The organism is Streptomyces sp. NPDC107500, from assembly GCF_055582785.1.
In genome coordinates, this window is sequence record NZ_JBVJPF010000001.1 from 679,792 (window position 1) to 792,199 (window position 112,408).

The 112,408-nt window shown below is 72.1% G+C and carries 100 protein-coding genes (2 of these 100 running past the window's edge); 50 read left to right on the forward strand and 50 right to left on the reverse strand.

What is annotated here, in order from left to right:
- The 4 genes from ACZ67M_RS02935 to ACZ67M_RS02950 form a co-directional block, all read right to left on the reverse strand.
- Positions 1-320, reverse strand: partial view of an SAV_2336 N-terminal domain-related protein gene (locus ACZ67M_RS02935; protein ID WP_469849321.1) — the 5' portion only. It extends 4,675 nt beyond the left edge of the window; only the first 320 of its 4,995 coding nucleotides appear in the window; the start codon lies at positions 318-320; its stop codon lies beyond the left edge, outside the window.
- Positions 320-1,345, reverse strand: a complete 1,026-nt coding sequence (locus tag ACZ67M_RS02940) for an AAA family ATPase (RefSeq protein WP_361355026.1) — start codon at positions 1,343-1,345, stop codon at positions 320-322. The genes ACZ67M_RS02935 and ACZ67M_RS02940 overlap by 1 nt, the downstream gene beginning before the upstream one ends.
- Positions 1,346-1,576: 231 nt before the next feature.
- Positions 1,577-3,229 (reverse strand): VMAP-C domain-containing protein, encoded by a 1,653-nt coding sequence (locus ACZ67M_RS02945; RefSeq protein WP_469849324.1) that lies wholly within the window; start codon positions 3,227-3,229, stop codon positions 1,577-1,579.
- Positions 3,226-3,585 (reverse strand): CU044_2847 family protein, encoded by a 360-nt coding sequence (locus ACZ67M_RS02950; RefSeq protein ID WP_469849733.1) that lies wholly within the window; start codon positions 3,583-3,585, stop codon positions 3,226-3,228. Before ACZ67M_RS02950 ends, ACZ67M_RS02945 begins: the two co-directional genes overlap by 4 nt.
- Before the next feature lie 238 nt (positions 3,586-3,823).
- Here ACZ67M_RS02950 and ACZ67M_RS02955 point away from each other — a divergent pair, with 238 nt between their 5' ends.
- Complete coding sequence (locus tag ACZ67M_RS02955; protein ID WP_469849325.1) at positions 3,824-7,465, forward strand: S8 family serine peptidase; 3,642 nt, start codon at positions 3,824-3,826, stop codon at positions 7,463-7,465.
- A gap of 230 nt (positions 7,466-7,695) precedes the next feature.
- On the opposite strand, the gene ACZ67M_RS02960 is transcribed toward ACZ67M_RS02955, so the two are convergent.
- Genes ACZ67M_RS02960 through ACZ67M_RS02970 form a run of 3 tightly spaced genes read right to left on the reverse strand, consistent with a single transcriptional unit; the run spans position 7,696 to position 11,936 of the window.
- Positions 7,696-9,066, reverse strand: coding sequence for a carboxyl transferase domain-containing protein (locus ACZ67M_RS02960; RefSeq protein WP_469849327.1), 1,371 nt, complete (start codon positions 9,064-9,066; stop codon positions 7,696-7,698).
- A complete protein-coding gene (locus ACZ67M_RS02965) occupies positions 9,059-10,504 on the reverse strand; it encodes an acyl-CoA synthetase (RefSeq protein ID WP_469849328.1) in 1,446 nt (481 codons plus the stop codon). Before ACZ67M_RS02965 ends, ACZ67M_RS02960 begins: the two co-directional genes overlap by 8 nt.
- Positions 10,505-10,553: 49 nt before the next feature.
- Positions 10,554-11,936 (reverse strand): SLC13 family permease, encoded by a 1,383-nt coding sequence (locus ACZ67M_RS02970; RefSeq protein WP_469849330.1) that lies wholly within the window; start codon positions 11,934-11,936, stop codon positions 10,554-10,556.
- Positions 11,937-12,124: 188 nt separating this feature from the next.
- On the opposite strand from ACZ67M_RS02970, the gene ACZ67M_RS02975 reads away from it, so the two are divergent.
- The gene (locus tag ACZ67M_RS02975; protein ID WP_469849331.1) at positions 12,125-12,832 is read left to right on the forward strand and encodes a FadR/GntR family transcriptional regulator; all 708 of its coding nucleotides are present in this window, start codon (positions 12,125-12,127) and stop codon (positions 12,830-12,832) included.
- A gap of 19 nt (positions 12,833-12,851) precedes the next feature.
- Here the strand turns inward: ACZ67M_RS02975 and ACZ67M_RS02980 are convergent, their stop codons facing one another.
- Positions 12,852-13,457, reverse strand: a complete 606-nt coding sequence (locus tag ACZ67M_RS02980) for a hypothetical protein (protein ID WP_385798464.1) — start codon at positions 13,455-13,457, stop codon at positions 12,852-12,854.
- A gap of 150 nt (positions 13,458-13,607) precedes the next feature.
- Here ACZ67M_RS02980 and ACZ67M_RS02985 point away from each other — a divergent pair, with 150 nt between their 5' ends.
- Entirely contained in the window at positions 13,608-14,381 is a 774-nt protein-coding gene (locus ACZ67M_RS02985; RefSeq protein WP_361355049.1) for an IclR family transcriptional regulator, read from the forward strand.
- Positions 14,378-15,241 (forward strand): SMP-30/gluconolactonase/LRE family protein, encoded by an 864-nt coding sequence (locus ACZ67M_RS02990; protein WP_392008699.1) that lies wholly within the window; start codon positions 14,378-14,380, stop codon positions 15,239-15,241. The genes ACZ67M_RS02985 and ACZ67M_RS02990 overlap by 4 nt, the downstream gene beginning before the upstream one ends.
- 33 nt (positions 15,242-15,274) lie before the next feature.
- Here the strand turns inward: ACZ67M_RS02990 and ACZ67M_RS02995 are convergent, their stop codons facing one another.
- The 5 genes from ACZ67M_RS02995 to ACZ67M_RS03015 all read right to left on the reverse strand — a co-directional run bounded on the left by ACZ67M_RS02995 (position 15,275) and on the right by ACZ67M_RS03015 (position 21,000).
- Positions 15,275-16,678, reverse strand: a complete 1,404-nt coding sequence (locus tag ACZ67M_RS02995; RefSeq protein WP_392008702.1) for an NAD(P)/FAD-dependent oxidoreductase — start codon at positions 16,676-16,678, stop codon at positions 15,275-15,277.
- On the reverse strand, positions 16,668-17,879 hold the full coding sequence (locus ACZ67M_RS03000; RefSeq protein ID WP_469849333.1) for an MAB_1171c family putative transporter: 1,212 nt from the start codon (positions 17,877-17,879) through the stop codon (positions 16,668-16,670). Before ACZ67M_RS03000 ends, ACZ67M_RS02995 begins: the two co-directional genes overlap by 11 nt.
- 31 nt (positions 17,880-17,910) lie before the next feature.
- Positions 17,911-19,131, reverse strand: a complete 1,221-nt coding sequence (locus ACZ67M_RS03005; RefSeq protein WP_392100624.1) for an MAB_1171c family putative transporter — start codon at positions 19,129-19,131, stop codon at positions 17,911-17,913.
- Positions 19,128-19,637 carry a toxin gene (locus tag ACZ67M_RS03010; RefSeq protein WP_241000071.1) on the reverse strand — a complete coding sequence of 170 codons (510 nt, stop codon included), beginning with the start codon at positions 19,635-19,637 and terminating at the stop codon, positions 19,128-19,130. Before ACZ67M_RS03010 ends, ACZ67M_RS03005 begins: the two co-directional genes overlap by 4 nt.
- A 109-nt stretch (positions 19,638-19,746) precedes the next feature.
- A complete protein-coding gene (locus ACZ67M_RS03015) occupies positions 19,747-21,000 on the reverse strand; it encodes an MAB_1171c family putative transporter (RefSeq protein WP_392100620.1) in 1,254 nt (417 codons plus the stop codon).
- Positions 21,001-21,242: 242 nt separating this feature from the next.
- Between ACZ67M_RS03015 and ACZ67M_RS03020 the strand changes: the two genes are divergently transcribed.
- From ACZ67M_RS03020 to arfA, 4 genes are read left to right on the forward strand one after another with little or no spacing between them, the layout of a single operon-like run.
- Positions 21,243-22,595, forward strand: coding sequence for an extracellular solute-binding protein (locus tag ACZ67M_RS03020; RefSeq protein WP_392008712.1), 1,353 nt, complete (start codon positions 21,243-21,245; stop codon positions 22,593-22,595).
- The gene (locus tag ACZ67M_RS03025) at positions 22,592-23,533 is read left to right on the forward strand and encodes a carbohydrate ABC transporter permease (protein ID WP_361355071.1); all 942 of its coding nucleotides are present in this window, start codon (positions 22,592-22,594) and stop codon (positions 23,531-23,533) included. The genes ACZ67M_RS03020 and ACZ67M_RS03025 overlap by 4 nt, the downstream gene beginning before the upstream one ends.
- A complete protein-coding gene (locus ACZ67M_RS03030; RefSeq protein WP_361355074.1) occupies positions 23,530-24,393 on the forward strand; it encodes a carbohydrate ABC transporter permease in 864 nt (287 codons plus the stop codon). Before ACZ67M_RS03025 ends, ACZ67M_RS03030 begins: the two co-directional genes overlap by 4 nt.
- 26 nt (positions 24,394-24,419) lie before the next feature.
- Positions 24,420-25,925 carry an arabinosylfuranosidase ArfA gene (gene arfA / locus ACZ67M_RS03035; RefSeq protein ID WP_469849337.1) on the forward strand — a complete coding sequence of 502 codons (1,506 nt, stop codon included), beginning with the start codon at positions 24,420-24,422 and terminating at the stop codon, positions 25,923-25,925.
- Between the two features lie 12 nt (positions 25,926-25,937).
- Here arfA and ACZ67M_RS03040 read toward each other — a convergent pair whose 3' ends face one another.
- Positions 25,938-28,691 (reverse strand): beta-galactosidase, encoded by a 2,754-nt coding sequence (locus tag ACZ67M_RS03040; protein WP_469849339.1) that lies wholly within the window; start codon positions 28,689-28,691, stop codon positions 25,938-25,940.
- Between the two features lie 94 nt (positions 28,692-28,785).
- On the opposite strand from ACZ67M_RS03040, the gene ACZ67M_RS03045 reads away from it, so the two are divergent.
- The gene (locus ACZ67M_RS03045; protein WP_122620561.1) at positions 28,786-29,244 is read left to right on the forward strand and encodes an RrF2 family transcriptional regulator; all 459 of its coding nucleotides are present in this window, start codon (positions 28,786-28,788) and stop codon (positions 29,242-29,244) included.
- 174 nt (positions 29,245-29,418) lie between these two features.
- Positions 29,419-30,072: a DUF4360 domain-containing protein gene (locus ACZ67M_RS03050; RefSeq protein ID WP_361355083.1), complete on the forward strand. Its 654-nt coding sequence runs from the start codon at positions 29,419-29,421 to the stop codon at positions 30,070-30,072.
- A gap of 29 nt (positions 30,073-30,101) precedes the next feature.
- Here the strand turns inward: ACZ67M_RS03050 and ACZ67M_RS03055 are convergent, their stop codons facing one another.
- The 6 genes from ACZ67M_RS03055 to ACZ67M_RS03080 form a co-directional block, all read right to left on the reverse strand.
- Positions 30,102-30,770 carry a histidine phosphatase family protein gene (locus tag ACZ67M_RS03055; RefSeq protein WP_361355086.1) on the reverse strand — a complete coding sequence of 223 codons (669 nt, stop codon included), beginning with the start codon at positions 30,768-30,770 and terminating at the stop codon, positions 30,102-30,104.
- Between the two features lie 57 nt (positions 30,771-30,827).
- Entirely contained in the window at positions 30,828-32,384 is a 1,557-nt protein-coding gene (locus tag ACZ67M_RS03060) for a substrate-binding domain-containing protein (protein WP_361355089.1), read from the reverse strand.
- Between the two features lie 139 nt (positions 32,385-32,523).
- Positions 32,524-33,735, reverse strand: a complete 1,212-nt coding sequence (locus ACZ67M_RS03065) for a PucR-like N-terminal domain-containing protein (protein ID WP_361355092.1) — start codon at positions 33,733-33,735, stop codon at positions 32,524-32,526.
- Between the two features lie 183 nt (positions 33,736-33,918).
- Positions 33,919-34,860, reverse strand: coding sequence for a hypothetical protein (locus ACZ67M_RS03070; RefSeq protein ID WP_361355095.1), 942 nt, complete (start codon positions 34,858-34,860; stop codon positions 33,919-33,921).
- Positions 34,861-34,919: 59 nt separating this feature from the next.
- Complete coding sequence (locus ACZ67M_RS03075) at positions 34,920-36,593, reverse strand: DUF6801 domain-containing protein (RefSeq protein WP_469849341.1); 1,674 nt, start codon at positions 36,591-36,593, stop codon at positions 34,920-34,922.
- 125 nt (positions 36,594-36,718) lie between these two features.
- On the reverse strand, positions 36,719-37,360 hold the full coding sequence (locus tag ACZ67M_RS03080; RefSeq protein ID WP_361355101.1) for a hypothetical protein: 642 nt from the start codon (positions 37,358-37,360) through the stop codon (positions 36,719-36,721).
- 653 nt (positions 37,361-38,013) lie between these two features.
- Between ACZ67M_RS03080 and ACZ67M_RS03085 the strand changes: the two genes are divergently transcribed.
- From ACZ67M_RS03085 to ACZ67M_RS03150, 14 genes are read left to right on the forward strand one after another with little or no spacing between them, the layout of a single operon-like run.
- Positions 38,014-39,024 carry an ABC transporter ATP-binding protein gene (locus ACZ67M_RS03085; protein ID WP_161332337.1) on the forward strand — a complete coding sequence of 337 codons (1,011 nt, stop codon included), beginning with the start codon at positions 38,014-38,016 and terminating at the stop codon, positions 39,022-39,024.
- On the forward strand, positions 39,021-39,785 hold the full coding sequence (locus ACZ67M_RS03090; RefSeq protein ID WP_064727728.1) for an MlaE family ABC transporter permease: 765 nt from the start codon (positions 39,021-39,023) through the stop codon (positions 39,783-39,785). The genes ACZ67M_RS03085 and ACZ67M_RS03090 overlap by 4 nt, the downstream gene beginning before the upstream one ends.
- A gap of 3 nt (positions 39,786-39,788) precedes the next feature.
- Positions 39,789-40,595, forward strand: a complete 807-nt coding sequence (locus tag ACZ67M_RS03095) for an MlaE family ABC transporter permease (protein WP_122620285.1) — start codon at positions 39,789-39,791, stop codon at positions 40,593-40,595.
- A gap of 1 nt (position 40,596) precedes the next feature.
- Positions 40,597-41,853, forward strand: coding sequence for an MCE family protein (locus ACZ67M_RS03100; protein ID WP_385799355.1), 1,257 nt, complete (start codon positions 40,597-40,599; stop codon positions 41,851-41,853).
- Complete coding sequence (locus ACZ67M_RS03105) at positions 41,850-42,914, forward strand: MCE family protein (protein ID WP_361355108.1); 1,065 nt, start codon at positions 41,850-41,852, stop codon at positions 42,912-42,914. Before ACZ67M_RS03100 ends, ACZ67M_RS03105 begins: the two co-directional genes overlap by 4 nt.
- Entirely contained in the window at positions 42,911-43,951 is a 1,041-nt protein-coding gene (locus tag ACZ67M_RS03110; RefSeq protein WP_392008735.1) for an MCE family protein, read from the forward strand. The genes ACZ67M_RS03105 and ACZ67M_RS03110 overlap by 4 nt, the downstream gene beginning before the upstream one ends.
- Positions 43,951-44,988, forward strand: coding sequence for an MCE family protein (locus tag ACZ67M_RS03115; RefSeq protein ID WP_392100599.1), 1,038 nt, complete (start codon positions 43,951-43,953; stop codon positions 44,986-44,988). Before ACZ67M_RS03110 ends, ACZ67M_RS03115 begins: the two co-directional genes overlap by 1 nt.
- The gene (locus ACZ67M_RS03120; RefSeq protein WP_385799349.1) at positions 44,985-46,172 is read left to right on the forward strand and encodes an MCE family protein; all 1,188 of its coding nucleotides are present in this window, start codon (positions 44,985-44,987) and stop codon (positions 46,170-46,172) included. Before ACZ67M_RS03115 ends, ACZ67M_RS03120 begins: the two co-directional genes overlap by 4 nt.
- On the forward strand, positions 46,169-47,449 hold the full coding sequence (locus ACZ67M_RS03125; protein WP_361355120.1) for an MlaD family protein: 1,281 nt from the start codon (positions 46,169-46,171) through the stop codon (positions 47,447-47,449). Before ACZ67M_RS03120 ends, ACZ67M_RS03125 begins: the two co-directional genes overlap by 4 nt.
- Entirely contained in the window at positions 47,446-47,961 is a 516-nt protein-coding gene (locus ACZ67M_RS03130; protein ID WP_361355123.1) for a hypothetical protein, read from the forward strand. The genes ACZ67M_RS03125 and ACZ67M_RS03130 overlap by 4 nt, the downstream gene beginning before the upstream one ends.
- On the forward strand, positions 47,958-48,539 hold the full coding sequence (locus tag ACZ67M_RS03135; RefSeq protein WP_361355126.1) for a nuclear transport factor 2 family protein: 582 nt from the start codon (positions 47,958-47,960) through the stop codon (positions 48,537-48,539). Before ACZ67M_RS03130 ends, ACZ67M_RS03135 begins: the two co-directional genes overlap by 4 nt.
- Positions 48,540-48,562: 23 nt before the next feature.
- Complete coding sequence (locus ACZ67M_RS03140; RefSeq protein ID WP_385799343.1) at positions 48,563-49,111, forward strand: nuclear transport factor 2 family protein; 549 nt, start codon at positions 48,563-48,565, stop codon at positions 49,109-49,111.
- Positions 49,112-49,159: 48 nt separating this feature from the next.
- Entirely contained in the window at positions 49,160-49,921 is a 762-nt protein-coding gene (locus ACZ67M_RS03145; RefSeq protein WP_361355129.1) for a hypothetical protein, read from the forward strand.
- A 47-nt stretch (positions 49,922-49,968) separates the two neighbouring features.
- Entirely contained in the window at positions 49,969-51,207 is a 1,239-nt protein-coding gene (locus ACZ67M_RS03150; protein ID WP_469849347.1) for a lytic transglycosylase domain-containing protein, read from the forward strand.
- A 37-nt stretch (positions 51,208-51,244) separates the two neighbouring features.
- Here ACZ67M_RS03150 and ACZ67M_RS03155 read toward each other — a convergent pair whose 3' ends face one another.
- From ACZ67M_RS03155 to ACZ67M_RS03190, 8 genes are all read right to left on the reverse strand, one after another.
- Positions 51,245-52,858, reverse strand: a complete 1,614-nt coding sequence (locus ACZ67M_RS03155; protein WP_469849349.1) for a pyridoxal phosphate-dependent aminotransferase — start codon at positions 52,856-52,858, stop codon at positions 51,245-51,247.
- A 102-nt stretch (positions 52,859-52,960) separates the two neighbouring features.
- Positions 52,961-54,109 (reverse strand): aldose epimerase family protein, encoded by a 1,149-nt coding sequence (locus tag ACZ67M_RS03160; protein WP_469849350.1) that lies wholly within the window; start codon positions 54,107-54,109, stop codon positions 52,961-52,963.
- A 136-nt stretch (positions 54,110-54,245) separates the two neighbouring features.
- A complete protein-coding gene (gene mmsB / locus ACZ67M_RS03165) occupies positions 54,246-55,490 on the reverse strand; it encodes a multiple monosaccharide ABC transporter permease (protein WP_469849352.1) in 1,245 nt (414 codons plus the stop codon).
- Positions 55,487-57,046 carry a multiple monosaccharide ABC transporter ATP-binding protein gene (gene mmsA, locus ACZ67M_RS03170; protein ID WP_361355147.1) on the reverse strand — a complete coding sequence of 520 codons (1,560 nt, stop codon included), beginning with the start codon at positions 57,044-57,046 and terminating at the stop codon, positions 55,487-55,489. Before mmsA ends, mmsB begins: the two co-directional genes overlap by 4 nt.
- Before the next feature lie 32 nt (positions 57,047-57,078).
- Positions 57,079-58,188: a multiple monosaccharide ABC transporter substrate-binding protein gene (gene chvE / locus ACZ67M_RS03175; RefSeq protein WP_361355150.1), complete on the reverse strand. Its 1,110-nt coding sequence runs from the start codon at positions 58,186-58,188 to the stop codon at positions 57,079-57,081.
- 98 nt (positions 58,189-58,286) lie between these two features.
- Positions 58,287-59,258: a hypothetical protein gene (locus ACZ67M_RS03180; protein ID WP_392008759.1), complete on the reverse strand. Its 972-nt coding sequence runs from the start codon at positions 59,256-59,258 to the stop codon at positions 58,287-58,289.
- A 146-nt stretch (positions 59,259-59,404) separates the two neighbouring features.
- Positions 59,405-60,415, reverse strand: coding sequence for a zinc-dependent alcohol dehydrogenase (locus ACZ67M_RS03185; RefSeq protein ID WP_392235051.1), 1,011 nt, complete (start codon positions 60,413-60,415; stop codon positions 59,405-59,407).
- Complete coding sequence (locus tag ACZ67M_RS03190; RefSeq protein WP_392008764.1) at positions 60,412-61,578, reverse strand: mandelate racemase/muconate lactonizing enzyme family protein; 1,167 nt, start codon at positions 61,576-61,578, stop codon at positions 60,412-60,414. The genes ACZ67M_RS03185 and ACZ67M_RS03190 overlap by 4 nt, the downstream gene beginning before the upstream one ends.
- Positions 61,579-61,791: 213 nt before the next feature.
- Here ACZ67M_RS03190 and ACZ67M_RS03195 point away from each other — a divergent pair, with 213 nt between their 5' ends.
- The 3 genes from ACZ67M_RS03195 (at position 61,792) to ACZ67M_RS03205 (ending at position 67,125) form a co-directional block, all read left to right on the forward strand.
- The gene (locus ACZ67M_RS03195) at positions 61,792-62,508 is read left to right on the forward strand and encodes an SCO2400 family protein (protein ID WP_469849354.1); all 717 of its coding nucleotides are present in this window, start codon (positions 61,792-61,794) and stop codon (positions 62,506-62,508) included.
- Positions 62,509-62,656: 148 nt separating this feature from the next.
- Positions 62,657-63,055 (forward strand): hypothetical protein, encoded by a 399-nt coding sequence (locus ACZ67M_RS03200; protein WP_469849356.1) that lies wholly within the window; start codon positions 62,657-62,659, stop codon positions 63,053-63,055.
- The gene (locus tag ACZ67M_RS03205) at positions 63,052-67,125 is read left to right on the forward strand and encodes a tetratricopeptide repeat protein (RefSeq protein WP_469849357.1); all 4,074 of its coding nucleotides are present in this window, start codon (positions 63,052-63,054) and stop codon (positions 67,123-67,125) included. Before ACZ67M_RS03200 ends, ACZ67M_RS03205 begins: the two co-directional genes overlap by 4 nt.
- A gap of 31 nt (positions 67,126-67,156) precedes the next feature.
- On the opposite strand, the gene ACZ67M_RS03210 is transcribed toward ACZ67M_RS03205, so the two are convergent.
- A complete protein-coding gene (locus ACZ67M_RS03210) occupies positions 67,157-67,567 on the reverse strand; it encodes an ATP-binding protein (RefSeq protein ID WP_469849359.1) in 411 nt (136 codons plus the stop codon).
- Positions 67,568-67,724: 157 nt separating this feature from the next.
- Here ACZ67M_RS03210 and ACZ67M_RS03215 point away from each other — a divergent pair, with 157 nt between their 5' ends.
- Both ACZ67M_RS03215 and ACZ67M_RS03220 read left to right on the forward strand, forming a co-directional pair.
- Positions 67,725-68,267: a GntR family transcriptional regulator gene (locus tag ACZ67M_RS03215; RefSeq protein ID WP_469849361.1), complete on the forward strand. Its 543-nt coding sequence runs from the start codon at positions 67,725-67,727 to the stop codon at positions 68,265-68,267.
- Positions 68,264-69,022: a GntR family transcriptional regulator gene (locus tag ACZ67M_RS03220; RefSeq protein ID WP_469849363.1), complete on the forward strand. Its 759-nt coding sequence runs from the start codon at positions 68,264-68,266 to the stop codon at positions 69,020-69,022. The genes ACZ67M_RS03215 and ACZ67M_RS03220 overlap by 4 nt, the downstream gene beginning before the upstream one ends.
- A gap of 6 nt (positions 69,023-69,028) precedes the next feature.
- Here the strand turns inward: ACZ67M_RS03220 and ACZ67M_RS03225 are convergent, their stop codons facing one another.
- Complete coding sequence (locus ACZ67M_RS03225; protein ID WP_469849365.1) at positions 69,029-69,472, reverse strand: MarR family winged helix-turn-helix transcriptional regulator; 444 nt, start codon at positions 69,470-69,472, stop codon at positions 69,029-69,031.
- Between the two features lie 106 nt (positions 69,473-69,578).
- Between ACZ67M_RS03225 and ACZ67M_RS03230 the strand changes: the two genes are divergently transcribed.
- Together ACZ67M_RS03230 and ACZ67M_RS03235 are read left to right on the forward strand one after the other, a co-directional pair.
- Positions 69,579-70,601, forward strand: coding sequence for an NADP-dependent oxidoreductase (locus ACZ67M_RS03230; RefSeq protein WP_392008769.1), 1,023 nt, complete (start codon positions 69,579-69,581; stop codon positions 70,599-70,601).
- A gap of 92 nt (positions 70,602-70,693) precedes the next feature.
- Positions 70,694-71,113 (forward strand): organic hydroperoxide resistance protein, encoded by a 420-nt coding sequence (locus tag ACZ67M_RS03235; RefSeq protein WP_122620306.1) that lies wholly within the window; start codon positions 70,694-70,696, stop codon positions 71,111-71,113.
- Between the two features lie 29 nt (positions 71,114-71,142).
- Here ACZ67M_RS03235 and ACZ67M_RS03240 read toward each other — a convergent pair whose 3' ends face one another.
- The gene (locus ACZ67M_RS03240) at positions 71,143-72,291 is read right to left on the reverse strand and encodes a serine hydrolase domain-containing protein (RefSeq protein WP_469849366.1); all 1,149 of its coding nucleotides are present in this window, start codon (positions 72,289-72,291) and stop codon (positions 71,143-71,145) included.
- 149 nt (positions 72,292-72,440) lie between these two features.
- On the opposite strand from ACZ67M_RS03240, the gene ACZ67M_RS03245 reads away from it, so the two are divergent.
- A complete protein-coding gene (locus tag ACZ67M_RS03245) occupies positions 72,441-73,265 on the forward strand; it encodes an EI24 domain-containing protein (protein ID WP_469849368.1) in 825 nt (274 codons plus the stop codon).
- On the opposite strand, the gene ACZ67M_RS03250 is transcribed toward ACZ67M_RS03245, so the two are convergent.
- Positions 73,237-74,529: a pyroglutamyl-peptidase I gene (locus ACZ67M_RS03250; protein ID WP_469849369.1), complete on the reverse strand. Its 1,293-nt coding sequence runs from the start codon at positions 74,527-74,529 to the stop codon at positions 73,237-73,239. The two genes, ACZ67M_RS03245 and ACZ67M_RS03250, sit on opposite strands and share 29 nt — an antisense overlap.
- 172 nt (positions 74,530-74,701) lie before the next feature.
- Between ACZ67M_RS03250 and ACZ67M_RS03255 the strand changes: the two genes are divergently transcribed.
- Positions 74,702-77,179, forward strand: coding sequence for a beta-glucosidase (locus tag ACZ67M_RS03255; RefSeq protein ID WP_469849371.1), 2,478 nt, complete (start codon positions 74,702-74,704; stop codon positions 77,177-77,179).
- 91 nt (positions 77,180-77,270) lie between these two features.
- Here the strand turns inward: ACZ67M_RS03255 and ACZ67M_RS03260 are convergent, their stop codons facing one another.
- A complete protein-coding gene (locus ACZ67M_RS03260) occupies positions 77,271-78,251 on the reverse strand; it encodes an aldose epimerase family protein (protein ID WP_469849372.1) in 981 nt (326 codons plus the stop codon).
- A 25-nt stretch (positions 78,252-78,276) separates the two neighbouring features.
- A complete protein-coding gene (locus tag ACZ67M_RS03265; RefSeq protein ID WP_385799317.1) occupies positions 78,277-79,200 on the reverse strand; it encodes an SGNH/GDSL hydrolase family protein in 924 nt (307 codons plus the stop codon).
- Positions 79,201-79,456: 256 nt separating this feature from the next.
- Here ACZ67M_RS03265 and ACZ67M_RS03270 point away from each other — a divergent pair, with 256 nt between their 5' ends.
- Positions 79,457-79,951: a DUF3145 domain-containing protein gene (locus tag ACZ67M_RS03270; RefSeq protein WP_469849374.1), complete on the forward strand. Its 495-nt coding sequence runs from the start codon at positions 79,457-79,459 to the stop codon at positions 79,949-79,951.
- Positions 79,952-80,117: 166 nt separating this feature from the next.
- Here the strand turns inward: ACZ67M_RS03270 and ACZ67M_RS03275 are convergent, their stop codons facing one another.
- The 5 genes from ACZ67M_RS03275 to fasR all read right to left on the reverse strand — a co-directional run bounded on the left by ACZ67M_RS03275 (position 80,118) and on the right by fasR (position 85,126).
- On the reverse strand, positions 80,118-81,410 hold the full coding sequence (locus ACZ67M_RS03275; protein WP_122620313.1) for a beta-ketoacyl-[acyl-carrier-protein] synthase family protein: 1,293 nt from the start codon (positions 81,408-81,410) through the stop codon (positions 80,118-80,120).
- Between the two features lie 101 nt (positions 81,411-81,511).
- Positions 81,512-81,760 (reverse strand): acyl carrier protein, encoded by a 249-nt coding sequence (locus tag ACZ67M_RS03280; protein ID WP_052842858.1) that lies wholly within the window; start codon positions 81,758-81,760, stop codon positions 81,512-81,514.
- A 102-nt stretch (positions 81,761-81,862) separates the two neighbouring features.
- A complete protein-coding gene (locus ACZ67M_RS03285) occupies positions 81,863-82,894 on the reverse strand; it encodes a ketoacyl-ACP synthase III (protein ID WP_385799312.1) in 1,032 nt (343 codons plus the stop codon).
- Positions 82,895-82,910: 16 nt separating this feature from the next.
- Positions 82,911-83,831, reverse strand: coding sequence for an ACP S-malonyltransferase (locus ACZ67M_RS03290; protein WP_469849376.1), 921 nt, complete (start codon positions 83,829-83,831; stop codon positions 82,911-82,913).
- Positions 83,832-83,920: 89 nt separating this feature from the next.
- Complete coding sequence (fasR, locus tag ACZ67M_RS03295) at positions 83,921-85,126, reverse strand: fatty acid biosynthesis transcriptional regulator FasR (protein WP_125493410.1); 1,206 nt, start codon at positions 85,124-85,126, stop codon at positions 83,921-83,923.
- 58 nt (positions 85,127-85,184) lie between these two features.
- Here fasR and ACZ67M_RS03300 point away from each other — a divergent pair, with 58 nt between their 5' ends.
- On the forward strand, positions 85,185-85,838 hold the full coding sequence (locus tag ACZ67M_RS03300) for a pirin family protein (protein WP_385799309.1): 654 nt from the start codon (positions 85,185-85,187) through the stop codon (positions 85,836-85,838).
- Here the strand turns inward: ACZ67M_RS03300 and ACZ67M_RS03305 are convergent.
- Positions 85,835-86,650, reverse strand: a complete 816-nt coding sequence (locus tag ACZ67M_RS03305; protein ID WP_469849378.1) for a serine hydrolase domain-containing protein — start codon at positions 86,648-86,650, stop codon at positions 85,835-85,837. The genes ACZ67M_RS03300 and ACZ67M_RS03305 overlap by 4 nt on opposite strands.
- A gap of 19 nt (positions 86,651-86,669) precedes the next feature.
- Positions 86,670-87,140 carry a GNAT family N-acetyltransferase gene (locus ACZ67M_RS03310; RefSeq protein ID WP_361355197.1) on the reverse strand — a complete coding sequence of 157 codons (471 nt, stop codon included), beginning with the start codon at positions 87,138-87,140 and terminating at the stop codon, positions 86,670-86,672.
- A gap of 104 nt (positions 87,141-87,244) precedes the next feature.
- On the opposite strand from ACZ67M_RS03310, the gene ACZ67M_RS03315 reads away from it, so the two are divergent.
- Together ACZ67M_RS03315 and ACZ67M_RS03320 are read left to right on the forward strand one after the other, a co-directional pair.
- A complete protein-coding gene (locus ACZ67M_RS03315; RefSeq protein ID WP_361355200.1) occupies positions 87,245-87,730 on the forward strand; it encodes a MerR family transcriptional regulator in 486 nt (161 codons plus the stop codon).
- Entirely contained in the window at positions 87,727-88,743 is a 1,017-nt protein-coding gene (locus ACZ67M_RS03320; RefSeq protein WP_469849381.1) for an aldo/keto reductase, read from the forward strand. The genes ACZ67M_RS03315 and ACZ67M_RS03320 overlap by 4 nt, the downstream gene beginning before the upstream one ends.
- A 108-nt stretch (positions 88,744-88,851) precedes the next feature.
- Here the strand turns inward: ACZ67M_RS03320 and ACZ67M_RS03325 are convergent, their stop codons facing one another.
- The 3 genes from ACZ67M_RS03325 to ACZ67M_RS03335 all read right to left on the reverse strand — a co-directional run bounded on the left by ACZ67M_RS03325 (position 88,852) and on the right by ACZ67M_RS03335 (position 91,734).
- Positions 88,852-89,715 carry a DUF4429 domain-containing protein gene (locus tag ACZ67M_RS03325; RefSeq protein WP_469849382.1) on the reverse strand — a complete coding sequence of 288 codons (864 nt, stop codon included), beginning with the start codon at positions 89,713-89,715 and terminating at the stop codon, positions 88,852-88,854.
- Positions 89,716-89,781: 66 nt separating this feature from the next.
- Complete coding sequence (locus ACZ67M_RS03330; RefSeq protein WP_361355208.1) at positions 89,782-90,999, reverse strand: alpha/beta hydrolase; 1,218 nt, start codon at positions 90,997-90,999, stop codon at positions 89,782-89,784.
- A 54-nt stretch (positions 91,000-91,053) separates the two neighbouring features.
- On the reverse strand, positions 91,054-91,734 hold the full coding sequence (locus ACZ67M_RS03335; protein ID WP_392235041.1) for a TetR family transcriptional regulator: 681 nt from the start codon (positions 91,732-91,734) through the stop codon (positions 91,054-91,056).
- A 126-nt stretch (positions 91,735-91,860) separates the two neighbouring features.
- Between ACZ67M_RS03335 and ACZ67M_RS03340 the strand changes: the two genes are divergently transcribed.
- Complete coding sequence (locus tag ACZ67M_RS03340) at positions 91,861-93,471, forward strand: MFS transporter (RefSeq protein WP_361355214.1); 1,611 nt, start codon at positions 91,861-91,863, stop codon at positions 93,469-93,471.
- A gap of 208 nt (positions 93,472-93,679) precedes the next feature.
- On the forward strand, positions 93,680-93,988 hold the full coding sequence (locus ACZ67M_RS03345; protein WP_361355217.1) for a small hydrophobic protein: 309 nt from the start codon (positions 93,680-93,682) through the stop codon (positions 93,986-93,988).
- 89 nt (positions 93,989-94,077) lie between these two features.
- Here ACZ67M_RS03345 and aceE read toward each other — a convergent pair whose 3' ends face one another.
- Positions 94,078-96,825, reverse strand: a complete 2,748-nt coding sequence (aceE, locus tag ACZ67M_RS03350; protein ID WP_392235037.1) for a pyruvate dehydrogenase (acetyl-transferring), homodimeric type — start codon at positions 96,823-96,825, stop codon at positions 94,078-94,080.
- 386 nt (positions 96,826-97,211) lie between these two features.
- On the opposite strand from aceE, the gene ACZ67M_RS03355 reads away from it, so the two are divergent.
- The 6 genes from ACZ67M_RS03355 (at position 97,212) to ACZ67M_RS03380 (ending at position 101,711) form a co-directional block, all read left to right on the forward strand.
- A complete protein-coding gene (locus ACZ67M_RS03355) occupies positions 97,212-97,649 on the forward strand; it encodes a DUF3052 domain-containing protein (RefSeq protein ID WP_166661640.1) in 438 nt (145 codons plus the stop codon).
- A 124-nt stretch (positions 97,650-97,773) separates the two neighbouring features.
- On the forward strand, positions 97,774-98,232 hold the full coding sequence (locus ACZ67M_RS03360; RefSeq protein ID WP_392100548.1) for a peroxiredoxin: 459 nt from the start codon (positions 97,774-97,776) through the stop codon (positions 98,230-98,232).
- Positions 98,233-98,371: 139 nt separating this feature from the next.
- Complete coding sequence (locus ACZ67M_RS03365; protein ID WP_053130137.1) at positions 98,372-98,947, forward strand: calcium homeostasis/redox stress adaptation protein; 576 nt, start codon at positions 98,372-98,374, stop codon at positions 98,945-98,947.
- Between the two features lie 112 nt (positions 98,948-99,059).
- On the forward strand, positions 99,060-99,635 hold the full coding sequence (locus ACZ67M_RS03370; RefSeq protein WP_361355223.1) for a TerD family protein: 576 nt from the start codon (positions 99,060-99,062) through the stop codon (positions 99,633-99,635).
- A gap of 49 nt (positions 99,636-99,684) precedes the next feature.
- Positions 99,685-100,821: a DUF475 domain-containing protein gene (locus tag ACZ67M_RS03375; RefSeq protein ID WP_361355225.1), complete on the forward strand. Its 1,137-nt coding sequence runs from the start codon at positions 99,685-99,687 to the stop codon at positions 100,819-100,821.
- Positions 100,822-100,973: 152 nt separating this feature from the next.
- Complete coding sequence (locus tag ACZ67M_RS03380) at positions 100,974-101,711, forward strand: TerD family protein (RefSeq protein ID WP_122620332.1); 738 nt, start codon at positions 100,974-100,976, stop codon at positions 101,709-101,711.
- 56 nt (positions 101,712-101,767) lie between these two features.
- Here the strand turns inward: ACZ67M_RS03380 and ACZ67M_RS03385 are convergent, their stop codons facing one another.
- Positions 101,768-102,721: a TerD family protein gene (locus ACZ67M_RS03385; RefSeq protein WP_469849386.1), complete on the reverse strand. Its 954-nt coding sequence runs from the start codon at positions 102,719-102,721 to the stop codon at positions 101,768-101,770.
- A gap of 207 nt (positions 102,722-102,928) precedes the next feature.
- On the opposite strand from ACZ67M_RS03385, the gene ACZ67M_RS03390 reads away from it, so the two are divergent.
- From ACZ67M_RS03390 to ACZ67M_RS03400, 3 genes are all read left to right on the forward strand, one after another.
- A complete protein-coding gene (locus tag ACZ67M_RS03390) occupies positions 102,929-104,095 on the forward strand; it encodes an HpcH/HpaI aldolase/citrate lyase family protein (protein ID WP_385799292.1) in 1,167 nt (388 codons plus the stop codon).
- Positions 104,096-104,158: 63 nt separating this feature from the next.
- Positions 104,159-106,648, forward strand: a complete 2,490-nt coding sequence (locus ACZ67M_RS03395; protein ID WP_469849387.1) for a phosphoribosyltransferase — start codon at positions 104,159-104,161, stop codon at positions 106,646-106,648.
- Positions 106,648-107,460 carry an HAD family hydrolase gene (locus ACZ67M_RS03400; protein WP_469849389.1) on the forward strand — a complete coding sequence of 271 codons (813 nt, stop codon included), beginning with the start codon at positions 106,648-106,650 and terminating at the stop codon, positions 107,458-107,460. The genes ACZ67M_RS03395 and ACZ67M_RS03400 overlap by 1 nt, the downstream gene beginning before the upstream one ends.
- Here the strand turns inward: ACZ67M_RS03400 and ACZ67M_RS03405 are convergent.
- Entirely contained in the window at positions 107,378-108,175 is a 798-nt protein-coding gene (locus ACZ67M_RS03405) for a DedA family protein (protein ID WP_385799288.1), read from the reverse strand. The genes ACZ67M_RS03400 and ACZ67M_RS03405 overlap by 83 nt on opposite strands.
- A gap of 132 nt (positions 108,176-108,307) precedes the next feature.
- Here ACZ67M_RS03405 and ACZ67M_RS03410 point away from each other — a divergent pair, with 132 nt between their 5' ends.
- Together ACZ67M_RS03410 and ACZ67M_RS03415 are read left to right on the forward strand one after the other, a co-directional pair.
- Positions 108,308-109,450, forward strand: a complete 1,143-nt coding sequence (locus ACZ67M_RS03410) for a sensor histidine kinase (protein ID WP_355826236.1) — start codon at positions 108,308-108,310, stop codon at positions 109,448-109,450.
- On the forward strand, positions 109,441-110,085 hold the full coding sequence (locus ACZ67M_RS03415; RefSeq protein WP_392008830.1) for a response regulator transcription factor: 645 nt from the start codon (positions 109,441-109,443) through the stop codon (positions 110,083-110,085). Before ACZ67M_RS03410 ends, ACZ67M_RS03415 begins: the two co-directional genes overlap by 10 nt.
- Before the next feature lie 19 nt (positions 110,086-110,104).
- Here ACZ67M_RS03415 and ACZ67M_RS03420 read toward each other — a convergent pair whose 3' ends face one another.
- The 3 genes from ACZ67M_RS03420 to ACZ67M_RS03430 form a co-directional block, all read right to left on the reverse strand.
- On the reverse strand, positions 110,105-110,335 hold the full coding sequence (locus ACZ67M_RS03420) for an FmdB family zinc ribbon protein (RefSeq protein ID WP_393562560.1): 231 nt from the start codon (positions 110,333-110,335) through the stop codon (positions 110,105-110,107).
- 72 nt (positions 110,336-110,407) lie between these two features.
- Positions 110,408-111,811 carry a hypothetical protein gene (locus ACZ67M_RS03425; RefSeq protein WP_469849391.1) on the reverse strand — a complete coding sequence of 468 codons (1,404 nt, stop codon included), beginning with the start codon at positions 111,809-111,811 and terminating at the stop codon, positions 110,408-110,410.
- A 71-nt stretch (positions 111,812-111,882) separates the two neighbouring features.
- Positions 111,883-112,408 carry the 3' portion of a DUF4097 family beta strand repeat-containing protein gene (locus ACZ67M_RS03430; protein ID WP_392008835.1) on the reverse strand. Its footprint extends 245 nt past the window's final position, so the window shows 526 of its 771 coding nt (coding positions 246-771); its start codon lies beyond the right edge, outside the window; the stop codon is at positions 111,883-111,885.

The window sequence follows — 112,408 nt, forward strand, 5'->3', positions numbered from 1 at the left end:
CGGGAGGCGTCGGAGCTGTCGGGACGCGCCTCGGGCGGATCACCGACGGGCCCGCGTCCCGGCCGGCCCCGCGGGTTCCGCACCGTCTCCGGCCTCGGCGCGGGGACGGGCGGTGCGGGGTCCCCGGCAGCCGGGCCGGTCGCTCCGTCGTCCTTCGGGCCGGAGGGCGCGGGCTCCACGGGCCCGGGCTCCATGTGCCCGGCCAGCCAGAGCAGTTCGGCCAGCTCCAGCGGGGTCGGGCGGACACCCGAGGAGACCCGGCCGAGGAGGTCGGCCAGGCGGGGCAGGGGCTCCGGTGAGCCGGGGCGGTCGGCCGGCATCAGAAGGCGTCGGCCTGCGGGGACCTGCCCAGGTAGGGCATCAGCTGCTCGGCCAGCTCGTCCAGGGAGTCGGCGCCGAGACCGGAGGAACGGGCCAGGTAGATGGCGTTGAGCAGCTGGTCCGTGGCCAGTTCGCCGCCGCCCACCCGGGACAGGAACCGGTGGATGAGCTGCCGCGCGTACCCGTCGGGCTCGCCCAGGTGGGCGCGGACGATCTCGGCGAGGTGGTCGTCGTCCGGCTGCCGCAGACGCAGCGAGACGCAGCGGCGCAGGAACGCGGGCGGGAACTCGCGCTCGCCGTTGCTGGTGAGGACGACGAAGGGGAACTCCTTGCAGCGGACCCGGCCGCGCTCCACCGGCACCCGCCGGTCGGTGCCGTCGATCAGCACCTCGGCCCGTCCGTCCGGGGTGTCCCGCGAGGCCCGCACCAGTTCGGGGATCTCGTACTGGCCCTCCTCCAGGACGTGCAGCAGGTCGTTGGGCAGGTCGAGGTCGCTCTTGTCGATCTCGTCGATCAGCAGGGCGCGGGGGCGGGCGTAGGGGAGCAGGGCGGTGCCGAGCGGGCCCAGGCGCAGGTGGTCCTCGATACCCGTGGCCGCCGCCGGGGCGTCGGGGCCCGGCGTGGCGTGACGCGCCGCGTACAGCCGGGAGAGCGGGTCGTACGTGTAGAGGCCGTCGTGCAGCGTGCTGCGGCTGGTGATGTTCCACCGCAGGACCGGTCCGAGCCGCAGTTCGCGGGCGACCGCGTAGGCGAGGGACGACTTGCCGGTGCCGGGCGGGCCGGTGACGAGCAGCGGGCGCCGCAGGTACAGCGCCGCGTTGACCAGTTGCACCGTCTGCTCCGTGGCCTGGTACGTCACGGCACGGTGCGCGCGGTCCGGCGAGGTGGCCGGGTCGTCGCCGTCCTCTACGGGCGCGTCGAGCACCGGCCCGCCGGCGAAGGCCCGCCAGGGCGGCGGCGGGGGCAGCTCGGCGATGCCGTCGTGGGGGGCCGGGGCACCGGTGTAGACGGGCCACAGGGGCATGGGTTCTTCTCTCCGGGCGATCGGGGTGGCGGGTGGTCGTGGGCCGGCGGCCCGTTCGTCTGCGTGGGGGGCGCCCTGGTCGTCGGGTGCGGCGGGTGGGCGGTCGGCGCCCTGGCCGTCGGGTAGGGCTGGTGGGCGGTCGTCGTGGCGGGCGGGCGTCGATGTGCCGGGCGGGGGCAGGCGCGTCGGGCGGCCGTCCGGTCGGGGGCGGTTCATCGTGGCGCCGGCCCGTCAGCCGACGGGTGAGTGCAGCAGGGCCGCGGGCTCGCTGAAGCAGCGGGGGTCGTCCCACAGGAGCTGGACGTCGCGAGCCCAGTGACCGTCGGGGTCGTCGGCCGCCTCCGCCGTCTCGCGCAGCTCCATGACCAGGCGGGGGAGTTGGGACGGCGGCACGTGAGCCACCGACTCCGCCAGCTCGTCGAGGAACGCCGTCCCCGGGCAGGGATCGTCGTGTCCGTCGCCCGAGCATCCCCGGCGCGGCCACAGCAGTACGGGCACGGGGACGGTGAGACCCACCTCGAAGTGCTCCCGCGCCGTCGTCGGCGGGGTGCCGAAGCCGGCCAGCTCCGCTTCGTCCCGCAGCCGCTTGCGCAGGCCGGCCGGCCGCTCCGGGGTGCCGCAGTCGACGCGCCGCAGCGGCACGCCCTGACTGGTCCCGAGCTTGCCCCACTTCTTGCGCAGCTGGTGGCGGAGCCGTCCGCTGCGGTGGCGGTGGCGGTCGGTGACGACCAGCGGGTAGGCGCAGCCGAGGGGCGTGGAGTCGTCCTCGCCGCACTCCCAGTGCGCCACCGGTTCGTTGAGCCACTCGCGCGGCAGCACGAAGGTGAGCAGCTCGTCGGCGCCCGGATCGAGCTGGGTGCACGCCTCGTCGATGTGCGCCTGCACGAAGGCGCGCACCGCGCTCCGGGCCAGCCGTTGCGAGCCCACCGGGCGGCGCTGCCCGTCCCGGTAGGCGGACACCTCGACGGTGACCTGGTCGGCGCCGGCGCCGCTGTGGTCGATCTCCACGACGATCGGCGACCAGGTCGTGGGCCGGGACGGCGGTGCGTGCAGCAGCTCCTCCAGCCGGTCGGCGAAGCGGGTCACCACGTCCGGCTCCGGCACCTCCCACTGGACGTAGGCGGCGGCGTCCCGCAGGGAGGCGAAGCCCTCGTCCGGCGGCGGCGGGTCGAAGCCGTCCGTGGCGGAGATGTACAGCCGCTTCGGGTCGCAGTTCAGCCCGGTCTCCTCGGCACGGCGCAGCAGCGCGTACAGCCGTCTGCGCGCGTCCGGACGGTGCCCCGGGGTGGGCACCAGTTCGCCCAGGTCGGGCCAGTGGCGCGCCATGACCTCGACGGGCAGCATCCGGCCGACGCGTACGTCCTTGGCGCCGGCGACCGCGGTGACCATGCCGACGACGGTGCCGTCGGCCAGGGTCAGCGCCGCCCCGCTGAACCCGGCCGCCAGCGGCTGCCCGTGCGCCGTGACCGCCTCCAACTGGGCCCACTCGCCCGAGATGAGCGGTCCGGGCAGGGCGCGGTAGGAGGCGAGCATGCCCTCGTCGTACCCCTTGGGGAAGCCGTAGGCGATCAGCTCGGGGGCGGGCGTGGTCCGTTCGGCGCGGGGCGGGGCGAAGGCGGCCGGGGTGAGCGGCACGTCGTGGTCCAGTTCCAGTACGGCCAGGTCGCCGGGGTCGGCGGCGCCGCCCTTCCAGCCGCCGTGCACGGCGACGGCGGCCGACAGCCCGCCGAGGTCCCGGCGGCCCGGGAAGCTCACCGTGACCGGTGCGCGGTCGGCCCACCTGACGACATGGGCACAGGTGAGCAACCGGCGGGCGGAGACCAGGAATCCGGCGCCGACCTCGGGACCGCACTCGACGCGGGCGTGCCACGCGGCACCGCTCATGACCGTGCGGCGGCGTCCGCGCCCTCGGGGCGCGCGGGGCCGGGCTCCGGAGCCCAGCTCAGCTTCACCACCAGATGGCCTTCCGCCGTGCCCTTCGCGATGACCGCGCCGGCCTCCGCGCTCAGCTTGACCCCGAACTCCAGCTCCACCGCGTCGGGTCTGAGCGTGCCGTCCCTGAAGACCCGCAGCGCGGAGGCGGCCGCCGCCCGGACGCCCTCCAGGGACTCCTCGAAGGTGCGGGCCGCCCGGGCGGGTCCGTCGCCGCGCGAGACCAGTCGCGCGCCGTCCTCGTCCTCGACGCCCTCGACGACCACCCGCACGCCGTCCCCGGTCTTGAACTCGACCAACCCGTCCATGCCGCCGCTCGCTCCCCGTGTGCCGTACGTGTCCGTGCGCAGCACCGTGCGCGGCTCCATTGTGACGGACGGTACTCGGCCGTGTCGCGGCTCAATGTGCCGGTCCGCCGGACCACTGGCGGAAACCCGCCAGGGCGCCAATCCGCCACCCTCCGTCAACTGCCGTGTACCAGAAGCCCCCTGAGACTGCTCACAGCACTCTTCACAGCACCATACGACGACGCGAAGTGAGGCGTGGATGAGCAGAGGACCAGTCGGGCGCGGGGCGACCCTCCTGTCGGCGGGGCTCGTGATCGCGTTGCTGCCGACCGGGACGGCGGCGGCACAGGATCCGCCCCCGGAGCCGGCGCACCCCCCGGCCGCCGTGGCCCGGGACACCGCGGCCCGCACCGTCACCCTCGTCACTGGCGACCGGGTGACCGTCACGGAACTCGGCGGCGGGCGGAGGACCGTCACGGTCGAGAGGCCCGAGGGCGCCGACGGCGCCGTGCACACCCGCAGTTCGGGCGGCCGGACCACCGTCGTACCCGACGAGGCCCTGCCGTACCTGCGCGACGGCAGCCTCGACGAACGGCTCTTCGACGTCGATGAGTTGCTGGGCCAGGGCCTGGCCGACACCGAGACCGGCACGCTGCCGCTGATCGTGACCTACGGGAAGGGCACCCGGTCGGCCACCCCGCAGGGCACCCGGCGGACCCGGACGCTGCCCAGCGTGCGCGGGGCCGCGGTGGAGGCCGGCAAGGGGCGTGATTTCTGGCGGGAATTCACCCGTGGCGCCGGTGTCGACGGGGTGTGGCTCGACGGCAGGGTCACCGCGGCCATGGCCGAGTCCAACGCGCAGATCGGCACCCCTCAGGCCTGGCAGGCCGGGCTGACCGGCAAGGGCGTCACCGTCGCCGTGCTGGACAGCGGTGTGGACGCGGGCCACCCCGACCTGGCCGGACGGGTCACGGAGAGCCGGAGCTTCATCGCGGGGGAGGAGGTCGCCGACCGCAACGGGCACGGCACGCACGTCGCCTCCACCGTCGGCGGCAGCGGCGCGGCCTCCGACGGCAAGGAGAAGGGCGTCGCGCCCGGCGCCGCGCTCGCGATCGGCAAGGTGCTGAACGACTCCGGTTCGGGCAGCGAGTCGGAGATCATCGCCGGCATGGAGTGGGCCGCCCGGGACGTGGACGCCGACATCGTCTCCATGAGCCTCGGCTCGACCGAGCCCAGCGACGGCACCGACCCGATGGCCGAGGCCGTCGACAGCCTGTCCCGCGAGACCGGCGCCCTGTTCGTCATCGCGGCCGGCAACACCGGCGCACCGTCCTCCATCGGCTCGCCCGGCGCGGCCGACGCCGCGCTGACCGTCGGGGCCGTGGACTTTGCGGACGAGGCGGCCTGGTTCACCAGCGCCGGACCCCGCCACGGCGACCAGGCGCTCAAGCCCGACCTGTCCGCACCGGGCGTCGGCATCCTCGCGGCACGGTCCCGGCTCGCCGAGGGCAGTGGCGACTACACCTCCATGGACGGTACGTCGATGGCGACGCCGCACGTCTCGGGCGTGGCCGCCCTGCTCGCCGAGCAGCACCCCGACTGGACCGGCGCACAGCTCAAGGACGCGCTGATGTCCACGTCGAAGGGGCTCGACGCCTCCGCGTACCAGTTGGGCGCGGGCCGGGTGAGCGTGCCGGACGCCATCGCGGCCGACGTCACCGCCACGGGCAGCGCCGACCTCGGCTTCCACGCCTGGCCGCACGACGACGACGAGCCGGTCACGCGGACCGTCACCTACACCAACTCCTCCGACAACGCTGTCGAGTTGCAGCTCTCCGCGCAGGGCGCCCCCGAGGGCGTCGTCACCCTCGCCGACACCGCCCTCACGGTGCCCGCGCACGGCACCGCCTCCACCACCGTCACCGGCGACGCGTCCAAGGCCCCGGCCGGGACGACGAGCGGCCGGATCGTGGCGTCCGGCGCGGACGGAAGGCCCGTCGCGCACACGGCGTTCGGCCTGGTCAAGGAGGACGAGCGGTACACGCTGACGGTGCGCGTCAAGGACCGCTCCGGTGCCGCCTCCCCGGCCGACCTGGTCGTCCAGCGCCTCGCCGAGGGCGTCGACCCCGTCCCCGCGCACGTCGGCGACTCCGGCACCCTGGAGCTGCGTCTCGCGCCGGGGACGTACAGCCTGACGTCCTTCCTGGACGTGCGCGGTAGCAAGGGTGCCGACTCGCTGGGCCTCGGGTTCCTCGCCGCGCCGGAGGTCGTCCTCGACCGGGACCGGGAGATCACCCTCGACGGCCGGAAGCTGCGCGAGATCGACGCCGACGTGGACAAGCGCACCGAGACGCGGCAGCTCCTCATGGAGTACGACCGCAGCGCGAACGGCGCCGACCTGTTCGGCGCGGTGCAGGCGCCGCTGACGTACGACAGCGTCTTCGCCGCGCCCACCGCCAAGGTCACCGACGGCGCCTTCGAGTACCGCACCGTGTGGCGGCTCGGCAAGCCGCTGCTGGAGGTCAAGGGCGTCGGTGAGGCCACCGTCCAGTCCGGCGGCACACTGGGCGAGGGGCGCAGCAGCCTGTCGCTCGTCGACGTCGGCGACGGGCCCTTCCCGGCCCGCGTCCGGGGCAGGGCGGCCCTCGCCACGCTCACCGAGGGCACCGAACCGGCCGCCCTCGCGCAGGCCGCCCAGGACGCGGGCGTGAAGGCGCTGTTCGTCACGGACGACGCGCCCGGACGGCTGATGGAGTGGTGGGGCACGGACGACAACGCCGACCGGCCGCTCCGGATCGCCACGGTGAACACCGCCGACGCCGAGCGGCTGCGGAAGGCGGGACGGGCCGACATGACCGCCACGCCCAACACGCCCTACGTGTACGACCTCTCCGAGGGACACGCCGGCCGGGTGCCCGACCGGGACCTCACCTACGAGCCCGGGCGCCGCGACCTGGCCGAGCTGCGGACCAAGTACCACGCCCCCGAGCCCGCGAGCGGCGGCGAGTTCCGGTACTCGATCACCGACACGTTCCCGATCGGCCTCGGCTTCAAGGAGCGGATCGCCTACCCGGCCGAGCGCACCGAGTACGTGTCCACCGGTCCCGGCCAGCTGTGGCACGAGTCCGTGACGAGCGCCGGGGACGCGCTGGAGGAGCGGAGCGGACTCGTCCGGTACCGGGGCGGTGACCGCACGGAGCTGAACTGGTTCAAGCCCGTCTGGCATCCGTACCTCGGCACCGGGCTCGGCTGGGGGCAGCAGCGCTCGGGCGACATGCTCCAGTTCAACGCCCCCGGGTGGGGCGACTCCGGTCCCGACCACACCGGCTTCGGCGACGTGTGGAGCGAGGGGAGCGGGATGACGCAGACCACGTCGGTGTACCTGGACGGCGAACTGGTCGACGAGGGCACGAGTTCGGCCGGCTACGTGTACGACGCGCCGGCCGAGGAGCACACGTACAAGCTCGTCACCGACACCGCGCTCGACGCGGCGCGCTGGCCGGTGGCCACCGAGGGCCACGCGGAGTGGACCTTCCGCTCGGCCGCGACCCCGGACGACCGGTGGACCTTCCTGCCGCTGATCAACCTCTCCTTCGACGTCGACACCGACCTGGCCGGCGAGGTGCGCGGCGGCAGGAAGCTCAAGGTGGGGCTCGGCGCGGAGTACGTGGCGGGCGCCGAGGGCACCGGGCGGATCGGTGGCGCGGAGCTGGAGGTGTCGTACGACGAGGGCAAGTCCTGGCAGCGGGTCGGGCTGCGCGGCGACCACGGCCGGGCGTCCTGGCAGGGGACGCTGAACGTGCCCCGCGACGCCGGGCACCTTTCGCTGCGGGCCTCGGCGCGCGACGACCGGGGCGGCTCGGTCACGCAGGAGATCGTGCGGGCCGTGGCCGTGCGGTGACACGCGGACGGCGCCGCCTCCCTGGGACGGGGAGGCGGCGCCGTCGGTTTCTCGGACCGTCAGACCAGCCAGCCGACGAAGTGGACGATGCCGGCGAGGATGTCGGTGAGAAGGTTCATGATCGTGCAGCTCCTTGCGCTGTGCATGTGTGGGACCTACTTGGGACATGTGCGTCAACTACGGTCTGCAGCCCGTTGCTTGCACACCGTAAGTATCGTTGGTCCCTCCATTCACATACGCTCTCCAGAGCGACGATCACCTGTTCCAGGGAACAACTGATCGCCTGTTCGGATCACGCCCAGCTCGGCCAAGTCCTGTGGACGCAGCCGCAGTTGGTCCGCCGTCGCCTCCACCTCCGCGGGCTCTCGCTTCAGGATCGCCGCCGCGAGTTCCGGCGCGATGACGGAGAAGTAGCTGTCAGGGGTGGCCCAGGTGCGGCCGGGCGCCGCGAGCGCCAGCGCCCCGCCCGAGCCGCCCTCGCCGATCACCAGCGTGGTCACCGGCGTGCGCACCGAGGCCATCACGCCGAACAGCTCGGCGATCGCCGCGCCCACGCCCTGCCGTTCCGCCGCCGCGTCGTTGGCCGCGCCCGGGGTGTCCACCAGGGTCAGCACGGGGATGCCGAGCCGCTCCGCGAGACGGATCAGCCGGGTGGCGGTGCGGTACCCGGCGGGACCGGTCGCCGTCCCCGTCTGGGCCGCGTACGCGACCGTCCGCCCCGCGTGCTCCCCGAAGCCGCACAGCATGCCGTCCGGGTCGGTGCCGCCGCAGCGGTCCCCGGAGAGGGCGACGCGGTGGGTGAAGTAGGCGTCCAGGTAGGCCCCGGCGCGCGGACGGCCGGGTGTCCGGGCCCGGCGGACCGCGTCCCAGCCGGTGGCCGGGAGGTCCCGCGCCCCCAGCGGTCCCGGCACCGGCGCCGGATCGCCCGACGGCGCCGTCAGCAGCCGCAGCCACCGGCCCAGCGTGCCGCGCAGCTCGCCGGCCGGTACCACCGCGTCCGCGCTGCCCGCCGCCACCTGGGCCTCGGCCGTGTACGCCGCGGGATCGGCGTCCGGCGGCCGGACCCGGGAACCGGCGAAGCCGACCTGGGCGCCGGGCAGTGCGAGGACCACGTCGGCGCCCGCGCCCAGGGTCGCCCAGCCGCCGCCGGTGGCCGGGTCCCGCACCACCGCGATCTGCGCCAGCCCCGCCTCCCGGGTGAGCGCCGACTCCCGCGCCACCCGCTGGAGCTGGGTCAGCGCGAGCATCCCCTCCTGCATCCGGCTGCCGCCGGTGGCGACCAGCGGCACGACCGGCAGCCGGTGCGCGCGGGCGTACGTGTACGCGGCCTCCAGCCGGTCGCCGGTGCGCCGGCCCAGCGAACCGCCGAGGAACCCGAACTCGAACGCGACGAGCACGGCCCGCACGCCCGCCACGTGTCCGGTGCCGCAGACCACCGACTCCTCCTCGCCGGTGCGCTCGGCGGCGCGGGCGCGGGCGGCGTCGTAGCCGGGCCAGCCCAGCGGACCGTCGGGCGCCGACCGGCCCTCGGGGTGGGGGAGTTCGGTGAAGTCGTCGGTGACGAGGGCGAGGAACTCCCGCGCGGACCGGCGGTCAGTCACGGTCCAGCGCCCGCTTCATGATCTTCCCCATGTCGTTGCGGGGCAGCGCGTCGAGGTAGCGGACCGCGCGGGGGCGCTTGTGCGGGGCGAGCCGGGCGGCCACGTGTCCGGCCAGTGTCTCCAGGGCGGGCGGGGCCGCGGGGTCGGCGGGCACGATCCACGCCACGATCCGCTCCCCGAGGTCCGGGTCGGGCTCGCCGGTGACGGCCGCCTCCCGCACCCCCGCGTGTTCGAGGAGCGCGTTCTCGATCTCGCCGGCCCCGATCTTGTACCCGCCGCTCTTGATCAGGTCGGTGGCCTTGCGGCCGACGATGCGCACGTAGCCGTCGGGGTCGCGTACCGCCATGTCGCCGGTGCGGAAGAAACCGTCGCCGGTGAAGGCGGCGGCGGTGGCGTCGGGGCGGTTGAGGTACTCGGTGAACAGGTTCGGGCCGCGCACCTGGATCTCGCCGACGCTCTCCCCGTCCCGCTCCGCGATCGGCGTACCGTCCTCCTCCACCAGCCGCAGCTCCACCCCGGGCAGCGGCACGCCCACGGTGCCCGCGCGCGGCTCGCCGTCCGCCCGCACGCTCGTGTTCATCAGCGTCTCCGTCATGCCGTACCGCTCGATCACCCGCCGGCCGGTCGCGGCGGCGATCCGCTCGTGGTCGTGCACGGGCAGCGCGGCCGACCCCGAGACCAGCAGCCGGGCCCCGGACAGGGCCTTCGCCAGCTCCGGGTCGCCGGGCAGCGACTCGGCGATCCGGTGGTACATCGTCGGCACCGCGAACAGCATGGTCGCGCCGTCGTTCAGCTCCCGCGCCGCGCCCTCGGCGGAGAACCTGCCCAGGTGCCGTACGCTGCCGCCGCGCCGCAGCGGCCCGAGGATGCCCAGCACGAGGCCGTGCACGTGGAACAGGGGCAGCCCGTGCACCAGCACGTCGTCGCGGGTCCACTGCCACGCGTCGGCGAGCGCGTCCAGGGTCGTCGAGAGCGCGCGCCGGGGGATGACGGCGCCCTTGGGCGGGCCCGTGGTGCCGGAGGTGTAGACGACCAGCGCGGGGTCCCCGTCGTCGGAGCGGTCCTCGGGCACCGGCCCGGTGGCGTGCACGTCGACGTCGACGCGCGCCAGGGCGCCCAGGGCCGCGGGGAGTCCGGCTTCCGGGGCGGCCAGGACCAGCGACGGTTCGCTGTCGGCGAGGATGTGCGCCAGTTCCTTGTCGCCGGACTTCGGGTTGAGCGGTACCGCGGGGACCCCGGCCAGCAGGGCCGCCACCACGGCGACCGCGGTCTCCATCGCCGGGGTCGCCCAGACGGCGACCCGGCCGGCGGCCCCGATCCGCCCGGCCGTGGCGCCCGCGGCGGCGGCGAGTTCCGCGTACGTCAGTGAGCGCTCGCCGAACCGCAGGGCGGGCCCGTCGGCCGGGGTCGGGGAGAGGGCCGGGAAGAGAGAGGACACGCGTCGTACTCCTTAGCTGTTGCTCACGATTGCCGGTCTTCCGAGGGGCCTACCCGAAGCCGGGCACGACCAGTACGAGCCACGCCAGTACGGGCACGGCCGCCACCACGATCCCGCCGTACACCATCAACTGCCGGAAGAAGCGGTCCCGGTCGACGTCCGGCGCCGCGGCCAGCACCAGCGCGCCGTTGGTCGAGAAGGGGCTGACGTCCACGACCGTCGCCGACACCGCGAGCGCCGCCACCATGCCGACCGCGCCGATCTCGCCCTGTGCGAGGAACGGCACCGCCAGCGGGATCAGCGCGCCCATGATGCCCACGGAGGAGGCGAAGGCCGACACGATCGCGCCGATGTAGCAGAGCAGCACCGCGGCCAGCAGCGGGACGCCGATGCCGCCGACTCCCTCACCGGCCCAGGTGATGGTGCCCATCTCCTCCAGCACGCCGACGTAGGTGAGGACACCGCAGATCAGCAGGACGGTGGACCAGGCGATCTCACCGACCGCCCGGCGGCTGTCGTCCGGCCAGGCGGTGCTCAGCACGACGGCGAGGCTGACCGCGGTCAGACCGGCGTCCAGATCGAACCCGAGGACGGCCACGACCAGGGCCACCAGGGCGACCAGGGTGGCGATCCGGGCGGGGGTGAGGCGGGTGGCGCCGCCGGTGCCGTCGCTGTCCTGGTCGGGGCGCACGGCGACGGCGGTGGGGGCGGTCCCCGCGGTGCCGGTGCCGGTGCTCTTGCCGGGGTCCTTCTCCGCGCCCCCGCCGGCACCCGTCCCGCTCGCCCCGGCCGGGCCGGCCGCGCCGTCCACCGGCACCGCCCCCCGCGCCCACAGCTTCCGACCGCCGAGCACCGCGAACAGCACGGACGCGATGAGGAGGTTGGCGATCAGGGAGGCCAGGAAGAGGCCGACCTCGCTGCCCGGCAGGCCCTCGCGCTCGACGATGCCGTTGACGATCGAGCCGTAGATGCTGATCGGCGAGAACCCGCCGGCCTGCGCGCCGTGCACCACCATCGTGCCCATGAGCAGCGGGCTGATCGCGTACCGGGTGGCGAAGCTCAGCGCGATCGGCGCGACGATGGCCACCGCGGCCGGGCTGACCGCGCCGATCGCCGTCAGCGCCCCGGTGAGCGCGAACATCACCCAGGGGATCAGCGCGACCCGCCCACCGACCAGCCGGACGGCCGCGTGCACCAGCCAGTCCGTGGTGCCGTTGGCGCGGGCGATCGCGAACAGGTAGGTGACGCCGACGAGGACGACGAAGAGGTCGCCGGGGAATCCGGCGAAGATGCCGTCCGCGTCGAGGTCGGCGACGAGCGTGCCCACCCCGAAGGCGGCGGCGAAGGCGAGGGCGCCCATGTTGACGGAGCGGGTGGTGGCGATGACGAACACCACGACCAGGACGAGGATCGAGACGAGTTCGGGGGACATGCGGGGGCTCCCGGGTGCTGTCCTGATGGAAAACCTGACTGGCTGAGTGGCTGAGCCACTTGGAAGGTGCGGTTGGCAGGTCAGCGTGGGCCCCGACCGGAGCGCCGTCAAGGGGTCGCGCAGGAATTGGCTCAGCCACTCGGCCACCGGGGGCCCGGTGCTAGGCTCCCGACGAGAGGGGGATCTCCGTGACCGACGCCCTGCGCCCGATGACCAAGCAGCGCCTCTACGAGCAGGTGCTGGAGCGGCTGCGCCAGTACGTCACCGACGGCGGCCTGCGGGCCGGCGACCGGCTTCCGCCCGAACGGGACCTCGCCCAGCGGCTCGGCGTCAGCCGGGCCTCCGTGAAGCAGGCCATCGTGGTCCTGGAGGTCCAGGGCCTGGTGGAGGCGCGGCACGGCGGGGGGACGTACCTGGTCAGGGACAGCCTCGACGTGGAACCCGTCGAGAAGATGGTCGAGCGCCGACGGCGCCTGCCGGACGTCCTGGAGGCGCGCGAGGCGCTGGAGACGAAACTCGCCGAACTGGCCGCGGAGCGCCGCACGGAGGACGACGTGGCCGCGATGCGGGCCGCGCTGACCGTGATGGCCGAGGAGATCGAGCGGGGCGAGGACGGGGTCGAGGGGGACCGCCTGTTCCACGCGGCGGTGACGGCGGCGGCGCACAGCAGTCTGCTCGCGGAGTTCATGCGCTCCATCGCCCACCAGATCGCCGAGAGCCGCACCGAATCGCTGCGCCAGCCCGGCCGGCCCGGCCGCTCGCTGGCCCAGCATCAGGCCATCCTCGACGCGATCGCCGCCGGGGAGCCCCGGCACGCGGCCACCGCGATGCGCCGCCACGTCCGCACCGTCGCCAAGGTCCGCCTGCTGGACTGGGACCCGGAGGACGGGCGCTGACCGCGGCCCGTGGAAGGCGCTAGCCGAGCGCTGTCCGGCCGCCCACCGCCGTGCGCTGGAGCAGCCCCCACGTGAACTCCGCGACCACCTCGTGGCGTACGCCGTCCCGGTCCGGGGCGGTGAAGGCGAGGCCCCAGCGGGTGGGCGCCGAGCCCTGGAGCGGGCGGGCGGGGGCGAAGGCGCGGGCCGCCTCGTCGACCGTGCAGGACCACGGGGTCAGGTCGTCCAGGGTGCGCAGCTTTGGTGCCTCGGCGCCGGGGGCGCGCACCAGCCACTCGTTCCAGACCACGCCCCGGTCCGCGACGAGTACCTCGAAGCGCAGGCCGGGCCAGAGGGGCAGCGCCCACTGCCTGGCCTCGCACTCCAGGTCGCCGATCCGGCGGGGAGCCGTCGACTCGGGTTCGCCCAGGACCGAGCGGTAGCGGGCGGCGGCCGAGCGGGAGCGCGGCGAGCGGAGCATCGCCTGCCAGCGCTTGTTGGCCTCCCGCATCTCGGCGAGCGAGGCACCCAGCTCGCGCCGGGCGTCCTCCACCGGGCCGGGGTTGTGGTCGGCCATGCGGCGCAGCAGCACCAGCTGGAAGTCGCGCGGGGTGAAGGGGCCGGCGGGCTGCTTTCCGGTGGGCATGGGGACCATCGTGGACCATGCGCGGCGCCCGTCGCGGATCATGCGCGGCGACGCAGGGCCATTGCCCCGGCAAACACGATATGAGTAGCCTGTGTTCGCGATTACGACCGCTTGTTGAAATCTCGAACACACTTAGGGAGGGGGCCGGACATGGGACGTCTCGTACCCGCCGTGACCCGGGCTCTCGACATACTGGAGCTCTTCCTCGACGGGGACGGCACGCTCTCCGCCCCCGACATCGTGCGCCGGCTCCAGCTGCCCCGGACCACCGTGCACGAGCTGGTCACCACGCTCGCCGCCCGCAAGTACATCGTCCCGGTCGCCGGGCAGCCCGGACGGTACCGGCTGGGCGTGCGCCCGTACCAGCTCGGCGCCCGCTACGCCGAGCACCTCGACCTCGCCGCCGAGGGCCAGCAGGTCGCCCGGAGCGTCGCCGAGACCTGCGACGAGACCGTGCACGTGGCGATCCTGGAGGACACCGACGTCATCTACATCGCCAAGGTCGACTCCACGCACGCGGTGCGCATGGTGTCCGCGGCCGGACGACGGCTGCCCGCCCACTGCACGTCCGTCGGCAAGATGCTGCTGGCCTCGCTGCCCGAGCCGGAGGTCGCCGCGCGCTTCCCCGACGGCACCGGGCTGACCGCGATGACCCCGAACAGCATCACCGACCCGGCCGCCCTGCGCGAGGCCCTCGCCGCCGTCCGCGAGCGCGGCACGGCGGTGGAGAGCCGCGAGTCCAACCCGGACGTCTCCTGCGTGGCCGCCCCGGTGCGCGACCGCACGGGCCGGGTCGTCGCCGCGCTGTCGATCTCCGTGCCCATGATCCGCTGGAGCGAGGAGCGCCTCGGCGAGCTGGAGGAGCTGGCCGTCAAGGGCGCCGCCGAGCTGTCCGAGCGGCTCGGACACCGGGGGGCGGCGTGACGGCCGGCGGTACGGCGTACGAGGTGGCCGTCCGGGCGGAGGCGGCCCTCGGCGAGGGGCCCACCTGGGACCCGGCGACCGGCCGGCTCCTGTGGATCGACATCCTGAACTCCCGTGTCCACACCTACGACCCGGCCACCGGGCGGCGCACCGTGCGCCGCACCGACCAGCACGTGGGCGCCGTGAAACCGCGCGCGGGCGGCGGGCTCGTCCTCAACCTGCGCGACGGGATCGGGCTGCTCGATCCCGACGGCGCCTTCCGCTGGCTGCACCGCGAGGCCGTTCCCGGCCGCCGCGCCAACGACGCCGCCGTCGCCCCCGACGGCAGCCTCTGGGCGGGCACCATGCGCTACGACGAGGCGGCCGGCGGCGGCACGCTGACCCGGTTCTCCGGGGCCGGCACGGCCGAGGTCGTGCTGGACGACGTGACGGTGAGCAACGGCACCGGCTGGAGCCCCGACGGGCGGCTGATGTACTACGTCGACACCCCGACCCGGCGCATCGACGTCTTCGACACCGACCCCGCCGACGGCCGGATCACGGGCCGCCGTCCGCTGGCCGTGATCGAGGACGGCGCGGGTTTCCCCGACGGTCTGTGCGTCGACGCCGACGGCGGCGTCTGGGTCGCCCTGTGGGACGGCGGCGCGGTACGCCGCTACACTCCGTCCGGCGCCCTCGACCGCGTGCTCCCGCTGCCCGTCCCGCGCGTCACCGCCTGCGCCTTCGGCGGCCCCGGCCTGACCGACCTGTACCTCACCACGGCCCGCGTGGGCCTGCCGGCGCCGCCTCCGCTCGCGGGTTCCCTCCTGGTGGTCCCGGACGCGGGCCGGGGTCTGCCGCAGCCGGCGTTCGCGGGCTGAACCGGGCTCCCGCCGGGATCGGCTGAAGGGCCGTCAGGCCCCCGTGCGGTCCAGCGCGCCCAGTACCCGGCGTTCCTCCGGGGTCAGGGGCGGGCCGGACAGCGGGGGCAGCGGCGAGCCCGTCAGGGCGGCCAGAGCGGCGTCGGGGCGGAACATGCGGGTCGGAGGGGTGCGCATGCTCGTGACGTCCCAGATCGCCGAGGCCGCCGCGAAGGAGCCGGTGGCGGCCCTCGTCATGCGCCGGGTGTACGCCGTCACCACCCGGTCGGTGGCGCCGGGCCGCCCGCCGCGCACCCCGGGATAGAGGACATCCTGGCCGACGGCCATCGACCACGCCGCGTCCACCGAACGGGCCGCGCCCCGCAGCACCCGCCGGGCGAGACCGGGCGCGTCGACGCCGCCGGTCCGGTCCAGTTCGCGGCCGAGGACGCGCGCGCCGAACGCGGCCACCGACATGCCCTGCCCGTAGGCCGGGTTGAAGGTGCCGAGCGCGTCACCGAGGACCACGAAGCGCTCCGGCCAGACCGGCGCCTTCTCCAGGTAGCGGCGCACATTGCTGGTGGAACGGCTCAGATGGACGTCCGTGAGCGGTTCCGCGCCCGAGATCAGCCGCCCCACGAGGGGGTCCGGCAGATCGAGCGTGTACCGCAGGAACCCCTCCGGGTCGGCCGGCGGCTCACCGCCGCGCGAGCCGCCGCAACTCACCAGCCAGCGGTCGCCCTCCACCGGCATGACCATCGCGCTCCGGGCCGGCCGGCCCACGTACGGGTTGGCCTGCACGATGGTCAGCGGAAACCGCTCCGCCCCGGCCGGTACCCGGTACTCCCGCGAGGCGTTGACCAGCCCCGAGTCCACGGTCCGCGTCCGGACGCCGGACAGCCCGAGGCCCTCCAGCCAGCCGAGCACCCGGGTGCCGCGTCCGCTCGCGTCGACGACCAGGTCGGCGTCGAGGTCCGTGTCCCCGCCGGGCGCCGCGATCCGCACCCCGCGCACCCGCTCCGCGGACCCGGTCAGCCCGACCACCGCGGCCCTGCGGATCTCGACCCGCGCCTGTTCCAGTACCGCGGCCCGCACCGTCCAGTCCACCAGCGCCCGGGTGCAGGTGAGCATGACGGGCCCCTCGCGCCGCCACCGGCGCAGCCAGCCCTCCGGGGTGAGGGCCAGCATGCCCGAGCTGAGGGATATCTCGTGGGCCCCGGCGGCCAGCAGCCGCTTGCCCAGGCTCACCCCCGGCACGATCTCCTCCATGGCCGCGAGCCCGCCGGTCATCAGCAGGTGCGCGTGCCGCCCCTGCGGCAGCCCCCGGCGCTGGTGCGGCCCCTCGGGCAGCTCGTCGCGGTCCAGCACGATCACCTCGTCCACACCGGCGGCGGCCAGCACGGCCGCGGCCAGCATGCCGGCCAGACCGGCACCGACGACGACAGCTCTACGCGACATGGGGCTCCTCGGGTTCGGTCAGGGTTCCGGTCATGGCGGACGGTGCCGCGCCGTCGGCCGCGGTGGCCCGCCCGGGCGGGTGCGGCAGCGCCTGCGCCAGCTCCACCAGCCCGCTCGGGCCGGGCACTTCGGTGGCGTGCAGCCGGTAGGTGGCGGCGCCCTGCGGCGGTTCCTCGCGCGCGGCGGCCCGGCGCGCCGCGTCGGTGAGCATGGCGGCCTCCGCCGCCAGCCGGGCCTGGTGGGGGGAGCGGCCCGCGCGCAGGGCGGTGTCCCGCACCCGCTCGCGGACCCGGTGGTCGAAGTACGGCGCCAGCGTGAGCAGGGCGTCGTGGATGGACACCTCGCGCCACTGGAGCCGGGCCTGCGGGAGCTGCCACCAGTTCGCCGGAGGCTTGGGGGCGGTGGACACCGAACGCACCAGCGACCACAGCGGATCCAGCCGCCGGTAGTCGTCCAGCCCCCGCCAGTGGGCGACCACGGGCGGCAGCAGCCTGGGCAGCACGAACCCGGCCGAGCACAGCAGCGCGGCCAGCGAGGCCATCGGCGGGGCCACCGAGGTGGAGAGGAAGTCGAGGTCGTGCCCCGTCCAGCGGGCCACCACCGCCGTGTACTTGGTCAGCTGGAACCCCACCACGTCCAGCGCCGCGCCCAGCAGGATCAGCCGCAGCCCGGCCCGCAGCAGGCCGCCCACCTCGCGGCCCCACTTGACGCAGACCGCGCACATCACCAGCATCGCCGCGCTGTGCCCCAGCAGGTACAGCAGGATCATCTCCCGCATGAAGGGCGTACCCGCGTAGTACGTGTCGAGGTCGGTCAGCCGCTCGGTGTCCGCGTCGGCGAGCAGGAACAGCACCACGATGACGACCACCAGCAGCCCGTAGGCGGCCATGGTGCTCAGCACCATGCGCCGCACCCGCGCCCGGGGCCCGCCCCGCCAGTTGATCAGCAGCACCAGCACGGCGCAGCTGTACGCGGAGAGCATCCCGTAGGTCAGCGGGGCCCCGAAGTTGGGGACGCCGGTGAGTTCGTTGACGGTGGCGAGGGTGGCCGGCGCGGCGCACACGAAGACCAGGGCGCCGAGGACGATCGCCACGCAGGTGGACAGCGTCAGCGGGTTGCGCATGGCCGTGCGCGGCCGCCGGAACAGCAGCACGGAGGTCATGCCGAACACCAGCGCCGCCAGGTACACGACGAGACTCATGCCGGACAACTCCTCTCGTGCGGGGTTTGATTCACGCGGTTCCCGCCGTGGTCGTACCGCTCGGCACGGCGGCCAGGGCCGGCGCCGGCGCGGCGACGGCCAGCACGTCGGCGATCCGGCCGAGGGCGTCCGGGCCCGGCGCCGGGCCGAGGGGAGGGCCGACGGGGGAGCCGGGGAACGCGCCGGGGGAAGAGCCGCCGTCCGCCGTCGCAGCGACGGCCCGCGCCGGATCCGCCTCGCGCCGCACCGCCTCGGTGATCACCGCGGCCCAGGCGGCGGCCTCGGCCCGTTCCGGGTCGTCCGTCGCCGCCAGTACCCCGGCGCGGGTCCGGTCGTACAGGTCCCGGTCGAGATAGGCGTCCAGATGGCCGAGCGCGTTGTGGATGCTGGTCTGGCGCCACATCAGGCGGGTGGCGGGCGAGGCGAACCGGGGCCGGGGCAGCCGCAGCGCCCGCCGGGTGAGCAGGTCGTCCAGCACCCGCTCCAGCGGCCCGAGCCGGGCGTACGTCCGCCCCGCCCGCCGCCACTCGGTCACCCGGGGCGCCACCAGCGGGACGAGCACGCCGACGACCGTCAGCAGGGCGCCGAGCCCGGCGGCGGCCGGGGAGACGGTGGTGCCCAGCGCCGACCAGTCCCGCCCGGACCATCGCGCGCCCACCGCGACGAGCTTGGCCGTGCTGTACCCGGCGCCGCACAGCGCACCGGCGCCCAGGAGCGTCAGGCCCGCGCGCAGCCCGCCCCGCACCCGCCGCGCCCAGCGCAGCGCCGAGAAGGTCGTGACGGTGACCGCGGTGAGGTGCGCGACCAGGTACAGCACGATCATCTGGGCGATGAACGGGGTCGTCGCGTAGTAGGTGTCCAGGTCGGTACGGCGCTCCACGGGCGCGTCGCCCAGCGCGAACAGCCCCCCGATGCCGAGGACCACGGCGGCGTAGGCGAGCGTCCACCGGCGCACCGTCCTGTCCACCCGGGGCCCGCCCCGCCAGCGCACGATGAGGACCTGGGAGGCGGCGCAGTACCCGGTGATGGCCGCGTAGGTGAGCGGTGCCGCGAGGTTGGGCACCCCGCTGAGCCGGTTGACGGCGCCGACCGTCGGCGGCGCGCCGAGCAGGAAGCAGAGCCCGGCGAGCCCCAGGACCGCGCAGATGGCGCCCAGATACGGATCGCGCCGGTGCCGCAGCAGGTCGGGCGCCTTGACCACCAGGCAGAGCCACAGCACTCCGCAGCTGACGTAGTTGATCAGCCCGTTCATCTGGTCGTCCCGCGGTAGTTGAGCGCGGCGCCGATGCGTCCGGCGAGGTCGGGCGGGTCCTCCGGTCCGTCGCCCTCCGCCGCGAAGACGGAGTCGGTGGAGGCCTCCAGCCAGGTGCGCAGCCGGCCGCCCATCAGCATGCCGAAGCGGTCCGCCTCCTGCTCCTCGGCCAGGGAGAAGTCGGTGCGCGCGGCGACCGGCCGGGGCAGGCCGTCCGGGGCACCGTCCGCCTCCGTCCGCCGCCGGCTCATGTGCCACACCTCGTGGCAGAGGATGACGATCTGGTGCCACACCGCGGCGCGTTCGTCCACCACGATGTCGTCGTGGTGCTCCCGCTCCAGCCAGAGCCCGCTCGCGGTGTGCGGCGGGAAAGCCGCCCGGTGCACGACCACCTCGCGGCCCCGCCACGCGCTCACGGACGCGACGAGCGCCTCGAACAGCACCTCGGGATCCGCCGGCACGGGAACCCGGATGGGGTCGATGAGGGCGTCAGCGAGGCGACGCATCTCCTTCCTGGTACGCACCGCTGTCTCCCCGTTTCCCCGGCTGCTGCTCGGTCACCAGTGCAATATGCCAAGACGTGGGCCGTCCGGGCCAGTTCCAGGTCCGTCTCGGTCACTCGGTGACCGCCATGGTGTCCCCCGGTGCCATCGCGCGCGCCCGGACCTCTCGGAGCACCTCGGGGTGGCCGAGGGCGCGGGAGACGGCCCCGATCCCGCTCAGGAGGTCCGTGGTGTCGGGTTCGCCACCGCCGTCCTCGCTGCTGCCGCTGCCGCCGTCGTCCGTGCCGGGACGGGCGTCGACCGCGTCGAGGACCACCACGGCCGCGGCGAGCGCCTTCGCCCGCTCCGGGGCGAACCCGAGTCCGAGGGCGGCGCGGTACGAGCGCGCGCCCAGCCGTTCGTCGGTGCGGCGGGCCAGCGGGAGCAGGACGTCGCGGATGAAGGTCTCGCGGCGGGTCAGGCGCAGTTCGGGGCTGGCCCGCAGGACGAACGGCACCCCGGAGCCGTGCACGGAGCGCATCAGCCGGTACAGCGGCCGCAGTTCGCGGTGGGCCAGCCGGATCCGCCGCCGCTCGCGCAGGTACTGGCCGGCGTGCGGCAGGATGAAGCCGACCGCGATCGACACCGCGGACAGACAGGCCAGGGCCGGGGCCACGTCCAGGCTGAGCCAGTCCAGGTCGTTGCCGGTCCAGCGGGCCACGACGGCGGTGAGCTTGGCGGCGTCGAAGGCCAGGTTGAGCGCGTAGCCGACGCCCAGGAACCGCAGCCCCCGGCGCAGCCACGCGTCGAATCCGCCGGTGCGGATCCAGTTCCAGATCAGCCGTGAGGTGATGAGGACGGCGGTGGTGTGCGCGAGGAGGTAGAGGAGGATCTCCTCGCGCATGAACGGCGTGTTGGCGTAGTAGGTGTCCAGGTCCCGGGTGCGCTCCACGGGCACGTCGGCGAGGGCGAACAGCACCCAGAGCGCGACGATCACCCCGCCGTAGACGGAGACGACCCAGCGGGTGGCCCGGCGGGTCGGGGCCGAGCTTTCGGAGACTCCGTCGCGCCAGGCGATGATCAGCACCAGGCAGGCGCCGCAGAACGCGGTGAGCAGCGAGTACACCCAGGGCGCCGAGATGTTCGGCACGCCGGTGACGCGGTTGACCCAGACGATGGTCGAGGGGGCGACGAACACGAACACCGCGCAGGCCAGCAGCAGCAGACCGCCGACCGCGCGCAGCAGCGGATCCTTCCAGAGCCGGATGATCGTCGGCAGTTTGATCGCCAGGGCGGTGGCCAGGACCGCGGCGGGGATCCACCAGTAGGACGTGTAGAAGGCGCTGAGGAACGAGGCCGGACCCGTGGCCGCGCCCGCGGACTCCATCGCGTCCCTCCGCTCTCGCTCGCAGCCGCATCCAAGGCCGTACGAGCCTACGCGGCCGGACGTGTCCGCGTCAGGCGAGTGCCGTTGTCCGGAGGGCCGGATTCCGGAGTACCGGCCCGAGTTCCTGCTCGAACCATTGACGCGCAAGCGCTTCACACCTACGGTCCCGTTCGAAGTTACGAGCGCTATTCGAAATATCGAACAATCCATGTCGGACAGATGTCGAACAGATAGGGCAGGGCATGGGACGACCTGGCCTGGATCGCAGGCACTTCCTGGCCGCGGCGGGCGGCCTCACGGTCGCGGGCAGCTTCGGCTTCGCGGCGCTCGGCACCGGGGCCGACGCACTCGCCTCCGGAGCGGACACCCGCGTGCGCTACTGGAACCTCTTCAGCGGCGGCGACGGCTACAACATGATCGCCATGCTGGACGCGTTCCGCAGGGACAACCCCGGCATCGACGTGAAGGACTCGACCCTCCAGTGGGGCAGCCCCTTCTACACCAAGCTCGCGATGGCGGCGGCCGGCAACCGTGCGCCGGACCTCGGCGTCATGCACCTGGGCCGCGTCACCGGCTTCTCGCCCGGCCGCCTCCTGGACCCCTGGGACCCGGCGCTGCTCGCCAAGTACGGGGTGCGGGAAGAGGACTTCAACCCCGAGCTGTGGAAGCGCGCCGTCGTCGACGGCAGGCTCTACGCCCTGCCGCTCGACATCCACGTCCAGCTCTGCTTCTACCGCAGGGACGTCCTCAAGAAGGCGGGCCTGCTCGGCGCGGACGGCCGGATGGTGCCCGTCACCTCCACCGAGGCGTGGTTCGACGTGCTGAAGGAGGCCAGGAAGGCCACGGCGAAGGGCCTTCAGACCATCGGCCTGTGGCACAGCGACCAGAACTTCCAGTGGTGGTTCTTCGTCGCCTTCTACACCCAGCTCGGCGGCACCTGGTTCGACGACGCCCGTACCGAGGTCACCTTCGACACCGACAAGGCCACCCGGGTCCTGGAGTTCCTGCGCAAGCACGTCGCCGACGGCTACGCCAACCCCGGATTCGGCGGCACCGCGGGCGGCGAGCAGTTCGTCAACGGTGCCCCCTTCGCCTGGGAGGGCAACTGGTCCGTGCCGGTCTTCGACGCCGCCGAACTCGACTACGGGGCGACCCCGTTGCCACCCGTCTTCGGCAGGCGGGCCACCCACGCCGAGTCCCACGCCTTCGTCCTGCCCCACCAGTCGGACCGCGGGGGCGCCGCCAACGAGGGCGCGCACCGCCTCGCCGCCTACGTCGTCCAGCACGCCCGGCAGTGGGCGGCCGGCGGCCACATCCCCGCGTACACCCCGACCCTGTCCACGGCCGCCTACCGCGCGCTGCGTCCGCAGAACGAGTACGTCTCGGCGATGGACCACCAGGCCACCGAGCCCAAGGTGTGGTTCGCCGGGTCCACCGGCATCCTCGCCCAGCGCGTCGGCCCGGTCGTCGTCTCCTCCACCACGGGCTCGGCGAAGCCCGAGGCCGCCGCCCGCCGGATGCGGAGCACGCTCGCCGAACTGCTCGCCATGAAGAACCCCATGGACGGCACCGCCGCGCGGGGAGGTGCCGCATGACCGCCACCGGCGCCGAGACGATCGTCCGCCCGGCGCGTACGAGGACCGCCGTCGCCGGCGCCACGCCCCGCCGCCGCCAGGGCTTCCAGCACGGCGGCTGGTTCGTCGCCCCGTTCCTCGCGCTCTTCGCGCTCTTCGTGGTCTGGCCGCTGCTGCGCGGTCTCTACCTCAGCTTCACCGACGCCAACATCTCGGGCGACGAGGCGAGCTTCATCGGCCTGGACAACTACCGCGAGGCCCTCCAGGACCCGCTGATGTGGGACGCGCTCGGCCACAGCGCGTACTTCACGCTGCTCGTCGTGCCCTGCATCACCGTCCTCGCCTTCCTCCTCGCGATGCTCGCCCACCACATCGAGCGAGGCAAGTGGCTGTGGCGGCTCTGCTTCTTCCTGCCGTTCCTGCTTCCGTCCACCGTCGCCGCCAACCTCTGGCAGTGGCTGTTCAACCCCGGCAACGGCATGGTCAACCACGTCCTCGGCCTCGAGACACCTTGGCTGACCGACAAGTCGTACGCCATGCTCGCCGTCGTCATCACCACCCTGTGGTGGACCGTCGGCTTCAGCTTCCTGCTCTACCTCGCAGCTCTCCAGGGCATCCCCGCGCACCTCTACGAGGCCGCCAAGCTGGACGGCGCGAACGCCTGGCACCGCACGGTCCACATCACCCTGCCGATGCTGCGCAACATCACCGGCCTCGTCGTCGCCCTCCAGATCCTCGCCTCGCTCCAGGTCTTCGACCAGGCCGTCGTCATGCAGGACTTCGGACCCGGCCCCGAGGACTCGACCCGCACCTTCGTGCAGTACACGCTCGAACAGGGCTTCACCAGCTACCGCGTGGGCTACGCCTCCGCGATCTCCATCATCTTCTTCGTGCTCATCGCGGCCGTCGCCCTCGCCCGGATGTGGCTGCTGCGCAACCGTGAGGAGGGCGGCCGATGACCACCGCGGCGACGCAGACCCCGACCGGACCCCGCAGGTCCTGGACGCCCGGCCAGATCGTGCTCACCCTGCTCGGCACCGCCGTCTCCGCGGTGTTCCTCGCCCCGCTCGCGTGGGCCCTGTTCACCTCGCTCAAGTCGGAGACCGAGGCCGTCCAGGTGCCGACCCACTGGCTGCCCGAGGACTGGACGGGCCAGGCGTGGCGGGCCCTCTTCGAGACCGGCAACATCACCGACTGGTTCGTCAACTCCCTCGTGGTGTCGGTGTGCGTGACGACGGTCGTGCTGCTGGTCTCCGCGCTCGCCGGCTACGGCTTCGCCCGCACCGAGTTCCGGGGCAAGGGCGTCCTGATGGGCGCGGTGATGGCCGGCCTCATGATCTCCCCGGCCGTCCTCGGCGTCCCGCTCTTCACCAGCGTCCAGCAGTTGGGGATGGTCGACACCTACTGGGGGATGATCCTGCCGCAGTGCGCGCCCGCCGCGATGGTCTACATCCTCTACAAGTTCTTCCAGGGCATCCCGCGCGAACTGGAGGAGGCCGCCTTCATCGACGGCGCGGGCCGCTGGCGAGTCTTCTTCACCATCATCGTGCCGCTGTCCCGCCCCTCGCTGGCGGCGGTCGCCATCTTCACCTTCATCAGCTCGTGGAACAACTTCCTGTGGCCGTACATGGTCACCAACAACCCCGACCTGATGACCATGCCCAACGGCATCGCGACCGTCATGAACTCCTACGGCATCCAGTGGGCCCAGCTCATGGCCGGCGGCCTGATGGCGGGCCTCCCCCTGATCATCGTCTTCGTCTTCTTCCAGCGCCAGATCGTCGCGGGCGTGGCCCACACGGGCCTCGCCGGCCAGTAGCCGGAGCCTCCTTTCGAAAGGACACCATGCGAACCGCCCGCTTCACCCTCGACCCCGCCTTCACCATCGGTGAGGTCGACCCCCGCCTCTTCGGCTCCTTCGTCGAGCACCTCGGCCGCTGCGTGTACACCGGCATCTTCGAACCCGGACACCCCGCCGCGGACGCCGACGGGCTGCGCCGGGACGTACTGGACCTCGTCCGGGAACTCGGCGTCACCGCCGTCCGCTACCCCGGCGGCAACTTCGTCTCCGGCTACAAGTGGGAGGACTCGGTCGGCCCGGCCGAGGACCGCCCCCGCCGCCTCGACCTGGCCTGGCGCTCCACGGAGACCAACCGCTTCGGCCTGTCCGAGTACATGGCCTTCCTCAGGAAGGCCGGCCCGCAGGCCGAGCCCATGATGGCGGTCAACCTCGGCACCCGGGGCGTGGCCGAGGCGCTGGAACTCCAGGAGTACGCCAACCACCCCGGCGGCACCACGCTGTCGGACCTGCGGGCCGAGCACGGGGACAAGGGCCCCTTCGGCATCCGGCTCTGGTGCCTCGGCAACGAGATGGACGGCCCCTGGCAGACCGGCCACAAGACCGCCCAGGAGTACGGGCGGCTCGCCGCCGAGACCGCGCGGGCCATGCGCCAGATCGACCCGGACGTCGAACTCGTCGCCTGCGGTTCGTCCGGCCAGTCCATGGAGACCTTCGCCGCGTGGGAGGCGACGGTCCTGGAGGAGACGTACGACCTCGTCGACCACATCTCCCTGCACGCCTACTACGAGCCGCTCGACGGTGACGTCGACTCCTTCCTCGCCTCCGCCGTGGACATGGAGTCGTTCATCGAGAACGTGGTCGCCACCTGCGACCACATCGGCGCCCGGCTCAAGTCGAAGAAGCGGATCAACCTCTCCTTCGACGAGTGGAACGTCTGGTACATGTCGAAGTCGCAGGCCGAGGTGAGCGCCCTCGACTGGCCCGAGGCGCCCCGCCTGCTGGAGGACAACTACAGCGTCATGGACGCGGTCGTCTTCGGCTCGCTCCTCATCGCCCTGCTCCGGCACGCCGACCGCGTCGCCGTCGCCTGCCTCGCCCAGCTCGTCAACGTCATCGCCCCGATCATGACCGAGCCGGGCGGCCCGGCCTGGCGCCAGACCACGTTCTTCCCGTTCGCCCAGGCCTCGCGGTACGGCCGCGGCGAGGTCCTCGACGTGCGGGTGGACTCACCGACGTACGGGACGGCGAAGTACGGCGAGGCCGACCTGCTGCACGCGACGGCCGTGCGCGCCGAGGACGGCTCGGTCACCGTCTTCGCCGTCAACCGCTCCCGCACCGAGCCGCTGCCGCTGGACGTCGCCCTCGGCGCCCTGGAGCTGACGGACGTCGTCGAGCACAGCGCCCTCGCGGACGCCGACCCGGACGCCCGCAACACGCTCGCCGAACCCGAACGGGTCGTCCCGCACCCGGTGGACGGCACCGCGCTGCGGGACGGCACCCTGACCGCCGTACTGGAGCCGCTGTCCTGGAACGTGATCCGGCTGCGCTGAGCCCCGGCCCGGTCAGCCGCGGCGCCGGCCGGGGGAGGCGACCGGCTTCACCGGTACCCCTCCGGCCGCGCTGCCCAGCAGCTCCAGCCGTACCGTCCCGGGCCCCGGTGCCGACTCGCCGTCGGCCAGCACCGCCAGGGCCAGGGTGTTGGCGGCGGCCCGGGTGCGCAGGATGCCGTTCGGCAGGACGAAGGTGTGTGCCGCGCCGGTGCGGCCGGCAGCGTACTCGCCCATGTTCCAGCCGTTCAGGAAGACCTGGACGCGGTGGTCGCCGTCCGGGGCGTCGTCGAGGACGAGGCCGACCGAGGCGTCCACCTCCGGCGGCACGTCCAGCCGGAACGTGGTCCGGTACCAGGTCACGCCCTGGCGCCGGTCCTCGCGCGGGAGGCCCGCCGGAGACGCCTTCTCCCAGTCGCCGTCGTCGTACCCCGGCAGGTACCAGCCGTGCCGTTCCCCGTACAGCCCGCCGTGGTTGAGCGGTCCGCGCACGGGGTCGGGCGCGACCGCGCCCCGGATCCGCCAGCGCACGTCGGGCGAGGCACCCTCGAAGGCGGCCGACGTCAGTCCGCGGGCCGCCCGCGGGTCGTCCTGGCCGTGCTGGGTGCGCCGGACCAGGACGGACAGGACGGCCGAGTCGCCGCCGTCGGCGCGCTCCCGCCGGGTTGCGCGCAGACCCGCCGGCACGCCCAGTCCGGCCGTGCCGGTCCAGGTGTCCGGCCCGTCGTCCCCGCCGTCCGGACGGTGCACGCCCAGCGGTTCGCCGTCCAGCCACGCCATCAGCAGGCCGCGCGCGCCGGTGGCGTAGGACAGGGACACCGACTCCAGACCGGCGGCCCCGGTGAGACGGGCGCGGTACCAGACGTCGCCGTAGTGGTAGCCGTAGTCGTCGGCGAAGAGCACCGGCTGTCCGCCGGGCACCGGGGTGGTGCTCTGCGAGGTCCGCCGGTCGGCGACCGTCCACCCCGAGTCGCCGTACTCCGGCGCGGACTCGGGGTTCTCGGTCCGGCGCCGCCAGCCGTCGAGTTCCGGCAGCGCCACCTCGGGCACGCCGGGCAGCGGCCACACCGTCATCAGGCTCTGGGCGCGGCCGAAGGACGCCTGCACCGCCGTGCCGTTCCAGGTGACCCGGCTGATGCCGCGCGGCGCCCACACCTCCAGCTCGCGCTCGTCGACGGTGTCACCGGTCAGCCGGATCGTGTCCCCGTCCAGCACGGCCTCGCGCAGCAGCTCCGGGCCGCGGACCAGGACCCGGCCCGACGGCGTCTCGAACGGCCACAGCCGCAGTGAGGCGGCGTCGTCGGCGAGGAGGAGCAGCAGGGTGCGGTCGGAATCGGCGCCGCGCACCCGCACCCGGGTCAGCCGGTCCTCCTTGAGCGGGACGGTCACGTGCAGCTTTCCGTGGTCGAACGCCCAGGCGGCCTCCTCGTCCAGCCGGGTCGGCCAGGGCTCCGAGGGGCAGTCCAGCACCAGGTGCGCCATCTCCCCGGCCCGCCCGACGAACGCGGCGACGTCCACCCGCCCCACGCTCAGGGACAGCATGGGCTGCACGGTCGCGTACGCCAGTTTCCGTCCCGCGCCCAGGTGGAGGCCGGTGGCGAGCAGCTTGGCGTCGCGGGCGGGGACGGTCACCTCGACGTCGGTCCCGTCCATCGGGACGGTGGAGGTGACGGCGGCGGCGGAGTCGTTGCGCAGCACGTAGGCGTGGGCGCCGGTGTCCGGGTTGGCCAGGTGCCGCACCCGGACGCGGGCGTCCCCGGCCCGGACCTCCGCAGCCTCGTCGAGCCGGGTGAAGTCGGGGACGTGGCGCAGCAGGTGCCCGAGCTGGTGGAGCGGGGCGAGTTCGGCGGTGGGCCGGCGTGCCTCGTCGATGGCGGCGGCCGGGTCGTAGGTGGGGGCGGGCGCCGACGGCGCGGGCAGCCAGCCCCACGAGGTGCCGCCGTACGCCATGTGGACGTTGTGCAGCGTGGTCCCGCGCGCCAGGCCGTCGAGGTGCACCCGCCGCGCCTCGGCGGCGTCCCGGGTCCGCTCCGCCTCGTCCCAGGCGAGGGTGGTGCCGGCGTGCAGCAGGGGTACGTCGATGCCGTCGGCGCGGATCCGCTCGTGCAGGTGGGTCAGGTCGGCGCGCCCGGGGGCGTCGGCCCGGTAGAGCAGGACCGTGCCGGTGCCCCGGGTGAACTGGTGCGGGGCGACGACCGCGTTGACCCGGCTCAGCCACTCGTCGGCGTGGCGCAGGTACGCGGGGTCGGTGGTCCTGGGCCGGGCCCCGGTGGCCGCCAGCCAGCCCGGCAGGCCGCCCGCGTCCACGTCGGCGCCGATGTACGGGCCGGGGTGGACCACGACGTACAGACTGCTCTCCGCGGCCGTCCGCAGGAACAGGCCGAGGTCGCGGACGCCGGTGAAGTCGTACGCGCCCGGGGCGGGGGAGTGCTGGTTCCAGGCGAGGCGGACGCTGACCGCGTTGTGGCCGTACGCCCGCATCTTCTGGAGCACGTCCCGCCACAGGGACGGGCTGGGCAGCCGGAAGGGGTGCAGTTCGCCGGACCACAGCGACAGCCGTCTGCCGTCCACCAGCAGGGAGTACCGGTCCAGGGCGACCCGGTGGCGCAGCCCGTCGGCGCCGGGCGGCCCGGGCGGCGGGCCGGTGGGCACGGGGCCGGGGGGACCGGCAGGCGCCGCGCCGCTCACGCTGCCGCCGAGCCCGAGCCCGAGGACGGTGGTGCCCGCCAGGGCGCTGAACGCTCGTCTGCTGAGACTGCTGAGCTCCAAGGGAGCCTCTCCTGTTCCCGTGCTTCCGGTGCTGCCGCGTGGGCGGGACCGTCCGTGCCCGGCCATTCTTCCAGCGGACCGCACAATGGTCGGTATGAGGATCTCGGCGCGTGCGGACTACGCGGTGCGGGCGGTACTGGAACTGGCCGTCCAGCAGGACGACCGGCCGGTCAAGGCGGAGGACGTGGCCACCGTCCAGGACATTCCGCACAAATTTCTGGAGGGGATCCTCGGCGATCTCCGGCGTGGCGGCATCGTCGAGAGCCGGCGCGGCGGGGGCGGCGGGTACCGCCTGGCGCGTGAGGCGTCGGCCATCACGGTGGCCGACGTGATCCGGGCGGTGGACGGCCCGATCGTCTCCGTGCGCGGGGAGCGGCCGACGGGGCTGGTGTACACGGGCACGGCGGGACCCCTGCTGCCGCTGTGGGTGGCGCTGCGCGCCAACGTGCGCCGGATCCTGGAGGGCGTGACCATCGCCGACCTCGCGGCGGACGCACTGCCGGACCCGGTCCGTGCCCTGGCGGCGGAACCGGCCGCCTGGGAGAACCCCTAGGTCACAGGCGTACGGGGTGGGAACCGGCCGGTGTGAATGGCCGGGGAGGCATCTGTCCGCACCCGGCGGGCGTCCCTACGATGCGGACGTTGCGTGAATGTCATGTGCAGAACACGTGTAGATGGCGAGCGCATTAAACGACATCCACCCCCCACTGACCGGGATGGGAGACCCATGGCCACGGGCCTGCTCCTGAGCGGCACCATCGCCGCACTGCTCACCTCCGCGCTGCCCGCGCAGCACCAGCCCTCCGACGGGTTCGAGGACCCGCCGCCGGACAAGATCGTCATCAAGGTCGCCACGGTGAACGGCTCCGGCTGTCCGCAGGGCACGGCGGCCGTCGCCGTCTCCGACGACAACACCGCTTTCACCGTCACCTACAGCGACTACCTCGCCAAGGCGGGCGGCGACTCCGCGCCCACCGACTTCCGCAAGAACTGCCAGCTCAACCTGCTCGTCCACGTCCCGCAGGGCTTCACCTACGCCGTCGCCAGCGCCGACTACCGCGGCTTCGCCGCCCTCCAGCCCGGCGCCAAGGGCACCCAGCGGGCCTCGTACTACTTCCAGGGCTCCCCGAACACGGAGTTCCGCACCCACCCCTTCGGCGGCCCGCTCAACGACAACTGGCAGGCCACCGACACCACCGACTGGGCCCAGCTGGTCTGGGCGCCCTGCGGGGTGCAGCGCAACTTCAACATCAACACGGAGCTGCGGGTGAGCACGGGCACCTCCGACCCCGCCAAGGTGAGCTTCATGACGATGGACTCGACGGACGGCGACATCAGCACCGTCTACCACCTGGCGTGGAAGGAGTGCCCGGAGTCGTGACCGGCGGCCGGCCCGCGGGGCCCCGGCGGTCAGCCGGCGGCGTCCCCGACGCTCTCCCCGGCGGGACCGCCCTCGCGCGGGCCGCCGTCCTCGGGGCCCACGGGCCGGCCCTCCCAGTGCAGGACGCGCCACCCCGCGTCCGGGGCGCCGGACAGGACGACGACACCGGTGTTCCCCAGCCCGTGGGCGGCGGCGAAGCCGGCGTCGATGTTCTCCGCCCGGGCCGCCGCCCACGTACGGATCACGGCGCCGTGACTGACCATGGCCACGGTCCCGGCCCCGGTGGCCGCGGCCTCCTCGACCACGGCGTCGAAACGCGCCAGCGCCTCCACACCGTTCTCCCCGCCCGGCACGCGGCGCGCGGTGTCCCCCGCCGACCAGGCGAGCGCGGTGGTCAGGTACGTCTCGACGGCCTCCCGGTCGCCCCGCATCTCCAGATCGCCGGCGGACAGCTCCCGGATGCCGTCCCGCACCAGGATCTCGAGACCCGTCCGGGCCGCCAGCGGCGCCGCGGTGAGCCGGGTGCGCAGCAGCGTCGACGCGTAGAGGGCGTCGATCCGCTCCGCCGCCAGCGCCTCCGGGAGCGCGTCCGCCTGCTCCTGCCCCAGCGGGGTCAGCGCGGGACCGGGTGCGGCCGTGTCCAGCAGGTGCTTGAGGTTGGACGGGGTCTGGCCGTGCCGTATGAGCAGCAGTCGCATCGACGGATCAGTCTTCCTTGAGCCGGGACGGGGACTCCCCACTGTGCCACCCCCGCCTCACGCCCCGTCCGGGCGGCAGAGCAGGGGCTTGTCCAGTTCGGCGCAGGGGCGGTGGCCCTTGGAGCGGATGACGTCCTTGCCGACCTCGTCGGCGAGGTAGCGCAGGAAGCCCGCGGCGATCGAGTCGGCCGGCGGTTCGCCGTAGGTGTAGGCGATCTCCGTCTGCCAGTACGGGTACGCCCCCTCGTCGGCGCCCTCCAGGGTGGCCGGGTAGCCGTCGATGCGGACCTGCCGGACGTCGTCGCGCGCCGAGGCGGCGCCGACCTCGCTGTGGCCGAGGGCGCCCGGGGTGGAGGCCACCGTGTCGAGCAGGGTCGCGGTGCCGCCCACCTCGCAGCGGCCCGGCCGGTCCGGGGCCAGCCCCGCGCAGTCGGCCGTGGTGACCGCCGGGAGCGCCCGGCCGCCGAGGACCTGCTGTTCGAGCGTGGTCCGGGTGCCCGAGCCGGGGTTCCGGCTGACCAGGCGGACGGGTACGTCGTTGCCCCCGACCTGGCTCCAGTCGGTGACGCGCCCGGCGTAGAGGTCGCGGACCTGCTTCAGGGACAGGTCCCGGACCCCGGCGTCCTCGTGCACGACCAGCGTGAACAGCGACAGGGCGACGGGTCGGGGGAGCAGCTGCGGACGGCCGTCGGACTTCGGCCCGTCGCTGAACGACAGCCTGTTCCCCAGCCCCCGGCCGTCGGTGGGTCCGGCGTCGGCGCCCGCGGCGGCGAGGGTGTCGAGACCGTCCACGCTGCCCTTGAAGGAGTTGGCGGTCAGCGGGATACGGGCGTGGGGGCAGGTCCGCTCGTACTGCTCCGCGGCCTCCCGCAGCACCGGCGCGAAGGCCGTGGAACCCGACAGGTGCAGCGTCCCCGCGGCGCAGTCCAGCGGCGCGGCCGTGTCGTCGCCCCCGGCGAAGGTGAGCGCGGACTGGGTGGCGCTCACCAGGATGAGCGAGGCGAGCAGCCAGCGGACCTGCCGGGAGGCGAACGGGTAGTACGCGGTCTTCTTGATGTTCCCGCCGCGCACCCCGCCGACGACACCCGCGGTGACCTCCGGCTCGGGGAACTCGGGCTCGGTGAAGCCCTCTTCACGGTCCAGGACCGCCAGGACCTTGTAGTGCGCCCTGCGGTTCAGTATCACCTTGGGCAGCTTGATGACCCTGCCCGTGGTCTCGAACCCCTCGGCTCCCGGGACGAAGAAGGTGGGCGGCACCTGGGGACTGCGCTCCGTCACCGTCATGCCGACCACCCGGCGGCCGGGGAAGGCGATGCTGATGCCCACGGGGTCGTTGGCGGGCGCGACGTAGTCGCCGGCGACCACGGGGCTCCAGCCGGCGTTCTCGATCCGCAGCAGCACGACCGAGGGGTCGCGCAGGTTCGTCCCGTCCCACTGCATGCGCTGGAGCACCGTCGTCTCCGGCCCCGAGGCGGCCGAGTCCCGGATGGTGGTGTCCAACTGGACGCGGTAGCCGAGCCTTTTGCGGCCCGCCAGCACGAACTCCCACAGAGCGGCCACGACGGGCACCGTCAGACCCAGGACGGCGGCCACGGACTCCCACGACAGACTCACGTCCGCCTCCCCCTCAGGACGGTGACATGGGAGGCCATGGTGGCGGCGGGGAGGGGAAAGGGCCCGCGGATTGGTTGAGTCTGCCGTTTGAATTCACCCGCAGGTCATCTGCGACACCCGGTGTTCGCCCGGCGCGGCATCAGTCCGTGCCGTCGTGGCCGCGCAGGTGCAGTGAGCGGAGGGCGACCTCGATGGCGAACCGGTGGTCGGGGTCGGCGAGCCGGTCGCCGAGGTAGGCGTCCAGTGTCCGCAGGCGGTAGCGGACGGTCTGGGCGTGCACGCCCAGCACCTCGCCGACCTGCTCGGCCGGCGCCCGGGTGGAGACGTGGACGCGGAGGGTCTCGACGAGGCGGTCGCGCCGTCTGGCGGGCAGCTCGTCGAGCGGGGCCAGTTCACGCGCCGCGATCCGGTCGACGAGGGCGGAGTCGGACAGCAGCCACAGCGTCGTCAGGTGGTCCTCGCAGCGGATCAGCGGACCGTCGGGGATGACATCGTCGTCAACGAGCTGGAGCACACGGCGGGCCCAGCGGACGGAGTCGGCGGCCTGCGCGACCGGTACGGTCAGGCCGAGCGCGGCGCGGGTGCCGTCCAGCGCCGTACGGAGCATGTCGAGGCGGGCGGGGGTGAGGTCCCCGGGGACGAGCAGGTGCGGCTGCGGAATGTCCAGGTCGGCGAGGACGTCCCGGTCGAGTGCCGACTGGAGGTGTTCCGGCGCCGGATGGTGCAGGGCGACGAGGAAGCACGACCGGGGCAGCTCCCAGGCCGCGGCCTTGCACAGTTCCGAGATGGTCGTCCGGGGCAGCGGCGAGGCGGTCAGCAGGAAGTGCAGTAACTGTCTTCGTAACGCGGACTCCTCCGAGGCCGCCCGCTCCCGCACCTCCGCGTACCCCTCGCGGGTGATCGCCTCCAGCTCCTCGACGTAGGCGAAGAGGGCGTCGGCGAAGGCGAGGATCAGCGCGGGGGAGAGGCTGTACTGCCGTCCCAGGGTCTTGGCCCGGCGCAGTGCGATGCGGGCGCCGAGCCGGTAGGCACCCTGAAGGACCTCCAGGTCGCGGCCCTCGTACGCCTCCACCCTGCCGAACCTGCGCAGCAGCTCGTCCCGCACCTCCGAGCTGCTGCCGGGGTTGTCGACCCGATCCACGAAGGCGGTCAGCGCCTGCTCGACCCCCTGCCGGATCGCGTCCCCGTCCGGGCCGTTGAGCAGCCTGCCGTACACCGGGTAGCTGCGGGTGACCTCGATGCGTATCTCGTTCAGCAGCCCCGGGAGCAGCGGCCGCATGAAGGCCGCGAACTTCTTGGGCAGCGGGTCGAGCGGTTCACCGAGCACCGAAGGACGCGCGATGGAGGGCATGAGTATTCCCTTGCTCTGCGACATGTCCGGTGGGATGGCCGGCCGGGTTCCGTTTCGCGTGGGGTGGAACCTGGCCGGTCCACCAGGCGTTCACCGGCTTGGCTAGCCGACGGTAAATCAACTTCGATGTGATGTACATCTCTTGGGGAGTAATCGTGCCACTGTTGTGTGGGCCCGTGGCCGTTACTTGACGGCGGAGTGCCAGTTCTCGGCCAGTACCCGGCCGGCGTCGGGGACGACGGTCCCGGGCGCGTTGAGGCCGGTGAGGTGGGTCTGCGTGTTGGCGAGGGTCAGGCTGTTGTTCCCGGCGGCGGAGGGCAGTCCGGTCTTCGCGTTGACCGCCGCGTTGATCAGGCCGACGTTCAGGCCGCAGCCGGTGGCGCCGGGCACCGCGAAGGTGCTGTCGTTCTGGGTGGCGCCGGTGAGGTTGATCCGGCTCATCTCGCCGGCCTCGTCCACGGTGCCGTCGCCCTTGAAGAAGGACATCCCGAAGTCCGGGAAGTTGCGGTTCTCCGGCCGCAGGACGATCGGTTTGGCGGCGGACCCGATGTAGCACTTGTCGCCGAGCAGCGGGTTCTCCAGGTGGATGCGGACCGGCAGGGCGACGATCGGCATGTCCGTGAGGACACCCGCGGTCTGGTCGAACGCGTAGGGCGCGCCGACGGACTCCATGGTCGCGGTGATCTTGTTGAGGCTGGAGTTCTCCAGCGACTCGCAGATGCCGGTGATCACGAAGATGTCGCTCGGACACATCAGGCCGAGCAGTCCCCCGGGCACCGAGGCGGGCTCGGCGACGAGCGCGCCGGATGCCGGGGCGACGACCGCGCTGGAGCCGTCCGCGTTCTGCACGACGCCGATCTGCAGGTTGGTCCGGCCCGTGACCACCGTGGTGTTGCCCAGTTTGATGGAGCCGCTGGCGGAGGTGGACACCACGCACTGCGGGGTCTTCTCGACGCCGTCGGCGGCCAGCATCGCCGGGGCGTCGACGGGGCAGCGGGTGAAGGGGGCCCACTCGCCGTTCAGCGAGGGGTCGGCGGCCGTCGCCGTGCCCAGGGAGGCGAAGGCGCCGAGGGCGGTCAGCGCGGAGACGGTGGCGAGCCGGGTGCGGGTGGAGGTCGGACGCATGGTGGTGGCCTTCCGTGGAGGTGGGAGTGGTGCGAGGGCTCGGCGCGGGGCGCGCGGGCTCAGCGCTCGGCGACGGGGATCTCGTACGGCTGGAGGTCCTGGGTGCACTGGCCCGGGGTCTCGGGGGTCGGGAACACCGGGGCGGCGATCGCGCACGTCTGGCCCTGGACCTGCTTGATGTGGTTGCCGGGGCCGGAGACGGAGGCGGTGAGCAGACGGTCGAGGTCCTCGCCGTCCGCCGTGCCGCAGCCGGTGAAGGCCGGGATGCTCGTCTCGCCGGACAGCGTGCCGCCGCTCAGCAGCAGGTAGCCGGTGGCCTCCTGGCCGATGAGCTGCTCACCGCGGCCGTAGAGCACCAGGTGGTTGCCGGGATGATTGGCCGGATCCGGGTCGGCGGAGGTGAGGGACGTCTCGGTCCGGCAGTCGGGGCCGACGTCCAGGGGTGTCCCGTTGACCTCCAGGTCGGTCACGTGCGCGACGAGCGGCGCCCGGACGTAGGTGTCCGTGACCGTGGTGAAGTCGGACAGGCGCAACTTGATCCGCGAGTCGATCCGGATGGGCCCGGTCTGCTTCAGCACCATCGTGGCCTTGACCGGCGCGAAGTCGAAGGACAGGAAGGTGCTCGGGAACGGCGGTGTCTCCTTGCGCCCCTGGTAGTGGAAGTTCGCCCACGACACCGTGTCGAAGATGATGTGCTCCGGGTCGGGCGGGCCGTCCACGGGGATCCCCTGCTCGATCAGCAGGCAGGACGGCGGGAGGTAGGCGGCGCCCTTCATCTTGTTCACGTTGGCGTAGCCGGTGACGTAGGCGTTGAGCGACACGTCGGTGGGCGGGTGCTGCTCGTCGTAGCGGCACGGCGGTACGTCGTCGCGGTCCGGGGCGGCGCCGGGCGGGGTCTCCAGCACCTCGGGCGACCGGTCCCCCTGCCGCTCCTCCTGTCCGTGCCCCTGCGCCTCCCGGTCCGGGGTGCGGGAGGCCCCGCCCGGACCGGACGGTGAACCGCTCGGGCTCGCAGAACCGTCCGCGCCGACCCGCACGGTGGCCAGCAGCCCCTGGTCGGGCGCGTCCTCGTCGAGGGCGCAGCCGACGGTGAGCGAGCCGGAGTCGGAGCCGGAGCCGGAGCCGGAGCCTGAGTCGGGGCCGGTGGCAGCGGGCCGTGAGGCGGCCGGGTCGGTGGAGGCCGGGTCGGTGGAGGCCGCGCCCGCCGCCGCGTCGAGGGCCAGGTCGATGGCGAGGGTGCCCGCCGTGAACGTCAGGTCTCCGTCGCCCCGGCCGGCCACCGAGGGGACGTCGCCCTTCGAGACCAGCGTCAACGGACCCGATTCGGGCAGCGCCACGGGCTCGGCGCCGCCCCGCCAGGTCGCCTTCGCCGTCGCCTCGTTCTGGGCGACGCCCACCTCCAGCCGGGTCGCCGCCCGCACCTGGGCCGCGCCGCGCCCGGTGAGGTCCGCGACGGCCTCCGCCGGGAGTTCGACGGTGGTGGTGACGCCGGACGGCGAGAAGGTCTCGCCCGCGTCGGCCCGTTCCGGGAACTCCGCCGATATCCGTACCGTCGTGGGCAGTTGACCCGACGGGAGGGTGCAGACGTAGGGGAGTTCGACCTCGATCTCCTGGGTGCCCGAGGCGGAGGCCGTGGTCGGGATCAGGGCGGCGAGCACGACGAACGCGGCGATCGACGTGGTCCGGGCACGGACCCGGGGCGGCCGGGTCACGGCTGCGCGTTGGGCTTTCATGCGACTCCGCTCGGATGGCTCGGGCAGCGTGGGCGGTCGGGCACCCCCGGGCAGGGGCGGACGGCTCGGGCCCGCGAACGCCCGGCCGGGGTGCCGGCCGGGCGGACGTGCGGGGCGGCGGTGGCCTACGGGTTGGAACCGACGATCGTCGGGATGGCGTTGGTGGTCTTGACCTTGACGGCGTAGTTGCCCTTGAAGGTCGGCTTCGTGGCCGTGGTGACCACGGAGCCGCAGTTGACCGGTGCCGGGCTGCTGCTGACCGACAGGTCGCCCACGACGCTGTTGACCGCGAGCACGCCGGTGGAGTTGGTGTAGGTGGCCGAGGCCTTGCCCACCACCGTGAACTTGCAGGCGCCGGCGGTGACCTGCGCCTTGACGTTGCCGACGTAGCCCTTGGTGACGCCCGTCGAGGCGTTGTAGTCCTGCGCGATGACGTCCCAGGGGGTGACCGAGGTGGTGGTGACGTTGCCGAGGACACTGGTACACGGTGAACCGGACGAGCCGAAGGTCATGGTGGTGATGTCGGCGACGTCCCCGGGGTTGCCGGTGGCGCTGTTCATCGTGCCCTCCGCACCCGAGACCGTGCAGGTCATCGGGATCGTGGCGGTCAGCACGATGTTGCCGACGTTCGTGGCCTTGAACGCGGCCGGCGAGGGGGTGACGGTCCACACCGTGGAGGGCACCGCCGAGGACGGGCCGACGGCGAGGCCCAGCGCCGACGCGGCCGCGCACACCACGATGGCCGACCTTCTCGTGTTCTTCTTCATGGCTCGGGACTCTCCTTGAGGGTTGACCGGCGAAGACGGGCCTGACGTTACTCGCGGGAAACTTAGCCGAACAATGCGGTAGTCCATGATTCTTTTAAAAGTGGTACCACCTGTTTCCGGGGTGAGTGATCCGCGCTTCTCCTTGCTCACGTGGCGCCAAGTCGGGGGAATGTGAACGGCGTCCGGGCTGTTCACAGCGGTGTCGCTCCCATCGGGTCCGAATGCTCACCAACCGACAAAGTTCCGAGCGGTTTTTGTGTCCTGCCTGACAGGTTCCGGATGGCCGAAGTCTGCATCCCGGAAAACTCCGATTCCGGTGTTGCCCGTCGAGGTTACTCGGCCGTAACGTGCCGGTGTGGTGCTCGGTTCCAGGTCGGTGGCCCCCGTCGGCCGGAGCCATGACGGACACTTTTCGGCCCTCCCTCCATCGGGTCCGGGTGTCCGTCGGCAGGGTCCCGCGGGGCCAAACCCCCCGGAACCGCGCGACCCTGCCCTGTCTCCCCGGAGACAAGTGCGGGGCCGCCGTGTTGTCTGCGCGGTGACAAGTTCGCCACGGCGGCCGGAGATCCGGTGCCGACCCGTTGTCAGTGCGCTCCGCGCCGATTTAACGTGCGCCCGCAGCGCGTATCCGATTGACGTCCGCTGGAGGTGATATGGGAATCGAAGTAGTGGTCGAGGGTCTGACCAAGTCCTTCGGTAAGCAGAGCATCTGGCGGGACGTATCACTCACTCTTCCGGCCGGCGAGGTCAGTGTGATGCTGGGCCCGTCCGGAACCGGTAAGACCGTTTTCCTGAAGTCGCTCATAGGGTTGCTCAAACCCGAGAAGGGCCGTGTCCTCATCAACGGAGTGGACATGGTGAACAGTCCGGAAAGAGACGTCTACGAGACCCGGAAACTCTTCGGTCTCATGTTCCAGGACGGCGCCCTCTTCGGGTCCATGTCCCTTTTCGACAACATCGCCTTCCCGCTGCGCGAACACACCCGCAAGAAGGAGTCCGAGATCCGGCGCATCGTCATGGAGCGGATCGAGGTCGTCGGACTGCTGGGCGCGGAGGGAAAGCTCCCCGGGGAGATCAGCGGAGGCATGCGCAAGCGCGCCGGACTGGCCCGCGCGCTCGTCCTCGACCCGCAGATCATCCTGTGCGACGAACCGGACTCCGGGCTCGACCCGGTCCGCACCGCCTACGTCTCCCAACTGCTGATCGACCTGAACGCGCAGCTCGACGCGACGATGCTGATCGTCACCCACAACCTCGACATCGCCGCCACCGTCCCCGACAACATGGGGATGCTCTTCCTGCGCGAGCTGGTCACCTTCGGCCCGCGCGAGGTGCTGCTCACCAGCGACGAGCCGGTCGTCTCCCAGTTCCTCGGCGGCCGGCGCGAGGGCCCCATCGGGATGTCGGAGGAGAAGGACGCGGCCACGCTCGCCGCCGAGGCGGGTGCCGCCTCCGCCGTCCCCGCCGCGCCCCGGGTGATCGTCCCGCAGCTGGAACCGTCCCCCGGCCTGCCGCCGCGCAAGGCAGTCGCCCGACGACGTCAGCGTGTCATGGGCATGATCGACACGCTGCCGCCCGCCGCGCGGTCCGCCATCCGGGAGACCTACGCGAAGGACTCCGAGGCGGCCACCCTGCCGATGCCCGCCGCCGGGAGCGGCGCGTGATCACCGGCGCGCTGCGGCAGACCGGCCGGCTCTTCGCGCTCGCCGCCGAGGTCGTCCGGGCCGTCTTCCGACGGCCCTTCCAGTTCCGCGAGTTCGTCGAGCAGTTCTGGTTCGTCGCGAGTGTGACCATCCTGCCCGCCGCCCTCGTGTCGATCCCCTTCGGCGCCGTCATCGCCCTCCAGGTCGGCTCGCTCACCGAGCAGCTGGGAGCACAGTCGTTCACCGGGGGCGCCAGCGTCCTCGCCGTCGTCCAGCAGGCGAGCCCGCTCATCGTGGCCCTGCTGATCGCCGGCGCCGGCGGCTCGGCCATCTGCGCCGACCTCGGCTCCCGCAAGATCCGCGAGGAACTCGACGCCATGGAGGTCATGGGCGTCTCGCCGGTGCAGCGACTCGTGGTGCCCCGGGTCCTGGCCGCGATGGGCGTGGCTGTCCTGCTCAACGGCCTGGTCTCGGTCGTCGGCATCCTCGGCGGCTACTTCTTCAACGTCGTCATGCAGGGTGGCACCCCCGGCGCCTACCTCTCCAGCTTCTCCGCCCTCGCCCAGCTGCCCGACCTGTACGTCAGCGAACTCAAGGCGCTGGTCTTCGGGTTCATCGCGGGCATCGTCGCCGCCTACCGCGGCCTCAACCCGCGCGGCGGCCCCAAGGGCGTCGGCGACGCCGTCAACCAGTCCGTCGTCATCACCTTCCTCCTGCTCTTCTTCGTCAACATGGTGATGACGGCCGTCTACCTCCAGATCGTCCCGCCGAAGGGAGGCTGACCGATGGCCTCCCCGCTCGTCTGGCTCGACCGGTCCGGCGACCAACTGCTGTTCTACGTACGGGCCCTGCTGTGGATACCGCGGACCCTGCGCCGCTACCTCAAGGAGGTGCAGCGCCTCCTCGCCGAGGTGGCCTTCGGCTCCGGCGGCCTCGGCGTCATCGGCGGCACCATCGGCGTGATGATCGCGATGACGCTCTTCACCGGGACCGTCGTCGGACTCCAGGGCTACGCGGCCCTCGACCAGATCGGCACCGCCGCGTTCACCGGATTCGTCTCCGCCTACTTCAACACCCGCGAGATCGCGCCCCTCGTCGCCGGACTCGCCCTCTCCGCGACCGTCGGGGCCGGCTTCACCGCCCAGCTCGGCGCCATGCGCATCAACGAGGAGGTCGACGCCCTGGAGGGCATGGGCATCCGCTCCATGCCCTACCTGGTCACCACCCGCATCATCGCCGGCGTGGTCGCCATCGTCCCGCTCTACGCGATCGGGCTGCTCTCCTCCTACCTCGCCTCCCGCTACGTGACCGTCCTGTTCAACGGGCAGTCGCGCGGCACGTACGACCACTACTTCAACCTCTTCCTCTCCCCGACGGACGTGCTGCTCTCCGTACTGAAAGTGCTGATCTTCAGCGTGATGGTGATCGTCGCCCACTGCTACTACGGCTACCGCGCCTCGGGCGGCCCCGCCGGCGTCGGCGTCGCCGTCGGCCGGTCCGTGCGCAACGCCATCGTGTTGATCAGCGTCACCGACTTCTTCCTGTCGCTGGCCCTGTGGGGCGCGACCACGACCGTGAAGGTGGCGGGGTGAGATGAGCGGACCGCGGGGAAAGACGCTGGGCCACCGGTTCGCCGGGGTGGTGTTCCTGCTGGTGCCCGCCCTGCTGATCTGGCTGGCCGTCGCCGTCTACGACAAGGAGTTCACCGAGTCCGACCCGGTGGTCGTGGAGACCGGCAGCGCGGGCAACCAGATGCACCCGGGCGCCGAGGTGAAACTGCGCGGCGTCGTCGTCGGCGAGGTCCGCGACATCGACGCCGACGGTGCCGGGGCCCGGCTCACCCTCGCCATGAAGCCCGGCTCCCTGGAACACGTACCGTCCGACGTGCGCGCGCAGATGCTGCCGACCACCCTGTTCGGCGAGCGGTTCGTGGCCCTCGTACCGCCCGAGAACCCCTCCGCCGAGCCGCTGGCCGCCGGAGCCGTCGTCCCCCAGGACCGCTCCGCCAACGCCATCGAGCTCCAGCAGGTGCTCGACGACGTCCTGCCGATGCTCACCGCCGTCCAGCCGCAGAAGCTCGCCGCCACCCTGTCGGCCGTCTCCCAGGCCCTGGAAGGGCGCGGCGAGCGGCTCGGCGAGACGCTGAGCCTGCTGGACGAGCACCTGGAGGAGTTCAACCCCAACCTGCCCGCCCTCAACCGCGACCTCAAGGAACTCGTGAAGGTCAGCCACGTCTACGCGGACGCCGCGCCCGACATCATCACGGCGCTCACCGACTTCACCACCACCAGCGGCACCCTCGCCGAGCAGGAGGCCGAACTCGCCGCCACCCTCGGCGCCACCACCCGGACCTCCGAGGACGTGACCGCCTTCCTGCGCAAGAACCAGGACAACATCATTCGGCTGAGCGCCACGAGCAGGCCGACCCTGGAACTGCTCGCCGAGTACTCCTCGGCGTTCCCCTGCACGCTGCGCACCCTCGCCGAGTTCGTCCCGGCCATGGACAAGGCGCTCGGCAAGGGCACCGACCGGCCCGGCATCCACGTCGACGTCACCACCGTCCCCTCGCGCGGCGCCTACCGCCCCGGCCGCGACACCCCGGTGTACGACTCCGGCGGCGGCCCCCGCTGCCCCTCCGTGCCGTACGCCGGCGCACTGCCCCGGCCCACCGCGCGGACCGCGTCCACCGCGGCGGACCAGGACCTCGGGCCCGCCAACTCCCCGTCCGAGAACGACCTCGTCAACGAACTCCTCGCCCCCGCCGCCGGCGAGAGCCCCGAAGACCTGCCCGACTGGAGCAGCCTGCTCGTCGGCCCCGTCTACCGCGGTACGGAGGTGACGCTCCGATGACCGGTGCCGACAGCGCGCACACCCGGCGCCGCCCGCTGACCGGGCCGCTGCTCAAGTCCCTCGTCTTCGTGGTGGTCACCGCCCTCGCCACGACCGTGCTCGGCCTCGGCGTCGCCGGCGGCGGTGCCGGTTCCGATTCCGGCGCCCGGACCTACAAGGCGCTGTTCACCGACGTCACCGGGCTCATGGACGGCGACAGCGTGCGCATCTCCGGCGTGCCGGTCGGCGAGGTGACCGACGTGCGCGTCGTGCACCGGCGCACCGCGCAGGTCACCTTCACCGTCGGCGAGGACCGCGCGCTGCCCCGCTCGACCACCGCGGCCGTGAAGTACCTCAACATGGTCGGCCAGCGCTACGTCGCCCTCGGCCGCGGCAGCGGCGACCTCACCGGCACCCTCCCGGAGGGCGGCACGGTGCCGCTGGACCGCACCACGCCCGCGCTCGACCTGACCCTGCTCTTCAACGGCTTCAAGCCGCTGTTCGAGGGGCTCTCCCCGAAGGACGTCAACGAACTCGCCGGGTCGATCGTGCAGGTGCTCCAGGGCGAGGGCGCCACCGTCGACAGCCTGATCCGCCACATCGGCTCCCTCGGGACGACCGTCGCCGCCAAGGACAAGGTGATCGGCCAGGTGGTCACGAACCTCACCACCGTCCTGGACACCCTCAACGACCGCGAGGACAGCTTCGACGACCTCGTCGTCACTCTCCAGCAACTCGTCACCGGCTTCAACGAGGACCGCAAACCCCTGGGCAAGGCCGTCACGGCCATGGGCGAACTCACCACGGTCACCGCCGGCCTCCTCGAGGACGGCCGGGAGCCCCTCAAGAAGGACATCCGCGAACTGGGCCGGCTCTCGGGCAACCTCGGCGAGCACACCCCGCAGATCGAGGACTTCCTCGAACGGACCCCCGCCAAGATGACCGCCCTGACGCGCCTGTCCTCCTACGGATCGTGGTTCAACCTCTACCTCTGCGAGGCCCGCGTGAGCGGAGTGACCACCTCCGACGGCTCCGAACCGCCGACCGGTATCGCGATCACCGAATCGAGGTGCCGCGGATGAGGCGCCCGCACCTCAAGCCCGTCAAGGAACGCGACCCCGTCGGCGTCGGCCTCGTCGGACTGCTCGTCCTCGCCGTGATCGCCGTCCTCGTCTACAACGTGGACCGCCTGCCGCTCGGCGGCTCCACCTCCTACAGCGCCGACTTCTCCGAGGCCGCGGGCCTGGACGAGGGCGACGAGGTGCGCATCGCCGGCGTCAAGGTCGGCAAGGTCACCGGCGTCGCCCTCGACGGGCCCAAGGTGAAGGTCACCTTCGAGGTCGAGGACGCCTGGCTCGGCGACCGGACCACGGCCGCCATCGCCATCAAGACCGTCCTCGGCGACAAGTACCTGGCGCTCGACCCGCTCGGCGCCGCCCGCCAGGACCCCGGCAGCCGCATCCCGCTGACCCGCACCACCTCCCCGTACGACGTGACCCAGGCGTTCCAGGACCTCAGCGGCACCGTCGACGACATCGACACGCAAAAGCTCGCGGAGAGCTTCGAGACCATCTCCGACACCTTCGCCGACTCCCCGCCCCACGTCCGCAAGGCCGCCACCGGCCTGTCCGACCTGTCCCGCTCCGTCTCCAAGCGCGACTCGGAACTGTCTGAACTCCTCAAGGGCAGCGCCAAGTTCACCCAGACCCTGGAGAACAAGAAGTCCAGCTTCGAGACGCTCATCGAGGACGGCGGCCCGCTCCTCGGCGAACTGCGGGACCGCCGCGCCGCCATCAGCGCCCTGCTCAAGGGCAGCCAGGACCTCGGCATCGAACTCGGCGGCCTCGTCAAGGACAACGAGAAGCAGCTCGGCCCGACCCTCAAGGCGCTCGGCCGCGTCACCGGTGTCCTGGAGAAGAACAACGCGCAGCTCGGCAAGACCCTCGCACTGGTCGGCCCGTACTACCGACTGGTCGGCAACACCCTCGGCAACGGCCGCTGGTTCGACAGCTACCTGTGCGGCGTCGTGCCCCGCGCCTACCTGCCCGAGGCCTCCCAGCCCGAGACCGGATGCCTGCCGCCGAAACAGCCGGCCGCGGCCCAGGGGAGCGGTGAGTGATGAACCGACGCCGGAAGATCCTCACCGGTCTGCTCGCCCTCGCGGTGCTCGCCGCCGCCGGACTGGTCACCGCCCGCGCCCTCGAAGCCGACGGCACCCGCCTCACCGCCTACTTCGACCGTGCCATCGGCGTCTACGCCGGATCCGACCTGCGCGTCCTCGGCGTCCGGGTCGGCGAGGTGGAGTCGGTGCGGCCGCAGGGCACCACGGTCCGCGTCGGCCTCCGCCTGGACGAGGGGGTGCGGGTCCCCAAGGGCGCGCGGGCCGTCGTCGTCGCACCGAGCGTCGTCTCCGACCGCTACGTCCAGCTCACCCCCGCCTACGCCACGGGCCCCGCCCTCGCCGACGGCGCCGTCCTGCCCGCCTCCCGCAACCGCGTCCCCGTCGAGATCGACCAGATCTACGACTCCATCACCGAACTCGGCGACGCCCTCGGCCCGGACGGCGCCAACTCCGAGGGCGCCCTGTCCGAACTGCTGCGCACCGGCGCCGCCAACCTCGACGGCAACGGCGAGGCCATCGGCACCGGCGTCGAGGAGTTCGGCAAGGCGGCCAAGACCCTCGACGGCAGCAGCGGCGACCTGTTCGAGACGCTCAGCAGCCTCCAGACCTTCACCACCATGCTGAAGGACAAGGACACCGGCGTGCGCACCGCCCAGGAACGCCTGGACGAGGTCGTCGGCTTCTTCGCCGACAACAAGGACGACCTCACCGGCGCGCTGGAGGAACTCGGCAAGGCCCTCGGCCAGGTCAAGACCTTCATCGAGGACAACCGGGGCGAGCTGAAGAAGAACGTCGACCGGCTCGTCCCCATCACCCGGACCCTGGTCGAGCAACGTGCCTCGCTGGCCGAGGCGCTGGACGTGGCACCACTGGCCGCGGGCAACGTCGTCAACGCCTACAACCCCGACACCCGCACCCTCGACGGCCGCGCCAACCTCAACGAGATCAGCATCGGCGGCCCCCTGCTGCCGCTGCCCGTGACGGGCGCGACCGGTGAGCCGCAGGGCGACGGGACGAAGGGAGACGGCCGATGAAGCGCGGCACCCTCACCGCCGGCCGGGCCGCCGGACTGACCGCGGGCGGACTGATCGCCCTCGGCCTCGGCTTCGTCCTGGCCATGGGCGGGATCACCGTCGTGCCCCGCGGCTTCGGTGGCCTCGACGACCTGCCGCTGCCCGGCGGCGCCGACCTCGGCGACCACCCCCGCACCGTCACCGCGGAACTCCAGGACGTGCTCAGCCTGGTCCCGCACTCCGCGGTGCGCGTCAACGACGTCGCCGTCGGCCGGGTCACCGGCATCGAACTCGGCGAGGACGACTGGTCGGCCCGCGTCACCATGGAGATCAACGGCGAGGTGCGGCTGCCCGCCGACACCACCGCGCGGCTCGAACAGTCCAGCCTGCTGGGAGAGAAGTACATCCAGCTCGTCGCACCCGCCAAGGAGACCGGAGCCGGCCCCCTCGAGGACGGAAGCGTCATCCCGCTGGCCCGCACCGGGCGCAACACCGAGGTCGAGGAGGTGTTCGGCGCGCTGTCCCTGCTGCTCAACGGCGGTGGCGTCAGCCAGCTCAAGACCATCACCCGGGAACTGGGCGCGGCCCTCGGCGGCCGCGAACCCGAGGTCCGCTCCATGCTCAAGCGGGTCAACACCCTGGTCGGCGACCTCGACGACCACCGCGGTGACATCACCGACGCCCTCGACGCCGTCAACCGGCTCTCCTCCACCCTCGCCACCCGCAAGGAGGACGTCGGCACCGTCCTCACCGGCCTCTCGCCCGGCCTGAAGACGCTGGAGAAGCAGCGCGGCTCCCTGCTCACCATGCTGCGCTCCCTCGACACGCTCTCCGGCGTCGCCGTCTCCACGATCAACGCGAGCAAGGACGACATGATCGCCGACCTCAAGGCCGTCGCGCCGACGCTGAAGGCGCTGGCCGACGCGGGCACGGACCTGCCCGACTCGCTCCAGGTGCTACTGACCTACCCGTTCACCGACGAGGTGCTGCGCGGCGTGAAGGGCGACTACCTCAACACGTACCTGAGCATGGTCGCCGTGCCCGGCACCGAGGTGATCCCGCCGATCGTGCCCGAGGGCACACCGGCGAAGAAGCGGTCCTCCGCACCGGCGGAGCAGCAGCCCTCCGCACCGGCGAAGAAGCGGTCCGCCTCGCCCCTGCCACTGCCCTCCGTGCCGGGGTCCGGAGGAGGTGAGCGCGGGTGATCACCCTCGCCGTACGGCTGAAGAACCTCGCCTTCCTGCTCGTCGCCGTCCTCGCCCTCTCCTACCTCGGCATCCGCTACGCCGATCTCGGCCGGTACGTGGGAGTCGCCGACTACTACACCGTCGACGTACAACTCCCACGCACCGGAGGGCTGTTCACCCATTCCGACGTCACCTACCGGGGGGTCTCGGTGGGCCGCGTCGGACCGATCGACCTCACCGCCGAGGGCGTCGTCGCCGAACTGCGCATCAAGAAGTCCGCGCCCCGCATCCCCGCCGACACCAAGGCCGTGGTCGCCGGGCTCTCCGCCGTGGGCGAGCAGTACATCGACCTGCGGCCCGAGAGCGACGGCTCCCCCTACCTGGCCGACGGCGCCCGCGTCGAGCAGGCCGACACCCAGGTGCCCGCACCCGTCACCGACGTCCTCACCAGCGTCGACGACCTCGTGGGCTCCGTCCCGCTGGAGGATCTGCGCACGGTCGTCGACGAGTTCGGCAAGGCGTTCGAGGGCCACGGCGACGACCTCCAGGTGCTGCTCGACAGCGGCAGCGACTTCGTGGAGGCCGCCGACCGGGCCCTGCCGTCCACCACGCTGCTCATCAACGACGGCGAGACCGTCCTGCGCACCCAGGCCGAGGAGGCCGAGGCCATCCGCGGCTTCGCCGTCGGAGCCGAGGAACTGGCCGCCGCCCTCAAGGGCTCGGACGCCGACCTGCGCCGTCTCCTCGCGGTCACGCCCGAGGCCGCCACCCAGGTCAGCGGCCTGCTGCGGGACCTCGACCCGAGCCTGGGCGTCGTCCTCGCCAACCTCCTCACCACCTCCGAGGTCGCCGTCACCCGGCAGCGCGGCATCGAGGAACTCCTCGTGAAGTACCCGGCGGCCGTCTCCGCCGGTGCCACCGCCGTCGACGGAGGGAAGCTGAACCTCGGCATGGCCGTCACCTTCTTCACCCCCCTGCCCTGCACCGACGGATACGGCGGTACGCGCTACCGCAACGGCCTCGACCTCGGCACCGCGCCCGCCCTCAACACCGACGCGGCGTGCACCGCCCCGGCCTCCGGCGGGTCCAACGTGCGCGGCTCGGGGAACGCCCCGAAGGGCGGCGCGGTACCCGAACCGGCCCGGCCCGGCTCCCTGCCCTCGGGCGGCGCCGGCACCACGGGCAGCGGCGGCGGCGCGGCACTCCCCGGCGCCCTCGCGTTGCCCGGACAGAGCGGCGAGGCACCGTCCGACCTGGCCGCGCTCCTCACCCCGGCCACCGGCGGTGCGCGGTGAGGCGGGCGCGGATCCTCACCGGAGCGGCGCTCGCCCTGGCCCTCGGCGTCTGCGCCACCGGTGCCTGGACGTACGCCCAGGCACGCACCGACGACTCGCTCGCGTACGGCAGGGAGCGGGACGAGGCGCTCGCCGACGGCCGCGAGGGCATCGCCGTACTCACCACGCTCGACGCGTCCACCCGGCAGCGGGCGGAGCGCGGCATCCGGGACTGGCGCGCCGTCTCCACCGGGCCGCTGCGCGAGGAACTCGGCGACACCGAGCCCGCCGCGGGATCCTCGGCGCGCGCCACGGTCACCGAGGCCGCCGTCACCGCGCTCGACACCCGGTCCGGCACGGCCAAGCTCATCGCCACGGTCCGGGTCGAGGTCACGCCCGCCACGACGAAGAAGCCGGCCACCGACCGCAAGCGCCTGGAGGCGGTCCTGGCCCGCACCGGCGAGGGGGAGTGGAAGGTGCGAGCACTGAGCGCCGTACCGGTCGAGGGGGAGAAGGAGGGCGAGGAGCGATGACGACCGAGCCCGTCCTCGAGACCGCCCCCGCGGACGCGCCCGGCGACGCCCCCGCCGGCCGGCCGCCGGGCGGGCGCCTGCGGCGCGCCCTGCCGGCCGCGGCAGCCGCCGTCCTCGTCCTCGCCGGCTGCGGCTTCTTCTACGCGGCCCACCAGGTGAGGTCGGCCGCGCCCGCCCGCAACCACGCGCTCACCGACACCGAGGCCACCTCCCGCGTCGCCGGCGACGTGGGCAACGCCCTCGCCCGCATCTTCTCCTACACACCGGACGGCACCGCGGCCGCCGAGCGCTCCGCACGCACCGTGCTCGACGGCCGCGCCGCCCGCCAGTACGAAACCCTCTTCGCCCGGGTCCGCGACGACCTCACCGAACAGCGCGTCACCCTGAGCACCCGGGCCGTCCGCACCGCAGTGATCGAACTCGACGGCGACGAGGCCCGCCTGCTGGTCTTCCTCGACCAGACCTCCCACCGCGGCAAGGGCGAGAAAGCGACCACCACGACCGCCGCGGCCCAACTCACGGTCACCGCACGGCTCCAGGACGACCGCTGGCGGATCGTCGACCTCAAGGCCCGCTGAACATGCGGCAGACGGGAGTACCCATGAAACGCGCGGCCCGCGTCCGCACCGCACTCCGCCGCCGGCCGCTGCCGGCCCTGGCCCTCGCGCTCACCCTCGTCGCGGGCGGCTTCGCGGCGTGGGCGGGCCAGGACTGGTACGGGGCGGCCCACGACGAGCAGGCCGCCTACGCCGAGCAGCGGGACGCGGCGCTCAGCGCCGGGGAGCAGGCCGTGCAGAACCTCAACACGCTCGACCACCGCGAGCTGCAACGGGGCCTGGACCTCTGGGAGTCCTCGACCACCGGGGAACTGCACGAACAACTGGCATCCGGACGCGCGGAATTCGCCGACCAGGTGAAGGAGGCGAAGACGGTCAGCACGGCCCGGGTGCTCTCGGGCGCCGTCACCGAACTCGACGACCGCGCCGGCCGTGCGCGCGTGCTGGTCGCCCTGCGCGTCACCGTCAAGGCGTCCGACGGCTCGAAGTCGGACAAGGACAGCCGCATGCTCGGCGAACTCACCCGGACCGACGGCCGGTGGAAGCTGAGCGCCCTGGGCCAGGCACCCGTGGGCGGCGCACCGGCCGGCTGACCGGTCCCGTACCCGCAGAAGCCGGCCGCAGCGAGGAGGACACCGCACATGTCGACGACCCGTCACCACATCAACCGCCAGCGGCGCCGCCAGGCCCGCGAGACCAGGCCCACCTCCGGTGGCACGGCCGTCCTCACGTCCCCGGAGGCCGCCGAAGCGCCGCCGCAGTCCTCCGCACAAAAGCCGAAGCCGAGTCCGAAGCCCAGGCCGGCCGCCGCCGAGACCGAGCGGGGGAAGACCACCCCGGCCGGACGGCGCCGGCCCCTGGGCCTCGTACTCCTCTGCGCGCTGACGGTGCTCCTCGGCGTCTTCGCGGGCTGGGCGCACGCGGAGGCCGGGGCGCTCCGGGACGAGCCCGCGCGCGGCAACACCGCGCTGACCGACCTCGCCCGCACCAGCGAGATCAAGGGACAGACGACCAAGGCCGTAGACCGGCTCTTCTCCTACGACCACGCCGACCCCGGCGCCCTCGACAAGGCGGCCCGGGACCTCCTGACGGGCAAGGCCCTCGCTCAGCACCGGGAACTGCTCGCCGACGTCCGCGAACGGGCCGACCGGCAGAAGGCGGTGATCACCACGACGGTCACCGAGAGCGCGGTCGAACGGATCGACGGCGACCGGGCCCGGGTCCTCGTCTACGCCGACCAGAGCAGTGTCGCCACCACCGGCACCAAGGCGGGCGAGAAGGCCGGCCAGGGGAAGGACGCCGCCGAGGACCAGGGCGTGTACGCGGCGGCCATGCTCGCCGTCGACGTCGTGCACCGTGACGGACGCTGGCTGGTCTCCGCCCTCGACACCTTCGGCCGCTGAGGCCGCCCCCACCACGTCTTTGGACGGATCCGACAGGAGTGACGACCATGTCCGTACGCCGCGCCCGACACCGGTACGCCGGCCGGAGCCGCAGGAGACTGCGCACCACCGCCCTCGCCGTGGCGGCCATGGCGGCCCTCACCGCCTCCCAGGCCCCCGGACTCACCGGAGACGCGGAGGACACCCACGCCAAACCGGCCGCCGACGACCTGAGCCTCCCGACACCGGGCGGCCCGTTCGCCGCCCTCGCGCCACCCGGCGACGGCTCCTACCACACCGAATTACCGCCCCTGACGACGCGTCACGGCACCCCGGTCCCACCGGTGCTCGGGCGGGAGATCCGCAGCCAGTCCGGCATCCCCGCCACCGTGCTGCGCGCCTACCGCGCCGCCGCGACCTCCGTCGGCAGGACGGACCCCGGCTGCCGGCTGCCCTGGGAACTGCTCGCGGCGATCGGCAAGGTCGAGTCCGGCCAGGCGCGCGGCGGCGCGGTCGACCGGAAGGGCACGACACTGAGCCGCATCACCGGGCCGCCGCTGAACGGCCGGGGCTTCGCCCTGATCCGGGACACGGACGGCGGCGCCCACGACGGCGACACGGTCTACGACCGGGCGGTGGGCCCGATGCAGTTCCTGCCCTCCACCTGGGCCCGTTGGGGCGCGGACGGCAACGCCGACGGCCGCGCCGACCCGAACAACGTCTTCGACGCGGCCCTGGCGGCCGGGCACTACCTGTGCGCGGGCGACCGCGACCTGGGCCGGGCGGCGGACCTGGACCGGGCGGTCCTGAGCTACAACAACTCCCGGGCCTACGTCGAACTGGTGCGGTACTGGCTGGAGTTCTACAGCCGCGGCGTGCACACCGTGCCGGACGGCAAGGGCGTCGTCCCGAAGAGCCCCGGTGCGGGAGGAGACACCCCCGCGACCGAGCCCGTCGACGGCGGGGGCAAGGACCCCGTGGGCCGGGAGGACGGCATCGACATCGGCCCGGACCCGACGACCACACCGTCGAGGCCGGCCGCCTCGCCCTCGCGCCCGGTACCGACGAAGAGCCCGCACCCCTCCACCCCGACGGCGCCCCCGACGAGCCAGGAGCCCTCCGCCCCGCCCACGGAGCCGCCCACCGAGAGCCCCACCGGGTCACCGTCGCCGGACCCGACCGACCCGGGCCCGTCGCCCACCCCGACGGACGACTGCACCCCGGAAACGGGAACCCCGACGCCCGACCCCAGCGCCTCCCCGGACGGCACGGCCTGCCCGAGCCCTTCGCCGACCGCGACGGAGTAGGCAGGGCCACGGCCGCCGCGACACCGGAGCCCGGCGCTCAGCCCGCCCGGCCCATCCCGGCGGCGTTCGGCCAGCCCGTCGCCGGGACCGACTCCAGTCCGTTGGTCCCCCTGACCTGGGCGGCGGTGAGGCCGCCGTGGGCGGGGACGCCGGGCGGGGTGGGACCCATGGGCGGGTAGGGTGCCGCGGCCGCAGCCGGGGCGGGCATCGGCATGGGCGCGGGCGCCGGGGCCGGTGCGGGCATGGGCTGGGGGACCGGTGCCGGTTGGGGGACCGGCACCGGCCCGGGGTACGGCGCCGGCTGGGGGACCGGCGCCGGGGGCGGGGCCTGCGGGGGCACCGCGGCGGGGAGCGGCATGCCGGTGCCGGCCCCCGGAGCGCCGGCGATCCCCGGGACACCGGCCCCGGCGGCCTGGGCGGCGATCGCCCGCATGCCGGCCCCGTTGGTCTGGGTCATCAGGCGGTCCACCGCCGCCGTGCCCGAGCTGTAGCCGGTCCCGGTGGCCGGCTCGGGCACGGCGGCTCCCCTCCTGGACCCGTAGAGCACCTGTTCCAGGCCGGACACCAGGCGGCGTACGTCCACCTGGGGGCGCACCACGAGACGCAGGAAGCGGCTGGACGAACCGATCTTGTTGCCGCACTCGCGGACCAGGACCCGGTGCTCGGTGAGCATGCGGTCCCGGACGACGGTGCCCTCCGCGCCCACCGGGAGGCGCACGAAGAGGAAGTTGCCCTGGGAGGGGTAGACGGTCAGTCCGGGCAGCGCGGACAGCTGGCCGGCCATCTCCAGCCGGTCGCGGCGGACCTGGTGCAGGCTCTGCGCGTACTCGGCGCCGTGGTCGCGGAGCATGAACACCACGTGCTCCGCGAAGGAGTTGAGGTTCCACTTGGGGAGCATGGCGCGCACCCGGCCCGCGAGCGCCGGGTTGGCGACCAGGTAGCCGAAGCGGATGCCGTGCAGGCCGAAGTTCTTGCCGAGGCTGCGCAGCACGATGACGTTGGGGCGCAGCATCGCCTCCTGGACCACACTGGGTTCCGCCTCCGCGTCGGCGAACTCCAGGAACGACTCGTCGACGACGACCAGGTCCAGGTCCGCCATCGCGTCCATGAACTGCACCAGCGCCTGCTTGTGCAGATAGCCGCCGTCGGGGTTGTTGGGGTTGCAGACGACGGCGACCCGGGTGCCGCGGGCCCGGATGAACTCGGCGTACCGGGCGAGGTCGAGGGCGAAGCCGCCGGCCTCCTGGAGCGGGAACATGTCGACCCGCTTGCCGGTCTCCATGGGCTGGTCGGTCCAGCGGCCGAAGGTGGGGACGGGGACGGCGAGGGACTCCCGCACCAGCAGGTGGTCGATCCAGGTGATCAGCTCCGTGGAGCCGTTGCCCATCGCCACGCACTGCGGCGGAAGCTGGAGCAGGCTGCACAGTTCGGCGGTGATGGTGTCGGCGCTGCTCGGGTAGTACGTGATGATGTCCCGCAGCCGGACGGCCATATCGTCGAACATCGCCGGGGTGGGGAAGTACGGATTGCACGGAATGCAGAAGTCCACCGGGCCGGCGCCCGCCTCGTCCCCGCCCTCCCGCGTCAGCGCAGCCATCGACGGGCTGTGCGCCGCGGTGCTGCGGAACAGCGAGGTGACGTTGCCGGACAAATGTGCCTCCGTGGGTGGGCGGCCCGCGCGGGGAGGTGCGGGCCGCCCTTACATACGGAGGCGGGAGGGGCGTCGTTCAACGCGTGTGAAGAAAGTGTGCCCTCACGCGCCGAACGAGTGCACCGTCGAGGTCCGGTACGTCTGTCCGGGCCGCAGCACCGTCGACGGGAACGACGGCTGGTTCGGCGAGTCCGGGAAGTGCTGCGTCTCCAGGCACAGGGCGTCGCCCTGGCGGTAGAGCGCGCCGCCGGTCCCGGTCAGGGTGCCGTCCAGGAAGTTGCCCGAGTAGAACTGGAGTCCGGGCTGGTCGGTGGCGATGCGCAGGGTGCGGCCCGAGGCGGGGTCGCGCAGGGTGGCGACGTGCTCGGGGCGGTCGGTGACGCCCTTGTCCAGCACCCAGTTGTGGTCGAAGCCCTTGGCGGTGACCAGCTGCGGATGGTTGTCCCGGATGTCCCGGCCCACCGGCTTGCCCCGGCGGAAGTCGAAGGGCGTCCCGGTCACCCGCGCCAGCTCACCGGTCGGGATCAGGCCCGCGTCGGTGGGCGTGTAGCGGGAGGCGGCGATCGACAGCTCGTGGTCCTCGACCGTGCCGCTGCCCTCACCGGCCAGGTTCCAGTAGACGTGGCTGGTGAGGTTGACGACGGTGGGCCGGTCGGTGGTGGCCGCGTAGTCGACGCGCCAGTCCCCGCGCCGGGTGAGCGTGTACGTCACCCGCGCCCGGAGCGTGCCCGGGTAGCCCATCTCGCCGTCGACGCCGGTGTAGTGCAGGACCAGGCCGACGTCGGGGCCGTCGGTGAACGGCTCGACGTCCCACACCCGCTTGTCGAAGCCTCGCGCGCCGCCGTGCAGGCTGTGCTCGCCGTCGTTGACGGAGAGCTGGTACTCCTTGCCGTCAAGCGTGAAGCGGCCCTTGCCGATGCGGTTGCCGTAGCGGCCGATCAGGGCACCGAAGTAGGGGCTGGACGCCACGTAGTCGTCGAGGTTGCCGAAGCCCAGGGAGACGTTCGCGTGGCGGCCCCGGCGGTCGGGGATCTCCAGCGACTGGACGGCCCCGCCGTAGGAGAGCACCTTCATCCGCGTGCCGCCGTTCTCCAGCGACCAGCGGTACACCTTCGTCCCGTCGGCGAGCCTGCCGAAGAGGTCCTTCACCGGCTTCGTGCCTCCCGTGGCGTGTGCGGTGCCGCCGAGGGTGGCGGCGCTGAGACCGACGGCGGCTGCGCCGGCGACGACCGTGCGCCTGTTCAGTTCCATCCGGCAACTCCTCAAGTGGGTTGATGGAAGCGCCCCTCCAGGGGCGCGGGGCTGCGTCGACGTGCGGCTCCGCCGCGTGGGCACGACCAGCCGCCACCGGCCCGCGGTCTCCGTACGGCCCGAACGGACCGCGTCTCTAGGAACCGACCCGACGCTTGTTCCACACGTCGAACCCGACCGCGGCCAGCAGCACGGCGCCCTTGATGACCTGCTGCCAGTCAGAGCCGATGCCGACGAGATTCATGCCGTTGTTCAGCACACCAAGGACGAGGCCGCCGATGATCGCGCCGAGCACTGTCCCCACGCCGCCGCTCATCGAGGCACCGCCGATGAACGAGGCGGCGATGGCCTCCAGTTCGAAGTTGAGGCCCGCCTTGGGGGAGGCCGCGTTGAGGCGGGTGGCGAAGACCAGACCCGCCAGGGCCGCGAGCATGCCCATGTTCATGAAGACCAAGAAGGTGACCTTCTTGTCCCGCACGCCCGACAGCTTGGCTGCGGGGAGGTTGCCGCCGATGGCGTAGATGTGGCGGCCGATGATCGCGTTGCGCATGACGTATCCGAAGCCGACCAGCAACACGCCCAGTACCAGCAGCACGATCGGGGCGCCCTTGTACGAGGCGAGCAGCAGCGTCACGACGAGGATGGCGGCGATCAGCGCGACCAGCTTCAGCATGAACAGCTTGAAGGGCGGCACCTCCAGCGCAAACTGCTGCTGCCGCTTGCGGTCCCGCATCTCCTGGAACACGACGAACACGATCAATGCGATACCCAGCAACAACGTGAGGTTGTGGTAGTTGGTCTCAGGGCCGACCTCCGGGAGATGGCCGGTGGAGACCTTCAGCAGGCCGTCCGGGAACGGGCCGAGCGTCTGGCCCTCGAGGAAGATCTCCGTCAGGCCGCGGAAGATCAGCATGCCGGCCAGGGTCACGATGAACGACGGTATCCCGCCGTATGCGATGAAGAACCCTTGGACGGCTCCCGCGACCGCACCGATGGCCAGGCACAGGATCACCGCGAGCGGCCAGGGCATATCGTGTCTCACCATGAACACGGCGGCTATCGAGCCGATGAACGCTGTCAGAGAGCCGACCGACAGGTCGATGTGACCGGCGATGATCACCATCATCATGCCGATCGCCAGGATGAGGATGTAGCTGTTCTGCACGACCAGGTTGGACACGTTGCGCGGCAGCAGCAGGTCGCCGTCGGACCACACGGCGAACAGCACCACGATCAGGCCGAGGGCCATCAGCATGCCGTACTGGCGCATGTTGCGCCGCATGCCGTCGAGCATCAGCCGCAACAGGCCGTCGCCTGCGGCTGGTCCGCCCTTCCCGGGTGGCGCGGGGGCCGGGGTCTTGGCGGTCACGTCCGTGCTCATCGCGTTACCTCTTTGTCCGTCTTGTCCTTCGTCATCCGACGCATCAGCGCTTCCTGCGATGCCTCGGCCCGCGAGAACTCACCCGTCAGCCGTCCCGCGGCCATGGTGTAGATGCGGTCGCACATGCCGAGCAGCTCGGGCAGCTCGGAGGAGATGAAGACGACCGCCTTGCCCTGGGCGGCCAGCCGGTCGATGACCGTGTAGATCTCGTACTTGGCGCCCACGTCGATGCCGCGCGTGGGCTCGTCCAGGATCAGCACCTCGGGACCCGCGAAGATCCACTTGCTGAGGACGACCTTCTGCTGGTTGCCGCCGGACAGCTTGCCCACCGGCTCGAAGACCGTCGGCGCCTTGATGTTCATGGACTTGCGGTACTCCTCGGCGACCTGCCGCTCGCCGTGCTCGTCGACGACACCGCGCTTGGAGACCTTGCCGAGGGCGGTCAGCGAGATGTTCCGGTTGATGGTGTCGATGAGGTTGAGGCCGTAGTGCTTGCGGTCCTCGGTCACGTACGCGATGCCGTGCCGGACCGCCTCGGGGACGGTCTTCGTGCGGATCTCGGTGCCGTCCCTGAGGACGGTGCCGGCCGCGTGCCGGCCGTAGGTGCGGCCGAAGACGCTCATCGCCAGCTCGGTGCGGCCGGCGCCCATGAGCCCGGCGATGCCGACGATCTCGCCGCGCCGGACCTCGATGGAGACGTCGTCGACCACCTTGCGCTGCTGGTCGATGGGGTGGTGCACGGTCCAGTTGCGGATCTCAAGCGCCGGCGCCGCCCCCTCTTCGGGGTGGTGCGGCGTTCGGTCGGGGAAGCGGTTCTCCAGGTCGCGGCCGACCATCCCCGAGATGATCCGGTCCTCGGTCGTCTCCGCCGCCTTCACGTCGAGCGTCTCGATGGAGCGCCCGTCGCGCAGGATCGTGACCGAGTCGGCCACCCGGCGGATCTCGTTCAGCTTGTGCGAGATGATGATCGAGGTGATGCCCTGTTCCTTCAACTGGAGGATCAGGTCGAGGAGTTTGCCGCTGTCCTCGTCGTTGAGCGCCGCCGTCGGCTCGTCGAGGATGAGCAGCTTCACCTTCTTGGAGAGCGCCTTGGCGATCTCCACCAGCTGCTGCTTGCCCACGCCGATGTCCGCGACCCGGGTCTCCGGGTGCTCGTCCAGACCGACCCGGCGCAGCAGTTCGGCGGCGTGCCTGAGGGTCTCGTTCCAGTCGATCAGCCCGCGCTTGGCGTGCTCGTTGCCGAGGAAGATGTTCTCCGCGATGGAGAGGTACGGCACCAGTGCCAGCTCCTGGTGGATGATCACGATGCCGTGCTGTTCGCTCGCCCGGATGTCCTTGAACCGGCAGGTGTCGCCCTCGAAGAGGATGTCCCCCTCGTAGCTGCCGTGCGGATGGACGCCGGAGAGCACCTTCATCAGGGTCGACTTGCCGGCGCCGTTCTCCCCGCAGATGGCGTGGACCTCGCCCTGGCGGACGGTCAGTGTGACGTCCGACAGCGCCTTGACGCCGGGAAAGGTCTTGACGATCGAGCGCATTTCCAGGACGGGTCCCGCCATGGTCGTGCCTTCCAATCCTTGAGGGGGCCCGGTTACTTGAGGTCGTTCTCGCTGTAGTAGCCGCCGTCGACGAGGACCTTCTTGTAGTTGGACTTGTCCACGCTGACCGGCTGGAGCAGGTAGGCGGGCACCACCTTGGCGCCGTTGTCGTACGACTTGGTGTCGTTGACCTCGGGCTTCTTGTCGTTCAGGACCGCGTCGACCATGTTCGAGGCGACCTTGGCGAGCTGGCGCAGGTCCTTGTAGACGGTCTGCGTCTGCTCACCCGCGATGATCGACTTCACCGAGGCGACCTCGGCGTCCTGACCGGTCACGACCGGCATGGGCTTGCTCGCGGAGCCGTAGCCGTCCGACTTCAGGGAGGACAGGATGCCGATGGAGATGCCGTCGTACGGCGAGAGCACCGCGTCCACCTTGGTGCTGCGGTAGCTGGAGGTCAGCAGGTCGTCCATGCGCTTCTGCGCGGTGCCGCCGTCCCAGCGCAGGGTGGTGACCTGGTTGAGGGCGGTCTGCTTGGAGCGGACGACCAGCTGGCCCTTGTCGATGTAGGGCTTCAGGACGTTCATCGCGCCCTGGAAGAAGTACTTGGTGTTGTTGTCGTCGTTGGAGCCGGCGAACAGCTCGATGTTGAAGGGGCCCTTCTCGCCCGCCTTCAGTCCGAGCTTGTCGAGGATGTAGCCGCCCTGCAGCTCGCCGACCTTCTCGTTGTCGAACGAGGCGTAGTAGTCGACGTTCTCGGTGCCGAGGATCAGCCGGTCGTAGGAGATGACCGGGATGTCGGCGTCCTTCGCCTGCTGCATGACGTTGTTGAGCGACTTGTTGTCGATCGCGGCCACGATCAGCGCGTCCACGCCCTGCGTGATCATGTTCTCGATCTGGGAGACCTGCTGGTCCGGGTCGTCCTCGCCGTAGACGAGCTTGGTCTCGTAGCCCTTGCCCTTCAGTTCCTTCACGACGTTGGCGCCGTCCGCGATCCAGCGCTCGGAGGACTTGGTCGGCATCGCGATGCCGATGGTGGCGCCGTCGGCACCGCCCTTGTCCTCCTCGCTGCCACCCTCGCTGTTCTGGCCGCATGCGGTCAGCGTCAGGGCGAGGGAGGCGGCGGAGGCTATGGCGGCGAGGGCGGCTCTGCGGTTGCGCATGGTCATCATCCTTGATGTGGGTCAGGGCTCGGTCCGAGAGCAGGTGTGTGGGATTGTGCGCGGCTGTGTCTTCTTTTGTGAAGGGAGTTTCCGGAACGTTATGACGAGATCTCGAACCGGTTGAGCGGCCCGGGCAGCCGCGTGCCGGGCGGGGCCATGTCCCCGTCCGCCCCGTGCCGGGCGAGCAGGTCGAGCGCGAGCCGCCCGCGCCGCACCCGCTCCTTGGCGGTGGCCAGCGTCAGTTCGCGCAGGTGGTGGCCGTAGGGGTAGATGCCGGGCGCCTTGGCGAGGCCGAACTTCAGATACAGCGGGGCGCCGCGCCGGATCAGCTCGGCGATCTCGTACATGCGCACATAGCCGCCCAGGTCGTCGGGGGCCTCGATGTACAGGTCCATCGGCGCGGCCGAAACCCGCCGTATTTCGGTCAGGTGATCCGGCGTCAGGTCGCTGGGCACGTTGATGGAGTCGGCGCCGAGCCGCTCGTAGACCGCGTACGAGGCCGGGTTGACCGGGCCGACGAGCGCGGAGAGCTTGAGCGTGGTGTCCGCGGGCAGGAGACCGGCCACCCGCGCCCGGTGCAGCGTCCACAGCACGCCCTCGTCGGCGACCAGCAGGCACTTCACGCCCAGCTCCGTCGCCCGGACGGCGTCCTCGACACAGCCGGCGACCGCGTCGTGGCCGCGCGCCCTGAGCCCCGCCCCGCCCGAGTCGGTGCGGGTGGAGCCGCCGATGTCCCAGGTGCCGCGCGGGCCGGTGAACAGGCAGAGCTCGATGTCGCGTTCGGCGGTGGCCTCGACCATCTCGGTGATCTCGGCGTCGGTCAGCATCCACACACCGCTGCCCTGGCTGATCCGGTGGATCGGCACGTCCAGCCGCGAGGACTCCTTCAGCACCACCGCCAGCGCCTCCGGCCCTTCGCAGGAAGGGATCTCGGTGCGCCAGCGGCCACCGTCCGGGAAGGAGTGCGGCGAGGCGTCGGCGGGATCGGGGGCGGGCGCGGCCAGCCCGAGAGCGGTGAGCGCCGGCTCACCTGGCCTGCGTGCGGAGGCCGGGGCGGAAGCGTCGGTCACAAGCTGTCCTTAGTGTTCGATATGTCGGACGAAGTTCGCGGCTCAGGGCGCGAGCGGCGCGGTCCGGTGGGTGTACGCCGGTACGGAGGCCGTCAGGTCGCCCCCGCACCGGCGTACGGCTCAGGAGCCGGAGCCGGGGGACGCGGTCATGGCCGCAACAGCACCTTGCCGACCTTCGGATCGCCGGACCCCACCAGCTCGATGGCCTCCGGGAACCCGTCGAGCGGCAGTTCGTGCGTCACGAGCGGACGGGGATCGAGCAGACCGGCCGCGAAGACCCGCACCGTGTGCGCCCAGGCGTCCGGCGGCGCGCCGAAGACGGTGTGCACCTCCAGCTGCCGCACCACCAGGTCGGTCGGGTCGAGACCGGCGGCGCCCGGCGCCGGGATGCCGGTCAGCACCAGCCGCCCGCCCCTGCGCAGCAGCGCGGCGGCCGTGCGGGCGGCGTCCGCCGACCCGGCGGTCTCGATCACTAGGTCGAAGTCGTCCGGGAGCGGGCGGTCCCTGGTGCGGAAGTCGCTCGCGCCGAACCGCCGTGACAGCGCCTCCCGGTCCCCGCGCGTGCCGACGACCAGGAGTTCGGCGGGGGAGGCGGCGCGCAGGAACTGCACGGCGAACATGCCGAGCGTGCCGGTGCCGACGACGGCGACCCGCTCGCCGGGCCGGGCGCCGGCCTTCAGCGCGGCGGCGGCGACGCAGGCCGCGGGCTCAAGCAGCGCGGCGGCGGTGAGGTCGGCGTCGTCGGGCAGCACGTGCAGCAGCCGCGCGGGCAGCGTCAGCGTGGGCGCCATCGCGCCCGGCCGGGTGAACCCCGTCTCCTCGTACCCCGCCGTGCACAGCGTCGTCTCGCCCGCGTGACAGCGGTCGCACACCTGGCAGTTGCGGAACCCCTCGCCCACCACCTTCCGGCCGGCCAGAGACGCGGGCACCCCGGCACCGGTCCGCTCCACGGTCCCGGACCACTCGTGGCCGGGGGTGAGCGGGTAACGCACGTACCCCTCGGGCCGGTTGCCCTGGTAGACCTCGCGGTCGCTGCCGCAGATCCCGACCGCGTGCACCCGCACCAGCGCCTCGCCGGGGCCGGGTTCGGCGGGCTCGTGCGCCACCAGCCGGTGCGCTCCCGGCGCCTCGACGACGACCGCCACCGCGCCGCTCATCCCTGCGTCCCCTTGGGCTTGCGCTGCTCCCAGCCCTCGGCCCACAGGTCGAACCGGGCCTGCTGCTGCGGGAACTCGGCCGCCGCGTCGGTGTCCAGCTCGACGCCGAGGCCGGGCGCGTCGGACAGGTGGAAGCACCCGTCCTCCGGGTCCACCTGCGGGGCGCCCTTCACGACCTTCTTGATCTCCGCGTCCGCGAAGTCGTTGAAGTGCTCCAGGATCTTGAAGTTCGGCGCGGTGAAGCCGACCTGGAGGGAGGCGGCGGTGAGGACGGGGCCGCCGACGTTGTGCGGGGCGACGAGCGTGTAGTGCGTCTCGGCGGTGGCGGCCAGCTTCCGGGTCTCCCAGATGCCGCCGATGTGGCCGACGTCGGGCTGGATGACGTCCACCGACTGGTCCTCGAACAGCTCGCGGAACTCGATCCGGTCGTGGATGCGCTCACCGGTGGCGACCGGGATGTCCACCTTCTCGGCGACCTTCCGCAGCGCCTTGAGGTTCTCCGGCGGGACCGGCTCCTCCAGCCAGGCCGGCTTGAACGGCGCGAGTTCGCGGGCGAGCCGGACGGCGGTGGAGGGCGAGAACCGGCCGTGCATCTCCAGCATCAGCTCGGCGTCGGGCCCGATGGCGTCCCGCACGGCCTCGATCAGCGACACGGCGTAGTTCGTCTGCCGCTGGTCCAGTTCGAAGTGCCCGGTGCCGAACGGGTCGATCTTCAGCGCCCGGTACCCGCGCTCCATGACCCCCTGCGCGGCCTTGTGGTACGCCTCCGGGGTCCGCTCGGTCGTGTACCACCCGTTGGCGTACGCCTTGACCTTGTCGGTCACCTTGCCGCCCAGCAACTGCCATACGGGGACGCCGAGAGCCTTGCCCTTGATGTCCCAGCAGGCCATCTCGACGACGGCGATGCCGGACATCACGATCTCGCCGGCGCGGCCGTAGTCGCCGTACTTCATGCGGCGAACCAGGTCCTCGACGGCGAACGGGTCGGAGCCGAGGATGTGGTTGGCCTCGGCCTCCCGCAGGTAGCCGACGAGGGCGTCGGTGTGCCCCAGCATCCGGGTCTCGCCGACGCCGGTGACACCCTCGTCGGTGTGCACCTGGACGTAGGTCAGGTTCCGCCACGGCGTCCCGACCACGTGTGTGCTGATTCCGGTGATGCGCACGGCGGCTGCCCCTCGCTCTGTTCGATATTTCGTCACTCGTTCGAAATGCTGGCGTGACAGTAAGGACGGGGTGGTCGGAGTGTCAATGGGTCGCACACATAACGGTTTCGGCAGTTTCGACGGGTCCGGCGGCGAGGTCCGGACCATTCCCCACACAACTTTCACAGCCGCCTCTAGGAACACGGCCGCCCCGGAACTTAACCTTCCCGCGTCATGGACTACTGCCACCCGTGCCGACGGCACCTCAACGGCGCCCTCGCCTGCCCCGGGTGCGGTACGCCCGTCGAACAACTCCGCGCCGCCGAACCGCCCCTGACGGCGACTGGGGCAGCCCCCGCGCCCCGACCCGCCGACGACACGGACACGGCCGAAGAGGCCCTGGACGAGGCCCCGGACGACACCCCGCCCGGCGCCCGCTCCAGCCGCCGCGACCGCAAGGCCGCCGCGCACCGCCGGCGCCGCCGCCGGACCCTGTTCGTCACCGCGGGCTTCGTCCTGGCGGCCGGCGGGCTGAGCCTCGCCGAACTCGGCACGGACGCCCCGCACTCACCACCCCGCCCCGCCGCCGCCGGGGGAGAGTCACCGGACGGCGAGGCGACCAAGGAGGCGGGGGAGGGCTCGGCCCTCCCGGCCGACGCGACCTCGGACCGGGCCACCGCCTCGGGCACCCCGTCCCCCGGCGCCTCCACCTCGGCGTCGGCGTCCCCGTCGAAGTCCCCCGACGCGGACGCCTCCGGCACACCCGCGGAATCCGACGCCCCCGCCGCGTCCCGCCCCCCGGCCCAGGCGGGCACCCCGACCCGCGATCCGGATCCCGCCCCGTCGCCCCCCGATTCCGACGACCCACCCGCGACCACCCCCACGCAGCCGGACGACCCGTCTCCGACCCCGACGGAGACGTGTGACCGCTTTCTGTGGTGGTGCACGTAGCCCCTCCGGACGCCTTTCCATGGTGATAGGTGCGGCTGAGCGGATACGGTTCGCGTAACGGGAGTTGACGGGGGCGCTCACCGGCAACTCTCCTCCTGCTCATCTCGTCCGGACCGGGCGGCACGGGGAAGTCGGTGGGGATATGGCCATGTCAGGGACGGCACGGGCCTGGATCGTCGTGACCGCGGTCGTGGCGGGACTGGCATCGGTGGCGCTGGTGCTCGTGGCGGTCCTGGCGGACCTGGACACCGCGGGGCAGGCGGCGAGCGTGGCGGGCGCGGTGGTCGGCCTCCTCGCCTTGCTGGTGTCGGTGATCGCCTTGCTCCGCAACGGCTCTCCGACCGCAGGGGCCCGGTCGGTCCAGTCCGGCGGGGTCATTGGTCGCGCGGTCACCGGCGACCGCAACCGTCTCGGGCCCGCGTCGCCCTCCACCGCCCCGTCGGTCTCCGCTTCTTCCTCAGGCAACGCCGTACCCGGCGAGCGAGGGGTCTCCGCTTCCGGTGGCATCGGCCAGGCCGTCACCGGCGACGAGAACGAGGACGTGTGAAGTGGTGGCGGGGCCTGCGCAAGCCCGCTGAAGTCCCGGCCCAGGACGCCCCCGCCGACGCGGTCAGGACGTCGGCCCAGCGGGGAGTGTCCCTGGGGAAGCGGGCGGTCGACGCCGACGGGGACCTCGGCGTGGTCGTCACGGGGGACCACAACCGCACCACCACGATCATGGGAAACGTGATCGTGAACGGCGCGAGCAAGGCGCCGCTCTCGGTGTACGAGGCGGAGATCCGCATACTGGCCGCCACCCACTTCGAGGGCAGAGAGAAGGAACTCGCCGAGATGAGCACCTTCGCTCTCGGCGACGACGCGCACGGTCCGTCCTACTGGCGATGGCTCGCCCCGGCCTGGTCGGGCAAGACGGCGCTCATGGCCCAGTTCGCCCTGAACTCTCCGGACGGCGTGCACGTACTGGCCTTCTTCATCACCGCGCGGTTGGCCGGCCGCTCCGACCGCACTGCCTTCCTGTCCATGCTGCAACAGCAGTTGCGCGCCTACCTGGAGGACAGCGACCTCGACTGTGACGGCTACGGCGGCTTCCATGACGCCCTGCGCCGCGCCGCCGAACGGGCACTCGGCCGGGGGCAACGGCTCGTGCTGATCGTCGACGGCATGGACGAGGACAGCGGCGTCGAATCCGCGTTCGCCGGGTACAGCATCGCTGGACTGCTGCCTGCCAACCCGCCGGATGGCCTGCGCGTGATCGTCGCAGGCCGGCCGAATCCGCCCGTCCCAGGCGACGTGCCCCATGGTCATCCGCTGCGTGCGAGCCACATCAGTCACGACCTCGCCGAGTCACCCGCCGCCCGCGCGGTGAGAGAGGACGCCGAACGCAATCTGAACGACATGATCGTCGCAGGCGACCTCTCTCTCGATCTCGTCGGTCTGACCTCCGCCGCAGGAGGCGGACTCAGCGCTGCCGATTACGCTCTTCTTGTAGGGGACCGGACCCCCCGGCAGATCGAGGCGGTCCTCAGCGGTGCGACAGGTCGGTCCTTCCAGCTCCGCCCCGCCCAGTGGCCCCTCAGCGACGGCCGGCGTCCCTCCCTGTACTCCTTTGCCCACCAGGAACTCGTGGTTAGTGCCAGGCACCTGCTGCGTCCTTCTGTGCTGAGTGACTACCGGACACGCGTGCACGATCTGATCGATGCCTACCGGGACCGAGGGTGGCCGCAGGACACTCCCGAATACGCGCTGAAGGGTTACCCGCAGATGCTGCGAGAACAGCGGGACACCGCTCGGCTTACGCGGCTGGCGACAGATCCGGCACGGCACGAACGGCTGTGGCACACCACCGGAAGCGACACCGAAGCCCTCACCGAGATCGCTGATGCCTTCACGCTGCACAGGGCAGAGCCGGAAGCGGACCTTGTCTCATGCGTGCGCCTGTCGTACTTCCGCGACGAACTCAAGCGCAAGGCATTGAGCTTCCCGGCCGAGGCCATCACCGTGTTGGCCAAGCTCGGGCATATCCGTAAGGCTGTGGCGCTGCTCGGTGCCAGGGCCGCACTCTCCGCGCACGAGTCCCAGCTGTTCGGCCAGGTTCTCCGCGAGGCGTTGGTGATCGGTGAGGAGCGAGTGGTCCTGAACGCTGCGCACGCCTTGGTGCGCCCTTCCACACGGGATCAGGCCCTGCAGAGCTGCGTGCAGGCGCTGGCCAGTGCGGAGCAGGTGGACGAGGCCACCGAACTGGCCCGCACCATCAGCGATGTGAGCGAGCGGAGCAGGGCGTCCATAGCGGCTGCGCAGACACTGGTCAGGGCAGGACGACATGAACGGACCGCTGGCCTTGTCCATGAAGCTGTCGAGGCGGCGCGCGATTCCAGTGATCCGGTGAGCCGAGTCGAAGCGCTGGCCTCAGTGGTGGACGTACTGGTGCGGGCGGGGCGGCCGGAGGAAGCCGTCTGTCTGGCCACCGAGACGGCCGATGTGGTGGGCGCATTCACCGATTCGCCGCGTCGGGCATGGCCTTCGGCCGTGGCAGCTGAGGCACTGATCGTGGCCGGGCGGTCGCATGAGGCCGTCGGTCTGGCTCGTGACGCCGCCGAGCGTGCTGGTGGCTTGGGCGATCGGGAAGAGCAGGCCAGGGTGTTGCACCAGGTCGCGTACGTGCTCGCGAAGGCGGGGCGCGACGGGGAAGCCGTCCGGTACGCACAGAAGATCGATGACGCGACTCATCGGTGCGCAGCGCTGGTCGTGGTGGCCGACGTCTTGGCGGAGGAGGGGCTGCCGGAGGTGACCGTCGGTTCGGTACGTGACGCTGCTGAGGTAGCGGACGGCCTGAGCGACCTGGAAGAGCGAGCAGGAGTATTGGCTCGCTTGGCCAACGTGCTGGCGAAGGCGGGACGAGGAGAGGAAGGGGTCCGGCTTGCGCGCACGATCAGTGATTCCCGGCTCCGCTGCGAGACGGTGATCGATGTGCTGTCGGTGCTGGTCAGGTCGGGGCTGCCGAGGCATGCCCTCACGCTTGTCCCGCATGCCACCGAGGCGGCGGGCGACCTGGCTGAACCGCAGGAGCGCGCCGACGCGATTAGGCAGGTGGCACAGCTGCTGGTCACGGTAGAGCGGCAGGAGGAAGCAGCGCGCCTCACGGATTCGATCAGCGATTCCGGGCACCGCGCCATGGCGTGGTGTGAAGTCGCGCTGACCATGGCCACGGTCGGCTACACGGACGAGGCCGCGCGGCGTGGCATCGCCGCCGCCGAAGTGCTCAGAACGGTTGCCAGCGCCGCGACGCGGGCCGACGGGCTGTTGCGCGTCGTACGTGTTCTCGAGAAGACGGGACGGACCGAGGAAGCGGCGCGGCTGGCTCGTAGCGCTGCGGAAGCAGCCGGCGGTATCAGCGATCCCCAAGCCCGCGCTTCAGCTTTGGTGGTCGTGGCTCGTGCGTTGGCGGACATGGGTGAGACAGACCAAGCAATCCGGTGCACGGACACCGCCATCGACGTAACCCGTACCGCGCCTGATCTCTTCCGGATGGTCTCAAGCACCCTGCAAGTGGCCCGGGCGCTGGCTCAGATGGACCGTACGGAGGAAGCTGCGAATCTCGCCCGGACCGCCGTCGACACGGCGAAGTCCGTCAAGAACCCCGTGGCCCGGGCAAGGCTGCTGAGCGATGTCGCGGTCTCGTTGGCGGAGACGGGGCAGGCCGCGGAAGCGATCCAACTCGCCGATGCATACGTCCGGGTGAGTCGGGGAGTCGTTGATCCTGATGATCAGGCGAAGGACTTGGCGAACGTGGCCCGGGCGCTGGTGGATACGAGGTGGGCGGAGGAAGCGGTCCGTCTCGCGCACACCGCCGCGGACCTCGCCCGTACGGCGCCCAATCCTTTCTGGCGCTCCTCGGCCCTGGCGAGCGTCGCAGAAGTACTTGCCAAGGCGGGACGGGCCGACGAGAGCATCCGGCTCGCGGAGACCGTCACCGAGCCCGACGATCGCGCGACGGCACTGGCGGCCGCAACCCGCACGCTGGCCCAGGCGGGCCGGACGGATGAGGCCGTCCGCGTAGCGCGCACGGCCGTCCGTCTAGCGCGCAGCGCGCCGACCACCTTCTACCGTGTTGTGGCACTCACCGTCGTCGCACGGGCGCTGGTGGCGGTCGGGAGACCGGAGGCCGCCGCCGAGGTCGCTGAAGACCTCACCGACGACGAAGAGGCCATGACCCTGGCCGACGTAGCTGGAGCCCTTGCAGCACTGGCGGGAGAACTGGCGGACGCGGGTTACACGGAGAAGGCCGTCCGTCTCGCTCACCGAGCCGCGGACCTGGCCCGTGCCACACCGAAAGCCTCGAACCGTGCCTCGGCACTGGCCGGCGTGGCGAAGGCTTTGGTCAGGTCGGGCCGCCTGGACGAGGCCACCGAGGTCGCCGGTACCATCACCGACCCGACCTGGCACGCATCCGCCCTGGCGGCCCTGGCCCGGGCCCGCGGCCGCTCCCCCGAGGCGCGTTCGCTGCTTCGTTGGGCACTGTCGCTTCACACCCACGAGGCGGCGTTGGAAGAATTGGCGATGGTGTCGCCCGAGGCGTTGGACGCGGCTCTGTCGTGCGGCCGACGGACGGCGTCATAGCCACGGAAGTGCAGGCGAGGGGGCCCTTGTGTCAGTAGGCACGCTCGCTCGGCGCCACGCTTTTGAAAGCCACCCAGACGCTCTTCCCGACGACCTCCTGTGTGACCCCCATGTCGTCGGCAAGCTCCCGGGCCAGGAGTAGACCGCGTCCGGAACACGCCTCCGAGTCGGCCTCCGGGGCGTCGACATTGAGATGTCGGTCGCCGCTGTCCCGCACCGCGAGGCGGATCACCGAGCCATCGAGCGCGAGGCTCACGCAGTACTCCCTGCCGGGCGGCGCTCCGTGAAGGAGCGCGTTGGTGGCCAGCTCCGAGACGCAGAGGGTTATGTCGTCCAGTCGATCGGTGTGACCCCAGTCCGTCAGAACCTCACGGACGAAGGCGCGGGCGTCGCGCACTGAGGCGCGCGAGCGCGGGAATCGACGGGCTCGTGACAAGGGCACGAGGGGCCACCTCCGGGAGCTGGAGCGTCCGACAGGGAGGCGATCGTATCGCTTTTCACGAAAAGCAGCTAGGTGGCAGGATGGTGAGGAACACATGGGCGAAGTCGCTTAACGTTGGGCCCTGATATGGGCAAGCGTCGGCCGCGAGGAGGACCGCATGAGCGCGAGCAGTTGGGTCAGCACGTCTCTCCCGTATCTGACGCCGCAGGAGAAGGGGCGCGGTGACGCCTGGGGCGCTGAGGCCGAGGCGCAGGGCCGCCGGGGGACGCAGCGCATCCTGCACGCCGGCGAGGTGCCCGCGCCCGCCGAGGTCGCGAATCTGCTCGGCGTACCCGAAGGGGGGTCGGTCGTCGTGCGCCGGCGACTGATCCTCCTCGACGAGCGGCCGAACGAGCTGACCGACACGTTCTACCCGCTGGTCATCGCCGCGGGCACCGCTCTGTCACGCACCGCCAAGATCCGTGGCGGTGCCGTCACTTTGCTCGCCGAACTCGGCTACGTCGGCGTCCTGGTGCGCGAGGACGTAACGGCCACGATGCCGGACGAGGAGGAGCGCCGGACCTTGGGGACCGCCCCCGATGAGCCGGTTCTGCGGCTCACCCGCCTGACGCTCGACCGTGAGGGCCGCCCGATCCAGGTGGATCGTATGGTGATGCCTGCCCTACGGCAGAGACTGCGCTATCAGATCGAGATCGGATGACCGTGCCCCAGGCAGAAACGGAAGGCGTCGACCGTCGCTCCCTCCACGAGCGCATCGCCGCCGACCTGCGCGACGACATCATGAGCGGTGAACTGGCGCCAGGGGCGAGCCTTCCCTCGACGGCGCGGCTCAAGGAGCGGTTCGACGCGTCGAACGCCACGGTGCAGAAGGCGTTGCAACTCCTCAAGGAGGAGAGTCTCGTGGTGGGCAGGGCGGGAGCCTCGGTCACCGTCCGCGAGCACCGTCAGCGTACGGTGTCCCCGGCCGCGCTCCAGACTGCCGACCGTTGGCTCACGGAGGCCGCCAAGCATGGCGCCCACGCCCGCAGTGTCCTCCGCGGTGTCGCGGAGGTCCGCCCACCAGCCGACGTCCGTTCCGCCTTCGGCCTCCCCGCGGACGGCACCGCACTGCTGCGCAGTCAGATTCTCCTGATCGACGACGAACCCGCCGAACTCGTCGACTGCTATTACCCGTTGGACGTCTCCAGGGCCACGGCGCTCATGGAGCGTCGCCGGATCAAGGGCGGCGCACCCGCGCTGCTGGCGGAACTGGGGCACCCCGCGCGCCGTAGCGTGGACCGGGTCTCCGCGCGGATTCCGACCCAGGAGCAGTACCGGGCCCTCCACCTCACCAGCGGTACGCCTGTCCTGCGCACCCTCCGGGTCGTCCACGGTGACGAGGGCCGCCCGGTCGAGGTGACGGTCATGGTGAAGGCCGGGCACCTCTACGAGCTTCAGTACGAGTTCGAAGCGTAGGGAGGGTCAGCTCTCCGCGACCATCCTCCGCAACGCGTCCCGCAGAGCCACCCGCTCCCCCTCCGACAGCCCCGCCAGCGGCTCCCGCGCGAACCGCAGGGAATCGCGCAGTCCCCGTGCCACCCGCCGGCCCTCCTCCGTCGCCGCCGCGACTTTCACGCGCCGGTCGGCGGGGTCGGGGCGGCGCTCGACCAGGCCCCGCGCCTCCAGCCGGTCCACGATCCCGGTGACGTTCGACGGCTCGCACTTCAGCTTCTGCGCCAGCTTCCGCATCGGCAGCGGCTCCAGTGACAGCAGGCTGAGCAGCTTGGCCTGCGCCCCGGTCAGCGCGCGCTCGGCGGCCGCCTCCTCGTAGTCGGCGTGGAAGCGGGCCACGACCTCTCCGATCAGCTCGACGACTTCGAGGGTGAGTGCGCCGGGTCGGCGCGTGGTGTCGCGTGGTGTGGCCATGCGATCCAGGGTACCCATTTGTTTGACAAGGTGAAATGTTCAGCTGCATGGTTGTTTCATAACCTGAAGCATTTTGCCCATCTCGACCACGACGAAAGGCGCCCCCATGACCGACTCCCCCTCCCTCCCCGCCGTCAACCGCGAATGGCACCTGGTCACCCGCCCGGTCGGCTGGCCCAAGCCGGAGGACTTCGCCCTGGTGGAGACCGAGGTCCCCACCCCGGGCGAGGGCCAGGTCCTGGTGCGCAACCTGTACGTATCCGTCGACCCCTACATGCGCGGCCGGATGAGCGCCGCCAAGTCCTACGCGGCCCCCTACGAGCTGGGCAAGGCCATGCAGGGCGGCGCGGTCGGCGAGGTCGTCGCCTCCAACGCCGAGGGCTTCGCCGTCGGCGACCACGTCCTGCACTTCCTCGGCTGGCGCGAGTACGCCGCCGTGAACGCGAAGAGCGCCGTCAAGGTCGACCCGGACGCCGCGCCCCTGTCGACGTACCTCGGCGTACTCGGCATGACGGGCCTCACCGCCTACGCCGGCCTGCTGCGCACCGCCGGCTTCAAGGAGGGCGACACGGTCTTCGTCTCCGGCGCGGCCGGTGCCGTCGGCAGCCAGGTGGGGCAGCTCGCGAAGCTCAAGGGCGCCGCCCGGGTCGTCGGCTCGGCCGGCTCGGACGAGAAGGTCCGGCTGCTCGTCGACGAGTACGGCTTCGACGCGGCGTTCAACTACAAGGACGCCCCGGTGAGCGAGCAGCTGCGCGCCGCCGCCCCCGACGGCATCGACGTCTACTTCGACAACGTCGGCGGCGACCACCTGGAGGCGGCCATCGGCTCCCTCAACCTGAACGGCCGCATCGCCATCTGCGGCGCGATCTCCGTCTACAACAACACCGAGCCCGCCCCCGGCCCGAAGAACCTCGCCCGCCTGATCCAGACCCGCGGCCGCATCGAGGGCTTCCTGGTCGGCGACCACTACGACCTCCAGCCGAAGTTCGTCGAGGAGGTCGGCCCCTGGGTCGCCTCCGGCGCCCTGAAGTACCGCGAGACGGTCGTCGAGGGCATCGAGAACAACCTGGAGGCGTTCCTCGGCGTCCTGCGCGGCGACAACACCGGGAAGATGATCGTGAAGCTCTGACTTCACTGCACTTCCGGCATGCGGTAGCGTCATTCCGAAATCCGTCGTGGTCGTGGGCGCGAGTCACGGCGGACCGAGGAGGAAGACACCGCATGCCCATCCAGCAGTCCGAGGTCCTCTACACCGCCGTCGCCACCGCCGAGAACGGCCGCGACGGACGGGTGGCCACCGATGACGGCAAGCTCGACCTGGTCGTGAACCCGCCCAAGGAGATGGGCGGCAACGGCGCCGGCACCAACCCCGAGCAGCTGTTCGCCGCCGGGTACAGCGCCTGCTTCCAGGGCGCGCTCGGCGTCGTCGCCCGCCAGGAGGGCGCCGACATCTCCGGCTCGACCGTCACCGCCAAGGTCGGCATCGGCAAGAACGACGACGGGTTCGGCATCATCGTCGAGATCTCCGCCGAGATCCCGGCGGTGGACGCCGCCACCGCGCGGTCCCTGGTGGAGAAGGCCCACCAGGTGTGCCCCTACTCGAAGGCGACGCGGGGCAACATCACCGTGACACTCGTCTGACCGGGGGCGACACCCGCACGCGGCGGCGGTCAGCAGGCCGACGCCGCCGCGTGCACCGCCGCCACCAGCCGCTGGTTCTCCGGCGCCGCCCCGCCCGGACAGGCGGAACGGCGCCGCGTGTACCCGTAGGCCAGACCGGCCGACGGGTCCGCGAAGCCCTGGCTGCCGCCCGCACCGCAGTGCCCGATCGTCCCGGCGCCCAGGAACGGGTGCCAGAGGTCCGCCGTCGCCTCGAAGCCGATGCCGTACGACCCGTGCGTCCGGGTCACCAGGTCGTAGCCCACCGAGTGGAACTGGCCGAACTCCGCCACCGTGTCCGGCTTCAGCAGCGGCGCCCTGCCCTCCACCTCGCCGATCGCCGCCGCGTACAGCCCCGCGAGACCGCGCGCCGACGCCACCCCGCCCACGGACGCGGGGCCCCCGGCACGGACCGCGGGCTCGTTGGGCAGGGTCTCCAGGCAGGTGCGGTGCGCCGCGTTCCGGTTGAACGCGATCGCCGCGAGGGAGCGCGGACCGTCCGGGCACGCCGCCTCGGCCCGCTGCACCGGCGTGAGGACCATCGGCCGCGCGGCGCGGAAGCGGTGGTCGAGCGAGGCCGGCAGACCCAGGTGGAAGTCCAGGTGGTGCGGGGCGCGGACCCGGTCCTCGTAGACCTCCTGCAGTGTGTGGCCCGTGGCCCGGCGCACCACCTCGCCCGCGAGCGCCCCGAGCACCAGCGCGTGGGATCCGAAGGCCGTGCCGGGCCGCCAGTACGGACGCTGGTCCGCGAGGCGCTCCGCGATCACCCGGTCGTCGGCCAGCTCGGCGGTGCTGAACCCGGTGTCCGTGCCGATCACCCCCGCGCGGTGCGCCAGCAGCTCCCGCAGGGTCAGCGCCCCCTTGCCCTCGGCTGCGAACTCCGGCCAGTAGTACGTCACCCTGCGGTCCAGCTCCAGCGTGCCCTCCTGGACCAGCAGGGCGGCCACCAGGTGCGCGGCGCCCAGCGTGGCGGTGTGCACCCCGTACAGCGAACCCGCCCCCGCTCCGTCGCCGGTCCACAGGTCGACGACCCGGCGCCCGTGCACGTACACGCACAACTGGCTCTCGTGGTCCGCCGGTTCCCCGGCCACGACGGCCGTGAACTCCTCCAGCACCCGTTCGAAGCCGTCGGCGACGGTGCCGTGGATCTCCTGCGTCATCCGCTTCTCCTCACCCACTCGCCGGGCCGGCCCGCGGCCCGCCACCGGTCGGTACGTTCACCGGACTCCACCGATCGGTACGGCGGGACGAGCGGGTTCGACTCAATCGGGGCGCGGCGGTGGCGGCGCCGACCGGTAGAGTTCCGCCCATGCGCGATCTTGGGGCGGGATTCGGCCATCTCCTGAAGGGCCAGCGCTGGGTGGCCCGGCACGGCAAGAGCTACGGCTTCGGGCTCGTCCCGGGCCTGATCACACTGGTCCTGTACGCGGCCGCGCTGGTCGCGCTCGCGATGTGGGGCACGGACTTCGTCGCCTGGACGACCCCCTTCGCCGACGACTGGTCGAGCCCCTGGCTCGGGCTCTTCCGCGGCTTCCTGACCGTCGTCCTGTTCGCCCTCGCCCTGCTGCTGGCCGTCCTCACCTTCACCGCGGTCACCCTGCTGATCGGGCAGCCCTTCTACGAGGCCCTGTCCGAGCGCGTCGACCGCGACGTCTCCCCGGACGGCACCGCCCCCGAGTCCGACCTGCCGCTCTGGTGCGAGGTGTGGCTCTCCGGCCGCGACAGCCTGCGGATCCTCGTCCGCGCCGCCCTCTGGGGCGTGCTGCTCTTCGCCCTCGGATTCATCCCGTTCGTCGGGCAGACGGTGGTCCCGGTGATCGGCCTCTTCGTGACCGGCTTCTTCCTCACCGAGGAGCTGACCTCCGTCGCCCTCCAGCGCCGCGGGGTCGAGCTGCGCGAGCGCCTCGCCCTGCTGCGCTCGCGCAAGACGCTGGTCTGGGGCTTCGGCACCCCGCTGGCCGTCTCCTTCCTGGTGCCCTTCGTCGCCGTGTTCCTGATGCCGGGCGCGGTCGCCGGCGCCACCCTCCTCGCCCGCGAACTGCTGGGCGAGGAGACCCGCGACGGCCGCGACGACCGCTCCGGCGGCGGCCCGGCCGACCCGGCGGTCAGCCCCGGTCCGACCCCGACGCACTGACCGCCACCGCCACGATCGCCCGTACCTGCGCCACGATGTCCAGCCGGTTCCGCACGAACTCGGGGTCGGTGACCGTCCCCGTCGCCGGATCGGTGTTCCCGGCCCCGAACTGGAGCACCGGCGTGTGGACGTGCCCGCCCGGCAGCGTGCCGCGCAGCCCGAGGCGGTCCCGCAGCAGCGTCGCCCGGTAGGCGATCTCGTTGGAGAGGTAGTTCCCGCCGCCGCCCTCCCGGGCCGTCGAACCGGGCGTGGGCCCGTCCGGCCGTACGACCGCCTGGGTGGAGCCCGCCGGGATCTCGGTCACGCTCGTGTTGTCGTACACCGGGAAGCGGCCGGTCGCCGCCGCCGTGATCGCCGCGTACGGCAGCGTGGTCGTCGTCCACTGCGGCTGCGAGGCCGGGTCGGCGACGGGCACCGTCTCCGTCCGGGACACGTTCTCGTTGTCGGGGAAGCCGCCCCGCCAGGCCCCGTTGGTCCGTTCCACGTCGAACTTCCCGACCCGGCCCTGGCTCACCGTGGTGAACAGGTCCACCTCCGGCAGATACGGCCGCAGCGCCCGCTCCACGGTCCCCTCCGCGAAGTCCCGCCAGCGCACCGGGAACACGGCCGTCTCCACCCGCGCGGGCCCGTCCGGGGTGTCGATCACCGTGCCGTCCAGGGCGAGCGCGGTGGCGCCGGACGGGTTGGAGATGCGGATGTCGCGGTCCAGGGTGAAGGGGTCGAAGCCGGTGAGCAGGACACGCTTCACGCCCTTGCCCCGGTCGTCGTCGTGCCGCTGCGGCAGGCGGATGTCGGACTGCCCCCGCGAGGTGCGCTCCAACGCGTCGAGGAGCGCGTCCCGCTGCCCTTCGCCGAGCCCGAACCGGGGTTCCCAGGTGCGCAGTTCCCGGGTCATCGAGAGCCGCGCCCAGTACAGCGGCCGGTCGTCGTCGCGGCTGACGGCCCCGTGCGCCGGCCCGCGCCCCTGTGCCCGGTCCACGGCCCGCCGCCACAGCGCGGAGCCCTCCCGCTCGACCAGGCGCCGGGCCTCGCGGTAGGAGTCCGCCCGCCCGAGCCCGCGCGCGAACGCCGGTGCCACGGCGGCGAATCCGGAGCCGCGCAGGATCTCCCGGGGGACGTCCCCGTCGAGCCGCCGCTCCTCGACCGTGGGAGCGGTGGCGGTGGCCGCGGCCCCCGGAGGTGCCGCCGCGGCCGTCCCCGGGGCGGCGAGCCCCGCCGTCAGGGCCAGTCCGAGTACGCCGATCCGAACACGTATGGGTCTCAAGGGAGTCCAGGTCCTTCCGTCGCCGTGGGGTGCGCTGCGGACGGCCGCAGTATCGCGTGACGGGAGGGACGCGCGCTACGGCACGGCGGCCGTCGGCGTGCGGTCCCGGTTCGAACGCGGCCCGGCGAGGAAGGATCCACACGTTCACGGAGTCGACGAGGAGGTCTCCGCGGTGGCGGACACACAGGACGATCGGGACGTACGGCACACAGGGGGAGCCGAGGACGCGGCCCGCGAGGCCGCGGTCGAGGCGGCGCTCGCCGCACTCGGCCTGGACGCGAAGGCCCGGCTCCTGTCCGGGCAGGACATGTGGAGCCTGCCCGCGCTGCCCGAGATCGGCCTGGGATCCCTCGTGATGTCCGACGGCCCGGTCGGCGTGCGCGGCGTTCGCTGGACCGCCGACGACCCGTCCGTCGCCCTGCCCTCGCCGACCGCGCTCGCCGCCTCCTGGGACCCCGGCCTCGCCCACCGGGCCGGCGTGCTCCTCGCCCAGGAGGCCCGCCGCAAGGGTGTCCACGTACTGCTCGCCCCCACCGTCAACCTGCACCGCTCCCCGCTCGGCGGCCGGCACTTCGAGGCGTACAGCGAGGACCCGTACCTGACCGGGCGGATCGGCACCGGCTACGTCACCGGCGTGCAGTCCGGTGGCGTCGGCACCACCGTCAAGCACTTCGTCGCCAACGACGCCGAGACCGACCGCTTCACCGTGAACAACCTGGTCTCCGAACGCGCCCTGCGCGAGCTGTACCTGGCCCCCTTCGAGGCCATCGTCGCGGACGCCCGCCCCTGGGGCGTCATGACCGCCTACAACTCGGTCAACGGCCCGACGATGACCGAACACCGCCACCTGGTCCAGGAGGTGCTGCGCGGCGCGTGGGGCTTCGACGGCTTCAACGTCTCCGACTGGCAGGCCGCCCGCTCCACCACCGGCGCCCTGAGGGGCGGCCTCGACGTGGCCATGCCGGGCCCGAGGACCGTGTACGGGCCGGCCCTCGCGCGAGCGGTGCGCGACGGCGAGGTGACGGAGGCCGAGGTCGACGCGGCCGTGCGCAACGTGCTGCGGCTCGCCGCCCGCGTCGGCGCCCTCGACGGCGCCGAACCGGCCGTCACCGACCCGCCCGCCGCCGTCGACGGCCGGGCCCTCGCCCGCGAGATCGCCCGCCGCTCCTTCGTCCTGGTCCGCAACGGGCCCGTCGGCGGCACGGGCCCCGCACTGCCCCTGCGGCCCGGCACCGTCGCCCTGTCCGGAGCCGCCGCCCGCGACGCCCGCGTCCTCGGCGGCGGCTCCGCGACCGTCTTCCCCGCCCATGTCGTCTCCCCGCTCGACGGCCTCACCGCGGCCCTCCCCGACGGGGGCCTGAGCTACTCCGTCGGCGCCGACCCGAACACCGAACTCGCCGTCGCGGGCCGGGGTTTCGAGCTGCGCGCCGTCTGCCGGGACGCGGACGGCGAGGTCACCGGCACCGGGTCGGCGCCGAGCGGGCACATCCAGTGGATGGGGTCCGACCTCCCCGAGGGCGTCACCCACGACCGGCTGCACACCGTCGAGCTGACCGGCACCTTCACCCCGGACGAGACCGGCCCGCACACCTTCGGCATCAAGGGCCTGGGCCACTTCACCCTCACCGTCGACGGCGCCACGTACTACGACGACGTCCAGCGCCCCGCCAAGGACGACCCGTTCCTGTCCTTCTTCGGCGCCCCCGAACCCCGAGCCGAGGTCCGGCTCACCGCCGGGACGCCCGTCGAGGTGTCCCTCAGGTACGTCGTCGACCTCCCCGACGGCGACCGGATGAAGGTCGTCACCTTCGCCCTCGCGCACGCCGGGCCCCGCCGGGACCCGGACGAGCTGATCGCCGAGGCGGCCCGCGCCGCGGCCGCCGCCGACACCGCCGTGGTCGTCGTCGCCACCACCGAGCGGGTCGAGTCCGAGGGCTTCGACCGCACCGACCTGCGGCTCCCCGGCCGCCAGGACGACCTGGTCCGCGCGGTCGCCGCCGCCAACCCCCGCACCGTCGTGGTCGTCAACTCCGGCTCCCCGGTGGAACTGCCCTGGCGCGAGGAGGTCGCCGCCGTGCTGCTCGGCTGGTTCCCCGGCCAGGAGGGCGGCGCGGCCCTCGCGGACGTCCTGACCGGCGCCCACGAGCCCGGCGGCCGGCTGCCCACCACCTGGGGCGACCTCGCCGACGCCCCGGTCACCCGGGTCACCCCGGCCGACGGCGAACTCCCCTACGAGGAGGACCTGTTCATCGGCTACCGCGCCTGGGACCGGGCCGCCCGCACCCCGGCGTACCCCTTCGGCCACGGCCTCGGCTACACCGAGTGGGCCTACGAGTCGGCCCACGTCGACGGCACCACGGTCACGGTCCGCCTGCGCAACACCGGCGACCGCCCCGGCCGCGAGGTCGTCCAGGTCTACCTCGCCCCCGTCGAACCCGACCCCGCCCGCCCCGCACGCTTCCTCGCCGGATTCGCCGGGGCGGAGGCCGGGCCGGGCGAGCGGGCCGAGGTCACCGTCGAGCTGCCGCGCCGCGCCTTCGAGGTCTGGGACGAGGCGACCGGCTCGTGGGCGTTTGTGAAGGGTTCGTACGAACTCGGCATCGGACGCTCGATCGCCGACCGCCGGATCACATCGGCGATTACCGTCTGAACAGGGACGCCCGCGAGGGCCTTCCCCCGCGAACAGCCCCGGCCCGGGACCTGACGGCCGGGCCGGGGCTCGCCGGGCCCGATCCGCCCCGCTACCGCGCCGAGAACCCGTACACCGTCCGCGAGCGGAACACCTCGCCCGGCCGCAGCACCGTGCCCGGGAAGTCCGGCCGGTTCGGGGAGTCCGGGAAGTGCTGCGTCTCCAGCGCGATGCCGTCACCGGGCGCGAACGGCTCGCCCAGCTGGTCGGCGGTGTACACCTGGAGGCCCGGCTCGGTCGTCGCCACCGTCAGCACCCGGCCCGACGCCGGGTCGTACAGCTCCGCGACCTCCTCGGCGGTCTCCGTCACACCCTTGTCCAGGCAGAAGTTGTGGTCGTAGCCCGAACCGACCTTGCGCGCCCGCCGGAAGTCGAACCGCGTGCCCGTCACGTCCGCCGGCTCGCCCACCGGGATCAGAGCCGCGTCGACCGGCGTCATCCGGGAGGCCGCCAGCCGCAGCTCGTGGCCGCCCGTGTGCCCGGAGCCGCCGAGGTTGAAGTAGCTGTGGTTGGTCGGATTCAGTACGGTCGGCGCGTCGGTGACCGCCTCGTAGTCGATCCGCAGCGCCCCCCGCTCCTCCAGCGTGTACGTCACGGAGATCGCCACCCGGCCCGGGTAGCCCTCCTCGCCGTCCGGGCTGACCAGGCTCAGCCGGATGCCGTGCCCGTCGTCCCCGACCGGCTCCACGCCCCACACCCGCTTGTCGAAGCCCCGCTCACCGCCGTGCAGCGAGTTCGGCCCGTTGTTCCGCGCCAGCGTGTACGTCCGTCCGTCCAGCGGGAAACGGCCGCCCGCGATCCGGTTGGCGTACCGGCCGACGAGCGCGCCGAAGTACGGCTCGGGATGGCGCACATAGCCGTCCAGGTCCGCGAACCCCAGCACCACGCCCGCGGTGTTCCCGTCCCGGTCCGGGGCCTCCACCGACTGGACGATCCCGCCGTACGACAGAACCCGGACCCGTACGCCGGCCCGCTCCAGGGTCCAGCGGTGCACCGGCGTGCCGTCGGAAAGTGTGCCGAAGAGTTCGTTCATGTGCGAACTCTAGGACACGCCCAGGTCAGGGCCGCTCGGCGGTGACCGCCCGGTACGCGATCTCGGCCAGCCTGGCCTGGCCGTCCACGCTGGGGTGAAACCAGTCCCAGTGGCTCAGCTGGTCCGTGCCGAAGTGGTACGCGTGCACCGCGCCGTCGTCGGTGCGGCAGCGCCGGTCCTTCGCACAGACCTCCCGCAGCACCTCGTTGTAGTCCGTCACCCGGTCCCGCACGGTGTTCCGCCGCAGGGTCGCCGCCGAGTCGAGGGAGTCCGCGTCGGCCAGCATCGACGGGCACAGGCCCAGCTTCCACACCTGCTTGCCCAGCGGGTTGGTGCGCCCCTGGGACCACAGCCGCTTCAGGTCCGGGATGCTCGCCACGTACACCTGAGCCTTGGGCAGCTCGCGGCGCAGGGTGCTCATGGCCTCCTCGAACTGGTCCCGGAAGTCGGCCACCGGGGTCATCGCCGAGGTCGTCGCCCGGCAGGCGTCGTTGGCCCCCACCATCACCGCGACCAGCTCGGGCTCACGCGCCGCCGCCCGGGTCACCTGCCCGGTCAGGTCGGCCATCCGGGACCCGGTGACCGCGTAGTTCCAGCTCCGCCCGGCCGCCTGGGCCTTCCCCAGCAGCCGTACGGCCAGACTGTCGACCTCGGCGCTGGAACCGGTCGCCCAGGACACGTCGGGGCAGTCCGACAGCACCGAGCAGGCGTCGAAGCCGCGCGTGATGGAGTCGCCCACCGCGGCGACCGAGTCCGGGCTGCGGTCCCAGACCGGGGCGGGCTTCGGACGCTTCGACGCGCCGGCGGACGGGGCGGGGGAGTCACCGCCCACGGCGTCGCAGCCCGCGACGCCCAGCACGGCGGCGGTCAGGACGGCGAGCGCGGCACGCGCCCGGCGCCGGCCACGGCGCGCCGTCCGTACCTCCACCTGGTCCGTCCCCTGGCCCATACAGGTCCCACCCCTCGCCTCGTGCCTCCAGTGTCCTCAACCCATGACACCCCGCCGGGGGTTCCCGGGGCGGTGATGCGACGCCTCACACCCGTACAAGCGTCCTGCCGGGTGAATGGCGCGGCTTTGTCGGCACCGGGACCGACGGTACGTCACACTCCTTGCCCCGTCGCACGGTAGCCTCGCCCTCAACGTGACCCGCCCGGTCACGGCCGTCCGCCCGTTCCGAGATGTCCCGCTCAGCCCGGAGGTTCCGGTGACGACACGTGGAGTCCTGTACGTGCACTCCGCGCCGCGCGCGCTCTGCCCGCACGTCGAGTGGGCCGTCGCCGGGGTGCTCGGCACACGCGTCGGCCTGGACTGGATCCGGCAGCCCGCGGCGCCCGGCACCTGGCGTTCCGAGTTCTCCTGGCAGGGCCAGGCGGGCACCGCCTCCAAGCTCGCCTCCGCGCTGCGCGGCTGGCAGCTGCTGCGCTTCGAGGTCACCGCGGAACCGTCCGCGGGCAGCGAGGGCGAGCGCTACAGCTGCACCCCGGACCTCGGCATCTTCCACGCCGTCACCGGCATCCACGGCGACATCCTGATCCCCGAGGACCGGCTGCGCGCCGCCCTGGTCCGCTCCCAGCGCGGCGAGACCGACCTGGAGTCCGACATCGCGCGACTCCTCGGCAAGCCCTGGGACGACGAGCTGGAGACCTTCCGCCACGCGGGCGAGGGCGCCCCGGTCCGCTGGCTGCACCAGGTCGTATAAGGAGACGCGCCCCGTAGGGGGCGCGGGGCTGTGTCGATGTGCGGCTCCGCCGCGTGGTCGCGACCAGCCACAACGGACCCGCACCCGGCAAACCACTCCACCACGAACGGCGATGGCCCGAAACCCCCACCGGGGCTCGGGCCATCAATACGTTCAGCGAGCCAGATCAGACCGAACGAAACGCCAGAACCACGTTGTGCCCACCGAACCCGAACGAGTCGTTCAGCGCGGCGATCCGGCCCTCGACGGGCAGCTTGCGGGCCTCCCCGCGCACGATGTCCGCGTTGGCCTCGGCCTCGGGGTCGAGGTTCTCGACGTTGATGGTCGGCGGCGCCACCCGGTGGTACAGGGCGAGCACCGTGGCGACGGACTCCACGCCGCCCGCGCCACCGAGGAGGTGACCGGTCATCGACTTGGTGCCGGAGACCGCCATGTGGTCCACGTCGTCGCCGAGGACCTTGCGCAGCGCCTTCAGCTCGGCGATGTCACCGGCCGGCGTCGAGGTGGCGTGCGCGTTGACGTGCACGATCTCGGCCGGGTTCAGGTCGGTGCGGTCCAGCAGGTTCTGAAGGGCGTTGGAGATGCCCCGGCCCTCGGGCTCCGGCTGCACGATGTCGTGGGCGTCGGCGGAGATGCCCTGCCCGACGGCCTCCGCGTAGACGCGGGCACCGCGCGCGGCGGCGTGCTCGGCGGACTCCAGGACGAGGACGCCGGCGCCCTCACCGAGGACGAAGCCGTCACGGCCCGTGTCGAAGGGGCGCGAGGCGCCCTGCGGGTCGTCGTTGTTCTTGGACATCGCCATCATGTTGCCGAACGCGGCGATGGGCAGCGGGTGGATCGCCGCCTCCGTGCCGCCCGCGACGACGACGTCCGCACGGCCGGTGCGGATCATCTCGATGGCGTAGCCGATGGCCTCGGCGCCCGACGCGCAGGCGGAGACCGGCGTGTGCACGCCCGCGCGGGCGCCCACGGCCAGACCGACGTTGGCCGAGGGGCCGTTCGGCATCAGCATGGGGACGGTGTGCGGGGAGACGCGGCGGACGCCCTTCTCCTTGAGCACGTCGTACTGGTCGAGCAGGGTCGTCACGCCGCCGATGCCGGAGGCGATGACCGCACCGAGCCGGTCGGGGTCGACGTGGGCCCCGCTCTCGGCGTCCGGCGTGCTCTCGCCGGCCTTGCCGGTGTAGCCGGCGTCCTTCCAGGCCTCCTGGGCCGCGATCAGCGCGAACTGCGCGGAACGGTCCAGGCGGCGGGCCTGGGGCCGCGGGATGACCTCGGAGGGGTCCACGGCGACCGGCGCGGCGATGCGGACCGCCTGGTCGGCGGCCCACTCCTGCTCCAGGGGCTTGACGCCGGACCTGCCGGCGACCAGACCCTCCCAGGTCGAGGCTGCGTCGCCACCCAGCGGTGTGGTTGCGCCGATACCGGTGACGACCACGGTGCGATTGGTCGAGCTCACGGGAATTCTTTCTCCAACGGGATACGGATTCGTACGGCGCCACCGCCGGGTGGCGGGGCAGTCTGCCCGGGATACTCGGGACATGCCCGAGTATCGGCGGATCAGGCCTGGTGGTCGAGGATGTACTTGGTCGCGTCGCCGACCGTCTTGAGGTTCTTGACGTCCTCGTCCGGGATCTTGACGTCGAAGCGCTCTTCGGCGGCGACGACGACCTCGACCATGGACAGCGAGTCGACGTCCAGGTCGTCGGTGAAGGACTTGTCCAGCTGGACGTCCTCAACCGGGATGCCGGCGATCTCGTTCACGATCTCCGCGAGACCGGCGACGATCTCTTCCTGAGTGGCGGCCATGGTGGCGCTCCTTCTTTGTTTTCCAGAGGGTGTGGCGGCCCGCCGCGTCGCGGCGAGTGGTGCTGCTCTCCGTTCCGGACCGCGTGATCCGGCACGGAGTGCCTAGGGGAGGGTAACGACCGTGGCGGCGTACACGAGACCCGCCCCGAAGCCGATGACGAGCGCGGTGTCGCCGCTCTTGGCCTCGCCGGTCGCCAGGAGCCGCTCCATCGCGAGCGGGATCGAGGCGGCCGAGGTGTTGCCGGTGGTGCGGATGTCACGGGCGACCGTGACGTGCTCCGGCAGCTTCAGTGTCTTCACCATCGAGTCGATGATCCGCACGTTGGCCTGGTGCGGGATGAAGACATCGAGGTCGTCCGGGCTGATCCCGGCCGCGTCCAGCGCCTGCTGCGCGACCTTCGCCATCTCGAACACGGCCCAGCGGAACACCGCCTGGCCCTCCTGCGTGATCGCAGGAAACTTGACGTTGCCCGCGGAGTCCAGGGGCAGTTCGGCGACGTCGCCGATCCGGAAGCGGTCCCAGGGGACCGTCTGCTTGATGGTCTCGGACTTGTCGCCCTCCGAGCCCCAGACCGTCGGGCCGATCTCCGGCTCCTGCGACGGGCCGACCACGACCGCGCCGGCCCCGTCGCCGAACAGGAAGGCCGTGGCCCGGTCCTCCAGGTCGGTCAGGTCGGAGAGCCGCTCCACGCCGATGACCAGGACGTACTCCGCCGAACCCTCGACGACCATGCCCTTGGCGAGGGTCAGCCCGTAGCCGAAGCCCGCGCAGCCCGCCGAGATGTCGAAGGCGGCGGCCTTGTCCGTGCCGAGCCGGTCGGCGATCTCGGTGGCGACGGCCGGGGTCTGACTGAAGTGCGAGACGGTCGAGACGACCACGGCGCCGATCTGGTCGGCGGAGATCCCGGAGGCCGCGATGGCCTTGCCGGACGCCTCGACCGACATCGCCGCGACGGTCTCCTCGGGGGAGGCCCAGTGCCGCGTCTCGATGCCGGAGCGCGAGCGGATCCACTCGTCGGACGAGTCGATCGTCTCGAGGATCACCTCGTTCGGCACCACGCGGGTCGGACGGTAGCCGCCGACCCCGAGGATGCGCGCGTACGGGGCGCCCTTGCTGGGCTTGATCTTCGACATGCTGTCGCGCTCCTTGTCAGGCCTGCTGGGCGTGGTCGGCGACGAGCTCGCGGGCCGCGTCGAGATCGGCGGGGGTCTTCAGGGCCAGCGTCTTCACGCCCGGCAGCGCGCGCTTGGCGAGACCGGTCAGGGTGCCGCCAGGGGACACCTCGACGATCGCGGTGACGCCCAGCTTGCCGAACGTCTCCATGCACAGGTCCCAGCGGACCGGGTTGGCGACCTGCCCGACCAGGCGGTCCAGCACCTCGGCGCCGGTGGCGACGGCCTGCCCGTCCTTGTTGGACACGTACGTCACCTTCGGGTCGGCCGGCGTGAGCGCCGACGCGGCCTTGGCGAGCTCGTCCACCGCGGGCGCCATGTGGCGCGTGTGGAAGGCGCCGGCCACCTTCAGCGGGACGACCTTGCGCACGCCCTCGGGCTTGTCCTCGTTCAGCGCGGCCAGCTGCTCCATGGTGCCGGCCGCCACGATCTGACCGGCGCCGTTCACGTTCGCCGGGGTCAGGCCGAGCTTCTCCAGGTGCGCGATGCTCACCTCGGGGTCGCCGCCGAGCAGCGCCGACATGCCGGTCTCGGTGACCGCGGCGGCCTCGGCCATCGCCAGGCCCCGGCGGCGCACGAGGGTCAGCGCGGCGGTGTCGTCGAGGACGCCCGCGAAGACGGCGGCGGTGATCTCGCCGACACTGTGGCCCGCGACGGCACCGGGGGAGATGTCACCGAGTGCCGCGGCGGACAGCAGACCGGCGGCGACCAGCAGCGGCTGGGCGACGGCCGTGTCCCGGATCTCGTCCGCGTCGGCCTTGGTGCCGTAGTGGGCGAGATCGAGTCCGATGGCGTCGGACCACGCGGCGACGCGGTCGGCGGCGCCGGGGAGGGCGAGCCAGTCAGTCAGGAAGCCGGGCGTCTGGGCGCCCTGGCCGGGAGCGACGAGTACGAGCACTCTCACACTCTCTCTTGAGGACGGCCGGGACCGCCCGTGGGGACAAGGACGAAGAACAGCAGGGGGTTTTGTGGACCCCCCACAAAAGCTTAGAGTTGCGGATCTCCATCGGCCAGACGCCCCAGGATGAGCGCGATCCGCAGTGTGAACGCAGACCGTACATCAGAGGGTGACCATCCGGTGACGTCAGTCACACGTCGGAGCCGGTAGCGCACGGTGTTCGGGTGAACGAAGAGCATCCGGGCAGCGCCCTCCAGGCTGCTCGCCTGCTCCAGATAGACGCTGAGCGTCTCCAGCAGCGCGGCCCCGGCCTCCTCCAGCGGTCTGTAGATCTCCTCCACCAACTGCTCACGGGCCGCAGGGTCGGAGGCGATCGCGCGCTCCGGCAGCAGATCGTCCGCCAGCACCGGGCGCGGGGCGTCCTGCCAGGCCGTGCAGGCCTTGAGCCCGGCGGCGGCGGCCTGCGCGGACCGCGTCGCGGCCAGCAGGTCCGGCACCACGGGACCGGCCACGACCGCCCCCTGGGCGAACGGACCGATCAGCGACTTGGCCACCGCCAGCGGGTCGTCGCGGCCCCCGGCGATCACCACCAGCCGGTCCCCGAGCACCCCGGTCAGCACTTGGAGCTTGGCGTGCCGGGCCGCGCGCCGGATGGCCTCGACGGTCAGCTCGGAGTCGCCGTCCGGCGCGGTGCCGAGCACGACACAGACGTGGTCGGGCGAGTTCCAGCCGAGTGCCGCGGCCCGGGACACCGCCCCCTCGTCGGCCTCCCCGCTGAGCACGGCGTTGACCACCAGCGACTCGAGACGCGCGTCCCAGGCACCGCGTGCCTCGGCGGCCTGCGCGTACACCTGGGCGGTCGCGAAGGCGATCTCCCGGGCGTACACGAGCAGCGCCTCGCGCAGTACCGACTCGTCGCCGGGCGCGGCGACCTCGTCGATGGCGGACTCCATCACCTCGATGGTCGTCCGCACCATCTCCACGGTCTGCCGCAGCGTGATCGCGCGGGTCAGCTCGCGCGGCGCGGTGCCGAACACGTCGGTGGAGATGGCCTGGGGCGCGTCCGGCCGCCGGAACCACTCGGTGAAGGCGGCGATGCCGGCCTGGGCGACCAGCCCGATCCAGGAACGGTTCTCCGGTGGCATCGCCCGGTACCACGGCAGTGTCTCGTCCATGCGCGCGATGGCCTGCGCGGCGAGCGATCCGGCGGACTGCTCCAGCCGCTTCAGCGTCGCGGTGTGCGAATGGACGGCGTGCGCCGCGGGCTCGGGCTTGCTGGTTTCGGGTTCGGGCACGGGACAAGACTGCCTTATCAGGACGGGAGCACGCGCCGCCGGGTCTACCGTGGACGTCGTGACGGACGTACGGCGCGCCGACGAGCGCTATCCCGGAGGTGACGAGGCGGCGGGCATCGCCTCCCGCCACGCCTTCTCCTTCGGCCCCCACTACGACCCCGGCAACCTCCGTTTCGGCGCGCTGATCGCCTGCAACGAGGAGCGCCTGGCGCCCGGCGCCGGCTTCGACGAGCACCCGCACAGCCACACGGAGATCGTCACGTGGGTGGTCGAGGGCGAGTTGACCCACCGGGACTCGGCGGGCCACGAGACGGTCGTCCGCGCCGGGGACGTGCAGCGCCTCAGCTCCGCGGGCGGCGTCCGCCACGTCGAACGCAACGACGCCGCGGTCCCCCTGACCTTCGTCCAGATGTGGCTGGCCCCCCGCGAACCCGGCGGCGACCCCGCCTACGAGATCGTCCGCGGCATCGCCGACTCCACCCCGTACGCGGTCCCCGAGGCCGCCGCCATGCTCCACGTACGCCGCCTGGGCGCGGGGGAGCGGACGGCGGTGCCGGACGGGGCGTACGTGTACGTCCACGTGGTGCGGGGCGAGGTGACGCTGAGCGGGCAGGCGCTGGGGCCGGGCGACGCGGCGCGGATCACGGACGCCGAGGGGATGGACGCGGTGGCGGTGACGGCGGCCGAGCTGCTCGTCTGGGAGATGGCCTAGACCTCGGCGAGCACCGCGTCCGTGAAGGGCGGCCACGCCTCGGCCGCCCACGGCCCGAAGGCGCGGTCGGCCAGGGCGACGCAGGCGAGGCCGGCGTCCGGGTCGATCCACAGGAAGGTGCCCGACTGGCCGAAGTGGCCGAAGGCGCGCGGGGAGGACGAGGCGCCCGTCCAGTGGGGGGACTTCCCGTCCCGGATCTCGAAGCCGAGGCCCCAGTCGTTGGGGTTCTGGTGGCCGTAGCCCGGCAGCACGCCCTTCGTGCCCGGGTACTGCACCGTCATCGCCTCGGCGACCGTGCGCGGGTCGAGGAGCCGCGGTGCCTGCACCTCGGCGGCGAACCGCAGCAGGTCCTCGACGGTGGAGACGCCGTCCTTCGCCGGGGAGCCGTCCAGGGCCGTGGACGTCATGCCCAACGGCTCGAGCACCGCCTGCCGCGCGTACTCGGCGAACGGCATGTCCGCGGCCTTCGCGATGTGGTCGCCGAGCTGCTCGAAGCCGGCGTTGGAGTAGAGCCGGCGCTCGCCGGGCGGGGCGGTCACCCGGTGCTCGTCGAAGGCCAGCCCCGAGGTGTGGGCGAGCAGGTGCCGGACGGTCGACCCGGCGGGGCCCGCGGCCTCGTCCAGCTCGATCGCGCCCTCCTCGTACGCCACCAGCGCCGCGTAGGCCGCGAGCGGCTTGGTGACCGAGGCGAGGGGGAAGCGGTGCGCGACCGGGCCGTGGGTGCCCAGGGTCGTGCCGTCGGCCCGGACGACGCCCGCCGCGGCGGTGGGGACCGGCCAGTTCTCGATCAACGCGAGGCTCTTCAAGGACATGCCACCGAGCCTAAGCGGCTCAGAGGTACAGCCTCATCGAGGGGGTGGTGTCCCGCGTGAAGCCCATCGACGCGTACAGCGGCTCGGCGTCCTCGGACGCGGTGAGCATGACGTGGCCGGCGCCCCGCGCGCGGAACCAGCCCAGCAGCTCGTCCATGCACGCACGCGCGTAGCCGCGGCGCCGGGCGTCCGGGTCGGTCGCGACGCTGAACACGTAACCGATCAGTCCGCCGGGCGGCCGGTCCGGCCCGCCGATGCGGTACTCCAGGGTTCCCACCACCAGCGCCGCCAGCGTGCCGGGCCGGTCCGGGTGGTCGACGACGAACGCCGCGAACTCCCCGTCCGGGTCGGCCAGCCGGGACCGCAGGGCGGGCAGGGAAGCGGCCTGCCAGTCGGTGGGAGACGCGGAGTGCATCGCGTCGATCATCACTTGGCGCAGACGGAGCACTTCCTCCGCGTCCTCGGCGGCGGCACGGCGTACGGGACTCATGCCCGCACGCTAGTGATCCGCCCGCCGCGTGTCCCGCGGTTTTCCCTCCCCTTCCGAAGCCGTCGCTTGCCTGGAGTGCACTCCAAGGTCATAGCGTTGCGTGCATGACGGTGATGCAGAACACGGCCGGGACACTCGCGCCGAACGCCACCAGAACAGACGTCTGCTCCGCTCCGCCCCCGCGCCACCCGCGCCCCGACGGAGACGACCGCTACACCATCAGCGAGGTCGTCGCCTTCAGCGGGCTGACGGCGCACACCCTGCGCTGGTACGAGCGGATCGGTCTGATGTCCCACATCGACCGCTCGCACACGGGCCAGCGCCGCTACAGCAACCGCGACCTGGACTGGCTCGACTTCGTCGGCAAGCTGCGCATGACCGGCATGCCGGTCGCCGACATGGTCAGGTACGCGGAGCTGGTGCGCGAGGGCGAGAGCACCTACCCGGACCGGCGGGAACTCCTCGAGTCGACGCGCCGCGACGTACTGACGCGGATCACCGAACTCCAGGACACCCTCGCCGTGCTCGACCGGAAGATCAGCTTCTATGGGGACGCCGGACGTTCCCGTGAAGGGGAGAGGACCCGATGACGGACGGCAGGATCCCCACGACGCGGCTCGGCGACGACGGCCCGGAGGTGGGCGTCCAGGGCCTCGGCTGCATGGGCATGAGCTTCGGGTACGGCCCGTCGGACGCCGACGCGTCGCGGGCCACCCTGGAGCGGGCGCTGGAGCTGGGCGTCACGCTGTACGACACGGCCGACGCGTACGGCGCCGGCGACAACGAGCGCTTCCTGGCGCCGTTCTTCGCGGCGCACCGCGACGAGGTCGTGATCGCGACCAAGTTCGCCCTGTCGATCCCGCCGGACGACCCGGCGAAGCGGATCATCCGCAACGACCCGCCGTACGTCCGCCGGTCGGTCGAGGCGAGCCTGGACCGCCTGGGCGTCGACGTGATCGACCTCTACTACATGCATCGGCGCGACGTGAACGTGCCGATCGAGGAGACCGTCGCCGTCATGGCCGACCTGGTCCGCGAGGGCAAGGTCAAGCACCTGGGCCTCAGCGAGGTGACGGGCGACGAGCTGCGGGCCGCACAGGCGGTGCATCCGATCGCCGCCGTGCAGTCGGAGTGGTCGCTGTTCAGCCGCGACATCGAGGCGGGCGTGGTCCCGGCCGCCCGCGAACTGGGCGTGGCCCTCGTCCCGTACTCGCCGCTCGGCCGGGGCTTCCTCACGGGCTCCTTCGCCAACGCCGACCAGGACCTCACCGCGGACGACTTCCGCCGCCGGCAGCCCCGCTTCACTGGCGACAACGCGGAGGCCAACGCGGCCCTCCTCGACCCGGTCCGCGCCGTCGCGGAGGCCCACGACGCCACCCTCGGCCAGATCGCCCTGGCCTGGGCCCAGCAGCGGGCCCAGGCGCACGGCCTGCCGGTGATCCCGATCCCGGGCACCCGGAGGCCGACGCGGGTGGAGGAGAACGCGGCGGCGACGAGGATCGTCCTGACCCCGGACGAGCTGTCGTCCCTGGAGCCGATCGCGGAGAAGGTGTCGGGCGACCGCTACGCGGACATGACGTTCACGTCGGCGGGCCGCGAATAGACGGCCGCTCTCCGGGCGCCGGTGAGCGCACTTGCTAGGGGCGCGGGGAACTGCGCGACCGGCCGTCCACGACCCGCACCCTGCGATGAACCGAACCCGGCAGGCGCGTCACAGCTCCGCCAGCAACTCCGCCTTCTTCGAGGAGAACTCCTCGTCCGTCACCAGCCCCTGCTGGTGCAGCTCCCCGAGATGCCGGATCCGCTCGGCGATGTCCGCGGGATCCCGCCGGGGTGCCGGCACCGGAACCGGAACGGGTGCGCCGGCGCCCCTCTCCCGCACCGCCGCCAGCACCGCCGCCGCGAACGGCAGCGACTCGTGCACGGGCCCGTACCCGAGCCCGAACACGACGGACGCCGGGTCCTGGTCGGCCTGCGGAACGGCCCCCGCGGCGTCGCGCGGCAGCAGCCGGAGGTACCCCTCGAACACCTCCGGGGACCGCCACTCCACCCCGCCCAGGTCGGCGACCGGGAAGCTCTGGTCGCCGGCCTTCCACTTCGCCGAGGACGCGCCGGTCCAGGACCACCGGAAGGACACCGCCTTCCCGTCGAAGGACGCCTTCCCGTCGTACGCCTTGAAGTTCAGCGGCGCGTCGGGCGCGGCCACCAGGTACCGGTCCGCCGGTTCGCAGGCTCCGGATCCGTTCAGCAGTCCGCGCAGCTCGTCGGCGTAGTACTCCGCCAGCGTCTCCCGCTCGGCGGGCAGCACCAGCCGGTACGGGTCGCAGCCCTCCTTCAGCTGTCCGGCCGCCGCCGCGATCAGCGGATCGGCGCCCTCGCGCGGCTCGACGCGCAGCACCACGCTGCCGCGCCGGCCCGGCGTGAGCGTCACCCCGGCGATGGCCTCCAGGGGCACCCGGCGTTCCCCCAGGGCCTGAAAGAGCTTGGGTGTTCGAATCCCCCGTTCGTAACGGATGAGCACGGAGTCGGACTCGAACTCCCAGGCGGCATGAAATCCGGCCAGTACGTCACCCATGCGGCTCATCGTATGCGGCACGAGCCTCTCCGTCCCCTCCCCGTGCAAACCGGAGTTTCTGCGCCTCTACGCGCGTCCGGCCGCCGTCGCCGCGGACAAACCCGCCCGGCATGTGTCACCTTCTCCCGCACAGGCGACCGTGCGGTATGCGCCAACGCCGATCTCCGCGAAGTTGCGCAGGCTCTCCGTGCCCGGCACGAAGTAGCCGCTGTGCCCCTGGGCGCCGCGCGCCGACAGCACCCGGGCCCCGAAGGCGGCGGACACGGGGTCGGCGCCGTGCCCAAGCCCGCCGACCTCCAGGTAGGGCACGTCCCGGATCCAGTCGTCGCTGTCCCGCATCGCCCATACGCGGGCGGAGGTGTGCAGGTGGGAGGCGTTCTCGGCACGCATGCCGGGGCTGCCGGCCACCGCTATGTCGGTCACCCGGAGGGGCAGCGTGTCGGCGGCGAGGCCGCACACCACCGAGCCGTAGCTGTGGCAGAACAGCGAGACGGGGGCCCGGCCGGGCAGCGCCCGCAGCAGCCCGTTCAGCCGGTCGGCGCCCTGCTCGGCGCGGGTCGCCGTGGCCGCCTCCATGCCGAGGCCGCTGGGGGAGGTGTAGTCGGCCCACGCGATCACGGCCGTCCGCGTGTCGGGGCTCGCGGTGCGCTCGGCCTCGTACAGCGACTCGGCCATGCCGACGGGGGCCGAGTACTTGCGTGTGGTGCGCTCGAAGGTGACCAGTTCGGTGTCGACACCCGGCACCACCACGGACACGCGTTCAGCGTGGTCGAGGTTCCCGAACACCTCGGCGACCTTGCCCCCGCCCGCCGGGTCGAAGGCGAGGATGTGCCGGCCGGGTGCGAGCAGCGAGTCGTAGTGGTTCATGCGCTTCGCGGCCTCGCGCTGGCCGGACAGGGACAGGCGTTTGTCGTGCACGCGCGCCCGCTCCACCGACCGCGCCTTCTCGAGCGCCGTCCGGTTGGCGAGGTAGCGCAGCTGGACGGGGGCGCCGTTCATGTTGCCGACGGCCAGCGGGTAGCGGCGGGCCAGGCTCTCGCGCTGCCATTCACCGAGCGAGGCGAAGAAGCGGGCCAGCCGGGTGGGGGTCGTGTGCGCGTCGGGCAGCGAGCGCCCGCCGATCCGGCCGTGCTCCCAGGCCGAGACGGACGCCTCGAGTGCCGTGGGGCCCCGCTGGTTGCGCAGCGCGGTCCAGCCGGTGGTCGCCAGCATCACGAACACCACGGCCAGAGCGAGCAGTGCGCGCCAGACGTTCAGCTGCGGGGAGGTGTCGAAGGAAGTCACTGGGAGGACACACTAGGAGAACGGGAGGGTCTCGCGTGAATCCAGTGACACGGATCACGTTTCGCTAATGCGCTGCGGGGTTGAACCTGCACGCTCGGCGAGCGGACGGTCGTCGGGGCCCCGCCAGTCGCCGGTGAGCGCCGGTGCCACCTGGTCCAGATAGGAGGCCGTCAGGTCACGCAGCGCCGCGAGACCGGCGTCGTCCCGGGCCGACCAGATCCGTTCGGTCACCCGCATGACCGCCCCGAAGACGGCGACGACCACCCGCGGCCGCGGATCCTCCTCCACGTCGAGGCCCTCGCGGTCGGCGACGAGGCGCGCGATCTCCTCCTCCAGCTCCGTCGCGCGCCGCAGATGGGCGGCGAGCAGCGCGGGCGTCGACTCGATCACCCGGTAGAAGCGCAGGTGCAGTTCCATCGGGATCACCTGCTCGACGGCCTCGCCGATGGTGCTCCAGCTCTCCACCAGGGACAGGCGCAGCGCGTCCAGCGGCGCCTCCCCGGGCGGGCGCGCGCGCACGGCCTCGACGAAGTGCGACTCCGCGAGCCGCGACACGAAGAACGCCGCGTCCTCCTTGGAGGCGAAGTAGCGGAAGAAGGTGCGCTGCGAGACGTCGGCCGCGTCGGCGATGTCGTCGACGGTCGTCTCCTCGTACCCGCGCTCGGTGAACAACTCGAGGGCGGAGCGCAGCAGGAGGTCCCGGGTGCGCTGCTTCTTGAGTTCGCGCAGGCCCAAAAGTTCGCTCCTCCACCAGGGTGCCGCGGTGTGTTTCCGCAGTTCAGGCTATACGCAGATGACATGTCAGTTACTGACACGTGAATTGGTTTGTCAACTGTCAGTGGCTGTCATTAGCCTCACCGTATGACTAGTCAGACCACCATCGACAAGACCGGACCGGGGGACGGCGTCCCGTCGGGTTCCGCGCCCGCCAAGGGGCTGCGCGGCCATCCGTGGGTCACCCTCGTCACCGTCGCGGTCGGGGTCATGATGGTGGCCCTGGACGGCACCATCGTGGCGATCGCCAACCCGGCCATCCAGGACGACCTGGACGCCAGCCTCGCCGACGTCCAGTGGATCACCAACGCCTACTTCCTCGCCCTCGCGGTCGCCCTGATCACCGCGGGCAAGCTCGGTGACCGCTTCGGGCACCGGCAGACCTTCCTCATAGGTGTGGCGGGCTTCGCCGCCTCCTCCGGTGCCATCGGCATCTCCAGCAGCATCGGGGCGGTCATCGTCCTCCGCGTCTTCCAGGGCCTGTTCGGCGCGCTGCTGATGCCGGCCGCGCTCGGCCTGCTGCGGGCGACCTTCCCGGCCGAGAAGCTGAACATGGCCATCGGCATCTGGGGCATGGTGATCGGCGCCTCCACCGCGGGCGGCCCGATCCTCGGCGGCGTGCTGGTCGAGCACGTCAACTGGCAGTCGGTGTTCTTCATCAACGTGCCGGTGGGCATCATCGCCGTCGTTCTCGGCGTCATGATCCTCCTGGACCACCGCGCGGAGAACGCGCCGCGCTCCTTCGACATCCTCGGCATCGTGCTGCTGTCCGCCTCGATGTTCTGCCTCGTCTGGGCGCTGATCAAGGCCCCGGCGTGGGGCTGGGGCGACGGCAAGACCTGGCTGTTCATCGGCGCCTCGCTGGTGGGCTTCGTCCTCTTCTCCCTCTGGGAGACCAGGGTCCGGGAGCCGCTGATCCCGCTGGCGATGTTCCGTTCGGTGGCGCTGTCGGCCGGTGTGGTGCTGATGGTCCTGATGGCCATCGCGTTCCTGGGCGGCCTGTTCTTCGTCACCTTCTACCTGCAGAACGTGCACGGCATGAGCCCGGTCGACGCCGGTCTCCACCTGCTGCCGCTCACCGCCATGATGATCGTCGCCTCGCCGCTGGCCGGCGCGATGATCACCAAGGTCGGCCCGCGCGTCCCGCTGGCCGGCGGCATGGCCTGCACCGCGATCGCCATGTACGGCATCTCCACGCTGGAGACGGACACCGGCAGCGTCGTGATGTCGATCTGGTTCGCCCTGCTGGGCCTCGGCCTCGCGCCCGTCATGGTCGGCGCCACCGAGGTCATCGTCGGCAACGCGCCGATGGAGCTGTCCGGTGTGGCCGGCGGTCTCCAGCAGGCGGCGATGCAGATCGGCGGCAGCCTCGGCACCGCCGTCCTCGGCGCGGTCATGGCCTCCAAGGTCGACAGCGACCTGGCGGGCAACTGGGCGGACGCGGGGCTTCCCGAACTGACGCCGGAACAGGCCCACCAGGCCTCCGAGGCGGTCCAGGTCGGCGTCCCGCCGGTGGCCCCGGGCACCCCGGAGCAGATCGCCGCGAAGATCGCCGACGTCGCCCACAACACCTTCATCGACGGCATGAGCCTGGCCTCGCTGGTGGCCGCCGGTGTCGCGGTCGTGGCCGTGGGGGTCGCCTTCCTCACCAAGCGCGGCGTGAACGCGGACGGCGGCGCCGGCATGGGGCACATCTGACGGACCGCCGGTCCCCGTTCGCCCATCAGGGTGACAGGACCGGCGAACCCTCCCCTCCGGCGGGCCGCGCAGGTCACAGTGGGTCAAGTCCTCCGCAGGACATGGGGGACGGCACGCTGCGGCGCGCTGCTGGAGGGGGGCAGCGCGCGCGGCGGGCATAAGGCGCCGTACGGGGGTACCCGAACTCCACGAGGAATCGAGGGAGTTGATGATGGCGAGCTTCGGACAGGGATCGCGCGGGTACCCCCGCTCACGTGGCCGGACAGGCGCACGGACCGGGCCGGACCGTGCGACGCTCGGGATCATCGGAGTCGTGTGCGCGGTGGCGGGCTTCTTCCAGCTGGGCATCGTCCTGGGCCCCGCCGCGATGGTCTGCGGCTGGCTCGCCATGGGACGCAGCTGGGCGGGTTCCCGCCCGGTGCCCGCCGTGGTCGCCTTCGTGCTGGGCGCGATCGACACACTGCTGGCGATCGTCTGGCTCGCCGGTTCGGCGGGCGTGAACAACGGCATGTTCTGACGGGCCGCGCACCCACGGCGCATGAGTGAGAGGGGCGCCCCGGCCGTCCGGCCGGGGCGCCCCTCATCGTGTGCTCGTCCGCGTGCGCGTCACGCGTCCCCGCCGGCCACGCCCGGGTCGGCCGCGGCGACGTCGAGCAGCCGGTACCGGTCGATCGCCTGCTTCAGCACCGACCGGTCGACCTTCCCCTCCCGCGCCAGCTCGCTCAGCACGGCCACCACGATCGACTCCGCGTCGATGTGGAAGAACCGCCGTGCGGCCCCGCGCGTGTCGGCGAAGCCCCACCCGTCCGCGCCCAGCGACTGGTACGTCCCCGGCACCCACCGGGCGATCTGGTCCGGCACCGACCGCATCCAGTCGGACACGGCCACGAACGGCCCCTGCGCACCCGCCAGCTTCCGGGTCACCCAGGGCACTTGCTGCTCCTCCTCGGGGTGCAGCAGATTGTGCTCCTCGCACGCCACCGCCTCGCGCCGCAGCTCGTTCCAGGAGGTCGCCGACCAGACGTCGGCGCGTACGTTCCACTCCTCGGCGAGGATCCGCTGGGCCTGGACGGCCCACGGCACCGCGACCCCGGAGGCCATGATCTGCGCCGGGATCGAGCCGTCCGTGCCCTCGCTGAAGCGGTACACGCCCTTGAGGATGCCCTCGACGTCCACGCCCTCCGGTTCGGCCGGGTGCTGGATCGGCTCGTTGTAGACCGTGAGGTAGTAGAAGACGTCCTCGCCGTGCGGGTGGTGTTCGTCCCCGCCGTACATCCGGCGCAGGCCGTCCTTGACGATGTGCGCGATCTCGAAGCCGAACGCCGGGTCGTACGCCACGCACGCCGGGTTGGTCGAGGCCAGCAGCTGCGAGTGGCCGTCCGCGTGCTGGAGGCCCTCACCGGTCAGCGTCGTGCGTCCCGCGGTCGCGCCCAGCACGAAACCGCGCGACAGCTGGTCGCCCATCTGCCAGAACTGGTCGCCGGTGCGCTGGAAGCCGAACATCGAGTAGAAGACGTAGACCGGGATGAGCGGTTCGCCGTGCGTCGCGTACGCCGAACCCGCCGCGATCAGCGAGGCCGTGCAGCCCGCCTCCGAGATGCCGTCGTGCAGCATCTGCCCGGTCGGCGCCTCCTTGTAGGCGAGCAGCAGATCCCGGTCCACGGACTCGTACTGCTGCCCGAGCGGGTTGTAGATCTTCGCACTCGGGAAGAACGAGTCCATGCCGAAGGTGCGGTACTCGTCCGGCGCGATCAGCACGAAACGCTTGCCGATCTCCTTGTCCCGCATGAGGTCCTTCAGCAGTCGCACAAAGGCCATCGTCGTCGCGATGGACTGCTGACCCGACCCCTTCTTCACGGTCGCGTACGTCTTGTCGTCCGGCAGGGCGAGCGGCTTCGACCGCACGACCCGCGTCGGGACGTACCCGCCCAGACCGAGCCGGCGGTCGTGCATGTACTGCATCTCCTCCGTGTCCCGGCCCGGGTGGTAGTACGGCGGCGGGCCGGACTCCAGCTCCTGGTCGGAGATCGGCAGGTGCAGCCGGTCGCGGAAGCGCTTCAGGTCGTCGACCGTCAGCTTCTTCATCTGGTGGGTGGCGTTGCGGCCCTCGAAGTTCGGTCCGAGCGTCCAGCCCTTGATCGTCTTGGCCAGGATGACCGTCGGCTGGCCCTTGTGCTCCAGCGCCGCCTTGTAGGCCGCGTAGATCTTCCGGTGGTCGTGGCCGCCGCGCCCCAGGTGCAGGATCTGGTCGTCGGTCATGTTCTCGACCATCGCGCGCAGCCGGTGGTCGTCGCCGAAGAAGTGGTCGCGGATGTACGCCCCGGACTCGGTGGCGTACGTCTGGAACTGCCCGTCCGGCGTGGTGTTCATCCGGTTGACCAGCACACCGTCGCGGTCCTGGCCGAGCAGCGGGTCCCAGGTGCGGTCCCACACCAGCTTGATCACGTTCCAGCCGGCGCCCCGGAAGACGGACTCCAGCTCCTGGATGATCTTGCCGTTGCCGCGTACCGGGCCGTCCAGGCGCTGGAGGTTGCAGTTGACCACGAAGGTCAGGTTGTCCAGGCCCTCGCGGGCGGCGATGGAGAGCTGGCCCAGCGACTCCGGCTCGTCCATCTCGCCGTCGCCGAGGTAGGCCCACACGTGCGAACGGGAGGTGTCCGCGATCCCGCGCGCGTGCATGTAGCGGTTCATCCGCGCCTGATAGATCGCGCCGATCGGGCCGAGGCCCATCGAGACGGTCGGGAACTCCCAGAAGTCCGGCATCGACCGCGGGTGCGGGTACGACGACAGGGCGTGCGGCGCCGCCGACTTCTCCTGCCGGAACCCGTCCAGGTGCTGCTCGCTGAGCCGGTCCAGCAGGAACGCGCGGGCGTAGATGCCCGGCGAGGCGTGCCCCTGGAAGAAGACCTGGTCACCGCCGTCGCCGTCCTCCTTGCCGCGGAAGAAGTGGTTGAAGCCCACGTCGTACAGGGAGGCCGAGGAGGCGAACGTCGCGATGTGGCCGCCGACGCCGATACCGGGCCGCTGCGCGCGCGAGACCATCACCGCGGCGTTCCACCGGGTGGCGTTGAGGATCTTGCGCTCGATCTCCTCGTTGCCGGGGAAGAACGGCTCGCTCTTGGTCGGGATGGTGTTGACGTAGTCCGTGCTGCGCATCTCGGGCACGGCCACGCGCTTCTCGCGGGCGCGCTCGATCAGCCGCAGCATCAGGAAGCGGGCCCGCTCCCGGCCGCGCTCGTCGACGGCGGCGTCGAGGGAGTCGAGCCACTCCTGGGTTTCCTCGGGGTCGAAGTCAGGAACCTGACTCGGAAGGCCGCCAATGATGATCGGATTGCGATCGGATGCGGAAGCCACGCTGTTCCTTCGCTCTCAGAGGGCTACTTGGCCGGGTGTCTGCGCCGATTACCCGCCGGTTCCCCATCGTGTACCTCACGGGGGCAATCGTCATCTGTACCGTGGGGTAACCGGTTCCTTCGCGGGGATCGGGGGCACGTTCATTCGAGTCTCGTACCCACACATGGTTCCCAAATACGCAAACGGGGCAGATAGGTGTGGTGTACGTCACCTTTGGTCTGGACGGCATGGCTGGAGTTGCGGCGACACGGCCGGGATCGTCACCGTTTCGGCGGTCCCAGACGCCGGGTACTTGCGCGATCGGTCCCGCCCGTGTGGACTACGGCCAAGCTTCGCGCACGCGCGAGGCTGAAGACATCTACCGAAACATGATCAGGAGGCAACCCGTGAGCGCGACCGCGGACCACGCGGAGGAGCGGACGAACCCTGCCGCCAGGCTGGGGTTCCAGCCCGGGCAGGTGGTCCAGGAGATCGGCTACGACGACGACGTCGACCAGGAGCTCCGCGAGGCCATCGAGGGCGCCGTCGAGGGCGAGCTGGTGGACGAGGACTACGAGGACGTGGCCGACGCCGTCGTGCTGTGGTTCCGTGACGACGACGGCGACCTGACGGATGCGCTGGTGGATGCCACCACGTACATCGAAGAGGGCGGGTCGATCCTCCTTCTCACGCCGAAGACCGGCCGTGATGGATACGTCGAGGCCAGCGACATCTCGGAAGCCGCGACGACCGCCGGACTGACGGCGTCCAAGAGCGTCAGCGTAGGCAAGGACTGGAGCGGCAGCCGGCTGGCGACGCCCAAGGCCGCCAAGTCCAAGCGGTAGCCGCACGGCCTCCGCATCACCCCGGACTCAGGACGGGCCGGCCTCGGTCGGCCCGTCCGCGGGTTCGCGATGATCCCTGCGTAGGGTGTTTCCAGCGAACACCTCCGGAAGGGACGAACAGGACATGGCGATCCAGGTCGGCGACAAGGCCCCCGACTTCGAGCTGAAGGACAACCACGGCGCGACCGTCCGGCTGTCCGACTTCCACGGCCAGAAGAACGTGGTGCTGCTCTTCTACCCGTTCGCGTTCACCGGCGTGTGCACCGGCGAGCTGTGCGAGGTGCGCGACAACCTGCCGCAGTTCTCCGACCGCGACACCCAGGTGCTCGCCGTCTCCAACGACTCCATCCACACCCTGCGCGTCTTCGGCGAGCAGGAGGGCCTGGAGTACCCGCTGCTGTCCGACTTCTGGCCGCACGGCAACGTCTCGCGCTCCTACGGCGTCTTCGACGAGGACAAGGGCTGCGCCGTCCGCGGCACCTTCATCATCGACCGTGAGGGCGTCGTGCGCTGGACCGTCGTCAACGGTCTGCCGGACGCCCGCGACCTGAACGAGTACGTGAAGGCGCTCGACACCCTGTGACCCGGCACCCGTGACCCGACACCGCGATTTGTCGGCCGCAGGGCCTGCGGGGGGCGGGAACCCGTCACTAGGATCGAATCGTTGATCCGATATCCACGCACTACGGGGCACCCCGCCCCTGGACACCAATGGAGGACTCGTGGGAGTCAGCCTCAGCAAGGGCGGCAACGTATCGCTGACCAAGGAGGCCCCCGGCCTGACCGCGGTCATCGTCGGTCTGGGGTGGGACATCCGCACCACCACCGGTACGGACTTCGACCTCGACGCCAGCGCGCTGCTGCTGAACAGCGGCGGCAAGGTCGCCAGTGACGCGCACTTCATCTTCTTCAACAACCTGAAGAGCCCGGACGGGTCCGTCGAGCACACGGGTGACAACCTCACCGGTGAGGGCGAGGGCGACGACGAGCAGATCAAGATCGACCTGGCCACCGTCCCGGCCGACGTCGAGAAGATCACCTTCCCGGTCTCCATCTACGACGCCGAGAACCGCCAGCAGTCCTTCGGCCAGGTGCGCAACGCGTTCATCCGCGTCGTCAACCAGGCCGGCGGCGCCGAGATCGCCCGCTACGACCTGTCGGAGGACGCCTCCACGGAGACCGCGATGGTCTTCGGCGAGCTGTACCGGCACGGCGCGGAGTGGAAGTTCCGCGCCATCGGCCAGGGCTACGCCTCGGGCCTGCGCGGCATCGCCCAGGACTTCGGCGTGAACGTCTGAGCGACCAGAACCACCGGGGCACCCGCCCCGATCGTCCGGCGCCGCACGGTTTACGTGCGGCGCCGGACGCGCAGGAACTCCAGGAATCATCACCCGGGGAGGGACCATCACCATGGGCGTCACGCTTGCCAAGGGCGGCAACGTCTCCCTGTCCAAGGCCGCACCGAACCTCACCCAGGTTCTGGTCGGACTCGGCTGGGACGCGCGTTCCACCACCGGAGCACCCTTCGACCTCGACGCCAGCGCCCTCGTGTGCGGCAACGGCCGGGTGCTCGGCGACGAGTGGTTCGTGTTCTACAACCAGCTCAAGAGCCCGGACGGCTCGATCGAGCACACCGGCGACAACCTCACCGGCGAGGGCGACGGCGACGACGAGTCGATCCTGGTCGACCTCTCCGCGGTGCCCGCCCACTGCGACAAGATCGTCTTCCCGGTCTCGATCCACGCGGCCGACGAGCGCGGCCAGGCCTTCGGCCAGGTCAGCAACGCCTTCATCCGGGTCGTCAACCAGGCCGACGGCCAGGAACTCGCCCGCTACGACCTCAGCGAGGACGCCTCCACGGAGACCGCGATGATCTTCGGTGAGCTCTATCGCTACCAGGGCGAATGGAAGTTCCGCGCCGTGGGGCAGGGGTACGCGTCGGGGCTGCGCGGCATCGCTCTAGACTTCGGAGTCAACGTTTCGTAAAGCCGCGTACGGCGCGGGGGAGCCCCGTACACACACGATTGGGTAGCCAGTGGTTCTGAAAACCTTCGGGTGGTCGTTCGCGGTCACCGCGCTCGGCCTGGTGGCCGCGGTCTTCTACGGGGGGTGGACCGCCTTCGGCGTCGTGGCGATCCTGTCCGTCCTGGAGATCTCGCTGTCCTTCGACAACGCGGTGGTCAACGCCGGGATCCTGAAGAAGATGAATGCCTTCTGGCAGAAGATCTTCCTCACCATCGGCATCCTGATCGCCGTCTTCGGCATGCGCCTGATCTTCCCGGTCGTCATCGTCGCGGTGAGCGCGTCCCTCGGCCCGATCGAGGCCGTCGACCTCGCCCTGACCGACAAGGACCGCTACCAGGAGCTGGTGACGGACGCCCATCCGTCGATCGCCGCCTTCGGTGGCATGTTCCTCCTGATGATCTTCCTCGACTTCATCTTCGAGGACCGGGACATCAAGTGGCTGGGCTGGCTGGAGCGCCCGCTGGCCAAGCTCGGCAAGGTCGACATGCTGTCGGTCTGCATCGCCCTGGTCGTTCTGCTGGTCTCCGCGATCACCTTCGGCGCCCACGCCCACCAGCACGGCGGCACCCACGCCGACAAGGCGGAGACGGTCCTGCTCTCCGGCATCGCGGGTCTGATCACCTACCTCGTCGTGGGCGGCCTCTCCAGCTTCTTCGAGGAGAAGCTCGAAGAGGAGGAGGAGCGCGAGCACGAGGCCGAGGAGAAGGCCGAGCGCGAGGGTAAGCCCAAGTCGGCCGTCAAGCTGGCCGGCAAGGCCGCGTTCTTCATGTTCCTCTACCTGGAGGTCCTGGACGCGTCGTTCTCCTTCGACGGTGTCATCGGCGCCTTCGCCATCACCAACGACATCGTCCTGATGGCCCTCGGCCTCGGCATCGGCGCCATGTACGTCCGGTCGCTGACCGTCTACCTGGTCCGCCAGGGCACCCTCGACGACTACGTCTACCTGGAGCACGGCGCCCACTACGCCATCGGCGCCCTGGCCGTCATCCTGCTGGTGACCATCCAGTACGAGATCAACGAGATCATCACGGGCCTCATCGGCGTGGTCCTGATCGGCGCCTCCTTCTGGTCCTCGGTGCGCCGCAACCGCGCGCTCGCGGCGGCCGGCGGCGATCAGGAGAAGACGGAGGTCTCCTCCGGGGTGTGAAAGCACTCCGTCCCCGGGCCGGGTTCGCCCCCGGTGCGCCCGCACCACTGGTGTGAACCCGGCCCGGACGAGGAACGCTCTGAGCGGGGCGGCCGACGAGGACGACTCCTCGGGGCCGCCCCGTCGGCGGTCGGAACAAGGTGGGGGCGGTAATGGGCTTCTTGGACGGACTGTGGCGCGGCCGCGAGTCCGATTTCGACTCGGGCAGCGCGGCGACCAACTCCATCCAGCTGACCAAACGGCACAGCCAGGTCTCCCTGACCAAGCAGGGCGCGGCCACCGGCCACCTGCGCGTCAACCTGGCCTGGCGCATGCGCACGTCGGACATCATGGGCGCCCAGCGCGAGAGCCTGCTGCGGCACCCCTTCAAGGCGCTCAAGCCGCCTGAGGTGGTCGGCCACAGCCAGAGCATGGTCAACGTCGACCTCGACCTCGGCTGCCTCTACGAACTCATGGACGGCACCCGCGGCGTCGTCCAGCCGCTCGGCGGCTTCCTGGGCGACGTCAACGCCCCGCCGTACGTCAAGCTCAGCGGTGACGACCGGTTCGGCTCGGCCTCCGGCGAGACGATATACGTCAACCTCGACCACAAGGACGCCATCAAGCGCCTCCTGCTCTTCGCCTACATCTACGACCAGACCCCGGCCTTCGACCGGACGCACGCCATCGTCACGCTCTACCCGAGCAACGGCCCCCGCATCGAGATAGGCCTGGACGAACGCCATCCCCAGGCCCGGTCCTGCGCCGTGGTGATGATCGAGAACGTCAAGGGCGAGATCTTCGTCCGCCGCGAGGTGAAGTTCGTGTACGGCTTCCAGGGCGAACTGGACCGGCTCTACGGCTGGGGCCTTCAGTGGGGGCGCGGCCACAAGAGCAAGGCGGACCGCTAAGGTCCGCCTTCAGCGCCGAGTCGTGGGGCTGCCGGGTCGTCGTGTCGCCGGGCCGGCTAGCGCCCGACGAACTGTGGTCCCTGCGGCGGCATCCGGAAGTCAGGGTCGGGTGCCGTGGCGACCGGCTGCGGATAGCCGTAGCCGGACTGCGCGGCCCCGACCGCGGCCGGGGCCTGCGGATATCCGTACCCAGGCGCTCCGGTGGGCTGCGGGTAGCCATAGGCGGGCTGGGTGGCCGGCGGTTGCTGCGGAAAGCCGTACGCGGGCTGTGCGGGCACGCCCGCGGGCTGCTCCGGCGGCAGCGGCCCAGAGGCCCCCGGGAGGGGCTGGACGGTCGTCGGCTGCTCGGGATCGACCACCGGCTGGGCGGGCGCGGGCTGGGTGGCGGGGGTCTGCGCGGGGCCGGGCTGCGCGGGCGGGAACGTCGGCTCGGAGCGGGGGGCCGACAGGGGGTCCTCCGCCCCCTCCGACTCGTCCACCGAGATGCCGAAGTCGGTCGCCAGGCCCTTGAGCCCGTTGGAGTACCCCTCGCCCAGCGCCCGGAACTTCCAGCCCTCCCCGCGCCGGTACAGCTCGCCGCAGATCAGCGCCGTCTCCTGGCCCGTCTCCGGCTTCACGTCGAAGTACGCCAGCGGTTCCGCGTCGGCCGAGGCGGCGTCGTGCACCAGGATGCGCAGGGACCGCACACGGTCGAAGGTGACCCCGTCCGCGGACGCCACCAGCAGGATCCGCCCGACCGAGGGCTCCACCCGGGAGAGGTCTGTCTGGATCGTGTCGGTCAGGCCCTCGGCGACCCGCTTCTTGCCGAGCCGCCAGACCTGGCCGGAGGGGTGCCGGGGCTGGTTGTAGAAGACGAAGTCCTCGTCGGAGCGCACGCGGCCGTCCGGACCCAGCAGCAACGCGGAGGCGTCGATGTCAGGGGCCCCGGACCCGGGTGTCCAGCGCAGCACGGCGCGTACCGTGGTGGCTTGCAGCGGGACGTTCGATCCCTTCAGCATCGCGTGCGTCATGCGGTCATCCTGCCCTCTCGGTCCTGGTCACGACAACGCGGGGGCGGGTACTCGACCCGTGTCCGCCCTCCCGGGTGGCCATCGAAGACATGGCCGGGTTACCTGGAATTCATGCCCGGTGGGAACCTCCGACATGGATACGTACGTACTATTACCGGCCACCTTTCGACGATTCACAGGTTGCCCAGACACCACGGGGGAGTTTAAATGCGTCATTTCGGACAGATTGCCCCTGAAGTGCGGAAGCGTCTGTTCCACCAGGAGCCCTGCGCCTTCTCGGCGGACTCCCCGGCCCGGCTGCTCTCCGCGGCCCTGGGTGCCACGCTCTACAGCCCCGCCACCCGGCCGAATCTCGCCGACGACATCCTCAAGCAGGGCGCGCGCGGTGTGGTGTCGATGGTGCTGTGCCTGGAGGACTCGATCGACGACGCCGACGTACCGGTCGGTGAGGCCAACCTCGTCCGTCACCTCAACGATCTGGCGAAACGTTCCGACGCCGACATCCCCCTCCTGTTCGTCCGGGTCCGCACCCCCGAGCAGATACCCGACCTCGTGCGCCGCCTCGGCCCCGCCGTGCGGCTGCTGTCCGGATTCGTGCTGCCGAAGTTCACCGAGGAACGCGGCGTGCCCTTCCTGGAGGCACTCGCCGCCGCGGAGGCCGCCAGTGGCCGCAGGCTCTTCGCCATGCCGGTCCTGGAATCCCCTGACCTGCTGTACCGGGAGTCCCGGGTACAGACGCTGGAGGGGATCTTCCGCGCGGTCGACAAGTACCGCGACCGCGTGCTCGCCCTGCGGCTCGGCGTGACCGACTTCTGCTCCTCCTACGGGCTGCGCCGGGGCCCCGACATGACGGCGTACGACGTCCAGATCGTCGCCTCCGTGATCGCCGACGTGGTGAACATGCTCGCCCGCGCCGACGGCACCGGATTCACCGTGACCGGGCCCGTGTGGGAGTACTTCCGCGTCCCGGAGAGGATGTTCAAACCGCAGCTGCGGCAGAGCCCCTTCCTGGAGGGCCAGGCCGTCGGACTGCGCCAGAAACTGATCGAGCACTCGATGGACGGCCTGCTGCGGGAGATCTCCCTGGACCGCGCCAACGGCCTGCTGGGCAAGACCTGCATCCACCCCTCGCACGTGCTCCCCGTGCACGCGCTGTCCGTCGTCAGCCACGAGGAGTTCAGCGACGCCCAGGACATCCTGCGGCCGGAACGCTGCGGCGGGGGTGTGATGAGGTCCGCCTACACGAACAAAATGAACGAGGTGAAGCCGCACCGCGCCTGGGCCGAACGGACCCTGCTGCGCGCCGAGGTCTTCGGGGTGGCGAACGAGGACATCGGCTTCGTGGAACTGCTCGCCGCCGGACTGTCCGACTGACCGCAACGATCCACGACCGACGCAAGGGCCCAGGCCGAGATGGACAACGGGAGGCACGAGTACATGACCGAGAGGGCGCGCGCCGAGGGGCGCGCCGGAGTCTGGTCCGGCAGCTGGGTCGCGGAGCGGCTCGGTGTCGAACTCGCCGGTGACGACAGTCTGACCGGCCTGCTGGGCCTCGCCCTGCGACGCAACCCCAAACGGGCGCACCTGCTCGTCTCCAACGTGCTCGGCAAACACGTCCCCCAGTCGCCCTCCGTCGTCCACGGCCACGGTGTCGCCCTCGGCCGCCGCGTCCGCGACCTGCTCGGCGCCGAGACGGCCGGACACGCGGTCGTCCTCGGCTACGCGGAGACCGCCACCGGACTCGGCCACTCCGTCGCCGACGGCCTGGGCGCAGCCCCCTACCTGCACTCCACCCGCCGTCCGGTCGCCGGGGTCGGCCGGGCGGGCGGTTTCGAGGAGTCCCACTCGCACGCGACCTCCCACCTCCTGCTGCCCGAGGACCCGGCGCTGCTGGCCGGCGACGGGCCGCTCGTCCTCGTCGACGACGAGTTCTCCACCGGCAACACGGTGCTCAACACCGTCCGCGCCCTGCACGAGCGCTATCCCCGCAAGCGGTACGTCGTGGTCGCCCTGGTCGACATGCGCTCGCCCGCCGACGCCGGCCGGCTGGAGGACTTCGCCCGGGAGATCGGCGCCCGCGTGGACCTGGTGACGGCCGCCTCGGGCACGGTGCGGCTGCCGCCGGGGGTTCTGGAGAAGGGGCAGGAACTGGTCGCGCGGTACGAGGCCGGGCGTGTGGGCGCGGGCGTGGGTGGGGGTGCGGGATCCGGTGCGGGGGGAGCCGTCGGCCGGGTGGCCCGCGTCGACCTGCGCTGGCCCGACGGGGTTCCCGACGGCGGCCGGCACGGCTTCACGGCCGCGCACCGCGAGCGGCTGGAGAACGCGCTGCCCGGCATGGCGGCCCGCATCGCCGACGCACTGCACGCCGGCGCCCGACGCGTGCTCGTCCTCGGCTTCGAGGAACTGATGTACGCCCCCCTCCGCCTGGCCGGCGCCCTCGAGCGGACCACCGACGCCGACGTGCGCTACTCCACCACCACCCGCTCTCCCGTCCTCGCGGTCGACGACCCCGGCTACGCCATACGCACCCGCCTGGTCTTCCCCGCACACGACGACCCGGCGGACGGCCCCGGCGAGCGCTACGCCTACAACGTCGCGGGCGCCGGCTTCGACGCCGTCGTCGCCGTCGTCGACTCCGCCGCCGACACCCCCGCGCTGCACGCGCCCGACGGGCTGCTGGGCCGGCTCGCCGCCCATGTCCCGCACGTCCTGCTCGCGGTCGTCCCGTCGTACGTCCCGCACGCCCCGCACGCTCCCGAAAGGCCCTCCATGCTGTCCGAGCCCCTGCGCGGCCCCGACTTCTCCTCGTACGCGTCCGACGAGGTCGGCTGGCTGCTCCAGGACTTCTCGGACGTGACGCTGGAGGCGCCGACCGAGGAGCGCGAGGAGGCCATCCAGAGCGGCGGCGCGCACTACGCGGAGTCGCTGCCCGTGGAGTACCAGCCCAGCGAGCAGTACCAAGAGCTGTTCCACTCGGCCCTGGACGCGTCCGCCGCCCGGCTGGCGCGCGCCGTCGGTGCCGTCACCGAGATCGTGCTCGCGGAGCGGTCGCCCCGCCCCGTCCTGGTCTCCCTCGCCCGCGCGGGCACCCCCGTGGGCATCCTGATGCGCCGCTGGGCGCAGTACCGCCATGGTCTCGACCTCCCTCACTACGCCGTGTCGATCGTCCGGGGCCGGGGCATCGACGCCAACGCACTGCGCTGGCTGGCCGCCCACCACGACCCCGCCGACGTCGTCTTCGTCGACGGCTGGACCGGCAAGGGCGCCATCACCCGCGAACTAGCCGCCGCCCTGCGCGACTTCGGGGCCTCGGACGGCGTCACCGGCTTCAACCCGGAGATCGCCGTGCTGGCCGACCCCGGCTCCTGCGTACGCACGTACGGCACGCGCGACGACTTCCTCATCCCCTCCGCCTGTCTCAACTCCACCGTCTCCGGCCTGATATCCCGCACCGTGCTCCGCGCCGACCTGGTGGGCCCGCACGACTTCCACGGCGCGAAGTTCTATCGCGAACTCGCCGGCGCCGACCTGTCACCCGCCTTCCTCGACGCCGTCTCCGCGCACTACCCGGACGTCACCGACGCGGTCCACGCCCAGGCCAAGGAACTGCTGGCCGCCGACCGCACCCCCACCTGGGAGGGCTGGGCCGCCGTCGAGCGGATCAGCGAGGAGTACGGCATCGACGACGTGAACCTCGTCAAGCCCGGCGTCGGCGAGACCACCCGCGTGATGCTGCGCCGCGTGCCCTGGAAGGTCCTCGCCCGGACCGGCGCCGGCGCGGACCTGGACCACGTACGCCTGCTGGCCGAGCAGCGGGGCGTGCCCGTCGAGGAGGTCGACGACCTGCCCTACACCTGCGTCGGGTTGATCCACCCCAAGTACACGCGGGGCGCTACCGGCGCCGACGGCAAGGCGGTGGCGCTCTGATGTCCGTCCTCGTCGCCAGTGACCTCGACCGCACGCTCATCTACTCCGCGGCCGCGCTCGGACTGACCATGCCCGACCTGCGGGCACCCCGGCTGCTCTGCGTGGAGGTCTACGAGAGCAAACCCCTCTCCTACATGACCGAGACCGCCGCTCAACTGCTGACCGACCTCGGCGACACGGCCGTCTTCGTGCCGACCACCACCCGCACCCGCAAGCAGTACCAGCGGATCAACCTCCCCGGCCCCGTGCCGAAGTACGCGATCTGCGCCAATGGGGGCCACCTGCTGGTGGACGGCGTCTCGGACCCCGACTGGCACGCACGCGTGACCGCCCGGCTCGCCGACGAGTGCGCCTCGCTGGCCGAGGTCCGCGACCACCTGATGAACACCGCCGACCCGCTGTGGGTGCGCAAGCACCGGGTCGCCGAGGACCTCTTCGCCTACCTCGTCGTCGAGCGCGAACTGCTGCCGGAGGAGTGGGTGAAGGACCTCGCCGTGTGGGCCGAGAACCGCGGCTGGACCGTGTCCCTCCAGGGCCGCAAGATCTACGCCGTCCCCAGGCCGCTGACCAAGAGCGCCGCCGTCCACGAGATCGCCCGCCGCACCGGCGCCGAACTCACCCTCGCCGCCGGGGACTCGCTGCTCGACGCCGGCCTGCTGCTCGCCGCCGACCGAGGCTGGCGCCCCGGCCACGGCGAGCTGGCGGACTCCGACTGGACGGCCCCGGCGATCAGCGCCTTGCCCGAGCGCGGTGTCCTGGCCGGTGAGCGGATCCTTCGGGAGTTCCTGCGCGCGGTGAGTCCGGCTCGCTGACTTCGCCGTCCGTGTCATCGGCACCGTCGTCCCCGGTGCCGGTGCCGGTGCCGGTGCGGCGGCCACGCCTGCGGTTGCCGGCTCCCGGCCGCAGCAGACGCATGCCTATGAAGACCAGCAGTGCCAGGGCCGCGATCGCGAGGATCACCTTGGAGTACGTGGAGGCGATGCCCGAGACCTCGGACCAGTTGTCGCCCAGCGCGTAGCCCGCGAGGACGAAGACCGTGTTCCATATCGCGCTGCCCAGCGTGGTCAGGGCGAGGAAGACGGGCAACCGCATCCGCTCGACGCCCGCCGGTACCGAGATCAGGCTGCGGAAGATCGGGATCATCCGGCCGAAGAACACCGCCTTGGTCCCGTGCTTGAGGAACCAGGCCTCCGTCTTCTCGATGTCGGAGACCTTCACCAGCGGCAGCTTCCCCGCTATCGCCACCGTGCGATCCCGGCCGAGCAGCGCGCCGATCCCGTACAGGGCGAGAGCGCCGATCACCGAACCCGCTGTCGTCCACAGCAGGACGGCTATCAGGTTCATCCGGCCGGAACTCGCCGCGAACCCGGCGAGCGGCAGGATCACCTCGCTCGGCAGTGGAGGAAAGAGGTTCTCCAGAGCGATGGCGAGCCCGGCACCCGGTGCGCCGAGCGCGTCCATGAGGTCGTTGATCCACTGCGGTGCCGCGCCGCTGTCGGCGGCCGGCTGCGCTGCGATGGCTGTCATGACGACCACGCTAGAAAATGGCGGCTGAAGAGACCCTGAGGAAGACCGCAAGATCGACTGCGGTGTACCGCAGGCGGGAATTGCGGTTTTCCGCAGTGTGCGCCGCTGCCGTGCCCGGCTAGCCTCGCGATCATGCGAGTCATGGCGCGACGTGTGGTGCGGTGCGGGGTGGGCCTGATCATGGGGACCGCCACGGCCGCCGTCGAGCTGCTCTTCGCCCTGCTGGCCGGGGTGGCCCTGCTGCCCGTCGCGGCCTGGCCGGCCGCCCGCCGTGCGGTCCTGCGCCCGGTTCTCGCGGGCGCGCGGATACTGGCGGAGCTGGAGCGGGCCCGGCTGCGGATGTGGCTGGACCTCCGGATCACCCCCGCGTACGAGGACGCGCGCGCCCTGCGGTACGTGGCCTGCCACTGGGCGCTGGGCGCCCTGGGCGGGGTGGTGATGCTGACGGCCGCCATCGGCCTGGGGTACGGCACCTTCGGGCTGTACGGCTGGTTCCTGCTGGACGGCATACGCAACCCCGGTTCGTTCGTCCTCGGCAGTCTGGGCGGCCTCTTCCTCGTGTTCCTCGCCGTGCAGGGAATATTCGGAGTGGCCGGCCTGGAGGGGCAGCTCGCACGTCACTTCCTCGGCCCGCGGCACCAGGAGGAGCTGGAGCGGCGGATCGCGGAGCTGGCCGCCAGCCGCGCCGCCGTGGTGGACGCGGTCCACGACGAACGGCGCCGCATCGAGCGGGACCTGCACGACGGTGTCCAGCAGCGTCTGGTCGCCCTCGGCATGCTGCTCGGCCGGGCCCGCCGCAGCCAGGAGGCAGGCCGCCGTGACCGGCTGCTGGGCCAGGCCCACGACGAGAGCCGCCGCGCCCTGGACGAGCTGCGCGAGGTGGCCTGGCGGATCTATCCGACGACGCTGGACGAGGCGGGGCTGCGGGCGGCGCTGGAGACGGTCGCCGAGCGGGCGTCCGTGCCGGTGGGGGTGGAGTACGACCTCGCCGACGAACCCGAGCGGGCGGTGGCGACCGTCGCCTACTTCGTCGTCTGCGAGGCGGTCACGAACGCGGTCAAGCACGCGGCGCCGACCCGGATAAGCGTCGCCGTCAGAGCGGAGGAGGAACGGATGTACGTGAGCGTCCAGGACGACGGCTGCGGTGGGGCCGACGCCGCCGGCAGCGGACTGTTCGGGCTCGCCCGCCGCGTCGCCGCCCTCGACGGCAGCCTCAGCGTGGTGAGCCCGCCGGGTGGGCCCACCCTGGTCTCCGCGGAGCTGCCATGCGGCTGATCCTCGCCGAGGACTCGACCCTGCTGCGTGAGGGGCTGGTGCGGCTGCTGACGGAGGAGGGGCACGAGGTGCTCGCGGCCGTCGGCAATGCGGAGCTGCTGCTGAAGGCCGTCGCCGAGGACCCGCCGGACGTGGTCGTCGCCGATGTCCGGATGCCGCCCACGCACACCGACGAGGGCCTGCGCGCGGCCCTGGAGATACGCGAGCGGTGGCCACAGGTCGGGGTGCTGGTGCTCTCGCAGTACGTCGAGAAGCGGTATGCGACGGAGCTGCTGACCGGGGAGACGGAAGGAGTCGGATACCTGCTCAAGGACCGGGTGGTCCAGATCGACGAGTTCCTGGACGCGCTGGAGCGGGTGGCCGCCGGGCGAGCGGCCTTCGACCCCGAGGTCGTCCGCCAGCTCCTCGGCCGTACGACGCACAGTGATCTGCTCGCCCGGCTCACCGGACGGGAGCGGGACGTGCTGGGCGAGATGGCGCAGGGGCACACCAACGCGGCGATCGCGCGGCGGCTGCACATCTCGCAGAGCGCCGTGGAGAAACACACCAACGCGATCTTCGACAAGCTGGAGCTGACGGGAGGTGAGGGCTATTCACGCAGAGTGCTGGCGGTGCTGCGCTATCTGGGCAGCTGAGGGAGGCCGCCCCGCGGGCTCAGCCGCAGCAGCCCCCACCGCAGCAGCCGCCACCGCCACCGCCACCGCCGCCCGGCGACGGCGCGGGGGCGGACGAGCCCGCCGAGCCGCCGACCGCGACCGTCGACAGCAGCTTCACCGTGTCGTCGTGGCCCGCCGGGCAGGCGGCGGGGGCGGAGGACTCAGCCATGGGACGGCTCAGTTCGAAGGTGTCGCCGCAGCTCCGGCAGCGGTACTCGTAGCGAGGCATGCGCACAGGTTAGCCGGACCGGCCCGCGACCGGACCCGGCGGCGGAGAAGTGGCCGCCGTCCCGCCCTGCGGTCAGTGGCCGGCCCCGCGCTCCTCACGGATGTGGGAGACCACCTGGCTCGTCGACTGCCGGACCGCTTCCGTCTCCGTGAGGAAGTGCCAGTAGTCGGGGTGGCGGCCCTCCAGCGTGGTGATCGCCCGTTCCAGCCGGGCCACGGCCTCGTCCAGGGGGCGTGCGTGACGCGGGTCGGGAGTGTTGCGGCCCGCCATGGCCAGGCGCTGTGCGTCGCGGATGGCGAAGCGGGTGCGCTCGATCTCCTGCTGCGGGTCCTTCTGCACGGCGTTGAGCTGCCGCAGCCGGTCACCGGCCGCCGAGACCGCGTCGTCGGTCGTGTTCAGCAGCGCCCGGACCGTCGAGAGCAGGGCGGTCGCGTCGGGCCAGCGCTGTTCGTCGCGGGCGGTCTGTGCCTCGGTGAGCTTCCGCTCGGCCTGCCGGACCGATTCGGTGGCCTGGTCCGGCACATGCTGGAGATCCTGCCAGCAGGCGGCGGTGAACCGGCGGCGCAGTTCGCTCAGCACCGGCTCGACCTGCTCGGTGCGCGTGGTCAGGGCCTCGGCGCGGGTGCGCAGGGAGACCAGCCGGTGGCTGATCTCGTCGGCGCGCTCGGGCAGCCGCTCCGCCTCGGCGCGGACCGCCTCCGCCTCGCGGGTGACCCGCTCGGCCCGCTCCAGGGTCTGGGGCACGCCGTGCTGTCCCGCGCCCTGGTTGAGCCGGGTCAGCTCCGGGCCGAGGGTGGCGAGACGGGTGGCGAGGTCGTCGGCCTTCAGGCCGGCGCCGCGGGCGGAGTCCAGGGCGTTGGAGGCGGCGAGCAGGGCCTGCCGGGCGCGTTCGACGGCGGGTGCCAGCCGGGCCAGCTGGGTCTCGGCCTTGCCGAGCAGGGGACCGAGGCCGTCGGCGAAGCGGTCCAGTTCCTGCTTGACCCGGCCCAGCTCGTTCTTGGCCGCGGTCAGCTCGCCGCGGGCGCGGGAGGCGGCCGAGGCCTCCAGGTCGTCCCGGTCCAGGTCGTGGGCGTCGACGGCACCGATGTACTGATGGCTGACCTCGTCGATCCGCCGGCCGAGTGCCTCGAAGTCGGTGACCGCGCGCCGGGCGGCGGGGGAGGAGTCGACGGCCGCGATGGTCTCTATCGAGATCCGCAGGTCGCGCTGCGCGCTGTCCAGCTCGTAGAAGGCGGCCGCCGCGTCGTCCTTCGCGGCCTGGGCTTCCGCCCGCTGGCTCTCGGCCCGCCCGCCGAACCAGCGCCGGGTGCCGCCTCCGGTGAACGCGGCGGGCAGCGCGAGTACGGCGAGGACCGGCAGGCCCATCAGGGCGAGCGTGTCACGGACCGCGCTCGGAGGGCGGCGACGCGAGCGCTGCGGCGGGTGCGACGCGCGCGCCACCATCGGCGAGTACGGCTGCGATGGTGTCGCCGTCACATCCCTCTCCCGTGTCGTCCGTCCTGCCCGGGTCCATTCTCCCACCCGATAGGGACGAACACACGGGCCGGTCAGTTCGCGGTTCGGACCGTGACTTTGCCGTCTCCGGTCCGGGCGTTCACCACGTGGGGGCTGGTCTCGTCCCGCGGCACGGTGACGTCGACCCCACCGTCGTCGGACTTCGTCGACACCTTGTACGTGTCCCGGGGCAGGGTGATCGACACGGAGCCGTCGCCGCTGCGGGACTCCACCAGGTCGGGGACGGTGCCGAGTTCGAGGCGGACCGAGCCGTCCCCGGTGTGCGCGCTCACCCGGCGGGAGGAGACCTCCGCGCGGACGGAACCGTCGCCGGTGCGCAGTTCCAGCGGTCCCGAGGTGTCGGTGACGTGCACGGATCCGTCGCCGGTACGGATGTTCAAGGCATCCCGGAACCCTCGTGCCCGGACGCTGCCGTCCCCGTCCTCGACCTTGACGGCGATACCCCGTGGCACCTCGATGCGGTGCTTGGCCTCGCAGTCGGCGACCACGCCGGAGCAGTGCATCCGCAGTTCCAGCCGGTCGCCGTCCATCTTCCAGGTCACCTCGGGCTCCGAGCCG

What these genes read in the sequence shown, in the direction of transcription:
- ACZ67M_RS02940 (WP_361355026.1), bottom strand. Translation starts at nt 1,345, where the DNA reads ATGCCCCTGTGGCCCGTCTACACCGGTGCCCCGGCCCCCCACGACGGC.
- ACZ67M_RS02945 (WP_469849324.1), bottom strand. Translation starts at nt 3,229, where the DNA reads ATGAGCGGTGCCGCGTGGCACGCCCGCGTCGAGTGCGGTCCCGAGGTC.
- ACZ67M_RS02950 (WP_469849733.1), bottom strand. Translation starts at nt 3,585, where the DNA reads ATGGACGGGTTGGTCGAGTTCAAGACCGGGGACGGCGTGCGGGTGGTC.
- ACZ67M_RS02955 (WP_469849325.1), top strand. Translation starts at nt 3,824, where the DNA reads ATGAGCAGAGGACCAGTCGGGCGCGGGGCGACCCTCCTGTCGGCGGGG.
- ACZ67M_RS02970 (WP_469849330.1), bottom strand. Translation starts at nt 11,936, where the DNA reads ATGTCCCCCGAACTCGTCTCGATCCTCGTCCTGGTCGTGGTGTTCGTC.
- ACZ67M_RS02980 (WP_385798464.1), bottom strand. Translation starts at nt 13,457, where the DNA reads ATGCCCACCGGAAAGCAGCCCGCCGGCCCCTTCACCCCGCGCGACTTC.
- ACZ67M_RS02985 (WP_361355049.1), top strand. Translation starts at nt 13,608, where the DNA reads ATGGGACGTCTCGTACCCGCCGTGACCCGGGCTCTCGACATACTGGAG.
- ACZ67M_RS02995 (WP_392008702.1), bottom strand. Translation starts at nt 16,678, where the DNA reads ATGTCGCGTAGAGCTGTCGTCGTCGGTGCCGGTCTGGCCGGCATGCTG.
- ACZ67M_RS03000 (WP_469849333.1), bottom strand. Translation starts at nt 17,879, where the DNA reads ATGAGTCTCGTCGTGTACCTGGCGGCGCTGGTGTTCGGCATGACCTCC.
- ACZ67M_RS03005 (WP_392100624.1), bottom strand. Translation starts at nt 19,131, where the DNA reads ATGAACGGGCTGATCAACTACGTCAGCTGCGGAGTGCTGTGGCTCTGC.
- ACZ67M_RS03010 (WP_241000071.1), bottom strand. Translation starts at nt 19,637, where the DNA reads ATGCGTCGCCTCGCTGACGCCCTCATCGACCCCATCCGGGTTCCCGTG.
- ACZ67M_RS03015 (WP_392100620.1), bottom strand. Translation starts at nt 21,000, where the DNA reads ATGGAGTCCGCGGGCGCGGCCACGGGTCCGGCCTCGTTCCTCAGCGCC.
- ACZ67M_RS03020 (WP_392008712.1), top strand. Translation starts at nt 21,243, where the DNA reads ATGGGACGACCTGGCCTGGATCGCAGGCACTTCCTGGCCGCGGCGGGC.
- ACZ67M_RS03025 (WP_361355071.1), top strand. Translation starts at nt 22,592, where the DNA reads ATGACCGCCACCGGCGCCGAGACGATCGTCCGCCCGGCGCGTACGAGG.
- ACZ67M_RS03030 (WP_361355074.1), top strand. Translation starts at nt 23,530, where the DNA reads ATGACCACCGCGGCGACGCAGACCCCGACCGGACCCCGCAGGTCCTGG.
- arfA (WP_469849337.1), top strand. Translation starts at nt 24,420, where the DNA reads ATGCGAACCGCCCGCTTCACCCTCGACCCCGCCTTCACCATCGGTGAG.
- ACZ67M_RS03045 (WP_122620561.1), top strand. Translation starts at nt 28,786, where the DNA reads ATGAGGATCTCGGCGCGTGCGGACTACGCGGTGCGGGCGGTACTGGAA.
- ACZ67M_RS03050 (WP_361355083.1), top strand. Translation starts at nt 29,419, where the DNA reads ATGGCCACGGGCCTGCTCCTGAGCGGCACCATCGCCGCACTGCTCACC.
- ACZ67M_RS03055 (WP_361355086.1), bottom strand. Translation starts at nt 30,770, where the DNA reads ATGCGACTGCTGCTCATACGGCACGGCCAGACCCCGTCCAACCTCAAG.
- ACZ67M_RS03065 (WP_361355092.1), bottom strand. Translation starts at nt 33,735, where the DNA reads ATGCCCTCCATCGCGCGTCCTTCGGTGCTCGGTGAACCGCTCGACCCG.
- ACZ67M_RS03070 (WP_361355095.1), bottom strand. Translation starts at nt 34,860, where the DNA reads ATGCGTCCGACCTCCACCCGCACCCGGCTCGCCACCGTCTCCGCGCTG.
- ACZ67M_RS03075 (WP_469849341.1), bottom strand. Translation starts at nt 36,593, where the DNA reads ATGAAAGCCCAACGCGCAGCCGTGACCCGGCCGCCCCGGGTCCGTGCC.
- ACZ67M_RS03080 (WP_361355101.1), bottom strand. Translation starts at nt 37,360, where the DNA reads ATGAAGAAGAACACGAGAAGGTCGGCCATCGTGGTGTGCGCGGCCGCG.
- ACZ67M_RS03085 (WP_161332337.1), top strand. Translation starts at nt 38,014, where the DNA reads ATGGGAATCGAAGTAGTGGTCGAGGGTCTGACCAAGTCCTTCGGTAAG.
- ACZ67M_RS03095 (WP_122620285.1), top strand. Translation starts at nt 39,789, where the DNA reads ATGGCCTCCCCGCTCGTCTGGCTCGACCGGTCCGGCGACCAACTGCTG.
- ACZ67M_RS03100 (WP_385799355.1), top strand. Translation starts at nt 40,597, where the DNA reads ATGAGCGGACCGCGGGGAAAGACGCTGGGCCACCGGTTCGCCGGGGTG.
- ACZ67M_RS03105 (WP_361355108.1), top strand. Translation starts at nt 41,850, where the DNA reads ATGACCGGTGCCGACAGCGCGCACACCCGGCGCCGCCCGCTGACCGGG.
- ACZ67M_RS03110 (WP_392008735.1), top strand. Translation starts at nt 42,911, where the DNA reads ATGAGGCGCCCGCACCTCAAGCCCGTCAAGGAACGCGACCCCGTCGGC.
- ACZ67M_RS03115 (WP_392100599.1), top strand. Translation starts at nt 43,951, where the DNA reads ATGAACCGACGCCGGAAGATCCTCACCGGTCTGCTCGCCCTCGCGGTG.
- ACZ67M_RS03120 (WP_385799349.1), top strand. Translation starts at nt 44,985, where the DNA reads ATGAAGCGCGGCACCCTCACCGCCGGCCGGGCCGCCGGACTGACCGCG.
- ACZ67M_RS03135 (WP_361355126.1), top strand. Translation starts at nt 47,958, where the DNA reads ATGACGACCGAGCCCGTCCTCGAGACCGCCCCCGCGGACGCGCCCGGC.
- ACZ67M_RS03140 (WP_385799343.1), top strand. Translation starts at nt 48,563, where the DNA reads ATGAAACGCGCGGCCCGCGTCCGCACCGCACTCCGCCGCCGGCCGCTG.
- ACZ67M_RS03145 (WP_361355129.1), top strand. Translation starts at nt 49,160, where the DNA reads ATGTCGACGACCCGTCACCACATCAACCGCCAGCGGCGCCGCCAGGCC.
- ACZ67M_RS03150 (WP_469849347.1), top strand. Translation starts at nt 49,969, where the DNA reads ATGTCCGTACGCCGCGCCCGACACCGGTACGCCGGCCGGAGCCGCAGG.
- ACZ67M_RS03160 (WP_469849350.1), bottom strand. Translation starts at nt 54,109, where the DNA reads ATGGAACTGAACAGGCGCACGGTCGTCGCCGGCGCAGCCGCCGTCGGT.
- mmsB (WP_469849352.1), bottom strand. Translation starts at nt 55,490, where the DNA reads ATGAGCACGGACGTGACCGCCAAGACCCCGGCCCCCGCGCCACCCGGG.
- mmsA (WP_361355147.1), bottom strand. Translation starts at nt 57,046, where the DNA reads ATGGCGGGACCCGTCCTGGAAATGCGCTCGATCGTCAAGACCTTTCCC.
- chvE (WP_361355150.1), bottom strand. Translation starts at nt 58,188, where the DNA reads ATGCGCAACCGCAGAGCCGCCCTCGCCGCCATAGCCTCCGCCGCCTCC.
- ACZ67M_RS03185 (WP_392235051.1), bottom strand. Translation starts at nt 60,415, where the DNA reads ATGAGCGGCGCGGTGGCGGTCGTCGTCGAGGCGCCGGGAGCGCACCGG.
- ACZ67M_RS03195 (WP_469849354.1), top strand. Translation starts at nt 61,792, where the DNA reads ATGGACTACTGCCACCCGTGCCGACGGCACCTCAACGGCGCCCTCGCC.
- ACZ67M_RS03200 (WP_469849356.1), top strand. Translation starts at nt 62,657, where the DNA reads ATGTCAGGGACGGCACGGGCCTGGATCGTCGTGACCGCGGTCGTGGCG.
- ACZ67M_RS03215 (WP_469849361.1), top strand. Translation starts at nt 67,725, where the DNA reads ATGAGCGCGAGCAGTTGGGTCAGCACGTCTCTCCCGTATCTGACGCCG.
- ACZ67M_RS03220 (WP_469849363.1), top strand. Translation starts at nt 68,264, where the DNA reads ATGACCGTGCCCCAGGCAGAAACGGAAGGCGTCGACCGTCGCTCCCTC.
- ACZ67M_RS03225 (WP_469849365.1), bottom strand. Translation starts at nt 69,472, where the DNA reads ATGGCCACACCACGCGACACCACGCGCCGACCCGGCGCACTCACCCTC.
- ACZ67M_RS03230 (WP_392008769.1), top strand. Translation starts at nt 69,579, where the DNA reads ATGACCGACTCCCCCTCCCTCCCCGCCGTCAACCGCGAATGGCACCTG.
- ACZ67M_RS03235 (WP_122620306.1), top strand. Translation starts at nt 70,694, where the DNA reads ATGCCCATCCAGCAGTCCGAGGTCCTCTACACCGCCGTCGCCACCGCC.
- ACZ67M_RS03240 (WP_469849366.1), bottom strand. Translation starts at nt 72,291, where the DNA reads ATGACGCAGGAGATCCACGGCACCGTCGCCGACGGCTTCGAACGGGTG.
- ACZ67M_RS03245 (WP_469849368.1), top strand. Translation starts at nt 72,441, where the DNA reads ATGCGCGATCTTGGGGCGGGATTCGGCCATCTCCTGAAGGGCCAGCGC.
- ACZ67M_RS03260 (WP_469849372.1), bottom strand. Translation starts at nt 78,251, where the DNA reads ATGAACGAACTCTTCGGCACACTTTCCGACGGCACGCCGGTGCACCGC.
- ACZ67M_RS03265 (WP_385799317.1), bottom strand. Translation starts at nt 79,200, where the DNA reads ATGGGCCAGGGGACGGACCAGGTGGAGGTACGGACGGCGCGCCGTGGC.
- ACZ67M_RS03280 (WP_052842858.1), bottom strand. Translation starts at nt 81,760, where the DNA reads ATGGCCGCCACTCAGGAAGAGATCGTCGCCGGTCTCGCGGAGATCGTG.
- ACZ67M_RS03285 (WP_385799312.1), bottom strand. Translation starts at nt 82,894, where the DNA reads ATGTCGAAGATCAAGCCCAGCAAGGGCGCCCCGTACGCGCGCATCCTC.
- ACZ67M_RS03305 (WP_469849378.1), bottom strand. Translation starts at nt 86,650, where the DNA reads ATGTCCTTGAAGAGCCTCGCGTTGATCGAGAACTGGCCGGTCCCCACC.
- ACZ67M_RS03310 (WP_361355197.1), bottom strand. Translation starts at nt 87,140, where the DNA reads ATGAGTCCCGTACGCCGTGCCGCCGCCGAGGACGCGGAGGAAGTGCTC.
- ACZ67M_RS03315 (WP_361355200.1), top strand. Translation starts at nt 87,245, where the DNA reads ATGACGGTGATGCAGAACACGGCCGGGACACTCGCGCCGAACGCCACC.
- ACZ67M_RS03320 (WP_469849381.1), top strand. Translation starts at nt 87,727, where the DNA reads ATGACGGACGGCAGGATCCCCACGACGCGGCTCGGCGACGACGGCCCG.
- ACZ67M_RS03325 (WP_469849382.1), bottom strand. Translation starts at nt 89,715, where the DNA reads ATGGGTGACGTACTGGCCGGATTTCATGCCGCCTGGGAGTTCGAGTCC.
- ACZ67M_RS03340 (WP_361355214.1), top strand. Translation starts at nt 91,861, where the DNA reads ATGACTAGTCAGACCACCATCGACAAGACCGGACCGGGGGACGGCGTC.
- ACZ67M_RS03345 (WP_361355217.1), top strand. Translation starts at nt 93,680, where the DNA reads ATGATGGCGAGCTTCGGACAGGGATCGCGCGGGTACCCCCGCTCACGT.
- ACZ67M_RS03360 (WP_392100548.1), top strand. Translation starts at nt 97,774, where the DNA reads ATGGCGATCCAGGTCGGCGACAAGGCCCCCGACTTCGAGCTGAAGGAC.
- ACZ67M_RS03370 (WP_361355223.1), top strand. Translation starts at nt 99,060, where the DNA reads ATGGGCGTCACGCTTGCCAAGGGCGGCAACGTCTCCCTGTCCAAGGCC.
- ACZ67M_RS03380 (WP_122620332.1), top strand. Translation starts at nt 100,974, where the DNA reads ATGGGCTTCTTGGACGGACTGTGGCGCGGCCGCGAGTCCGATTTCGAC.
- ACZ67M_RS03385 (WP_469849386.1), bottom strand. Translation starts at nt 102,721, where the DNA reads ATGACGCACGCGATGCTGAAGGGATCGAACGTCCCGCTGCAAGCCACC.
- ACZ67M_RS03390 (WP_385799292.1), top strand. Translation starts at nt 102,929, where the DNA reads ATGCGTCATTTCGGACAGATTGCCCCTGAAGTGCGGAAGCGTCTGTTC.
- ACZ67M_RS03395 (WP_469849387.1), top strand. Translation starts at nt 104,159, where the DNA reads ATGACCGAGAGGGCGCGCGCCGAGGGGCGCGCCGGAGTCTGGTCCGGC.
- ACZ67M_RS03400 (WP_469849389.1), top strand. Translation starts at nt 106,648, where the DNA reads ATGTCCGTCCTCGTCGCCAGTGACCTCGACCGCACGCTCATCTACTCC.
- ACZ67M_RS03405 (WP_385799288.1), bottom strand. Translation starts at nt 108,175, where the DNA reads ATGACAGCCATCGCAGCGCAGCCGGCCGCCGACAGCGGCGCGGCACCG.
- ACZ67M_RS03410 (WP_355826236.1), top strand. Translation starts at nt 108,308, where the DNA reads ATGCGAGTCATGGCGCGACGTGTGGTGCGGTGCGGGGTGGGCCTGATC.
- ACZ67M_RS03415 (WP_392008830.1), top strand. Translation starts at nt 109,441, where the DNA reads ATGCGGCTGATCCTCGCCGAGGACTCGACCCTGCTGCGTGAGGGGCTG.
- ACZ67M_RS03420 (WP_393562560.1), bottom strand. Translation starts at nt 110,335, where the DNA reads ATGCCTCGCTACGAGTACCGCTGCCGGAGCTGCGGCGACACCTTCGAA.